This is a genomic window from Streptomyces sp. CBMA29 (assembly GCF_014596445.1).
Taxonomy (GTDB): Bacteria; Actinomycetota; Actinomycetes; order Streptomycetales; family Streptomycetaceae; genus Actinacidiphila.
The window spans coordinates 1-111,047 of the sequence record NZ_MECL01000074.1 but is presented as its reverse complement, the minus strand read 5'-3'; the positions used below and the strand labels follow the sequence as shown (position 1 = coordinate 111,047).

The 111,047-nt window shown below is 71.9% G+C and carries 62 protein-coding genes and 7 pseudogenes; 17 read left to right on the top strand and 52 right to left on the bottom strand.

Annotated features, from left to right (window positions below; all coding sequences use genetic code 11):
* The 5 genes and pseudogenes from BGM09_RS39165 to BGM09_RS38485 all read right to left on the bottom strand — a co-directional run.
* On the bottom strand, positions 1-6,278 hold a 6,278-nt coding region (locus BGM09_RS39165), incomplete at its 3' end, for an SDR family NAD(P)-dependent oxidoreductase (RefSeq protein WP_411158291.1).
* A 231-nt stretch (positions 6,279-6,509) separates the two neighbouring features.
* Positions 6,510-7,235, bottom strand: a pseudogene (locus BGM09_RS39160) (polyketide synthase dehydratase domain-containing protein); the annotation flags it as partial.
* A 213-nt stretch (positions 7,236-7,448) separates the two neighbouring features.
* Positions 7,449-11,525 (bottom strand): annotated as a pseudogene (locus tag BGM09_RS39155) (type I polyketide synthase); the annotation flags it as partial.
* Positions 11,526-11,828: 303 nt separating this feature from the next.
* Positions 11,829-15,452, bottom strand: a pseudogene (locus BGM09_RS39150) (type I polyketide synthase); the annotation flags it as partial.
* A gap of 127 nt (positions 15,453-15,579) precedes the next feature.
* Entirely contained in the window at positions 15,580-31,011 is a 15,432-nt protein-coding gene (locus BGM09_RS38485; protein ID WP_317452655.1) for an SDR family NAD(P)-dependent oxidoreductase, read from the bottom strand.
* Between the two features lie 444 nt (positions 31,012-31,455).
* Between BGM09_RS38485 and BGM09_RS11530 the strand changes: the two genes are divergently transcribed.
* Together BGM09_RS11530 and BGM09_RS11525 are read left to right on the top strand one after the other, a co-directional pair.
* The gene (locus BGM09_RS11530; protein ID WP_317452654.1) at positions 31,456-32,646 is read left to right on the top strand and encodes a cytochrome P450; all 1,191 of its coding nucleotides are present in this window, start codon (positions 31,456-31,458) and stop codon (positions 32,644-32,646) included.
* A 122-nt stretch (positions 32,647-32,768) separates the two neighbouring features.
* Positions 32,769-33,221 (top strand): nuclear transport factor 2 family protein, encoded by a 453-nt coding sequence (locus tag BGM09_RS11525; protein ID WP_188281414.1) that lies wholly within the window; start codon positions 32,769-32,771, stop codon positions 33,219-33,221.
* 77 nt (positions 33,222-33,298) lie between these two features.
* On the opposite strand, the gene ccrA is transcribed toward BGM09_RS11525, so the two are convergent.
* The 3 genes from ccrA to BGM09_RS11510 form a co-directional block, all read right to left on the bottom strand.
* Positions 33,299-34,639 carry a crotonyl-CoA carboxylase/reductase gene (ccrA, locus tag BGM09_RS11520; protein WP_188281413.1) on the bottom strand — a complete coding sequence of 447 codons (1,341 nt, stop codon included), beginning with the start codon at positions 34,637-34,639 and terminating at the stop codon, positions 33,299-33,301.
* A gap of 28 nt (positions 34,640-34,667) precedes the next feature.
* Positions 34,668-37,481, bottom strand: a complete 2,814-nt coding sequence (locus BGM09_RS11515) for a helix-turn-helix transcriptional regulator (protein WP_223186662.1) — start codon at positions 37,479-37,481, stop codon at positions 34,668-34,670.
* 222 nt (positions 37,482-37,703) lie between these two features.
* Entirely contained in the window at positions 37,704-38,465 is a 762-nt protein-coding gene (locus BGM09_RS11510) for a thioesterase II family protein (RefSeq protein ID WP_188281411.1), read from the bottom strand.
* 304 nt (positions 38,466-38,769) lie between these two features.
* Between BGM09_RS11510 and BGM09_RS11505 the strand changes: the two genes are divergently transcribed.
* Positions 38,770-40,401 (top strand): FAD-dependent monooxygenase, encoded by a 1,632-nt coding sequence (locus BGM09_RS11505; protein WP_188281410.1) that lies wholly within the window; start codon positions 38,770-38,772, stop codon positions 40,399-40,401.
* An 88-nt stretch (positions 40,402-40,489) separates the two neighbouring features.
* Here BGM09_RS11505 and BGM09_RS11500 read toward each other — a convergent pair whose 3' ends face one another.
* From BGM09_RS11500 to BGM09_RS11460, 9 genes are all read right to left on the bottom strand, one after another.
* On the bottom strand, positions 40,490-42,184 hold the full coding sequence (locus BGM09_RS11500) for a right-handed parallel beta-helix repeat-containing protein (protein WP_188281409.1): 1,695 nt from the start codon (positions 42,182-42,184) through the stop codon (positions 40,490-40,492).
* Positions 42,185-42,341: 157 nt separating this feature from the next.
* Positions 42,342-44,546, bottom strand: coding sequence for a glycoside hydrolase family 3 N-terminal domain-containing protein (locus tag BGM09_RS11495; RefSeq protein WP_411158290.1), 2,205 nt, complete (start codon positions 44,544-44,546; stop codon positions 42,342-42,344).
* A complete protein-coding gene (locus BGM09_RS11490; RefSeq protein WP_188281408.1) occupies positions 44,543-46,144 on the bottom strand; it encodes an FAD-dependent oxidoreductase in 1,602 nt (533 codons plus the stop codon). Before BGM09_RS11490 ends, BGM09_RS11495 begins: the two co-directional genes overlap by 4 nt.
* A 145-nt stretch (positions 46,145-46,289) precedes the next feature.
* Entirely contained in the window at positions 46,290-47,330 is a 1,041-nt protein-coding gene (locus BGM09_RS11485; protein WP_188281407.1) for a LacI family DNA-binding transcriptional regulator, read from the bottom strand.
* A complete protein-coding gene (locus BGM09_RS11480) occupies positions 47,330-48,463 on the bottom strand; it encodes an ABC transporter ATP-binding protein (protein WP_188281406.1) in 1,134 nt (377 codons plus the stop codon). Before BGM09_RS11480 ends, BGM09_RS11485 begins: the two co-directional genes overlap by 1 nt.
* Complete coding sequence (locus BGM09_RS11475; RefSeq protein ID WP_188281405.1) at positions 48,460-49,518, bottom strand: ABC transporter ATP-binding protein; 1,059 nt, start codon at positions 49,516-49,518, stop codon at positions 48,460-48,462. The genes BGM09_RS11480 and BGM09_RS11475 overlap by 4 nt, the downstream gene beginning before the upstream one ends.
* Positions 49,518-50,408 carry an ABC transporter permease gene (locus tag BGM09_RS11470; RefSeq protein ID WP_317452653.1) on the bottom strand — a complete coding sequence of 297 codons (891 nt, stop codon included), beginning with the start codon at positions 50,406-50,408 and terminating at the stop codon, positions 49,518-49,520. The genes BGM09_RS11475 and BGM09_RS11470 overlap by 1 nt, the downstream gene beginning before the upstream one ends.
* Positions 50,409-50,423: 15 nt before the next feature.
* The gene (locus tag BGM09_RS11465) at positions 50,424-51,467 is read right to left on the bottom strand and encodes an ABC transporter permease (protein ID WP_317452657.1); all 1,044 of its coding nucleotides are present in this window, start codon (positions 51,465-51,467) and stop codon (positions 50,424-50,426) included.
* Between the two features lie 5 nt (positions 51,468-51,472).
* The gene (locus BGM09_RS11460) at positions 51,473-53,134 is read right to left on the bottom strand and encodes an ABC transporter substrate-binding protein (RefSeq protein ID WP_188281402.1); all 1,662 of its coding nucleotides are present in this window, start codon (positions 53,132-53,134) and stop codon (positions 51,473-51,475) included.
* Positions 53,135-53,774: 640 nt separating this feature from the next.
* Between BGM09_RS11460 and BGM09_RS11455 the strand changes: the two genes are divergently transcribed.
* Complete coding sequence (locus BGM09_RS11455) at positions 53,775-55,832, top strand: beta-galactosidase (protein WP_188281401.1); 2,058 nt, start codon at positions 53,775-53,777, stop codon at positions 55,830-55,832.
* Between the two features lie 238 nt (positions 55,833-56,070).
* Here the strand turns inward: BGM09_RS11455 and BGM09_RS11450 are convergent, their stop codons facing one another.
* Genes BGM09_RS11450 through BGM09_RS11435 form a run of 4 tightly spaced genes read right to left on the bottom strand, consistent with a single transcriptional unit; the run spans position 56,071 to position 60,977 of the window.
* Positions 56,071-57,201: an XdhC family protein gene (locus tag BGM09_RS11450; RefSeq protein ID WP_188281400.1), complete on the bottom strand. Its 1,131-nt coding sequence runs from the start codon at positions 57,199-57,201 to the stop codon at positions 56,071-56,073.
* On the bottom strand, positions 57,194-59,410 hold the full coding sequence (locus BGM09_RS11445) for a xanthine dehydrogenase family protein molybdopterin-binding subunit (protein WP_188281399.1): 2,217 nt from the start codon (positions 59,408-59,410) through the stop codon (positions 57,194-57,196). The genes BGM09_RS11450 and BGM09_RS11445 overlap by 8 nt, the downstream gene beginning before the upstream one ends.
* On the bottom strand, positions 59,407-60,399 hold the full coding sequence (locus BGM09_RS11440) for an FAD binding domain-containing protein (protein ID WP_188281398.1): 993 nt from the start codon (positions 60,397-60,399) through the stop codon (positions 59,407-59,409). The genes BGM09_RS11445 and BGM09_RS11440 overlap by 4 nt, the downstream gene beginning before the upstream one ends.
* Positions 60,396-60,977 (bottom strand): (2Fe-2S)-binding protein, encoded by a 582-nt coding sequence (locus BGM09_RS11435; RefSeq protein ID WP_188281397.1) that lies wholly within the window; start codon positions 60,975-60,977, stop codon positions 60,396-60,398. The genes BGM09_RS11440 and BGM09_RS11435 overlap by 4 nt, the downstream gene beginning before the upstream one ends.
* 166 nt (positions 60,978-61,143) lie before the next feature.
* Here BGM09_RS11435 and BGM09_RS11430 point away from each other — a divergent pair, with 166 nt between their 5' ends.
* A complete protein-coding gene (locus BGM09_RS11430; RefSeq protein ID WP_188281396.1) occupies positions 61,144-61,752 on the top strand; it encodes a TetR/AcrR family transcriptional regulator in 609 nt (202 codons plus the stop codon).
* A gap of 36 nt (positions 61,753-61,788) precedes the next feature.
* Here BGM09_RS11430 and BGM09_RS11425 read toward each other — a convergent pair.
* Positions 61,789-62,085 (bottom strand): annotated as a pseudogene (locus BGM09_RS11425) (family 10 glycosylhydrolase); the annotation flags it as partial.
* A 604-nt stretch (positions 62,086-62,689) separates the two neighbouring features.
* Between BGM09_RS11425 and BGM09_RS11420 the strand changes: the two are divergent.
* Positions 62,690-63,442 (top strand): hypothetical protein, encoded by a 753-nt coding sequence (locus BGM09_RS11420; RefSeq protein ID WP_188281395.1) that lies wholly within the window; start codon positions 62,690-62,692, stop codon positions 63,440-63,442.
* A 247-nt stretch (positions 63,443-63,689) separates the two neighbouring features.
* Positions 63,690-63,974: a hypothetical protein gene (locus BGM09_RS11415; RefSeq protein WP_188281394.1), complete on the top strand. Its 285-nt coding sequence runs from the start codon at positions 63,690-63,692 to the stop codon at positions 63,972-63,974.
* Between the two features lie 139 nt (positions 63,975-64,113).
* Here BGM09_RS11415 and BGM09_RS37580 read toward each other — a convergent pair.
* Positions 64,114-64,218, bottom strand: a pseudogene (locus BGM09_RS37580) (transporter); the annotation flags it as partial.
* A gap of 71 nt (positions 64,219-64,289) precedes the next feature.
* Between BGM09_RS37580 and BGM09_RS38815 the strand changes: the two are divergent.
* From BGM09_RS38815 to BGM09_RS11400, 4 genes and pseudogenes are all read left to right on the top strand, one after another.
* Positions 64,290-64,529 (top strand): annotated as a pseudogene (locus tag BGM09_RS38815) (integrase); the annotation flags it as partial.
* 311 nt (positions 64,530-64,840) lie between these two features.
* Positions 64,841-65,500: a site-specific integrase gene (locus BGM09_RS37570; protein ID WP_317452652.1), complete on the top strand. Its 660-nt coding sequence runs from the start codon at positions 64,841-64,843 to the stop codon at positions 65,498-65,500.
* Positions 65,497-67,644: a site-specific integrase gene (locus BGM09_RS11405; RefSeq protein WP_188281393.1), complete on the top strand. Its 2,148-nt coding sequence runs from the start codon at positions 65,497-65,499 to the stop codon at positions 67,642-67,644. Before BGM09_RS37570 ends, BGM09_RS11405 begins: the two co-directional genes overlap by 4 nt.
* A 20-nt stretch (positions 67,645-67,664) precedes the next feature.
* Complete coding sequence (locus BGM09_RS11400) at positions 67,665-68,126, top strand: hypothetical protein (RefSeq protein ID WP_188281392.1); 462 nt, start codon at positions 67,665-67,667, stop codon at positions 68,124-68,126.
* Positions 68,127-68,756: 630 nt separating this feature from the next.
* Here BGM09_RS11400 and BGM09_RS11395 read toward each other — a convergent pair.
* Positions 68,757-70,055, bottom strand: a complete 1,299-nt coding sequence (locus BGM09_RS11395) for a glycoside hydrolase family 10 protein (RefSeq protein ID WP_411158289.1) — start codon at positions 70,053-70,055, stop codon at positions 68,757-68,759.
* A gap of 235 nt (positions 70,056-70,290) precedes the next feature.
* Between BGM09_RS11395 and BGM09_RS11390 the strand changes: the two genes are divergently transcribed.
* Together BGM09_RS11390 and BGM09_RS11385 are read left to right on the top strand one after the other, a co-directional pair.
* Entirely contained in the window at positions 70,291-73,044 is a 2,754-nt protein-coding gene (locus BGM09_RS11390; protein WP_188281391.1) for a cellulose binding domain-containing protein, read from the top strand.
* A 117-nt stretch (positions 73,045-73,161) separates the two neighbouring features.
* Positions 73,162-74,019: a 3-hydroxybutyryl-CoA dehydrogenase gene (locus BGM09_RS11385; protein ID WP_188281390.1), complete on the top strand. Its 858-nt coding sequence runs from the start codon at positions 73,162-73,164 to the stop codon at positions 74,017-74,019.
* A 15-nt stretch (positions 74,020-74,034) separates the two neighbouring features.
* Here BGM09_RS11385 and BGM09_RS11380 read toward each other — a convergent pair whose 3' ends face one another.
* Together BGM09_RS11380 and BGM09_RS11375 are read right to left on the bottom strand one after the other, a co-directional pair.
* Positions 74,035-75,009 (bottom strand): hydroxymethylglutaryl-CoA lyase, encoded by a 975-nt coding sequence (locus BGM09_RS11380; protein WP_188281389.1) that lies wholly within the window; start codon positions 75,007-75,009, stop codon positions 74,035-74,037.
* Positions 75,006-76,274, bottom strand: coding sequence for a hydroxymethylglutaryl-CoA reductase, degradative (locus BGM09_RS11375; RefSeq protein ID WP_317452651.1), 1,269 nt, complete (start codon positions 76,272-76,274; stop codon positions 75,006-75,008). The genes BGM09_RS11380 and BGM09_RS11375 overlap by 4 nt, the downstream gene beginning before the upstream one ends.
* A 266-nt stretch (positions 76,275-76,540) precedes the next feature.
* On the opposite strand from BGM09_RS11375, the gene BGM09_RS11370 reads away from it, so the two are divergent.
* Positions 76,541-78,481 (top strand): helix-turn-helix domain-containing protein, encoded by a 1,941-nt coding sequence (locus BGM09_RS11370; protein ID WP_188281388.1) that lies wholly within the window; start codon positions 76,541-76,543, stop codon positions 78,479-78,481.
* On the opposite strand, the gene BGM09_RS11365 is transcribed toward BGM09_RS11370, so the two are convergent.
* The 6 genes from BGM09_RS11365 to BGM09_RS11340 form a co-directional block, all read right to left on the bottom strand.
* Positions 78,478-79,335 (bottom strand): hypothetical protein, encoded by an 858-nt coding sequence (locus BGM09_RS11365; protein WP_188281387.1) that lies wholly within the window; start codon positions 79,333-79,335, stop codon positions 78,478-78,480. The two genes, BGM09_RS11370 and BGM09_RS11365, sit on opposite strands and share 4 nt — an antisense overlap.
* Positions 79,336-79,337: 2 nt before the next feature.
* On the bottom strand, positions 79,338-80,576 hold the full coding sequence (locus tag BGM09_RS11360) for a CaiB/BaiF CoA transferase family protein (RefSeq protein ID WP_188281386.1): 1,239 nt from the start codon (positions 80,574-80,576) through the stop codon (positions 79,338-79,340).
* Positions 80,577-80,762: 186 nt separating this feature from the next.
* The gene (gene rocD / locus BGM09_RS11355; RefSeq protein WP_317452650.1) at positions 80,763-81,983 is read right to left on the bottom strand and encodes an ornithine--oxo-acid transaminase; all 1,221 of its coding nucleotides are present in this window, start codon (positions 81,981-81,983) and stop codon (positions 80,763-80,765) included.
* A 90-nt stretch (positions 81,984-82,073) separates the two neighbouring features.
* The gene (locus BGM09_RS11350; RefSeq protein WP_188281385.1) at positions 82,074-83,249 is read right to left on the bottom strand and encodes a M20 family metallopeptidase; all 1,176 of its coding nucleotides are present in this window, start codon (positions 83,247-83,249) and stop codon (positions 82,074-82,076) included.
* Entirely contained in the window at positions 83,246-84,823 is a 1,578-nt protein-coding gene (locus tag BGM09_RS11345) for a hydantoinase/oxoprolinase N-terminal domain-containing protein (RefSeq protein ID WP_188281384.1), read from the bottom strand. Before BGM09_RS11345 ends, BGM09_RS11350 begins: the two co-directional genes overlap by 4 nt.
* Positions 84,820-85,926: a DUF917 domain-containing protein gene (locus BGM09_RS11340; protein WP_188281383.1), complete on the bottom strand. Its 1,107-nt coding sequence runs from the start codon at positions 85,924-85,926 to the stop codon at positions 84,820-84,822. Before BGM09_RS11340 ends, BGM09_RS11345 begins: the two co-directional genes overlap by 4 nt.
* Before the next feature lie 74 nt (positions 85,927-86,000).
* Between BGM09_RS11340 and BGM09_RS11335 the strand changes: the two genes are divergently transcribed.
* Positions 86,001-87,485, top strand: a complete 1,485-nt coding sequence (locus BGM09_RS11335; protein WP_188281382.1) for a PucR family transcriptional regulator — start codon at positions 86,001-86,003, stop codon at positions 87,483-87,485.
* Positions 87,486-87,534: 49 nt separating this feature from the next.
* On the opposite strand, the gene BGM09_RS11330 is transcribed toward BGM09_RS11335, so the two are convergent.
* From BGM09_RS11330 to BGM09_RS11290, 9 genes are all read right to left on the bottom strand, one after another.
* Positions 87,535-88,212: an FMN-binding negative transcriptional regulator gene (locus BGM09_RS11330; RefSeq protein WP_188281381.1), complete on the bottom strand. Its 678-nt coding sequence runs from the start codon at positions 88,210-88,212 to the stop codon at positions 87,535-87,537.
* On the bottom strand, positions 88,205-89,071 hold the full coding sequence (locus BGM09_RS11325) for an alpha/beta fold hydrolase (RefSeq protein WP_188281380.1): 867 nt from the start codon (positions 89,069-89,071) through the stop codon (positions 88,205-88,207). The genes BGM09_RS11330 and BGM09_RS11325 overlap by 8 nt, the downstream gene beginning before the upstream one ends.
* Before the next feature lie 8 nt (positions 89,072-89,079).
* On the bottom strand, positions 89,080-90,564 hold the full coding sequence (locus BGM09_RS11320) for an amidohydrolase (protein ID WP_223186660.1): 1,485 nt from the start codon (positions 90,562-90,564) through the stop codon (positions 89,080-89,082).
* 40 nt (positions 90,565-90,604) lie between these two features.
* Positions 90,605-91,537, bottom strand: coding sequence for an ABC transporter ATP-binding protein (locus BGM09_RS11315; protein ID WP_188281379.1), 933 nt, complete (start codon positions 91,535-91,537; stop codon positions 90,605-90,607).
* A complete protein-coding gene (locus BGM09_RS11310; RefSeq protein ID WP_188281378.1) occupies positions 91,534-93,243 on the bottom strand; it encodes a dipeptide/oligopeptide/nickel ABC transporter permease/ATP-binding protein in 1,710 nt (569 codons plus the stop codon). The genes BGM09_RS11315 and BGM09_RS11310 overlap by 4 nt, the downstream gene beginning before the upstream one ends.
* Positions 93,244-93,245: 2 nt before the next feature.
* Entirely contained in the window at positions 93,246-94,286 is a 1,041-nt protein-coding gene (locus BGM09_RS11305) for an ABC transporter permease (protein ID WP_188281377.1), read from the bottom strand.
* A 4-nt stretch (positions 94,287-94,290) separates the two neighbouring features.
* Complete coding sequence (locus BGM09_RS11300) at positions 94,291-95,898, bottom strand: ABC transporter substrate-binding protein (protein WP_188281376.1); 1,608 nt, start codon at positions 95,896-95,898, stop codon at positions 94,291-94,293.
* A 343-nt stretch (positions 95,899-96,241) separates the two neighbouring features.
* Positions 96,242-97,036, bottom strand: coding sequence for an ABC transporter ATP-binding protein (locus BGM09_RS11295; RefSeq protein ID WP_317452656.1), 795 nt, complete (start codon positions 97,034-97,036; stop codon positions 96,242-96,244).
* A gap of 97 nt (positions 97,037-97,133) precedes the next feature.
* Positions 97,134-98,048 carry an ABC transporter permease gene (locus BGM09_RS11290; RefSeq protein WP_188281375.1) on the bottom strand — a complete coding sequence of 305 codons (915 nt, stop codon included), beginning with the start codon at positions 98,046-98,048 and terminating at the stop codon, positions 97,134-97,136.
* 143 nt (positions 98,049-98,191) lie between these two features.
* On the opposite strand from BGM09_RS11290, the gene BGM09_RS11285 reads away from it, so the two are divergent.
* Positions 98,192-98,830 carry a TetR/AcrR family transcriptional regulator gene (locus tag BGM09_RS11285; protein WP_188281374.1) on the top strand — a complete coding sequence of 213 codons (639 nt, stop codon included), beginning with the start codon at positions 98,192-98,194 and terminating at the stop codon, positions 98,828-98,830.
* Between the two features lie 691 nt (positions 98,831-99,521).
* On the opposite strand, the gene BGM09_RS11280 is transcribed toward BGM09_RS11285, so the two are convergent.
* From BGM09_RS11280 to infC, 9 genes are all read right to left on the bottom strand, one after another.
* Entirely contained in the window at positions 99,522-100,118 is a 597-nt protein-coding gene (locus BGM09_RS11280) for a hypothetical protein (protein ID WP_188281373.1), read from the bottom strand.
* Positions 100,119-100,178: 60 nt separating this feature from the next.
* Positions 100,179-101,357: a PP2C family protein-serine/threonine phosphatase gene (locus tag BGM09_RS11275; protein WP_317452649.1), complete on the bottom strand. Its 1,179-nt coding sequence runs from the start codon at positions 101,355-101,357 to the stop codon at positions 100,179-100,181.
* Positions 101,358-101,618: 261 nt separating this feature from the next.
* On the bottom strand, positions 101,619-104,162 hold the full coding sequence (gene pheT / locus BGM09_RS11270) for a phenylalanine--tRNA ligase subunit beta (RefSeq protein WP_188281372.1): 2,544 nt from the start codon (positions 104,160-104,162) through the stop codon (positions 101,619-101,621).
* Positions 104,162-105,292: a phenylalanine--tRNA ligase subunit alpha gene (pheS, locus tag BGM09_RS11265; protein WP_188281371.1), complete on the bottom strand. Its 1,131-nt coding sequence runs from the start codon at positions 105,290-105,292 to the stop codon at positions 104,162-104,164. Before pheS ends, pheT begins: the two co-directional genes overlap by 1 nt.
* A 185-nt stretch (positions 105,293-105,477) precedes the next feature.
* Positions 105,478-106,701, bottom strand: coding sequence for an ATP-binding protein (locus BGM09_RS11260; RefSeq protein WP_188281370.1), 1,224 nt, complete (start codon positions 106,699-106,701; stop codon positions 105,478-105,480).
* A 42-nt stretch (positions 106,702-106,743) separates the two neighbouring features.
* Entirely contained in the window at positions 106,744-107,601 is an 858-nt protein-coding gene (locus tag BGM09_RS11255; RefSeq protein WP_188281369.1) for a TrmH family RNA methyltransferase, read from the bottom strand.
* 106 nt (positions 107,602-107,707) lie between these two features.
* Positions 107,708-108,091: a 50S ribosomal protein L20 gene (gene rplT / locus BGM09_RS11250; protein ID WP_018564305.1), complete on the bottom strand. Its 384-nt coding sequence runs from the start codon at positions 108,089-108,091 to the stop codon at positions 107,708-107,710.
* 98 nt (positions 108,092-108,189) lie between these two features.
* Positions 108,190-108,384 carry a 50S ribosomal protein L35 gene (rpmI, locus tag BGM09_RS11245; protein ID WP_093739446.1) on the bottom strand — a complete coding sequence of 65 codons (195 nt, stop codon included), beginning with the start codon at positions 108,382-108,384 and terminating at the stop codon, positions 108,190-108,192.
* Between the two features lie 110 nt (positions 108,385-108,494).
* The gene (gene infC / locus BGM09_RS11240) at positions 108,495-109,175 is read right to left on the bottom strand and encodes a translation initiation factor IF-3 (protein ID WP_188281416.1); all 681 of its coding nucleotides are present in this window, start codon (positions 109,173-109,175) and stop codon (positions 108,495-108,497) included.
* Positions 109,176-109,557: 382 nt separating this feature from the next.
* Here infC and BGM09_RS11235 point away from each other — a divergent pair, with 382 nt between their 5' ends.
* Positions 109,558-109,911, top strand: a complete 354-nt coding sequence (locus BGM09_RS11235) for a DUF1844 domain-containing protein (RefSeq protein ID WP_188281368.1) — start codon at positions 109,558-109,560, stop codon at positions 109,909-109,911.
* 80 nt (positions 109,912-109,991) lie between these two features.
* On the opposite strand, the gene BGM09_RS11230 is transcribed toward BGM09_RS11235, so the two are convergent.
* Both BGM09_RS11230 and BGM09_RS11225 read right to left on the bottom strand, forming a co-directional pair.
* Positions 109,992-110,750, bottom strand: a complete 759-nt coding sequence (locus BGM09_RS11230; RefSeq protein ID WP_188281367.1) for an MIP family channel protein — start codon at positions 110,748-110,750, stop codon at positions 109,992-109,994.
* Positions 110,751-110,868: 118 nt separating this feature from the next.
* Positions 110,869-111,047 (bottom strand): annotated as a pseudogene (locus tag BGM09_RS11225) (SseB family protein); the annotation flags it as partial.

The window sequence follows — 111,047 nt, the reverse complement described above, 5'->3', positions numbered from 1 at the left end:
CGGCCCAGACCCCAGACCTCGGCCTGCTCGGAGCGGGGCCCCTTGTCGCCGGGTGCCGTCCTGACACCTTCCACGGTGGCCGCCCACAGCCGCCCGGCCAGTTCGGCGTCGGCCGCGGCCTGGGCGAGGGCGAGCGTGACGCGTGCGGCCGGGGAGAGACCGGCGGCAGCCGGCTCCGGGGCCTCGTGCCCGGCGGGTGCGCGGCGGGGCGCGCCGGAGCCGACCGGAACGGGACCGGTCGCGCCGGAGCCGACGGGAACGTGACCGCTCGCCCCGGAGCCGGATACCGCGGGACCGGTGCCGTCGACCGCGGACGCCACGGGCCCCTGGCGCACTACAGCCTCCTCGGCACCGCGCGTCGCGGAACCGCCGTTCTCGGAATCGCCCGCTTCCGGCATCCCCGTCGCGAAACAACCGGTCTCGGCACCACCGGACTCGCCACCGCCCGCAACCGGCACACCCGCCCCGAAACCGCCCGCCTCCTGGCCGCCGGTCTCCCGGCCATCCGTCTCCCGGACGCCGGTCTCGGAGTCCCCAAGGGCGAGCAGGGACAGCACGCCGTCGGCCTCGACCGTCCGGAGGAGTTCGGCGAGGGCCGGCCGGTCGGTCCGGTCTGCGGGGATCTCGATGTGGGTGACCGTGGTGCCCGCGGCGGCGAGTGCGTCGCCCGCTGCGGCGGCCCAGGGCTCGTCCGGGAAGCTGAGAATCGTCCACCGCCCGCGCGGCGCAGGGGCGTTCGCGGTGTCCAGGGCGCGCCAGGCGATGCCGTAGCGCCAGCGGTCCAGGGCCGTACGGTCCAGGCTGCGGCGGCGCCAGGACGACAGGGCCGGCAGGACCGTCGCCAACTCGTCCTCTCCGGCGTCGAGTTCGAGTTCCCCGGCCAGGTGCTCCAGGTCGCCGCGCTCGACGGCGGCCCAGAATCCGGCGTCGGCGAGGTCGCCGGTGCCGCTAGTGGTGGGCGCGGTACGGTCCCGCAGGTCGTCCAGCCAGAAGCGGCGGCGCTGGAAGGCGTACGTGGGCAGGGCCAGCGGCGTGCCGCCCGAGCCGGGGGCCAGGGGACGCCAGTCGATGCCGGGCAGGCCGCGGACGAAGCCCTCGGCCACGGAGGCGGTGAAGCGGGCCATGCCACCTTCGTCACGCCGTAGCGTGCCGACCGCGACGCCGCCGCGTTCGGCGTCCTCGAAGGTCGCGGTCATGGCGGTGGTCAGCACCGGGTGCGCGCTGGCCTCGACGAAGAACCGGAAGCCGTCGCTCTCCATGGCCAGTACCGCGGCCTGGAAGTCCACCGGGCGGCGGGCGTTGAGGTACCAGTACGCGTTGTCGAGGGTCGCCGTGTCGACGAGGCCGCCGGTGACGGTCGAGTAGAACGGGACGGTGGCGCCGCGCGGTGTGATGTGCGCGAACAGTTCCATGATCCGCTCGCGCAGCGGCTCGACCTGGGCGCAGTGGGAGGCCACGGTCGATCCGACGACGCGGGCTCGGACGCCGTCCGCCTCGCAGGCCGCGACGAACTCCGTCAGCGCCTCGGTGTCGCCGGCCACGGTGACCGCGGTCGGGCCGTTGCGTCCGGCGATGTCAAGTCGCCCGTTCCACGCGGCTGTTCGCGCCTCGACCTCGGCGAAGGGCAGCGCCACCGAGGCGACCGCGCCGTTGCCGACGAGTTCGGCGGCGAACAGGGCGCTGCGCAGCGCGATGATCTCGGCGGCGTCTTCCATGGTGAGCGCCCCGGCCACCAGCGCGGCGGCTATCTCCCCTTGGCTGCTGCCGACGACGGCGGCGGGTTCGACACCGACCGACCGCCACAGTTCGACCAGGGAGACGTTGACGGCGAACAGCACGGGCTGAAGGACCTCGATCAGGTCCGGAGAGGGCGCGCCGGGGATCCCGCGCACGACGTCGGTGACCGACCAGTCCAGGTGGACGCGGAGCGCCGCGTCGCACTGGGCGAACCGCTCGGCGAACACCGCTGAGGTGTCGAGGAGTTCGGCGCCCATGCCCTTCCACTGCGAGCCCTGTCCGGGGAAGACGAAGGCCACCCTGCCGCGTACGTCGGCGGCGCCGGTGACGGCCCCCGCGGTCGGCGTTCCTTCGGCGAGCCCGCTGAGGGCGGCGGCGGCCTGGGCGCGGTCACCAGCCAGGACGACGGCCCGCTGTTCCAGGACGGTCCTGGTGGTCGCCAGCGCGTGCCCGATCTCGGCGTCCGTGGTGTCGGGCCGGTCGGCCACGAAGTCCGCGAGGCGACCGGCCTGCGCGCGCAGCGCCGCCGCGGACTTGGCGGAGAGCACCCAGGGGACGACGGTGCCGGGCGTGCCGCCCACGGCGGCGGCCGGGGCCGAGGTCGCAGGTGCGGGGGGTGCGGGGGGCACGGCGAGCGCGTCGGACGTATCGAATTCGGTCCGCTCGCCGAACTCGGTTCCAGATACGGCCAGTTCGACCGCACCGACCGGCTCCGCGGGCGGCTCTTCCAGGATCACGTGCGCGTTCGTCCCGCTGATGCCGAACGAGGAGACCGCGGCTCGGCGTGGGCGGCCCCGATCGGGCCACGGCGTCGCCGCGTTGAGCAGCCTGAGCCTGCCGGAGGACCAGTCCACCTCGGGCGAGGGCTCCTCGGCGTGCAGAGTGCTGGGCAGGGTGCCGTGGCCCATCGCCATGACCATCTTGATCAGACCCGCGACACCGGCCGCGGCCTGCGTGTGGCCGATGTTGGACTTGATGGAGCCCAGCCACAGCGGCTGGTCCCGTGCGTGCTCCCTGCCGTAGGTGGCGAGCAGCGCCTGCGCCTCGATCGGGTCGCCGAGGTTGGTGCCGGTGCCGTGCGCCTCGACCGCGTCGACCTCGTCGCCGGTCAGACCGGCGTTGGCGAGGGCCGCGCGGATGACGCGCTGCTGGGAAGGCCCGTTGGGAGCGGTCAGCCCGTTGCTCGCGCCATCCTGGTTGACGGCGGAGCCGCGCATGACGGCCAGGACGCGGTGGCCGTTGCGGCGGGCCTCCGACAGCCGCTCGACCACCAGCATGCCGACGCCCTCCGAGAAGCCGGTGCCGTCGGCGTCCGCGGCGAACGCCCTGCACCGCCCGTCAGGCGACAGCACGCGCTGGCGGCTGAACTCCACGAAGCCGAACGGGCTCGGCATCACCGTCACCCCGCCGACCAGGGCCAGCGAGCACTCCCCCGCCCGCAGCGCCTGGGCCGCCAGGTGCAGGGCGACCAGCGACGACGAGCAGGCCGTGTCCACCGTCATCGCCGGTCCTTCGAGGCCGAGGACGTACGAGACGCGGCCGGAGATGACGCTCAGCACGTTCCCGGTGACCGAGTACCCCTCGACGCGCTGCTGAAGGTCGGGATCCTGGCCGTAGCCGGTGCCGACCGCGCCGATGAACACACCGGTGCGGCTGCCGCGCAGCGTGGCCACATCGATCCCGGCGCGTTCCACGGCCTCCCAGGCCGCCTCCAGGACGAGCCGCTGCTGCGGGTCCATGGCCAGCGCCTCGCGCGGAGAGATGCCGAACAATTCGGCGTCGAAGTCCGTCGCGCCGCGCACGAAACCGCCCTGCTGGGCATAGCTCTTGCCCGACCTGGCCGGATCCGGGTCGTACAGGTCCGCGAGGTCCCAACCGCGGTCGGTGGGGAATCCGGAGATCGCGTCGGTGCCCGACGCCACCAGGTCCCACAACCGCTCGGGAGAATCGGCGCCGCCCGGGAAACGGCAGGTCATGGCGACGACGGCGACGGGATCGTCATCGAGCCCGGCCGCCGTCGGAACGGCTCCGGCCGGGGCTCGGTCCTCGGCGGTCGCCGCGCCGAGGCCCAGTTCGTCCTCCAGGTGCGCGGCGAGCGCGTCGGGGGTCGGGTGGTCGAAGACCACGGTGGCCGCGAGCCGCTGCCCGATCGCGGCGCCGAGGCGGTTGCGCAGCTCGACACCGGTCAGCGAGTCGAAGCCCAGCTCCTTGAACGCGCGCTCGGGGTCCACAGCGGCTGCCGACCCATGGCCGAGCACCGCCGCGACATGCGTGCGTACGACGTCGCGCAGGGCCTCGGTCCGTTCGGCGGCCGACAGCGCGGCGAGCCGCCGGACCAGGGCCGAGGAGTCGGTGCGGGTCGAGCCGCTCGCCACGGCCCGGGACCTGCGGACGGCCGCGGTGGTCAGTTCGCGGGTGAGGGCGTGGAAGGCTTCCCCGGTGCTCTGGGCGTCGCCGGGCGCGAGGCGGGCGGTGACGGCGAGCGGTACGTCCCAGCCCACCGCCGCGTCGAACAGGCCGATCCCCTGCTCGACGCTCATCGGCACCACGCCACTTCGGGCCAGGCGTGCCCGGTCCACCTCGCCAAGCGATCCGGTCAGCTCGGAGTCGGTAGCCCAGTGTCCCCAGGCCATCGACACACCCGCAGCGCCACTCGTACGGCGCACACCGGCCAGAGCGTCGAGGAACGTATTCGCCGCCGCGTAATTGCCCTGACCGGCCGTGCCCATCACGCCCGCAAGCGACGAGAACAGCACGAACAACGACAGGTCCAGGTCCCGCGTCAGCTCGTGCAGATGCCACGCGGCATCCACCTTCGCCCGCAGCACACCCCGAATACGTTCCGCGTCCAGATCCGGCACCAGACCGTCGTCCAGCGCGCCCGCGCAGTGCACCACCCCGCCCAACGGCCGGTCCCCACCGAACCGCGCGAGCAGCCCGGCCGCCTCGTCCCGGACCGCGACATCACACCCCACGACCTCGACCCGCGCACCCGCGGCCTCCAACTCCGCCACCAACCCCGCCGCGCCCGGAGCGTCTTCCCCTCGTCGGCTGGCCAGCACCAGATCCCGGACCCCGTACGAAGCCACCATGTGCCGGGCCACCAAACCGCCCAGCAGACCCGTACCACCCGTGACCAGCACCGCACTCCCGGCATCCACCCGGCGCGGAAGGCTCAGCACAACCTTGCCGACATGCCGCGCCTGCGACATGAACCGCAACGCCTCGCCGGCACGCCGTACGTCCCACACCCGCACCGGCAACGGCTCCAGCACACCCTCCGCGAACAACCCCGCCAACTCCCGCAGGATCTCGCCGAGTCGGTCCGAAGAGATGTCGGTGAGGGCGTACGGGTGGTACGTGACGCCGGGGTGTTCGGCCGCGACGGCCTGCGGGTCGCGGAGGTCGGTCTTGCCCATCTCCAGGAACCGGCCGCCACGCGGCAGCAGCCGCAGCGACGCGTCCACGAACTCCCGCGCCAGCGAGTTGAGGACGATGTCCATGCCGTGACCATGGGTGGCCTGCCGGAAGGCGTCCTCGAAGTCGAGGGTGCGGGAGGAGGCGATGTGGTCCTCGGCGAGGCCCGCCTGCCGGAGGGTGTCCCACTTGCCCTCGCTGGCGGTTCCGAAGACTTCGGCACCCCAGTGCCGGGCCAACTGCGTGGCCGCCATCCCCACACCACCGGCAGCGGCGTGGATCAACACCCTTTGCCCGGCGCTCAGTTCGCCGAGATCGGCCAAGCCGAACCAGGCGGTCATGAAGACGACGGGGACGGCGGCGGCCTGCTCGAAGCTCCAGCCCTCCGGCACCCGGACGACCAACCGCTCGTCCACCACCGCCAACGGACCGAACGACTCCGGCAGCAGACCCATCACCCGGTCACCCACCACGACACCCGCGACGCCAGGACCGACCTCGACCACGACGCCCGCGCCCTCGGTTCCGAGGTACGCGTCCGGGTCGGGATACATCCCCAGATTGACCAGCACATCGCGGAAGTTGACTCCCGCGGCACGGACGTCGACCCTCACCTGACCGGCAACGAGCGGCTCCTCGGCGGCCGGGTTCGGCGCGATTGACAGGCCGTCGAGCGTGCCGTCGCCGGAGGCGACCAGCCGCCACGCGCCCTCGGCGGGCGGACCCAGACCCCCGCCACCAGCAGGCGCCCGCACCAACCTCGGCACCAGCACCTCACCACCACGCACCGCCACCTGCGGCTCACCCGACGCCACCGCCACACCGAGCACCACACCGAGATCCGCCACCGACTCCACGACGTGGTCGGAGTCGACCAACAACAGGCGCCCCGGATTCTCAGCGAGCGCGCTGCGCACCAGACCCCACACCGGGGCATGCACCAGATCAGCGACAGACTCACCAGCGTGGGTCGCCACCGCGCCACGGGTCACCACCGCCAAACGCGACCCGGCGAACCGCTCCTCGGCCAGCCACTCCTGGACCAGACCCAACACACCGGTCACCGCACCCGCCACCGCACCCGGCACATCACCGGAGACCGCCACCGACACCGGAGGCAACACCACGCCGACCAGCGGCGGAACCTGCTGTGCCGCGTCGATGTCGGAGAGCCGTTCCACGAACACGCATCCATCAGGCGCGCCGCCGTCGGCGGGCAGCGGGGCCGGCACCCAGTCCACGCGGTACAGGCCGTCGGCCGTGCCTGCCGTGTTCGCGGCGGCGACGCGTATCTGGTCGGCGGTCGCCGTGCGCAGCGCGAGCGATGCCACCGATACGACGGGAGCCCCCTCGGCATCGGCCAGGAGCACCGAGGCGGCGTCCTCGCCCGCGGGCCGCAGCCGTACGCGTACGGAGGTCGCGCCGACCGCGCCGAGCACCGCGTCGGTCCAGGCGAACGGCAGCCTCAGCGAGGTGAGTTCGGCGGGCGAGCCGCCGCGCAGCAGGACGATCCCGTGCAGGGCCGCGTCGAGCAGGGCCGGGTGGATACCGAACTTGGCCGCGTCCTGGTGGAGTTCGTCCGGCAGCGCGACCTCGGCGTAGACGTCGTCGCCGTGCCGCCACGCGGCACGCAGCCCTTGGAACGCGGGACCGTAGCCGTAACCGGACGCGCCCACCTCGGCGTAGAAGTCCTCGACCGGTACCGGTACGGCCCCGGGCGGCGGCCACGCGGTCAAGTCCTCGGTCACCTCGGCGGTGTCGGTCGCGACGGCGAGAGTGCCCACCGCGTGCAGGGCCCAGGGCGCCGACTCCCCCGCCCCCTCGGGCCTTGAGTGGATGCCGAGTTCGCGCCGTCCGTCCGCGTCGGGCGCGCCGACGGAGACCTGCACCTGCACGCCACCGCTCTCCGGCACCACCAACGGCACCTGAAGCGTCAACTCCTCAACCCGCCCGGCCCCGACCTCGTCCGCCGCGCGCAACGCCCATTCCGCCAAGGCCGCACCCGGCACCAGAACGATCCCCTCCACCCGGTGATCACCCAGCCACGCATGCGACGCCAACGACAACCGGCCCGTGAGCACCACCTGATCCGAACCGGCCAACCGCACCACCGCGCCGAGGAGAGGGTGGTCCGCAGCGGCCTGCCCGAGCCCGCTCGGGTCCCCGGCACGCGCGGCGTCGGCAGTCAGCCAGTAGTGCTCGTGCTCGAAGGCGTAGGTGGGCAGGGCAAGTTGCCCGACGCCCGTCGAAACCGGCGTTCCTGCGAACACGGATCGCCAGTCGACGGGGAGGCCGCGCACCCAGCCCTCGGCCAGCGAGGTCAGGAACCGCTCCTGGCCGCCTTCCTCACGGCGGAGGGTGCCAAGCGCGACCGCGTCGGAGCCCGCGTCCTCGAAGGTCTCGGCGAGACCGACCGCTAGGACCGGGTGCGGGCTCGACTCCACGAAGTACCCGAAGCCGTCCGCCAGTAGAGCCCGGACGGTCTCGTCGAATCGGACCTCCTGACGGAGGTTGGTCACCCAATACGCAGCGTCCAGCGTGCTCGTGTCCATACGGCCGCCGGTCACCGTGGAGTAGAACGGCACCTGCGACGGCTGCGGCTCGATGCCCGACAGGGCCTGGACGACCTCATCCCGTATCGCATCGACCTGCACCGAGTGCGAGGCGTAGTCCACATCGATACGACGCGCCCGTACGCCCCCGGCCTCACACGACGCAAGCAACTCAGCCAACGCCGCGGGTTCACCCGAAACCACCGTGGACGACGGCCCGTTCACCGACGCCACACCGATCCGGCCGTCCCAGCGCCCGATCCGCTCCCGTACCGCCTCAGCCGGAAGCGCGACCGACACCATCCCACCGTTGCCGGACAACGACCCGCGAATCGCCTTCGCCCGCAACGCCACCACGCGCGCCGCGTCCTCCACCGACAACGCACCCGCCACACACGCCGCCGCGATCTCACCCTGGCTGTGCCCGATCACCGCACCCGGCTCGACACCGGCAGCACGCCACACCTCGGCCAGCGACACCATCACCGCCCACAACGCACCCTGCACCACCACCACGTCATCCAGGACGCCCTCGCGGATCGCCTCCACCACCGACGACCCCACATAAGGCAACAGCGCCGCATCACACTCCGCCAAACGCCCCGCGAACACCGGCGAGGAATCCAACAACTCCATCGCCATCCCCACCCACTGCGACCCCTGACCAGGGAACACGAACGCCACCCGACCGTCACCCGATCGCATCGCGCCGCTGACGAGTCGGGCGGCCGGGGCTCCTTCGGCGAGCGCGCCGAGCACGTCCTGGGCCTGTTCGGCGTCGGCGGCCAGGACCACGCTCCGGTGGGGCAACGCCGCTCGGGAGAGGGCGAGTTCGCGGCCGACCGAGGTGAGGGCAGGTGCGTCGTCCGTCCCGGCGAAGGCCGCCAGGCGTTCGGCCTGGCCGTGCAGCGCGTCCGCCGACCGCGCGGACACCACCCACGGCACCACCGCTAGCGACCCCAACGGGCCAGCGTCCGGGCCGACTTCGGGCTCGCGCTCTGGCACCGCAGAGGTGTCGGCCGCAGCGTCGCTCTCCGGCTCCTCCAGGATCACGTGCGCGTTCGTCCCGCTCGCCCCGAAGGCCGAGATCCCCGCGCGGCGCGGGTGGGTGTCGGCAGTCCACGGCATCGCCTCGGCGAGCAATTCGACGGCGCCGCTCGACCAGTCGACGTGCGGCGTCGGCTCATCCGCGTAAAGGCTCTTGGGCAGCACCTCGTGCCGCATCGCCTGGACCATTTTGATGACGCCCGCGACCCCGGCGGCGGCCTGCGTGTGGCCGATGTTCGACTTCACCGAGCCCAGCCACAACGGGTCCTCGCCGCCGCGTTCTTGGCCATAGGTGGCCAGCAGCGCCTGCGCCTCGATCGGGTCCCCGAGCGTGGTTCCCGTACCGTGCGCCTCGACCGCGTCGACATCTGCGGCCGTCAGCCCGGCGCTGTCCAGCGCGGCCCGGATCACCCGCTCCTGGGAAGGTCCGTTCGGCGCGGTCAGCCCGTTCGACGCACCGTCCTGATTCACCGCAGAGCCCCGCATGACGGCGAGAACCCGGTGACCGTTGCGCCGCGCGTCCGACAGCCGCTCCAGGAGCAGCACACCGACGCCCTCACCCCACCCGGCACCGTCCGCCGCCGCCGAGAACGCCTTGCTGCGCCCGTCAGGCGCCATGCCCCGCTGACGGCTGAACTCCACAAAGAGAGTGGGCGTGGACATCACCGTGACGCCGCCGGCCAGGGCGAGCGAGCACTCTCCCGACCGCAGCGCCTGCGCCGCCAGATGCATCGCGACCAGCGACGACGAGCACGCCGTGTCCACCGTCATCGCCGGACCCTCGAACCCGAAGGTGTACGACACCCGGCCCGATACGGCAGCCGGGGACGAGCCCATCAGGGCGTAGCCCTCGGTGTCGTTGGCCGTGGCGTCGGCGCCCACGGCGTAGTCGTGGTGCATGACGCCGGTGAAGACACCCGTCGAACTGCCTCTCAGCGAACCGGGATCAATACCCGCCCGCTCCAACACCTCCCACGACGCCTCCAACAACAACCGCTGCTGCGGATCCATCGACAACGCCTCACGCGGAGACACCCCGAAAAACCCCGCGTCAAACTCCCCCGCGCCATAAAGGAACCCACCCTCACGCGCATAACTCCGCCCCGCCACACCAGGATTCGGATCAAACAACCCCTCAACATCCCACCCCCGGTCCACCGGGAACCCCGACACCGCATCCCCACCCGAAGCAACCAGAGACCACAACTCCTCAGGCGAACCCACACCACCCGGATACCGACACGCCATCCCCACAATCACCACCGGATCGGCCGCATCACGAGCCGACAGGGGACCGGCCGCACCCCCACGGCCAGCGACCTGACCGGTGCGCTCGTCACCGAGCACCAGCGTGCGGAGGAAGCCGGCCAACGCCCGTGGCGTCGGGTAGTCGAAGACAAGCGTCGCCGGAAGCCGCAGGCCCGTCGCTCCCGCGAGGGCGTTGCGAAGTTGCAGGCCGGTCAGCGAGTCGAAGCCGAACTCCTTGAAGCTACGGGCGGGTTCGACGGCGGACGGGTCCGCGTATCCGAGGACTGACGCGGCGCGGCCACGGACCAGGTCGAGCAGATAGCGGAGTTGGTCCTCCTCGGTCAGGCCGGTGAGGGCGCGCAGGAGGCCGCCGGAGTCGCCGCCGACGTCGGTGGCGCGGCGCGGTCGGCTGCGGACCAGACCCCGGTAGAGCGGAAGGACGGGTTCGCCGGCGCGGGCCGCGCCGCGCAGGGCGCGCAGGTCGAGGCGGCTGACGACGTGCACCCCGGTGCCGCCGCCAGCGGACACGGCGGCGTCGAAGAGCGCCAGGCCCTGCTCGGGCGACATCCGCGTGACGCCCATCCGCAGGTAGCGGGCCACGTCGGCGTCACCGAGGTGGGCCGTCAGCTCGCTGGCCTCTGACCAGTAGCCCCAGATCAGGTCGGTGACCGGCAGTCCCTCGGCGCGGCGGCGCGTAGCGAGGGCGTCCAGGAAGACGTTGGCCGCCGCGTAACCGGCCTGGCCCGGGTTGCCCAGCACACCGGCGATCGAGGAGAACAGCGCGAACAGCGACAGGTCCACGTCCCGTGTCAGCTCGTGCAGATGGACAGCCGCGTCCACCTTCGGCGCGAGGACTCGGGCCACCTGATCGGCCGTCAGTGCCGACACCACTCCGTCGTCGAGCACACCGGCCGCGTGCACCACGCCCGTCAGCGGCCGGCCGGAAGGAACCGCCTCCAACACCGCTGCCAAAGAAGCCCGGTCGGCCACATCGCAAGCCGTGATCTCGACGCTCGACGCGCCCGCGTCCAGCAAGCGCCGCTCCAACTCCGGTGCGCCTGTGGCCGTCCGGCCCCGGCGACCGACCAGCAGCAGATGCCGCACCCCGTGCGCGGAGACCAGGTGCTCGGCGAGGAGCCGTCCGAGGGTGCCGGTTCCACCGGTGATGAGTACGGTCCCGTCTTCGCGCAGCGGTGATCGCGCGGGTCCGGCCGGGGCGACGCGGGCGAAACGGGGCGCGAGGAGCACGCCGTCGCGGATCGCGATCTGCGGTTCGCCGAGATCGACGGCGGAGGCGACAGCGGCGGCCACGGAGTCCGAAGCGGCATGGGTGCCATGGGTGCCGTGGGTGCCATGGGTACTGTCGGTGCCGGCCGCGTCGTCGGTGTCGACCAGGACGAATCGGTCCGGCGCCTCGGACTGGGCGGTCCGCAGCAGCCCCCACACGGGAGCGTGAACGAGGTCCGCCACCTCGTCGTCCGGCCCGGTGGAGACCGCCCGGGTGGTCACGACGACCAGGCGCGAGGCGTTCAGCCGCTCGTCGGCGAGCCATGCCTGGACGAGGGCGAGCACGTCGGTGACGGCGGTGCGTACCCGAGACGGCAGCTCACTGTCGGCCTCCGACCGGGTGTTCCCAGGGTCCAGCCGGGTGATCACGTGGGCGGGCGGTTCCAGAGTGCCCGCGTCCAGGCGCGCCAGCAGCGCGGCGACATCCGTGACGTCCTGGCCGCCGCCCAGGGTGAGGACCGGTCCCGGCGCGGGGACGGCGGCCCCGGCGGAAACGGGCAGCGGCGTCCAGTCCAGGGCGAAGAGGCCGTCCCGGCCGGCGCCGCCGTCGGCCTGCCGGAGCTGTTCGGGGGTGGTCTCACGCAGGGCGACGGACTGTATCTCCGCGAGCGGGGCCCCTGCCGCGTCGGCGAGCGTCAGCGCGACGGCACCGCCGTCCAGCGGGCGGACCCGTAGCCGCAGGCGACTCGCGCCGACTGCGGACAGCGCCACGCCTTCCCACGCGTAGGGCAGCCGCAGCGGCGCCGACTCCGGTGTGCCGCCGTCGAGCAGGGAAACGGCGTGCAGGACCGCGTCGAGCAGCGCGGGGTGGAGGGCGAAGCGTTCGGCGTCCTTGGCGGCGGCGTCGGGCAGCGTGACCTCGGCGTACACGTCCTCACCGTGCCGCCACGCGGCGCGCAGGCCCTGGAACGTCGGACCGTAGCCGTAACCCGCCGTCGCCACCCGGGCATAGAAGTCCTCGACCGGGACCGGCCGGGCACCGGCAGGCGGCCAGTCGGTCAACCCGGGGCTTTCAGCGGGCCGTTCGGTACTGAGGACGCCGACGGCGTGCCGTGTCCACGGTTCGTCGTCCGCGATGCCGTCCTCGCCGCGCGAGTGAATCGAGATCTCGCGGCGTCCGTCGGCGCCCGGGGCGCCCACCGCCACCTGGAGCTGAACGGCACTGGCCTCGGGGATCACCAGCGGCGCCTCAAGGATCAGCTCATCGATCTGGCCGGCGCGGATTTCCTCACCGGCGCGCAAGGCGAGTTCCACGAAGGCCGCGCCGGGCAGCAGCACGGTGTCGTTCACGGCGTGGTCGGCCAGCCACGCGTGCGTACGCAGGGAAATCCGGCCGGTCAGCAACAGCGCGTTCTCGTCCGCGAGTTGTACGGCCGCGCCCAATAGCGGATGGTCGGCCGCCCCGAGCCCCAGCGACGAGGCGTCCGCGCTGCCGAGCGAGCCGGACTCCAGCCAGTAACGCTGATGCTGGAAGGCGTACGTGGGCAGGTCCACGAGGTGCGCGGGGGTTCCCGCGAAGACGGACCGCCAGTCGACGGGCAGGCCGCGTACCCAGCCCTCGGCGAGGGACGTCAGGAAGCGTTCCTGGCCGCCTTCTTCACGGCGGAGCGTGCCGAGCGCGACCGCGTCGGAACCGGCGTCCTCGAACGTCTCCGCCAGACCGACAGCGAGGACGGGGTGCGGGCTCGATTCGATGAAGTACCCGAATCCGTCTGCCAGTAGGGCCCGGACGGTCTCGTCAAAACGGACCTCCTGGCGGAGGTTGGTCACCCAATACGCAGCGTCCAGCGTGCTCGTGTCGATACGGCCGCCGGTCACCGTCGAATAGAACGGAACCTCGGACGAGGTCGGCGTAATCCCGGACAGAGCCTGGACGACCTCGTCACATATCGCATCGACCTGCACCGAGTGCGACGCGTAATCCACATCAATACGACGCGCCCGCACGCCCTCGGCCTCACACGACGCCAGCAGCTCAGCCAACGAGCCGGGTTCACCCGAAACCACCGTGGACGACGGCCCGTTCACCGACGCCACACCGATCCGGCCGTCCCAGCGCCCGATCCGCCCCCGCACCGCCTCAGCCGGAAGCGCGACCGACACCATCCCACCGTTGCCGGACAACGACCCACGAATCGCCTTCGCCCGCAACGCCACCACGCGCGCCGCATCCTCCACCGACAACGCACCCGCCACACACGCGGCGGCAATCTCACCCTGGCTGTGCCCGATCACCGCACCCGGCTCGACACCGGCAGCACGCCACACCTCGGCCAGGGACACCATCACGGCCCACAACGCCCCCTGCACCACCACCACATCATCCAAAGCACCCTCGCGAATCGCCTCCACCACCGACAACCCGACGTAAGGCAACAGCGCCGCATCACACTCAGCCAAACGCCCCGCGAACACCGGAGAGGAGTCCAACAACTCCGTCGCCATCCCCGCCCACTGCGACCCCTGACCCGGAAAGACGAACGCCACCCGACCCGCGCCCGGACGCACCACACCGGACACCACACCCGAGGTCGTCACACCCTCCGACAGGGCCGCCAGCCCCGGCACCATTGCCTTGACGTCGTCGGCGAGGGTCACCGCCCGGTGCTCAAGTGCCGCGCGGGAGGCGGCAAGTGCTCGCCCGATGTACACCGGGGCGGGCAGCTCGGCGGAGTCGGCCGCGAAGGCGGCGAGCCTCGCGGCCTGGCCTCGCAGCGCGGCGGCTGACCGCCCGGACACCACCCACGGCACCACTGCCAGCTCGCCCAACGGGCCCTGGGTTGACGGTGTTTCGTCCACGGCCGCGGGTTCCTCGACCTGAGGTGCGTCTTCCAGGATCACGTGGGCGTTCGTCCCGCTGATGCCGAACGAGGACACGGCGGCCCGGCGGGTGCGGTCCCCGCGCTTCCAGTCGACCGGCTGTTCCAGCAGACGGACCGCGCCCGCGGACCAGTCGACGTTCGAGGTGGGCGCGTCGATGTGCAGGGTGCGCGGCAGCTTCTCCTCCTGGAGGGCCAGCACCATCTTGATGACGCCGGCCATTCCGGCGGTGTGCGCGGTGTGGCCCAGGTTCGACTTGACCGACCCGAGCCACAGAGGGTGGCCCGCCGTGCGGCCCCTGCCGTAGGTGGCGAGCAGCGCCTGCGCCTCGATCGGGTCGCCGAGCGTCGTGCCCGTACCGTGCGCCTCGACCGCGTCCACCTCGTCGCCGGTCAGACCGGCGTTGGCGAGGGCCGCGCGGATGACGCGCTGCTGGGAGGGGCCGTTCGGAGCGGTGAGGCCGTTGCTCGCGCCGTCCTGGTTGAGGGCCGAACCGCGCACCACCGCGAGCACGTTGTGGCCGTTGCGTCGTGCGTCGGAGAGCCGTTCGACGAGCAGCATGCCGACGCCTTCGGACCAGGCGGTGCCGTCGGCTCCGGCGGCGAACGCCTTGCAGCGGCCGTCGGGCGCGAGTCCGCGCTGTCGGCTGAAGTCGACGAAGACCCACGGCGTGGGCATCACAGCCACGCCGCCGACGAGGGCGAGCGTGGACTCGCCGTTGCGCAGGGACTGCACGGCCAGGTGCAGGGCGACCAGCGACGACGAGCACGCGGTGTCGATGGTCAGCGCGGGGCCTTCGAGGCCCAGGGAGTACGAGACGCGGCCGGATATGACACTGATGAAGGAGCCGGTGCCGGTGTAGCCCTCGACGCCTTCCGGCACCTGCTGCATGGTGGTGAGGTAGCCGGTCCCCGCCGCGCCGACGAACACACCGGTCTTTGTGCCCTTGAGCGAGCTGGGGTCGATACCGGCGCGTTCCAGCGCCTCCCACGACGACTCCAGGACGAGCCGCTGCTGCGGGTCCATGCCGAGGGCCTCGCGCGGCGAGACGCCGAACAGTTCGGCGTCGAAGTCCCCTGCCCCGTCGAGGAATCCGCCTTTGAGGAGGTACGTCTTGCCGGGCGCGTCGGGGTCCGCGTCGTACAGCGCCTCGGTGTCCCAGCCGCGGTCGGCCGGGAAGCCGGCGATGGCGTCGCCGCCGGTCTCGAGCAGTCGCCAGAAGTCCTCGGGCGTGCCGACGTGACCAGGGAACCGGCAGGCCATGCCGACGATCGCGATCGGCTCGCTCTCCCGGTCCTTGACCTCCTGCAACTCCTGCCGGGTCTGGTGCAGGTCGGCCGCCACGCGCTTCAGGTAGTCGACCAGCTTGTCGTCGTTCGCCATCCGAGGCGTTCCTCCTCCGAGCCGTTACGGGATGTCCTGCGTCGTGTGGCCCGCCCGGCGCTCGTGCCGCCGCGCCGGGCGTGGCCGCTCAGGAGATCCCGAGCTCGTTGTTGATGAAATCCAGCACCTCGTCGGCGGACGCCGACTTCAGCCGGTCGGCGGCACCGGTCTCGCGTGTGCCTGAGCCGGTATCGGTGCCGGAGTCGCGCCAGAAAGCGAGCAGGTTCTCCAACCGGCGGCCGACAGCGGCGCGCTGGTCCGCGTCCACGTCCTCGGCCGCGACGGTGGCGAGCTGGGTCTCGAACGCCGCCAGTTCGGCGAGGAGTTCTTCGGTACCCGGCGGTTGTTCGTCGGGCAGCAGCGTGCCGAGCAGATGGGCGGCGAGCGCGTCGGGGGTCGGGTGGTCGAAGACCACGGTGGCCGCGAGCCGCTGTCCGGTGGCGGTGCCGAGGCGGTTGCGCAGCTCGACGCCGGTGAGCGAGTCGAAGCCCAGCTCCTTGAACGCGCGCGCCGGATCGACGGCGGCCGACGATCCGTGGCCGAGCACCGCGGCGACGTTGGTGCGCACCATGTCGACGAGTACGGCGCTGCGTTCGGCGGCGCCGAGCGCGGCGAGACGCGCGGCCAGGTCCGCGCCGCCCGAACGCGCCGCAGGGACAGCGGCTTTGGCGGTACGGCGTTGCGGAGCACGGCTCGTCAGGCCGCGCGCGAGAGCACGGAAGGCTTCTCCCGCGGTCTGGTCGTCCGCTGTCTCGGGCGCGAGGCGGGCGGTGACGGCGAGCGGTACGTCCCAGCCCAGCGCGGCGTCGAACAGGCCGATCCCCTGCTCGACGCTCATCGGCACCACGCCACTTCGGGCCAAGCGTGCCCGGTCCACCTCATCAAGCGAACCGGTCAGCTCGGAGTCGGTGGCCCAGTGTCCCCAGGCCATCGACACACCCGACGCACCACTCGTACGGCGCACACCGGCCAGCGCGTCCAGGAACGTGTTCGCCGCCGCGTAGTTCGCCTGGCCGGCCGTGCCCACCACGCCCGCAAGGGACGAGAACAGCACGAACAACGACAGGTCCAGGTCCCGCGTCAGCTCGTGCAGATGCCACGCGGCATCCACCTTCGCCCGCAGCACACCCCGAATACGTTCCGCGTCCAGATCCGGCACCAGACCGTCATCCAGCGCGCCCGCGCAGTGCACCACCCCGCCCAACGGCCGGTCCCCGCCGAACCGCGCGAGCAGCCCCGCCGCCTCGTCCCGGACCGCGACATCACACCCCACGACCTCGACCCGCGCACCCGCAGCCTCCAACTCCGCCACCAACCCGGCCACACCCGGAGCGCCTTCCCCTCGCCGACTGGCCAGCACCAGATCCCGGACCCCGTACGAGGCCACCATGTGCCGGGCCACCAACCCGCCCAGCAAACCCGTACCACCCGTGACCAGCACCGCACTCCCGGCATCCACCCGGCGCGGAACACGCAGCACGACCTTGCCGACATGCCGCGCCTGCGACATGAACCGCAACGCCTCACCAGCACGACGCACATCCCACACCCGCACCGGCAACGGCTCCAGCACACCCTCCGCGAACAACCCCGCCAACTCCCGCAGGATCTCGCCGACTCGCTGCGGATCCGCCTTCGCCAGGTCGTAGGCCCGGTAGGTCACGCCGGGGTGTTCGGCCGCGACGGCCTGCGGGTCGCGGAGGTCGGTCTTGCCCATCTCCAGGAACCGGCCGCCACGCGGCAGCAGCCGCAGCGACGCGTCAACGAACTCCCGCGCGAGGCAGTCCAGTACGACGTCGACTCCGTCGCCGCCCGTGGCGGTCATGAAGGCGTCCTCGAAGGCCAGGGTGCGGGAGGAGGCGATGTGCTCCGCGTCGAAGCCCATGTCCCGGAGGGTGTCCCACTTGCCCTCGCTGGCGGTCCCGAAGACCTCGGCACCCCAGTGCCGGGCCAACTGCGTGGCCGCCATCCCCACACCACCGGTCGCCGCGTGGATCAACACCCTTTGCCCGGCGCTCAGTTCGCCAAGGTCGGCGAGACCGATCCACGCCGTGAGGAACACCGCGGGGACGGCGGCGGCCTGCTCGAAGCTCCAGCCCTCCGGCACCCGGACGACCAACCGCTCGTCCACCACCGCCAACGGACCGAACGACTCCGGCAGCAGACCCATCACCCGGTCACCCACCGCGACACCCGCGACGCCAGGACCGACCTCGACCACGACACCCGCGCCCTCGCAGCCGAGCGACTCCTCGGTACCGACCATGCCCAGACTCACCACGACATCACGGAAGTTGACACCCGCCGCGCGGATTCCGACGCGGATCTGGCCGGGCGCGAGCGGCGCGTCGGCAGCGGGATGGGGGGCCAGGGCGAGCCCGTCGAGCGTCCCTTCGGAGGCGACCAGCCGCCACGCACCCTCGGCAGGCGGCACCAGACCCCCTCCACCAGCAGGCGCCCGCACCAACCTCGGCACCAGCACCTCACCACCACGCACCGCCACCTGCGGCTCACCCGACGCCACCGCCACACCGAGCACCACACCGAGATCCGCCACCGACTCCACGTCTCGGTCAGTGTCGACCAGCAACAGCCGCCCCGGATTCTCAGCAAGCGCGCTGCGCACCAGACCCCACACCGGGGCATGCACCAGATCGGCAACGGACTCACCGCTATGAGTGGACACAGCCCCACAGGTGACGAGCACCAACCGCGACCCGGCAAACCGCTCCTCGGCCAGCCACTCCTGGACCAGACCCAACACACCGGTCACCGCATCTGCCACCGCACCCGGCACATCACCGGAGACCGCCACCGACACCGGAGGCAGCACCACGCCGACCAGCGGCGGAACTGGCTCCGACCCGGTGGCGAGCGCGGCGAGGCCCGCCGCCCCCGCCACGAAGGTGCAGTCGGCCGTCACCGCGTTGCTCTCCGTCGGCATCGCGCGGACCCAGTCCATCCGGAACAGGCCGTCGACCGCGTCCGATCCGGAGCCGCGGAGCTGGTCGCCCGACACCGCGCGCAGCACGAGGGACGTCACCGACAGGACCAGGGTGCCTGCGGTGTCGGTCACCGTCACGGACAGCGTGTCCGGCCCTGAGGCCCGCAGCCGTACGCGTACGGAGGTCGCGCCGACCGCGCCGAGCACGACATCCGACCAGGCGAACGGCAGCCGGACCGGCGAGCCGTGAGGGTGCTCCAGCAGGACGGCCTGGATCGCGGCGTCGAGCAGGGCGGGATGGATGCCGAAGCGGGCCGCGTCCTTGACCGCGGCCTCCGGCAACGCCACTTCCGCGTAGAGCTCGTCGCCGTCCCGCCATGCGGCGCGCAGGCCCTGGAAGGCCGGGCCGTAGCCGTAACCGGCCGCCGCTGCCCGCTCGTAGAAGCCGTCGACCGGCACCGGCTCGGCACCCGGCGGCGGCCACGCGGTGAGCGTGTCCGGGGTCTCAGGGCTGCCGTCGAGCAGCGTGCCGGCGGCGTTACGCGTCCAGGGCCGGTCGTCCGGCGCGGCGCTCTCCGCGCGGGAGTGGATGCCCAGTTCGCGCCGTCCGTCCTCGTCCGGCGCACTGACAGAGACCTGCACCTGCACACCGCCGCTCTCCGGCACCACCAACGGCACCTGAAGCGTCAACTCCTCTACGCACCCGGCCCCGACCTCGTCCGCCGCGCGCAACGCCCATTCCGCCAGAGCGGCACCCGGCACCAGAACGATCCCCTCCACCCGGTGATCACCCAGCCACGCATGCGACGCCAACGACAACCGACCCGTGAACACCACCTGATCCGAACCGGCCAACCGCACCACCGCCCCCAACAGCGGGTGATCGACGGCCTCCTGCCCGAGCCCGCTGGGATCGCCGCTACGGCCGCCCTCACCGGTCAGCCAGTAGCGCTCGTGCTGGAAGGCGTACGTGGGCAGGTCCACGGGGCGGGCCGGGGTTCCGCCGAACACGGACCGCCAGTCGACGGGGAGGCCGCGTACCCAGCCTTCGGCCAGCGAGGTCAGGAAGCGTTCCTGGCCGCCCTCGTCGCGACGGAGCGTGCCGAGCGCGACCGCGTCGGAACCCGCGTCCTCAAACGTCTCGGCGAGACCGACCGCCAGGACCGGGTGCGGGCTCGACTCCACGAAGTACCCGAAGCCGTCAGCCAGCAAGGCCCGGACGGTCTCGTCGAAACGGACCTCCTGGCGGAGGTTCGTCACCCAGTACGCAGCGTCCAGCGTGCTCGTGTCGATACGGCCGCCGGTCACCGTCGAATAGAACGGAACCTCGGACGAGGTCGGCGTAATCCCGGACAGAGCCTGGACGACCTCGTCACATATCGCATCGACCTGCACCGAGTGCGACGCGTAATCCACATCAATACGACGCGCCCGCACGCCCTCGGCCTCACACGACATCAGCAGCTCATCCAGCGCCTGGGGTTCACCCGAAACCACCGTGGACGACGGCCCGTTCACCGACGCCACACCGATCCGGCCGTCCCAGCGCCCGATCCGCTCCCGTACCGCCTCAGCCGGAAGCGCGACCGACACCATCCCACCGTTGCCGGACAACGACCCACGAATCGCCTTCGCCCGCAACGCCACCACGCGCGCCGCATCCTCCACCGACAACGCACCCGCGACACAGGCCGCCGCGATCTCACCCTGACTGTGACCGATCACCGCACCCGGCTCCACACCCGCAGCACGCCACACTCCGGCCAGGGACACCATCACCGCCCACAACGCCCCCTGCACCACGACCACATCGTCCAAAGCCCCGCTACGGATCGCCTCCACCACCGACGAACCGACGTACGGCAACAGCGCCGCATCACACTCCGCCAACCGCGCCCCGAACACCGCGGAGGAGTCCAACAACTCCGTGGCCATCCCCGCCCACTGCGACCCCTGACCCGGGAACACCAACACCACCCGACCGGGGTCCCGCACCGTCGCGCCCGATACCACGCGCGCGGCCGGGGTGTCGTCGGCCAGGGCGCAGAGCCCTGCGACCGCGCTGGCGATGTCCGGGGCCAGCACCACGCTCCGGTGCTCCAGGGCAGTGCGGGATGTCGCGAGGGAGAGGCCGACGTCCGCCGGGGAGTTCTCCGCGCCGCCCGCCTCGACGAACGCCGCCAGGCGTTCGGCCTGGCCGCGCAGCGCGTCCGCCGACCGCGCGGACACCACCCACGGCACCACCGTCAGCAGACCCAACGGGCCTGCTTCCGGAGCGACTTCGGGTTCGGGCTCGGAAGCCCGCGACGGCCCGGCCTCTTCCAGGATCACGTGCGCGTTCGTCCCGCTGATGCCGAACGACGAGACGGCGGCCCGGCGCGGGCGGTCGCCCGGGGACCAGTCCTGGGAGTCGGTCAGCAATTCGACGGCGCCGCTCGACCAGTCGACGTGCGGCGTCGGCTCATCCGCGTAAAGGCTCTTGGGCAGCACCTCGTGGCGCATCGCCTGGACCATTTTGATGACGCCCGCGACCCCGGCGGCGGCCTGCGTGTGACCGATGTTCGACTTCACCGAGCCCAGCCACAAGGGCAGTTCACCGGCCCGCCCCTGCCCGTACGTCGCGAGCAGCGCCTGCGCCTCAATCGGATCGCCCAGTGCCGTGCCGGTCCCGTGCGCCTCGACCGCGTCGACATCTGCGGCCGTCAGCCCGGCGCTGTCCAGCGCGGCCCGGATCACCCGCTCCTGGGAAGGTCCGTTCGGTGCGGTCAGCCCGTTCGACGCACCGTCCTGATTCACCGCGGAGCCCCGCATCACCGCCAGCACCCGGTGACCGTTGCGCCGCGCGTCCGACAGCCGCTCCAGGAGCAGGACACCGACGCCCTCACCCCACCCGGCACCGTCCGCCGCCGCCGAGAACGCCTTGCTGCGCCCGTCAGGCGCCATGCCCCGCTGACGGCTGAACTCCACGAAAACCCAAGGGGTCGCCATGACGGTGACGCCGCCGGCCAGGGCGAGCGAGCACTCCCCCGACCGCAGCGCCTGCGCCGCCAGGTGCATCGCGACCAGCGACGACGAGCACGCCGTGTCCACCGTCATCGCCGGACCCTCGAACCCGAACGTGTACGACACCCGGCCGGAGGCGACGCTGCCCTGCGTGCTGGTGACGGCGTAACCCTCCAGTTCTTCGGGGCGTTCGCCGGTGGAGCCGTAGTCGTGGTGCATGACGCCGGTGAAGACGCCCGTCGAACTGCCTCTCAGCGAACCGGGATCAATACCCGCCCGCTCCAACACCTCCCACGACGCCTCCAACAACAACCGCTGCTGGGGATCCATCGACAACGCCTCACGCGGAGACACCCCGAAAAACCCCGCGTCAAACTCACCCGCGCCATAAAGGAACCCACCCTCACGCGCATAACTCCGCCCCGCCACACCAGGATTCGGATCAAACAACCCCTCAACATCCCACCCCCGGTCCACCGGGAACCCCGACACCGCATCCCCACCCGAAGCAACCAGAGACCACAACTCCTCAGGCGAACCCACACCACCCGGATACCGACACGCCATCCCCACAATCACCACCGGGTCGGTGTCACTGTCCGGAGCGGACGCCTGGCCTGCCGCGTCGGCCGGGGCCGTTGCCGCCGCCTGGCCCGGCCGGTCGGCGCCCAACACCAGGGTGCGGAGGAAGCCGGTGAGTGCCTGGGGCGTCGGGTAGTCGAAGACGAGGGTGGCGGGGAGCCGCAGGCCGGTGGCCGTGGCGAGGGCGTTGCGCAGTTGCAGGGCGGTCAGCGAGTCGAAGCCGAACTCCTTGAAGCTGCGGCGCGCGGAAATCGTGTCCGGTGTCGGCAACGCGAGGACGGCGGCAGCCTGTTCACGGATCAGTTCGAGCAGGAGCCGGTCCTGTTCCTGCGGGTCGAGGCCGGTGAGGCGGTGCCGCAGGTCGCTGGCGCTGTCGGCCGGTGCGGCGGCCACAGCGGTGCGCCGTGCGCGGACCAGGCTGCGGAAGGCAGGCCGCAGAGAGCCCCGGGCGGCCTCGGCGCGCAGGGCGGTCAGGTCGAGCGAGACGGGGACGAGGCACGACGTGTCGGTGGCCGTGGCCGCGTCGAACAGCGCCAGGCCGAGGTCGGCGGCCAGCGGCCGGACGCCGGAGGCGCGCAGCCAGGCGAGGTCGCCGTCGTCCAAGTGGGCGCGCATGCTGCCGACTTCCGCCCACAGGCCCCAGGCGAGGGAGTGCGCGGGCAGTCTCTCGGCGCGGCGGCGCGTGGCGAGGGCGTCCAGGAAGGCGTTGGCAGCGGCGTAGTCGGCCTGGCCGGGGTTGCCGAAGGTCGCGGCGATGGAGGAGAACAGTACGAACAGCGACAGGTCCAAGTGCCGGGTCAGCTCGTGCAGATGCACCGCCGCGTCCACCTTCGGCGTCAGCACGCGCGACAGCTGGTCGTCGGTGAGGGACAGTACAAGTCCGTCGTCGAGCACACCGGCCGCGTGCACCACGCCCGTCAGCGGCCGGTCGGAAGGAACCGCCTCCAACACCGCTGCCAAAGAGGCCCGGTCGGCCACATCGCAAGCGGTGATCTCGACCGTCTCCGCGCCGCCGGCGCGGAGCCGGGCCCTGAGGTCGGCGGCGCCGTCCGTGTCGGGACCGCGCCGACTGGTCAGGACGAGGTGCCGGACACCGTGTTCGGCGACCAGGTGACCGGCCAGCAGCGAGCCGAGGGCGCCGGTCCCGCCGGTGATCAGGACCGTGCCGTGCGGGTCGGCCTCGGTGCGCTGCGGGGCGGCGGGGGCTTCGGACGCGGCGCCGGGGGTCGCGCGGACCAGCCGGGGCAGCCGTATCCCGCCCGCGCGCAACGCGATCTGCGCCTCGTCCCGCGCGACGGCGGTGGCGACGGCCGTGGCCAGTGCGTCCCGGGACGCCGGTGTGTCGTCCGTGTCGACCAGGACGAGGCGGCCGGGGTGCTCGGACTGGGCGCTGCGGATCAGGCCCCAGACGGGTGCCGTCGCCAGGTCGGCGATGTCCTCGCCGGGTTCCGCGGCAACCGCCCCGCGAGTCAGCACGACCAGGCGCGACGTACTCAGCCGCTCGTCGCCGAGCCAGGTCTTGAGCAGGCCCAGCGCCTCGGCGGTCGCGGCGTGGACGCGAGCGGGCAGTGCCGCGTCGACCGGCGTACGAGCCGGTGTCCCGTCCTCGTGGCCCGCCGTCCCACTCCCGTCGCCGAGGATCGCGTCTCCCGGCTGCCCGCCCTCCTGGCCCGGCTCACCCTTCCCCTCACCAGACGTCCAACTCCCGTCGCCCAGACCGCCCTTCGCGCCGCGCGGCTCCTCACGCCCCCACCCGCCGAGCCGCACCAGTGCCGTCCGCGGCGCCTCGATGGTGTCCGCGTCGATCCGGGCGAGCAGTTCCGCGACGTCGGGCACACCGTCGTCGCCCGTGTCGGCACCAAGGGCCAGCCACTCGGCCGCGGGCTCCGCTGTCGCGACCGACTGCCAGTCGAGCCGGAAGAGTGCCTGGTCCGCGGGGGTGTTCGCGGGGCCTCCCGCCGGACTCAACTGCGCCTCGCCGACGGGCAGCAGGGTGAGCGCCTCAACGGAAGCGACGGGCGCGCCGGTGGCGTCCGCGAGGGTCAGGGCGACGGTGTCCGGGCCTTGGGGAGTGACGCGAACGCGGACCGCCGAGGCGTGGACGGCGTGCAGGGCGAGCCCGCGCCAGGCGAACGGCAGCCGCAGGCCGTCGACATGGGCAAGGGAGATGTGCAACGCGGCGTCCAGCAGGGCGGGATGGACGCCGTACGATCCGGCGTCGGCTGCCTGCTCGTCGCCGAGGGTGACGTCGGCGTAGAGGTGCTGATCCGACCGCCAGGCGGCGCGGACGCGGCGGAAGGCCGGGCCGTAGCCGTAACCGGTCGCGTCCAGGTCCGCGTAGAACTCCTCGACGGGCACCGGCCGGGCGTCGGCCGGGGGCCAGGCGGTGAGGGGTTCGGGAGCGGCGGGCGCCTCGGAGGCGAGGACGCCCGCGGCGTGCCGGACCCAGGGGCCGGTGTCGAGACTTCTGGCGTCGTGCGCGTCGGCGCGGTCGGGTCGGGAGTGGATGCGCAGTTCGCGGCGGCCGGTCGCGTCCGGTGCGCCGACGGTGAGCTGGAGGTGCACGCCGTCCTGGCCGGCCAGGATCAGCGGTGCTTCCAGGGTGAGTTCCTCGACCTGGGCGCATCCGGTCAACTCGGCCGCGTGCAGAGCCAGTTCGGCGAAGGCCGCGCCGGGCAGCAGCACCGTGCCGAGGGCGGCGTGGTCCGACAGCCACGGATGGGTGCGCAGCGAGATCCGGCCGGTGAGCAACAGGGTTTCGGAGTCGGCGAGTTGTACGGCCGCGCCCAGCATCGGGTGCCCGGTCGCGGACAGGCCGAGGCCGTCCGTTCCCGCGCCCGCGCCTGCCGCCGACTCCAGCCAGTACCGGGTCCGTTGGAAGGCGTAGGTGGGCAGGTGGACGCGGCGTCCGTCGGTCGCGGGCAGCAGCCGGGTCCAGTCGACGCCGGGCAGGCCGCGGACCCAGCCTTCGGCGACGGAGGTGAGGAAACGGTCGGCGCCGCCTTCGTCGCGGCGGAGTGTGCCGAGGGCGAGGGCGTCGGTCCCGGCGTACTCGAACGTCTCCTGCATGGCGGGGGTGAGTACGGGGTGGGCGCTGATCTCGACGAAGAACCGGAAGCCGTCGTCGAGGAGTGTGTGGACGGCGGTCTCGAAATCGACCGGCCTGCGGGCGTTCTCGAACCAGTAGCCGGCGTCGAGCCTGTGTCCGTCGAGCGCGCCGCCGGTGACGGTCGAGTAGAACGGGACGCCGCCCGCGACGGGCGTGACGTCGGCGAACATCCGCGTGATGCGGTCGCGCAGCGGGTCGACCTGGGCGCAGTGCGAGGCGACAGTGGAGCCGATGACGCGGGCCCTGATCCCCTCGTCCTTGCAGGCGGCGACGAAGTCGGCGAGCGAGGTCTCGTCCCCGGCGACGGTCTGCGCGGTGGGTCCGTTGCGTCCGGCCGCGGTGAGGCGGCCGTCCCACGCGGCCAGCCGCTCCTCCAGCGCCTCCGCGCTCAGTGCGACCGAGGCGACGGCGCCGTTGCCGACGAGTTCCTCGCCGAAGAGCGCGCTGCGCAGGACGACGATGCGGACGGCGTCGGCGAGGGTGAGAGCGCCCGCGACGCAGGCCGCGGCGATCTCGCCCTGGCTGCTGCCGACGACGGCGCCCGGCTCGACGCCCGCGGCGCGCCACATCGCGGCCAGGGACACGTTGACGGCGAACAGCACCGGTTGGAGTACGTCGATCCGGTCGAGCGGCGGCGCGTCCTGCGCGGCGCGCAGCACATCGGTGGCGGACCAGTCGACGTAGGCGGCCATCTCCCGCTCGCACTCGGTGAAGCGGCGGGCGAACACCGTTGAGGTGCCGAGGAGTTCGGCGGCCATGCCGCGCCACTGGGAGCCCTGGCCGGGGAAGACGAACGCGGTCCGGCCGCGCAGGTCGGCCGCGCCGACGACGGCGTGGGGGGTGGGCGCGCCGACGGCGACGGCGGTCAGCGCGTCACGGGTGCCGTCGGGGTCGGCGGCGAGCACGACGGCCCGGTGTTCGAGTACGGCGCGGGTGGCGGCCAGGGCGCGGCCGGTGGCGGCCCTGCCGTCACCCGTGCTCGCGGGGCCGTCTCCCCCGGCATCGCCCGTCCAGTCGCGGATACGGGCGGCCTGGGCGCGCAGCGCAGCGGCCGACTGTCCCGACACCGGCCACGGTGCGGGGGCGCCGGTGAGGATCGGGAGCGCCCGCAGGTCCCCGGCCCCGCCCTCGGATAGGGATACGGATACGGGCTCGGCTTCGGAGGCGGCCCCGGACGCGGCCTCGGACGGGCCGGGCGCGGCCAGGGGGTTTGCGGAGCCCTCCGGCTCGGCCTCCTCCAGGATCACGTGCGCGTTCGTGCCGCTGATGCCGAACGACGAGACGCCCGCGCGCCGCGGCCGGTCCCCGCGCTTCCACGCCACCGGTTCGGTCAGGAGCGTGACGGCGCCGGACCAGTCGACGTGCGGCGAGGGGACGTCGGCGTGCAGAGTGCGGGGCAGCTCCTCGTGGCGCAGGGCCTGCACGATCTTGATCACGCCCGCGATGCCCGCCGCGGCCTGGGTGTGCCCGATGTTGGACTTCACCGAGCCGAGCCGGAGCGGCCGGTCCTCGGGGCGGCTCTGCCCGTAGGTGGCCAGCAGCGCCTGCGCCTCGATCGGGTCGCCGAGCGTCGTGCCCGTACCGTGCGCCTCGACCACGTCCACGTCGGCGGCGGCGACCCGCGCGTCAGCGAGCGCGTCACGGATCACCCGCTCCTGCGAGGGGCCGTGCGGCGCGGTCAGGCCGTTGCTCGCGCCGTCCTGATTGGTGGCGGAGCCGCGGACCAGGGCCAGCACCTGGTGGCCGTTGCGGCGTGCGTCGGAGAGCCGCTCGACCACCAGGACGCCGACGCCCTCGGACCAGCCGGTGCCGTCGGCGGCGGCGGAGAACGCCTTGCAGCGGCCGTCGGGGGACAGCGCCCCCTGCCGGCTCAGCTCCACGAACATGCCGGGCGTGGACATGATCGTGACGCCGCCCGCGATCGCCATCGTGCACTCGCCCGACCGCAGCGACCGTACCGCCCAGTGCAGTGCGACCAGGGACGACGAGCAGGCCGTGTCCAGGGTGACGGCCGGGCCCTCAAGACCCAGGGCGTAGGCCAGCCGTCCCGAGGCGACGCTGGTGAGGGTGCCGGTGAGCCGGTGGCCCTCGACGCCGTCCGCGCCGTACTGGAGCTGCGGCCCGTACTCCTGGAACATCGCGCCGAAGAAGACGCCGGTGCGGGTGCCGCGCAAGGACAGCGGGTCCATCCCGGCCCGCTCCACCGCCTCCCACGAGGTCTCCAGCAGCAGCCGCTGCTGCGGGTCCATGGCCAGGGCCTCGCGCGGCGAGATCCCGAACAGCCCGGCGTCGAAGTCCGGTGCGCCGTCGAGGAATCCGCCGTGCCGGACGTAGCTGGTGGCCGCGCGCCGCGCCTGCGGGTCGTAGAGGCGCTCGATGTCCCAGCCGCGGTTGTCGGGGAAGTCGCCGATGACGTCCCGGCCGTCCGCGACGACGTCCCACAGTGCCTCGGGCGAGTCGACGCCGCCAGGGAGCCGGCAGGCCATGGCGACGATGGCGATCGGCGAGTCGTCGGCGTCCGGGTGGTCCACGGGGGGCGCCGCCGCGTCGTTCGCCGCGGGTCCCGCGTCGAGCAGGGCGGCGCGCAGGTGGCGGGCGAGCGCGGACGGCGTGGGCTGGTCGAAGAGGACGGTGGCGGGCATCGCCACTTCGGCCTGCTCGGCGATCCGGTTGCGGAGCTGGACCGACAGGTGCGAGTCGAACCCGAGGTTCTTGAAGGTCTGTTCGGGGTCGAGCGCGTCCGGCGACGGCTGTCCCGCGACCGCCGCCGCGTGCGCCAGGACGAAGCGCAGCAGCGTCGAATCCCGCTCGGCCGGACGCAGCGCGGCCAGCCGGGCGGCGAACGACGAGGCGGCGGGGGCCGGTTCGGCGCCGTAGTCCTGGTCCTCGTCGTGCTCGGCGTCCCGGACGTTGCGCTGGGCCGGTACGGCGGCGGCGGTTCCCGCGCGTCGGCGACGGCGGCCGGTCGCGGTGTCCACCCAGTGGCGGCGGCGCTGGAACGCGTAGGTGGGAAGCGCGACTTGGGCCGGAGGCGTGTCCGCGAAGACGGCCTGCCAGTCGACCGGCAGACCACGTACCCAGCCCTCGGCCAGCGAGGTCAGGAAGCGTTCCTGGCCGCCCTCGTTCCTGCGCAGCGTGCCGAGCGCCACCGCGTCGAACCCGGCGTCCTCGAACGTCTCGGCCAGGCCCACCGCCAGCACGGGGTGCGCGCTGGCCTCCACGAAGTAGCCGAACCCGTCGGCCAGCAGCGCGCGTACGGTCTCGTCGAACCGCACCTGCCCGCGGAGGTTGGCGAGCCAGTACGCGGCGTCCAGCTCCCGGGTGTCGAGCCGGCCGCCGGTGACCGTGGAGTAGAAGAGCACGTCGGACGCCACCGGGGTGATGCCGGCGAGGGCGTCCAGCACCTCCTCCCGGATCGCGTCGACCTGGACGGAGTGCGACGCGTAGTCGATGCCGACGCGCCGGGCGCGGATGCCCTCGGCGTCGCAGGCGGCGCGCAGTTCGGCGAGCGCGTCCAGCTCGCCCGACACCACGGTGGACGAGGGCCCGTTGACCGATCCGATACACAGCCGGTCGCCCCAGCGGGTGAGGCGTTCGAGGACCGCGCCGACGGGCAGCCCCACCGAGAGCATCCCGCCGCGGCCCGACAGCGACGCGCCGATCACCTTCGCCCGCAGCGCGACCGTCTTCGCCCCGTCCTCGACGGACAACGCGCCCGCGACGCAGGCGGCGGCGATCTCGCCCTGGCTGTGCCCGATGACGGCGCCGGGCTCGACACCGGCGGCGCGCCACACCTCGGCCAGCGACACCATCACCGCCCACAGCGCCGACTGGACGACCACCACATCGTCGAGGGCGCCCTCGCGGATCGCCTCGACCACCGAGCTGCCGAGATACGGGGCCAGCGCCGTGTCGCACTCCCCCATCCGGGCCGCGAACACCGTTGAGGAGGCCAGCAGTTCCATCGCCATGCCCGCCCACTGCGAGCCCTGGCCCGGGAACACCAGGGCCACCCGGCTGCCTCCGGCGCGCACCGCTCCGCTCACCAGACCGGCCGCGGGCATACCGGTGGCGAGCATGCCGACGGTGTTACGGGCGTCCGTGAATCCGGCCGCGAGGACGACACCGCGGTGCTCGAACGCCGCCCGGGACAGGGCGAGGGCCCGGCCGACCGGGCGCAGGCCCGAAGGGCCGTCGACGGTGACGGAGTCGGAGTCGGAGTCGGCATGAGCATCGGCATCGGACCCGGACCCGGACCAGGACCCGGCACCAGCGGCTTCGGTGACGGCGAGCAGGCGTTCGGCCTGGCCTCGCAGTGCGGCGGCGGACCGCGCGGACACCGGCCAGGGCACGAGGCCGAGTTCACCGAGCGGTGACCGTGTCGTGCGGGCGGCGCCCGGGAGAGCCGCGTCGGGGCGGACGGAGGACGAGGCCGCGGCCCATTCGCCCACCACCACATGGCAGTTGGTGCCTCCCATACCGAAGGAGGAGACACCGCCCAGCAGCGGCCGGTCTTCGTCGGGCCAGGCGGTCGCCTCGTCCCCGGTCTGCACCCGCAGGCGGAGGTCCACCAGCGCGATCTCCGGGTTCGGGCGCCGGTAGTTGAGGCTCGGCGGCAGCGCCCGGTGCTGGACGCTGAGGATCAGCTTGAGCAGGCCGGTCACACCTGCGGCGCCTTCCAGGTGGCCGACGTTCGTCTTGACCGAGCCGACGGCCAGCGGCGCTCGCGGGTCGCGGCCGGCGCCGAGCACCGTACCGAGCGCGCGGGCCTCGACCGGGTCGCCGACGCGGGTGCCGGTGCCGTGCAGTTCGACGTACTGCACCTCGTCCGGCGCGACCCCGGCCCGACGGTAGGCGCTGCGCAGCAGGTCCTCCTGTGCCGCCTGGTGCGGGCTGGTGAGGCCGGGGCCGCCGCCGTCGTTGTTGACGGCGCTGCCGAGCAGCACGCAGCGGATCGGGTCGCCGTCGGCGACCGCGTCGCTCAGCCGCTTGAGGACCAGGACCGCGCCGCCCTCGCCGCGGACGTAGCCGTTGGCGCGCTCGTCGAAGGTGTAGCAGCGGCCGTCGGGAGAAAGAGCGCCGAAGGCGGTGATCCGCTCGGTGGTCTCCGGGACGAGGTTGAGGTTCACGCCGCCGGCCAGGGCGACCGCCGACTCGCCGGAGCGCAGGCTCTCACAGGCGAGGTGGACCGAGACCAGCGAGGAGGACTGCCCGGCGTCGACGGTCAGGCTCGGGCCGTTGAGGCCCAGCGCGTAGGAGATACGGTTGGCGACGAGGCTGCGGTGCAGGCCGGTGAGGGTGTGGGCGGTGGCCGGTCCCGTCCGGGCGCTGAGGGTCGCGTAGTCGTCGGCGATGACGCCGAGGAACACCCCGTAGGCGACGGGCTGTCGAGCCGCCTTCCGCGGGTGCTCCGCCGGGGCGGCCTCGGGGCTCCCGGGCCTGGAGGCGGGGTGCAGGGCGGCGAGGCCCGCGTCCTCCAGCGCCTCCCAGCCGAGTTCGAGCGCGAGCCGCTGCTGCGGGTCCATCTGGGCGGCCTCGCGGGGCGTGACTCCGAAGAACTCCGCGTCGAAGCCCTCGATCCGCTCGGCGTCCAGGAAGCCGCCGCGCTGCGGACCGGCCGCGCCGGGACCGCCCGGATCGCCCGCACCGACGTCCGGATCGACGTCCGATTCGACGTCCGCGTCGCCTTCCACGGGCCAGCGCGGGGCCGCGAGTTCGGTCACCGCGTCCGCGCCGCTGCGCAGCAGGTCCCAGAACGCCGTCGGGCCGTCCGCTCCCGGCAGTCGGCAGGAGACCCCGATGACGGCGATGGGTTCGCCCGGCCCGGCGGGGTCGCCGCCGTGTCCGTTCAGCGAATTCCGGTCGGCATTTGTGTCCGCCACCAGTACGTCAGAGCTCCTTCGGAATCCCACGACCCGGGGGGTGGTACAGGTCGCACGAAAACGCCAGACTTTCCACCGCCTCGGCGGAAATGCGGAGTGCGGAGCGCGCGTCCCGATCGCCTCGGAATTGTCGCCCTCCGCGCCGTCATCCGTGGTTGCGGACAGGACGGACGTGGACCGGTAATCGATCCCATCAGCGTTCAACTGGCCAGTCAACCGGGGTTATTGACCCCACGACCCCTGCCGCCGCGGGGGTACCCCCCTAAAGTGCGGCCGCCACCCCCTATACCTATTCCGGGGTTTGAGCCGCTGCCGCACGCTGTTACCGTCCACGGGCGATGAAATTCGGAATAATTCCTCATTCGCGGCGTGAAACAAGTGTCCGGCCACGACTACGGCCACGGCCGCATCCGCACGCCGCGCGTCATACGCTGGGAGTCTCGCGTGACCGATTCCGCTGTGTCGCTGAGCCCGCCGTCGGCCGCCGACGGCGGCGCTGAACTGTTCGCGTGGCTGCGCCGGATGCGCGACGACAATCCGGTGTTCCGCGACGAGAACGGCAGTTGGCACGTCCTGCGGTACGCGGACGTGCAGCGGGTGCTGTCGGACCAGAAGGACTTCTCCTCCGACCCGACCCCGGTGTCACCGAAGGCGGCGGAGATCGCCCGCGGTGACCTGGCGCAGATCGACCCGCCCGAGCACCACCATCTGCGGCGCGGGATCAGCCGGGTGTTCACGCCCCGCACCGTGGCCGAACTGGAGCCGCGGATCGCCGAGATCGGCCGGGAGCTGCTCGGCGCGACCGAGGGCATGGACCGTCTCGACCTGGTGCGGCATCTGACCCATCCGCTGCCGGTGATCGTGATCGCCGAACTGCTGGGCGTACCGGCCGAGGACCGGCCGATCTTCCGGCACTGGGCGGACCGCATCATCGCCGCCAAGATCGTCGGCATCGACCTGCCGGAGAACTACGAGCGCCTGCGGACCGCGATCGAGGAGATGGACTACTACCTCGACGGCATGCTGGAGGAGCGGCGGTCCCGTCCCGGTGACGACCTGCTCAGCAAGATGGCCACCAGCGAGGTGGACGGCGAGCCGCTGTCGTCGGAGGAGGCCGTCAACTTCGCCCGGCTGCTGCTGATCGCCGGGCACATCACCACGACGATGATGCTGAGCAGCGCGATCCTGTGCTTCGAGGAGCACCCGGAGGCAGCCGCCGCGCTGCGCGCCGACCGCTCGCTGATCCCGGCCGCGCTGGAGGAAGTGGTGCGCTACCGGCCGCCGTTCACCATCACCGGCCGGTACACCACCCGGGACGTGCCGATCGGCGGTGTGGTCATCCCCGAGCGGTCGATCGTCATCCCCTGGCTGGCATCGGCCAACCGCGACGAGCGGCAGTTCGACGAGCCGGACCGGTTCGACATCACCCGTACGCCCAACGCGCACGTCGCCTTCGGCAAGGGCATCCACTTCTGCATCGGTGCGCCGCTGGCCCGGCTTGAGGGGCGAGTCGCCCTCAACCTCCTCCTCGACCACTACCAGGACGTGCGGCTCGACCGCAGCGAGCCGCTGGAGTTCTACGACCGGAACTTCTTCGGAGTCAAGTCGCTGCCGGTGTCGGTCGTCCACGCGTGACCGCCGCGGCCTCCCCGTCAGGTCCCGACAACTCCCGTACTGCGCCCGCCCGTCCGAACGCCTTCCCGACCCCTCTCCCGACCGCCCGTCCCACCGCCCTCCCGACCATCGGAGCAGACACGATGACCGACGAGAAACGGGCCAAGTGGCTCATTCTCGAACACTGTCGGATGATCAACGACGGCAACGTGGAGGGCCTGCTCCAGCTCTACGCCGAGGACTGCACCTTCGAGGACCCGGTGGGCAACGGCGAGCAGCACGGCCTGCACGCGCTCAGCCAGCGCGCCGCCGCCGCCGTCTTCTCCGGCGCCTTCGAGGACGCAGCCATGCCGGTGGCGTCCAAGGACGGCCAATGGGCGTCGGTCCCGATGGTCTCGACCTTCAACTACCTGCCGCTGGCGGGTCCCGCGATGACCGAGTCGGGCCTGCTGCCGCCGGTCCCGCCGGACGACCCGGAGGAGAAGATGATCCGGGTGAACATCGTGATGACGATCCACGTCAACGAAGTCGGCCTGGTCGACCGGATGATGGCGCTGTACGGCAGCTCCGACGTCACCCTCATCGACCGGAAGTGACGCACCGCTGACCGCCCTTGGGCGGGCAGCGGGACACGGTGGCGCGCACCCGCCGCGGGTGCGCGCCACCGCCGTTGTCAGCCCACCGGGGTACGGAACCGGTTGATCTCCGGCAGGTGCCGCTCACGCGTCCCGGGGTCGGTCACGCCGAGCCCCTCGTGGGGCGCCAGGCACAGCACGCCCACCTTCCCGCTGTGCTCGTTGCGGTGGACGGCGCGGGTCGCCTCTCCGGTGGCTTCCAGCGGGTAGACCGTGGACAGCGTCGGGTGCACCATCGCCTTGGTGATGAGGCGGTTGGCCTCCCACGCCTCGCGGTAGTTGGCGAAGTGCGAGCCGACGATCCGCTTCAGCGACATCCACAGGTACCGGTTGTCGTACTCGTGCCGGAATCCGGAGGTGGACGCGCACGTGACGACGGTGCCGCCGCGGCGGGTGACGAAGACGCTGGCGCCGAAGGTCTCCCGGCCGGGGTGCTCCAGCACGATGTCCGGGTCCTCGCCGCCGGTCAACTCCCGTATCCGGCCGCCGAACCGCTTCCACTCGCGCGGGTCGGGCGTCTGCGGGTCCTTCCAGAACCGGTAGCCCTCCGCGGCCCGGTCGATGACCAGCTCCGCGCCCATGGCCCGCACCAGCTCGGCCTTGCGCGGGTCGGAGACCACGCAGACCGGCACCGCCCCGCCGTTCAGGGCCAGTTGCGTGGCGTACGAGCCGAGGCCGCCGCCCGCGCCCCAGATCAGGACCACGTCACCCTGCTTGAGCGAGGCGCCGTTGCGCGAGACGAGCTGGCGGTAGGCGGTGGAGTTGACCAGCCCGGACGACGCGGCCTCCTCCCATGTGAGGTGCGCGGGCTTGGGCATCAACTGGTTGGACTTGACCAGCGTCAGCTCCGCGAGGCCGCCGAAGTTCGTCTCGAAGCCCCAGATCCGCTGCTCGGGGTCGAGCATCGTGTCGTCGTGCCCGTCGGCGGACTCCAGCTCCACGTTCAGGCAGTGCGCGACGACCCGGTCACCCGGCTTCCAGTTGCGCACTCCGGCCCCCGTCCGCAGGACCACTCCGGCGACGTCGGAGCCGAGGACGTGGTACGGCTGCGCGTGGCGCGCCGCCTCGGGGCTGCTGCGCGCGTACCGGTCGAGGAAGGTGAACGTGGGCAGCGGTTCGAAGATCGCGCTCCAGACCGTGTTGTAGTTGATCGCGCTGGCCATCACGGCGATCAGCACCTCGCCGGGGCCGGGTTCCGGGGTCGCGACCTCGATGGTGTGCAGGGACTTGGCGGGGTCCTTCTCGCGGGTCTCCAGCCCCTCGAACATGTCGGTCTCCTCGCGGAGCACGGCCGCGCCGCGGTAGCTCTCCGGCACCGGAAGCGCGAGGAAGTCCTCGGCTCCGGCACCCGCGCGCACGGCGTCGATGATCTGCTGCATGAGCGGTCCTCCCGTTGTGACCCGGCGGTCACGCGATCTCGTTGGTCGGCATGTGCACTTCCAGCGGGAGTTGGTGCCGCCTGGTGATGTTGAGCTTGCGGTAGACCCGGGTCAGGTGCTGCTCGACGGTGCTGATCGTCACGAACAGCTTCGCCGAGATCTCCCGGTTGGTGTATCCGCAGGCCGCCAGGGCCGCGACCCGCTTCTCGGAATCGCTGAGCTTCGCCTCGGCCTCCGCGCCCAGCGCGTCGGCGGCGACCGGTTCCGCGAGCGCGGCGCCGGCCGGGGCGAGGTCCTGGGCCCGTTCCCGCTCGCCCTCACGCAGCCGCTGTCCGGACTCCGCGCACAGCGGTTCCGCGCCGCACTCGCGGGCCAGGTGCAGGGCCCGGCGGGTAACGGCGATCGACCGTGTGGTCTCTCCCAGTTCGCGGTACGTCTCGCCCAGCACGCCTACGGTGCGGGCCAGTTCGAGCCGGTCGCCCGACCGGTGCAGGTCCTCGACCGCCCTGGCCAGCAGCGACGGCCGGAGCTTGAGGTCGACGCTCTGCGCCCGCAGCCGCAGCGTGACGCCGCGCACCCGCGGGTGCACCGCGTCCGGCATCCGCAACTGGTCCACGATCAACCGCTCGGCGCGGTCGGGCTGTTCGAGACGGCACAGGGCCTGCGCGGCGTCGGTGCGCCAGGGCAGCAGCACCGGGCGGTCGACGCCCCAGCGGACGGCGAACCGGCCCGCGGTCTTGAAGTCGGTCAGCGCGGCCTCGGGCTGGCCGGTGGCCAGGTAGAAGTGGCCGCGCGCTCGCAGGTATCCGAGACCGTAGACGCTCTTGAGCAGCGCGTCGGGAATCGGCTGGTTGAGCCGCCGGGCCGCGGCCGTGTAGTCGCCCGCGGCCGTGTGCGTGAGGATCAGCACCGCCAGCGGACCGCCGGCGAAGAAGCTCCCGTTGTGGGCGGACACGCTGTTCAGCGACTCCTGCGCGTACTGCGCGGCGGCCTCCAGCCGCCCTCCGCGCAGCGCGATGTCGGCCCGCAGACCGGCGAACACCGCCCGCCAGCCCGGCGCCCGCCGCCGGTCGGCCTCCTCCTGGAATCTGCGGCAGGCGTCGTCAGCGGCCTCGAGCCGGTCGCCGAAGTACAGCGACACCACGGCGTTGACGATCGGCGTCAGCGTCACGTCCATCAGCGGGGACACCCGCAGGAAGCGTTCGGCCGAGGTCTCCACGCCGGTGTCGGGCGACAGGACCGGGCAGCGCAGCGACCCGTCGGGGGACGGATGCGCCACCGCGTCCGCGGATATCGGGTGGTCCTGCAACCCGGGGTCGCCGCCCTCGCCGCACCACTGCCCGGCCAGGGGCGTCAGTTGACCGAGCGCCGCCTGCGCCGCGCCCCACTGGCCGGACGACGCCCTCGCCTTGAGGCCGCCGAGGATGGCACGGGCCTCCTCGAAGCGACCGTGGCTGATCAGCAGGTCGGCGAGACCGGCGGCGGTGTGGGCGGGCAGCCGGGTGGTGGCCGCGGAGGCGACCAGTTCCGGCAGGTGCCGGGCCTCGGCCGCGGCGGGGTTGATCCGCCACAGCACGGCGGCCAGCCGCAGCCTGATGTCCGTACGCACCCGCTCGTCGTCGCACCCGGCGCAGGCCAGCTCCAGGTAGTCGATGGCGAGCGGTGCGTCGTCCTCGTGCAGCGCGGCCTCCGCGGCCTCCCGCAGTACGGCCGCTCCCCAGGAACCGGGCACCTCGCCCCCCGCGAGCAGGTGCGCGGCCACCGCCGAGGGGCGTGCGCCCTGGTCCCTGAGCAGGCCGGCGACCTCGCGGTGCAACCGGGCGCTCTCGGCCGTGTCCAGGCTGTCGCGGACCACCGACCGTGCCACCGGGTCGCGGAACCGCGGGCCGTCGACGATGCCCGCGGACTCCAGCGCCTGCAACGCCTCGTCGACGCTCCACGAGGTGGCCTCGGAGACGCGCCCGACGGACTCGGTGTCGGCCGCCTCGCCCAGCACCGCGACAGCGGCGGCCACCTCCCAGGTGTCCTCGCCTCCGCGGCGCAGGCAGGTCAGCAGCGCCTGTCCGAACAGCTCCCCGGCGAGCGGCGGGGCGATGCCCGGCGGCCAGTGGGCCACCGCGCGGTGGCAGTCCTCGAGACACGCGCGCAGCAGCAGCGGATTGCCGCCGGTCAGCCGGTACAGCTCCGCGGCGTTCACCGCTCCTGCGGGCAGGTCGGTATACGCGGCCAGGATCTGGGCCACACCGTCCTGGTCCAGGGGCAGCAGCCGCAGCCGGTGCACCTCGGGCTGGCGCAGCAGCTCGACGGCGAACTGCGGGTCCCGCGGTCCGCCGTGCAGCGGCTGGGTGAGCACCATCAGGACACGGCCGCGCCGGGTCAGCCGGGCGAGCTGGAGCAGACACCGCAGCGACTCGGCGTCGACGTGCTGGAGGTCGTCGACAGCGATGACCACCGGCGCCCGCTCGGCCATGCCCTTCACGGCCGCGGCGAGTTGCCGGGCGAACCGGCCGGTTCCCTGGTCGGTGGCCCCGTCGGGCGGCGCCGGTGGCGCGGTCGAGGGCGGCACGCCGTCCATCAGTTGGGAGACGATGCCCAGGGGTGTGCCGGCCTCGGCGGGCGAACCCGCCGCGCACAGCAGGGTGACCCCGGACCTGGTCGCCTCGTCGATGACCCATTCCAGGGTCTGGCTCTTGCCGCAGGCGATGGCGCCCTCGACCAGAACCGTTGTCCCGCTGCCGGACATGACGTCCCGCAAGGAATTGCTCAAAAACTCTAACTGCGCTTCACGCTGAATAAATTCCACGACAGTGAACAGCCCCCGTTCAAACCGTTCAATTCGCATTACCCAAAAGACATCAGGAACGCAACAAAGCGCCAGCGGGTGCGAAACCCGGGGCACGGTTGATCCGCACCCATCCCAAATAACCAACTCCCACCGTATCCGAAAGCCGATTCGACTCTATCGCGGCTTTCCGAAGATCGGGCGGCCTCGACGCGTTAAGAGGGCGGAAGGAGCACACCATCTCCGATTCGGCCACATCCGGATCGGCCGCCTCCGGATCGGTCACACCGGCACGCCGAGCCGGTCGCGCACCCCGGCGATCACCGCCGGCCCCTCGGCCACCAGGTAGAAGTGGCCGCCGGGGAAGACCTCGATGTCGAACGGTCCCGTGGTGTGCCCCGCCCATGCCTCCGCTTCGGCGATCTCGACCTGCGGGTCACGGTCGCCGACGAACGCCGTGACCGGGCAGTCCAGCGGCGGCGCCGGGCGCGGCGCGTATGTCTCGATGGCCCGGTAGTCGCCGCGCACCGCGGGCATGATCATGCGCACGATCTCGTCGTCGGCCAGCAGGTCGGCGTGGGTGCCGGCGAGTCGGCGCAGTTCGGCGACGATGCCGGCGTCGTCCCGCCGGTGGACCGGATCGGGCAGCGGACGGTGAACGGAGGGCGCGCGGCGTCCGGAGACGAGGAGCCGGGTCGGCTCCACCCCATGGTTCCGTTTCAGCCGCAGGGCCACTTCGTAGGCGAGGACCGCGCCCATGCTGTGGCCGAAGAACGCGGTCCTGCGGTCGACCATGGGGGCCAGCGCCTCGGCGGCCAGGTCGGCCAGGTCGTGCAGGTCCTGGACTGGTTGCTCGGTCCTGCGTTCCTGCCGTCCCGGATACTGCACCCCGATGACTTCGACATCCGGTTGCAGCGCGCTGGAAACGGGGAGGTAGAAACTTGCCGAGCCTCCGGCGTGCGGAAAACAGACGAGTCTGCGGGGTTCACTTCCGGGCGGGGCTGGGTGATAGCGGCTGAACCATGCCTCGCGGTTCACACACATCTCCAATTCGATACAAATCCGCCCAACGTGCCCAAGGAGTGCCATGCATGCGGTTTCGAAACTAGTTCGGCTCCGCACTCGCCAGTAACCCCTATCCTGGCGGGCGCCACCCCTATGAACGGAAAATGGCGAGGCAGGGGTGGCCGAAACCGGCAATCCGCGAGGACCGCTCGACCGGCCGCCCGCTCGGCGGCGGTCGGCGCGTCGGGCCCCGGCCGAATCGCGGCGCGGGCGGAGAGCGGGACGGGGTAGGCGAGGGCCAGGCCGTGTCGGCAGGACACGCATGAGGTCTCGCGGAGGAACGATGGAAGCGAACACCGTTGACGGCGGCGCGAGTTGCCAGGTCCTGGTGGTCGGCGCCGGGCCTACGGGGCTGCTGATGGCCGAGGAGCTGATCCGGCGCGGTGTGCGGGTCCGGCTGATCGAGCGGTCCACCGAAGAGAACACACAGAGCAGGGCGTTGGTGGTGGGCGCCCGCACGCTGGAGGTACTGGACGACCTCGGCGTCGCCGAGGAGGCGGTCGACCGCGGCCGGATCCTGCGCCGTATCGACGTCCATCCCGGCCCGGACGACGTCATCCCGCTCGAACTGGACGGCATCCGCTCGCCGTTCCCCTTCGCGCTCTCCCTCCCGCAGCCGGAGGTGGCGGACTTATTGGAGACGGCCGCGCGGCGGCAGGGCGCGGTCGCCGAGCGCGGCACCGAACTGACCACCTGCCGCCAGGACGCGGACGGCGTGACCGCGACCCTGCGGATGCCCGACGGCTCGGAGCGCACGGTACGCGCCGACTGGCTGATCGCCTGCGACGGGGCGCACAGCACCGTACGGCGGACGGCCGGGATCACCGCCGACCACCGGGATCTGCACCGTGCTTTCCTGCTCGCCGACGTCGCCGCCGACTGGGATCTTCCCCAGGACCGGCTGCATCCCTGGCTGGGCGGCCACGGCATCCTCGTTCTGCTTCCGCTCCCCAAGCCGGGCCACTGGCGCGTCATCGCCGATGTCCCGTCCGGCTCCGACGCGCCAGAACCGGACGAGGACATGCTCAACCGGCTGCTCGCCGAGCGCACCCCGCTCGCCGGAGCCGACGGCGGCGGCGCGATCTCCCGTGTGGACTGGCTGAGCGGTTTCGAGGTGCGCGAGTCGCTGGCCGAGCACTATCGGCAGGGGCGGATCCTGCTGGCGGGGGACGCCGCGCACACCCACAGCCCGGTGGGCGGACAGGGTATGAACGTCGGTCTCCAGGACGCGCACAATCTGGCCTGGAAGCTGGCGCTGGTCGTCCAAGGGCGGGCCGGCGCAGGGCTGTTGGACTCCTACGAGCAGGAGCGCCGTCCGGTGGCGGACCGGGTGCTGCACGCCACGGCCCGTGCCACGAAGGTGGCCACCACGCACGTCCCGGTCGCCCGTACGCTGCGCCGGCAGGCTTTGCGGCTGATCAGCCGGACCCCTCCGGTACGGCATCGGCTGGCCCTCGGCGTCACCGAACTCTTCGTGGACTACGAGCACAGCCCGCAGGTCGACCGCGTCCGCAGCTCCGGCGCGGGCGGCCCCGGCCCAGGCGACCTCTCCCCCGACGCGTTCGTCCACGACGGCACGGGCTTCACCACGCTGCGGCACCGGCTGCGCGGCAGCGAACACGTCCTGCTGGTGTTCCTCGGGTACGAGGACGACGAGCGGCGGATCGCCGAGGTGACCCAGGCGGGCCGCGAGGCGCTCGGGGACCTCGGCACCGTCGTCGCGGTGAGCCGGACCCACGGGCAGGGCGACCCCGACCGGTCGCTGCTCGGCGACCGGCACGGCGCCTGTCACCAGGCGTTCGCGGCCACCGGCCCCGGCCTGTGCCTGATCCGGCCCGACCGCTTCGTCTCCCATCGCTCCCAGGACTGGGACATGTCCGGAGTACGGGACCGGCTGGCCGCGCTCGCACACTGACCGGGAGAGCGACGGCGCACCAGCCGTCCGGGACCGCGCCGGGGCGGCCCGCCGCTCATCGCGTGCGACGGGCCGCCCCGGGGGGGTGTCAACCGGCGTCGGCGCCGATGTCGGGGGTGCCGGGGATCGCGTTCTGGTAGTAGTCCACGCCCCCGTTGCCGGAGACGGCGACGCCCGAACCCGCGGCCGGGGAACCGGACGCGAGCGTGTACGCCTGCGGGCACGGCTGCGGTCCCGCGCCGGAGGACGGCGTCCAGGCGCAGGTGCCGCCGGTGCCGGGCGAGGTGAACAGCGGGTCTCCGAAGACCGGTCCGGTCTCCAGTCCCGCGGCCTGCCACGCGGCGAAGGTGCTGTAGGTGGTGCCGCCCCAGCGCCAGGCCGGGGAGCTCGCCGCGTAGTACAGGTTGTGCGACAGCGTCATGCCGGTCTGGCCGTAGACGTTGTAGTAGAACTGGCCGGAGTGACCGTACTGGTCCTTGTTGGCCATGTGGCAGATGTTGTTGGCGATCAGCGAGCCGCTGCCCCAAGTGCCCGCAGCGTAGCCGAAGTCGAAGCAGGCGCTGGCCGTGGACTTGGTGCTCTGGGCGACGTTGGTGAAGAAGGTGTTGCCGTAGATCGACAGCGCGTTCTTCGGGGCGTTCGGCACGACGTCCATCAGGCCGCCCTGGATCTTGGCCCAGTCGTCGTTCTCGGAGATGTTGTACCGGTAGGTGTTCGGGCCCCAGACCCTGGAGTCCACGGTCGAGGTGTAGGCGAGCAGGCCGCTTCCGGCGTTGTGGTGCGTGTAGTTGTACTCCACGACGGAATTCGTCGTGCCGCCGTCGAGGTCGATGCCGTCCCAGTCGCACCCGGCGGTGAACGCCGGATACGGCTGCACGTTGTAGACCTCGTTGTGCGAGACGGTGACGTTGTTCGAGGTGTACGCCTCGATGCCGCTCGCGCCGCCGCAGGAGGTGACGTTGGCGCCCACGTCGTGGATCACGTTGTGCCGGATCACCGCGCCGTCCCAGCCGTTGGCGGTGATGCCCGCGCCGGTGGTCTTGGCGGGCATGCCCAGGTTGTAGACGGTGTTGCCCTCGACCGTGACATTGGTGATGTTGACCCCTGAGCCCCAGCCGTAGATCCCCGGCCCGTCGGAGGAGGTCACGCTCGCGCCGTGCAACGTGTTGTTACGGATCTGGACGTCGTTGAGCGGCCCGGAGTGCCCGTTGACGGCGTAGCCCAGGACCATGATCTCGCCGCCGAACGAACTGGCGCTGCCGCTCGGGGTGGAGAAGCCGGAGATGTCGGAGCCGGAGACCACCAGGGACTGCGTCGCGGAGGTGCCGTTCTGGTTCTCCAGCAGGACACCGGCCGCCGTCGTGGAGCCGTTGACGACCTTGAGGTTGTCGAGCTGGAAGCCGTTGACGTTGTCGGCCGTGACCGCCGCCGAGTAGTCGCCGGTGCAGTTCGAACTGAGGGTGGCCTGCCCGGTGCCGTAGGAGGTCACCCGGAACGGCGTCGAGGCCGACGACGTGGGCACGTTGACCGTGTTGAAGACGAGGCAGCCGGTCAGGGTCTGGCCGCCCTGGAGGGACACGGTGCTGCCCTGGGGGAAGGTGGAGGTGTTGACCTTCGCGACCGTCTGCCACGCCTGGTCGGGCGACAGGCCGGTGTTGCTGTCGCTGCCGCTCGGCGAGACGTAGTACGTGGCCGCCGCGTCGGCGTGTGCCGCGACGGTTGTCGCGGGCAGACAGCCGAGGACGACAGGGACGATCGCGAGTGTGAGCGCCTTTGCTCTCATGGTTCTCCCTCACTGCGTTGATGTGTCGACGCACGGGCTTGTGGTCGATGGATCGTGATGGGACGTGATGGGGCGTGCCTCGAACCGGCCGGTCGGACGACCGACCGACCGGGATCGGGGGTATGGGGGGGCGGCGGGATACGAGGGGGGCCAAGGGTCAGGTGATCCGCAGGGTCCGGTGGGCGCGGGCGTGCGAGCTGTTGCCGGTGTGGAGGTGGATCTCGCCCGGCTCCAGGGTGAAGACCCCCGCCGGGTCGTTGGTCCAGAAGCCGATGTCCTCGGCGCCGACCGTGAAGCGGACCGCCCGCTCCTCCCCGGCCGCGAGCCGGACCCGCTGGAATCCGCGCAGTTGGCGGACCGGCCGGACGATGCTCGCCGCCGGGTCGCGCACATAGAGCTGGACGACCTCCTCGCCGTCCCGGTCACCGGTGTTGCGTACCCGCACGGTGACCTCGACCGTCGCGCCCTCCCGCAGTTCGCGCACGGAGATCCGCTCGCGGCTGAGCGCGGGCTCGCCGAGGTCGAAGGTGGTGTAGCTCAGGCCGTACCCGAACGGGAACCGCGGCCCGTCCTGGACGTCGAGGTACTTCGAGACGTACTTCTCCTCCGGGACGGCCGGGTCGTACGGGCGTCCGGTGCGCTCGTGGTTGTAGTACAGCGGGACCTGGCCGACCGTCCGGGGAAAGGTCACCGGGAGCTTGCCGCCCGGGACGACAGCCCCGGTCAGCACGTCCGCGACGGCCGGGCCCGCCTCGATACCGGGGTGCCAGGCCATGACGACCGCCTGCACCTGGTCCGCCCAGTCCCCGATCGTCAACGGCCGGCCGCCCACGAGCACCACGACGCACGGCGTTCCCGTCGCGGCGACCGCCCTGATCAGCTCCTCCTGGTGCCCGGGAAGTCCCAGGTCGCTGCGGACCGCCGCCTCGCCGCTGATCTCCGAGGGCTCGCCCACCACCAGGACGACGGCGTCGGCGGCCGTGGCCGTCGCGACGGCCTCCGGAAGGCCGGAGACGTCGGAGCCGTCCGCGGGGACGCCCGGGGCGTGAGTGACGACGGCGTGCGGCAGGGCTTCGCGCAGGCTCCGCAGGACCGGGACGGCCTCGGGCGCTCCGGGCAGCGCCCACGTCCCCAGCAGATCGCCGCTGTCGGCGAACGGGCCGAGGACGGCGAGCGTCCGGAGGGCGGTCGCGTCCAGCGGCAGCGCTCCCCCGTCGTTCTTCAGCAGCACCATGCAGCGGCCCGCCACCTCGCGGGCCGCCGCCCGCGCCCCGACGCCCGGGGCGGTGATCTCGGCGGACACCTCGACGTACGGCCGCTCGAACAGGCCGAGCCGCAGCTTCAACCGCAGGACGCGGGCCACGGCGTCGTCCAGCCGCTCCCGGCTCAACTCGCCGCGCTCCAGCAGGGCCGGGCCGTGGTCGACGAAGGTGGTGGAGACCATCTCCAGGTCCACACCCGCCGACAGCGCCAGCCTCCCGGCCTCGGCCTCGTCGGCCGCGCTCCCGTGCGCGATCAGCTCCTGGACCCCCGTCCAGTCGCTGACCACGACCCCGTCGAAGCCCCAGCCGTCCTTCAGAACGCCGGTCAGCGTACGGGGGTTGGCGTGCGCGGGAACGCCGCTGACGGTGTTGAAGGCGGCCATGACGGTGGCCGCTCCCGCCTCGACCGCGGCCTCGAACGGCGGCAGGTAGAGGTTGCGCAGCCGCTGCTCCGAGACGTCCACGGTGTTGTAGTCGCGCCCGCCCTCCGCGCCGCCGTACGCCGCGAAGTGCTTCGCGCAGGCGGCCACCCGGTCCGGCGCGGACAGGTCGTCCCCCTGGTACCCGTGCACCTTGGCCACCGCGTAGCGCGCGGCCAGATACGGGTCCTCGCCAGGGCTCTCGGCGATCCTGCCCCAGCGGGGCTCGTGGGTGACGTCCACCATCGGCGAGAACGTCCAGTGGATGCCGTTGGACCGCGCCTCGGCCGCCGATACCTCGCCGTCGGTCCGCGTCACCTCCGGGTCGAAGGCGGCGGCCTGGGCGAGCGGGATGGGGAAGGTGGTGTGGAAGCCGTGGATCACGTCCAGGCCGAAGACCAGCGGAATGCCGAGCCGCGACTCCTCCACCGCGATGCGCTGCACGGCGTTGCTGTTCGCGGCGCCGACCACGTTGAGCACCGAGCCGAGCAGGCCCTTGCGCGCCGCGGCCTCGACCGCGCCGGTACTGCCCCCGCCGGGGCCGGTGTTCCAGGCCCAGGCGAGCTGCTGCAACTGTCCGAACTTCTCCTCGACGGTCATCCGGCCGAGCAGGCCGGCGATACGGGCCTCGTGCTCGTCGGTGCGCGCGGGGTTCGGCATGGCGGGCTCTCCCTGGTTCATCGGTCCTCCGTCCGGGTCCTGACCGCCTCGGGCCAGGCCAGCGAAATGCCGAGGGTGTGGCTCAGCAGCCTTTGGTAGTCGGCCAGTTGGGTCTGGTCGGACCGGACCTTGCGGGGCGGCAGCGCCCGGTCAAGGCAGAATCCGGCGAGGGCGCCGACGGCCTCGCCGATGGCCCACTCCACGGGGTGCAGGCGGTAGCAGCCGTTGGTGATGTGGGTGGTGCCGATGTTCTTGTTGGCGGGCAGCAGATTGTCCACCCGGACCGGGATCAGCGCGCCCAGCGGGATCTGGAACGGGTAGGAGTCGATGTCGATGTAGGTGCGGCCGGTGGTGGAGGGGTGCAGGTCGATGCGGTAGCTGCCGAGGCCGACGCTGTCGTGGAAGACCTCGCTGCCCGCGCCCTCGGGGCGCGCCTGGACTCCGACATGCTGTTCGAGGACGGTGAACTCCGCCTGGATACGGCGGGATTCGCGGATGTACGGCGTCTTGGCCAGGCCGTCCGCGGTGCCGGTGACGTCGGGGCGCGGTCGCAGGCCGGGGTAGCCGGTACCGCCGTCGGGGCGCGGGGCCTCGGTCTGGAGCCAGTGCAGGAAGGACAGCGACAGGTCGCGGCTGGCGGCGAGGGCCGCCTGCCTGGCCTCGGCGCTCACGCCGAGCAGCGGCGCCTCCCAGTAGTCGATCTGGGGCCAGTTGACGACGGTGAGGTCCGAGGCGAAGGCTCCGGGCGCGAACTGCTCGCGGGCCAGGACGCGCCGGAACTGCCACAGGTCGAAGTGCTCCCCCGCGCTGTGATCGGCGCCCATCAGCGTCCAGGTGCGCTCTTCGAGGGTGATCGGAACGACGTCGGTGAGGGAGAGCTGCGGTCCCGGCCAGAAGGGGGCGGTGGTGGTGAGCCAGTGGTCGTAGGTGTCCGGCCGGTCGATGACGTGGTCCTCGCCCGGCCGGTGTTCCAGGGCGAAGCACCAGGACACGGCCTGCTGGTCGAGGGGGTCGGCGGTGTCGGGCGCGTGGGGCTCCCCGGTCTCGTCGCGGCCCTCGGCGCCGATGACGTGTTCCACACCGGCCAGTTCCAGCAGGTCGCCGAGTTCGGTGGCGTCCGCGACGTAGGAGGCGTGGACGGTGATCCGGCGGCCGTCGTACCGTCCGGCCAGCGTGACCGCCTCGATGCGGTCGCCCTCGGTGTGCGCGGCGACGGGCTCGTACCCCGTCAGCACGGTGATCGCGCCGGAGGCCCGCCAGGGGGCCAGCATCTCCTCGATGACGGCCGCGCCCACCCGCGGTTCGTGACACATCCGGCTGACGATGCCGAGACCCGGATCGAGTCGGGGGTCCCGCGCCGCCCCGGCCGTGAGCGGGTAGTTGCGGCGGTAGTAGTCGCGCACGCGTCTGCGCAGGTCGGCGTAGCCGGGTGGGCAGGCGGGGCCTTCGATCCAGGGGTGCTCGTCGGGTGGCACGGCCTGGGCGGTGAGCTGCCCGCCGAGCCAGTCGGTGGGCTCGGTGAGCACCACCGTACGGCCGAGCCGTGCGGCCGTGAGCGCGGCGGCCACGCCGCCCAGCCCACCGCCGACCACGAGGATCTCTGTTCGTATCTCTGCCATGTGCCCAAGTACTCCTTGTCACCGGTCTCTGCCGGTCGGAACGGTCGGTTCCGGCTCGGTGGTCGTGCCGGGTGTGTCTTCAGGGCAGCCGTGATCGACGGACGCCGCCCGCTGTCGTGAGACGCGTGATGTGCGGCCGCTCTTGTCAGCTCACCGCCGCGATGGTGGCGCCGGGGACCAGCGGGCACGGCACCAGGACGCTCTCGGCCCGCTTGCCCGGGTCGTCGAGCATCGCGTGCAGCTGGTCCACGGCGATGCGGCCGATCTCCTTGCGGGGGATCTCCAGCGAGGCCCACTGACCGGCGAGGTCCGCGGAAGCCCCTTCCAGTACGGCGACGGAGACGTCCTCGGGGATCTTGCGGCCCCGGCAGGCGAGGCCGTCACGCAGCGACTCCGCGAGCCGTACGCTCTCCACCACGATCGCGGTCGCGGCGCCGTCCGCCACCTCGTCCAGCCATGCCTGGTCGAGGTCGGCCATGCCGAGGTGGCCCGGCGAGGTGTCCGTCAGCCCGAGCCGCGCGACGGCCTCGGCGTAGCCCGTGCGGCGGTCGGCGTACGGTTCCAGTTCCAGCCAGTCGCGCACGTAGCCGAACCGCCGGTGGCCGTGGTCCGCGAGGCGCTCGACGATCTGTCCGCTGGCCGTCCGGTAGTCGGGGATGATCTGCGGGATCTCGGCGCCGGGCACCTCGCGGCGGCCGATGTGCACGAAGGTGTACCCCTCGTACCAGAGCCGGGCCAGCTCGCCGCGGTCGGTCGCCACACCGAGCAGGATGCTGCCGTCCGCCAGATTCAGCCGGTTCGTGCCGCCCCGGTAGATCTTGCGCTCGCCGTCGCCGCCGGCCCCGGTGGAGGTGAACAGCACCAGGTCGAAGCCGGTCTCCTCCGCGCGTTCCTCGATGCCGAGCAGGAACTCGAAGTAGAAGTCCTCGCGTGCGTGCGGGAAGACCCGCTCGAAGGTGTGCACGCCCAGCAGGTTGTTGCGCTGGTTGCGCATGGCGCGGGCGGCGGGGTTGGCGACGTAGCCCAGTTCCTTGACCGCGTCGAAGACCCGTCGCCGGGTCTCCTCCGAGATCCGCACGGTCGCCGCGTCACCGCTGATCACCCGGGACACCGCCGACTGGGACACTCCGGCGAGCCGTGCCACGTCCGCCTGGTTGGGCGCCCTGCCGCGTCGTTGTCCTGTCATCACGCCCCCTGGAGTGCTTCGCGCCGGGCGGTGGTCGCCGCGGCGTGTGTCGTGTCGGCCATCACCCCGGCGCGGCCCTTGGCGTGCAGCCAGCACTTCGCCCAGTGGCCGTCGCCGAGATCGGTGACCGGTGGGGCCTGCTCGCCGCACTCCTTCATCGCGAACGGGCAGCGGGGGTGGAAGCGGCAGCCGGCCGGCGGGTCGATCAGGCTGGGCGGCTCGCCCAGTTCGTCGGCGCCCGCGAAGAACTCCTCGCGGTCGCCGACGCCGCGCTCGGGGTCGGGCGAGGACTCGATGAGCAGCTTGGTGTACGGGTGCTGCGGGGACGCGATGACGTCCTCCTTCGGTCCCGACTCCACCATCTGCCCTGCGTACATCACGGCGATCTCGTCGCACAGGTAGCGGGCGCTGGCGATGTCGTGCGTGATGTACAGCAGCGCCAGGCCGTCCTCGGCGCGCAGCCGCTGGAGCAGATTGAGCATCTCCAGCCGGATCGAGACGTCCAGCATGGAGATCGGCTCGTCCCCGAGCAGGACCTTGGGTTCCACGGCGAGCGCGCGGGCGATGACGACACGCTGGCGCTGGCCCCCGGACAGCTCGTGCGGGAACTTCGCGGCGAATTCGGCGGCCGGGGTGAGGCTGACCTTCTCCAGCAGCGACGTCATCCGCTGCTCGCGTTCGGCCGCGGACAGGTGCGGGTGGTGCAGCCGAAGCGCCCGGTCGAGGTTGTAGCGGACCCGGTGCATCGGGTTCAGGGAACCGAAGGGGTCCTGGAAGATCATCTGGACCTCGGAGTGGTAGGCGCGCCGCCCTCGCCTGCTGCGGCTCACCGGCTCGCCGCGCAGCAGGATCTCGCCCCGCGTCGGTTCGTGGAAGCGGGCCAGCATCCGTGCGAGCGTGGTCTTCCCGCTGCCGCTCTCCCCCACCAGCGCCAGGATCTGACCGGGCTTCAGCCGGACCGTGGCGTCCTCGACCGCGCGGACGACGGAGGTACGGCCGAGCGCGCCGCGGGCGGTGAAGTGCTTGGTGACGTCCAGGGCCTCCAGTACGTACGACGGCGCTTCGTCGGCCGCGTCGAACGTGCGGGCCTCTTCGTCCGGTGCGGACACGGCCTCGGTCATGTGCTTGCTCATCGGGTCTCGCCTCCGTTGTCGCCGTCGGTCTCGTTGAGCAGGCACGCCGCTTCGTGTCCCGGCTCGGGGCCCACCGGCAGCAGCAGCGGCAGCCGCTCGTCGCATCCGTCCGTCCGCCGCGCGCAGCGCGGGTGGAACGGGCAGCCAGGCGGCAGGCGGCGCAGGTCGGAGGGTGTGCCGGGGATGCCGTGCAGATCGCGCAGCGGGGCGTGCAGCGGCGGGAAGGAGTCGCGCAGCCCCTGGGTGTAGGGGTGCTTGGGCGACCCGTAGATGGCCGCGGCCTCGCCCACCTCGACGATGCGGCCCGCGTACATCACGGCGATACGGTCGGCCAGCTCCAGCAGCAGCGACAGGTCGTGGGTGACGAAGACGACGGCGAAGCCCAATTCCTCGCGCAGGCGCAGCACTTGAGCGAGGATCTGCCGCTGCATGACCACGTCGACGGCGGTCGTGGGCTCGTCCATCACCACCAGCTCCGGCCCGCAGGCCAGGGCCAGGGCGATGGCGGCCCGCTGACGCATTCCGCCGGACAACTGATGCGGGTAGTCGCGGATCCGGTCCTCGGAGATGCCGACCAGGCCGAGCAGTTCGGCCGCCCGCGCCCAGGCGGCCCGCTTGTTCAGCGCGCGGTCGTGGGCGCGCAGGACGTCGGCGAACTGGGCGCCGATGCGCATCACCGGGTTCAGCGCGTCCATCGCGGACTGGAGCACGACGGACAGGGCCGTCCACCGGTAGCGGCGCATCTGCTTGCCGTCGAGCGCGGCGAGGTCGACCGGCGGTGCGCCGTCCCTGGCGTGGAAGAGGATCTCGCCCGCGGTGGTGACGGCCGGCGGGCGCTGGAGCCGGGTCAGGGCGGTGATCAGCGTGGATTTCCCCGAGCCGGACTCTCCGGCGACGCCGAGGATTTCCCCTCGGCGCAGGGTGAAGGAGATGTCGGAGCAGGCGCGCACCGGATCGGCTCCGGTGGCGTATTCGACGGTCAGGCCGCGGACTTCGAGGACGGTCTGTCCCGCGGGGATCAGCGGCCGGTGCTTCGGCTCTGCGTGGACGGTCATCAGGCCGCGCCTCCCGCCCGCGCCAGTTGCCTGGTCCGCCGTGCCGTCACCGGGCGGGCGACGCGCAGCTTGGGGTTGGCCAGTTCGTCGATGCCGAAGTTGACCAGCGCCGCCGCGGTGCCGATCAGGGCGATGCACAGGCCGGGCGGCACGAACCACCACCACAGGCCGCGCAGGACCGCGCTCTGCTGCTGCGCTCCCTGGATCATCGTCCCCCAACTGATCGACGAGGAGTCGGAGATGCCGAGGAAGGCCAGTCCCGCCTCGGCCATGACGGCGCCGATCATCGCGTGCAGGAACATCGACGCGATGAGGCCGGTCAGGTGGGGCAGCACTTCGGCGAAGACCAGTCGGCGACCGCGCTCGCCGAGCATCCGCATGGCGCGTACGAAGTCGCGGTTGGCGATGCTCATGGCCTGGGCGCGCAGCGTGCGCGCGCCGCCCGACCAGCCGAAGAAGCCGATGATCAGGGCGATCGTGGTGAGCCCTGTGCCCTGGAGGTAGCCGGCCACGATCATGATGAGCGGCAGCGTCGGCATGACGAGGAAGAGATTCGTCAGGAAGTTCAGGGCGCCGTCGACCTTGCCGCCGTAGAACCCGGCCGGTACGCCGACCAGGATGGCGATCGTCGTGCCGACCACGGCGCCGAGCACGCCGACGTACATCGAGCCGCGGGCACCGGCCACGACCTGGGCGAGCATGTCCTGCCCGTACTGGTTGGTGCCCAGCGGATGTCCGCCGCCGGGCGCCCGGGAGATGGCGGTGGTGTCGTTGGCGCGCGGGTCCAGGCCGAGCAGGCTGTGCGTCAGCCAGGGGCCGAACACGGCGAGCAGGAGGAAGAAGGCGAGGATGCCCAGGCCGATGCGGACTTTCCAACTACGGAGGAACACGGTACGCACCTCGGGTCACCCCCCTTCTCTGATGCGCGGGTCGAGCAGCACGTACACGGAGTCCGCCAGGAGGTTGGCCAGCAGCACGGTGAGGGTGATGAGGAAGAACACGCCCTGCATCACCGGGTAGTCGCGCTGTTGGAGAGAGGTGTAGAGGAGATAGCCGATGCCCGGGTAGTTGAAGACGACCTCGGTGAGCAGGGCGCCGCCGACGACATGGCCGAGCGCCAGGGTGAAGCCGGTGAAGTTCGGCAGGACCGCGTTGCGGGCGGCGTAGCGGAGCATCACCCGGCGGCCGGACAGGCCCTTGGCCTGGGCGAGCAGGACGTAGTCCTCACGGACCGTGGTGACGGTCATGTTGCGCATGCCCAGCAGCCAGCCGCCGAAGGCCGAGAAGACGATGGTCGTCGCCGGGAGCACTCCGTAGTGCAGCACGCTCAGGACGAACGACGGCGAGAAGCCGATCGTCAGGTCGGCGTCGTATCCGCCGGCCAGCGGGAACCAGTCCAGTTGGAAGGCGAAGAGCCACAGGCCGATCAGCGCCATCCAGAAGTAGGGGACCGCCGAGACGAACGTGGTGAGCGGGCTGACGATCGTGTCGAACCGGCTGCCCGCCCTCCAGCCCGCCATCGCGCCGATGCCGGTGCCCAGGACGAACGCGATCACGGTGGTGACGCCGACCAGCAGCATGGTCCAGGGCAGGCCCTGCCGGAGCAGGCTGGTGACCGGGGTGGGGTAGTTGCTGATCGAGACACCCAGGTTGAAGTGCGCCAACTGGCTGAGATAGTCCAGGTATTGGCGGCCGATACCGGCGTTCGGATTGCCGAACACCTTCTGGATGGACTCCATGGCGCTCGGCGACATCTGCTGACCGCTGACGGTCTGGAGCTTCTCGACGATCGCGGCGGACGGATCGCCGGGCATCATCCGGGGCAGGAAGAAGTTCAGGGTGATCGCCGACCAGGTGGCGGCCAGGTAGAAGCCCAGCCGGCGCAGCAGGAACCCCCAGCGGCGGGGAATCCGGAACCGGCCGGCCGCCGGTACGGCGGAGGTGGTGATCGCGGTCACGCGGTGGCCTGCTTCAAGTTGAGCAGGGTGAGGGTGGCGTCGGGACCGTTGCCGGGGAAGGGCACGTAGGTGAAGTGCTCGGGGGTGGGCCAGCCGCTCCAGCGCGTGGCGTTGATCAGGACGAACCAGTAGCTGTTGTAGACCGGGCTGTACGGCACCTGCTCGGCGACGATCCGTTGCAGCTTCTCGCCCGCGCTCTTGGTGACGGCCGGGTCGGCCGACGACAGCAGGTCGGCGATCGCGGCGTCGGTCGGCGCGTCCTTCCACCGGCCGAAGTTGGTGGCGGCCGTCTGCCCGAGCGGCCGCAGGGCCCGGCTGCTCAGGGCGCTGTAGACACCGGCGACGCCCGCTCCGCCCGAGGTGCTGATGGTGAGGTCGAACTCGCCGGTCTGCTGCTGCTCGTAGAGGTTGGCGCCGGGCGCGCCAACCGACTTGACCTTGATCCCCAGGTGCTCCTGCCAACTGCGGACCATCATGTTCGCGTAGGGGTCCCACCCGAAGTCCTGGTTGAACGAGAGCTTCGGAGCGTAGGACTTGCCGTCCTTGACGAGCTTGCCGCCCTTGACCTCGTAGCCGCTGAGGGCGAGTTCCTTCTTGGCCGCCTCGGCGTCGACCTGCTGCACCTTGCCCCGGTACTCGGGCAGGATCACGTCCCCGTAGATCTGGTCCACCAGCCCCGTCGGGCCCGCCTCCGTACCGGGGCGCTCAAGGGTGGTGACGATGTCCTTGCGGGGAATCGTCATCGCCAGCGCCCGCCGTACGTGGACGTCGTCGAAGGGCGCCTTCGCGGTGTTGTAGAAGAGGGAGTAGGCGCCGCCGGTCGCGTACTTCTGGTAGAGGTTGTGCTTGGGGTCCTTGGCGGTGTACTCCTGCTCGCCGTTGCCCCAGGCCGCGAGCGCCCAGTCCACGTCGTCGCGGATCAACTGCGCCCGCAGGGCGTCGCCGTTGGTCGGAATGATCTTGATCTGCTGCACGGCGAACCGGCCGCCCCAGTAGTCGGTCCGCGCACGCAGGGTGATCTGCTGGGGCGCGAACCGGTCCAGGGTGAAGGGGCCGGTGCCGACTGGGTCCGGGTTGGACCAGCTCTTGACGTTCTTGCCCTGCCAGATGTGCGCGGGCACCACCGGGACCTGGATGGAGGCCAGTTGGCTCAGCTCGCTGAAGGCGGCGTGCGGCCAGTGCACCGTGACGGTCGAGGAGTCCACCTTGGTGACGCGGTCGTACGTGGTGCCGCCGAGGTTGAAACTCGGGTCCTTCAGCGGGAGGTTCAGCGAGAAGAGCACGTCGTCGGCGGTCATGGGCTTGCCGTCGGAGAAGGTCACGTCCTCGCGCAGCTTCACGGTGAGCGTGGTGCCCGTCGGGTCGAACTCCAGGCTCTTGGCCAGCCAGGGCTTGACCTTCGCACCGTCGCTGTAGTCGACCCGTGCCAACGGCTCATAGATCATCTCGGCGTTGGGCGACTTCTGGAGGGCGGGGCCGAAGACGTTGTAGTTGCGGATGAAGGTCGTCCCGCCGTCGGTCTTCCCGAAGACCAGCGTGCCCGAGCCCTTGCCCGCACCGCCCGTGGCGGCCGTACCGCTCTTGCAGGCGCTCGCCCCCAGCGGTATGACGAGGGCCGCCCCGGCGGCGCGAGCGATAAAGGCTCTTCTGGTGGGCATGGCTGACTCCTGCTCCTCGTGAATGGCGATACAGCGCACAAAATGGGGTGCACATACGTATGAGCACGAGTGGCTGAGCTGTCATGGCCTCTGCTTCTACGTATGATCCGGAAACGTACGCACGTTGCCGGGAGGGGTCAAGACTGTGACGGGAAGATTTTCCAGCCACCTGAACGACACATGGGGCACGGCGGGGATGACCGCCGACGGGCGTTGACACCCCTGGGTGATCGCTCTAAGTTGGCGCACCGGCTGACGCACTTCATCGGCGCCTGACGTCATGGCCAGGCACGGTCGGCCGCGTTTCACCCGCGATCGGCGCCCGGACACGACGGGTGTACGGCGCGTGCCGCGCGTTTTCACGACGCTTTCCCTGGCGCCTTTCGCATTGCCTTCCGGGTGCCTCGTCCGCTCGTCGCCGAGCGCATTCGCCGCCCCATGGTGAGGGACGGGACACCCGGCACGCCCATGGCCCGAGCGGGGCCGGACCGGTGCCTCCACCGGCCCCGCTCGCCTTCCGGGCGGCGCGCGCCGTCACGCGTCCTCGCTCGCGTTCTTCCTCTCGTCCTCGTCCCCGTTCTTCCTCTCTTCCTCGCATTCCGTACCGCCTTTTTGTATTCCAGGATTCAGGAGCCAGCGCATGTCGCGACCCGACCGGCAGCATTCCGTCTGGGGCCGAGTTCCGCGCCCCGCGTACGGCGCCGACTACAACCCCGAGCAGTGGGACGCGGCGACGCGGAAGGACGACGTCCGCCTGATGCGCGAGGCGGGGGTCAATCTGGTCTCGCTCGGGGTCTTCGCCTGGTCCTGGATCGAGCCCCGGCGGGACGCCTTCGACTTCTCCGGCCTCGACGAGGCCGTCGAGCTGCTGCACGCGTCGGGCATCGCCGTCGACCTGGCCACACCGACGGCAGCTCCGCCCCTGTGGTTCTCGCACGCCCACCCGGAGTCGCTGCCCGTGACGGCCGACGGACGGCGGCTGGCGCCCGGCTCGCGGCAGGCGTACTGCCCGTCCTCACCGCTCTACCGGGAGCGCGCCGCGACCGTCACCCGCCGCCTCGCCGAGCGCTACGGCGACCATCCCGCGGTGGTGATGTGGCACGTCAACAACGAGTACGCCAACGGGAACGCGCACTGCTGGTGCGAGACCTCCGCGACGGCGTTCCGCACCTTGCTGCGCACCACGTACGGCGACGACCTGGACGCCCTCAACCACCGCTGGGGCACCGGCGTCTGGGGCATGACCTACAGCGACTGGAGCCAGGTGACCCCGCCGCGCACCAGTACCAGCCGCCTCCCGCCCGCCCTGTGGCTGGACTTCTACCGCTTCAGCGACGCCGAACACCTGGCCTGCTTCCGGGCCGAGCGCGACATCGTGCGCGCCCACTCCCCCGGCCGCCCGGTCACCACCAACTTCATGGCGAGCGCGCTGCGCTGGAGCGACTACTGGCGCTGGGCGCGGGAGGTCGACATCGTCTCCAACGACCACTACCTCGGGTCCGAGGACCCGCACCGCGCCGCCGAGCTCGCGTTCGCCGCCGACCTCACCCGCGGGCTGGCCGGCGGCCGGCCCTGGCTGCTCATGGAGCACTCCACCTCCGGGGTGCAGTGGCAGCCCCGCAACATCGCCAAGGTCCCGGGGGAGATGGCCCGCAACACCCTGACGCACCTCGCCCGCGGCGCCGACGGAGCGCTGTTCTTCCAGTGGCGGCAGTCCGCGTACGGCCCGGAGAAATGGCACTCGGCGATGCTCCCGCACGGCGGCGAGGACACCCGGGTCCTGCGGGAGGCCCGAGACCTCGGCAACGCCGTGTCGCGGCTGGCCGATGTCGCCGGGAGCACCTGCCCGCCGGCCACGATCGCACTGCTCCTGGACTACGAGGCCATGTGGGCCCTGGAGCTGCCCGACCGGCCGAGCTCGGACCTGACCTGCGGCGACGCGCTCCGCACCTGGCACCGTGCCCTGTGGACCGCCGGTCTGGGCTGCGACATCGTCGCCGCCCCCGCTCCCGCCCTCGACCCCGCCTCCGCTCCCGCCTCCGGTGCGCACCGGCTCCTGCTCGTGCCCTCGCTGTACGCGCTGTCCGCGGCGACGGCGCGCGCCCTGGAGGCGTACGCCGAGAGCGGCGGCCACCTGGTCGTCGGACCCTTCAGCGGCGTGGTGGACCCCGACGACCGGGTCCATCCCGGGCCGTACCCCGGAGCGCTCCGTGACCTGGTCGGGCTCACCGTGGACGAGTACCTGCCGCTCGCCGCCGGAGCCGCCGTCGGCCTGGACGACGGCTCGACCGGGAACGTATGGGCCGAGCGGGTCGTCCCGGACGCCGGGACCGAGGTGGAGTGCCGCTTCACCGACGGACCCGCGGCGGGCGGCCCGGCGGTCCTGCGCCGCGGAAACGTCCGCTACCTCGCCACCCGCCCCGACGTCCCGTCCCTCCTGCGCCTGCTTCCCCGGTGGGCCGCGCAGGCCGGTTGCGCGCCCGCGCCCCGGGGGTCCGGCGACGGTGTGGAGGTCATCCGCAGAAGCGGCCCCTCAGGCGAGCGGTCCTGGCTCTTCGCCGTCAACCACACCCCGTCGACCGCGCATGTGGCCGCCACGGGGACCGACCTCCTGTCCGGCGCCCGCACGACAGGCGTCATCGCCGTTCCGGCGGGCGAGGTGGCGGTGGTGGAGGAAGGCGGTACGGGTCCTCGCTGACATCCCCGTGCCGCAAGTTGCCGCGAATTGCCGCGAATTGCTGTCCCGCAGCAGGCGGCAGCGGCAGCGGCAGCGGCACACGGAACTCCCGCCCGTGAGCGGTCGTCTCGGGGCCATCGCGCGGCGGCAGCCTCCAGCCGCCCAGCGACGTCGTAGTGAAGGGCGCCGGCCACCCCCCGATCAGGACGTGCCTCCGCGAACGGACACGCGGCCATCCGACGCGTATCGGCGGACCGTTTCAGGCCGTCGCCTCCCATAGGTCCCGGTGGATGGGGTCCGCGCGGCCGGTCAGTGGCAGGCCCGTGCCGCCGCGGTGGGCGGCGATGACCTCGGCCGCGATGGACAGGGCGGTCTCCTCGGGCGTACGGGCGCCGAGGTCCAGTCCGATGGGCGAGCGCAATCTGTTCAGCTCGCTCTCGCTCAGACCCGCCTCGCGTAGGCGTCGCATCCGGTCCTCGTGGGTGCGGCGTGAGCCCATCGCACCGACGAACGCGAAGGGCATCCGCAGCGCTTCCACGAGCAGCGGCACGTCGAATCTGGCCTCGTGGGTGAGTACGCACACCACCGTGCGCGCGTCGGTCGGGGTACGCCGCACATAGCGGTGCGGCCAGTCGACGACGACCTCGTCGGCCTCGGGGAAACGGGCTTCGGTGGCGAAGACGGGCCGGGCGTCGCACACGGTCACGTGATGGCCCAGGAACTTTCCGGCCCGCACCAGCGCCGCGGCGAAGTCGACCGCGCCGAAGACGATCATGCGGGGTGGCGGCACGCGGGTCTCGACCAGCAGGCTGATCCCGCCTGAGCAGTGCGACCCGTCCTCGGAGATGGCGACGGTGCCGGTGCGACCGGCGTCCAGCAGGGCCTGGGCCTCGGTCAGGGCAGTACGGTCCAGCTCCGGGTGGCCGCCGAGCCCGCCCTCGTGGGCGCCGTCGGCTCGGACGAGCAGGGCCCGCCCGAGCAGTTCCTGCGGGCCGCGCACCACCCGGGCGAGGGCAGCCGACTCGCCGCCGGCCGCCGCGGACAGCGCGGCCCGCAGCACCGCCCGCTCGGGCGAGTGGGCGCGGACCGGGGTGACCAGCATGTCGATGGTCCCCCCGCAGGTCAGCCCGACCGCGAAGGCGTCCTCGTCGCTGAAGCCGAACCGTTCGCGCACGGCCCGGCCGTCCTGAACGGCCCGTTCGCACAGTTCGTAGACGGCGCCCTCCACGCAGCCGCCGGACACCGAGCCGATCGCCGTGCCCTCGCTGTCGACGGCGAGGGCGGCACCGGGGCCGCGCGGCGCGCTTCCGCCGACGGAGACGACGGTGCCGACGGCGAACTCCCGGCCCTCCTCCATCCAGCGGTGCAGCTCGTCGGCGATGTCAAGCATGCGCGACTCCCCCGCCCGACGGGGTCGCGCCGGCCGGGTCCTGAACCGATGCCGAGCCGGGAACTGGAGCCGGGTCCGGGTCCGGGTCCGGAACTGATGCCGTCAGCACGCGGTCGGGTCGGATCGGCAGATTCCGGTGGCGTACGCCGGTGGCGTGCCAGACCGCGTTGGCGATGGCCGCTGCGGCGCCCACGATGCCGATCTCGCCGACGCCTTTGATGCCGACCGGATCGTCCGGGTCGTGGTCGTCCACCCAGTCCGCCTCGATGTCCGGGACGTCCGCGTGCGTGGCCACGTGGTAGCCGGCGAGGTCGGGGGCGTAGTAGCGGCCGGTGTTGCGGTCGCGGACCGCCTCCTCGTGCAGAGCCATGGAGATACCCCAGGTCATACCGCCGAGGAGCTGGTTGCGGGCGGTGAGCGGATTCACGATCCGGCCGGCGGCGAAGATGCCCAGCATGCGGCGCACCCGGATCTCTCCGGTGGCGATGTCCACGGCGACCTCGGCGAACTGGGCGCCGAAGGAGTGCCGTTCCTTCCGTGCGAGGGCGGCAATGGCCTCGGTGGTGTCGGACCGAACGGTGATCCCCTCCGGGGGAATGTCCGGGACCACCGCAAGTCGCGCCCGCAGCTCGGCGGCTGCCGCCGTGACCGCCCAGGCCCACGAGCGGGTTCCCATCGAACCGCCGGCGATCATCGCGGGGCCGAAGTCGCTGTCCCCGATCCGGACCCGGACCCCTTCGGGCGCGGTCTCCAGCGCGTCGGCGGCGATCAGGGTGAGTGCGGTGCGGGCACCGGTGCCGATGTCGGCGGCGGAGATCCGTACGGTGAACGAACCGTCCGCCTCCGCCGTTGCCAGGGCCGTGGAGGGCATGGCCCCGGAGCCGAAGGACGCGGCGGCCGTGCCGGTGCCCAGCAGCCAGCGTCCGTCCCGGCGCACGCCGGGACGTGGGTCGCGGTCCGCCCAGCCGAATCTGCGGGCGCCCTCGCGGAAGCAGGCCGACAGATTGCGGCTGCTGAAGGCGAGCCCGGAGACGGGGCCGGTCTCCGGCTCGTTGCGCAGCCGCAGCTCGATCGGGTCGACGCCGCAGCGTTCCGCGAGTTCGTCGAGGGCCGATTCGATCGCGAACGATCCGGGCGCCTCGCCCGGTGCGCGCATCCAGGTCGGGGACGGCACATCGAGTCGCACGACGTGGTTGGCCGTGCGGTGGGCGTCGGCGTCGTACATCACCCGGGCGACGCCCGCGCTGGGCTCGACGAACTCGTACACGGTCGACGTCCGGCTCAGCGAAACGTGCTCAAGGGCGCGCAGCCGGCCGTCCCGGTCGGCGCCGAGCCTGACCCGTTGCGCGGTGGGGCTGCGGTGCCCGGTCAGCGAGAACATCTGACGCCGGGTCATCACCACCCGTACCGGGCGCTGTAGAACGGTGGCGGCCATCACGGCGGACACTTGGTGGGCGCGCAGGCCCTTGCTGCCGAAGCCGCCACCGACGTGCTCGGAACGCACCCGCACCGAGGTCTCGTCGAGCGAGAACATCTTGGCCAGATCTCCCCGGATCCAGGTGGCGCCCTGGTTGGAGTCGAAGACTTCCAGCCGGCCAGCGTCCCACACGGCGGTCGCCGCGTGCGGCTCCATCATGCTGTGCTGTTCTTCGGGGGTGGTGTACCGCGCGTCCATGACGACGGCGGACGCGGCGAGTCGGGCCTCCAGGTCCCCCTTCTCCGTCTCGGCCGGCATATGCCCCTCGCCGGGGTAGGCGCCGGGGTGGTCGGCGACGAGCGCGGTGTCGTGCGGCTCCTCGTCGTAGGTGACGAGCAGCGCTTCGGCGGCCTCTCTGGCCTCCTCGGAGGTGGTGGCGACAACCAGCGCGACCGGCCAGCCGGCGCACGGCACCCGCTCGTCCTGGAAGACGGCGGCGGTCGGGTCCGGAGTTCCGAGCATGCCGACGTAGTCGGTGTTCAGGCGCGGTGCGTTGCCGTGGTGCAGCACGGTGAGCACGCCCGGCATGTCGAGCACCGGGGCGGTCTCGAGCGAGCGGATCCGGCCGCGGGCGACGGTCGACAAGACCAGCCAGCCGTGGGCCAGTTCGGCGAACGGGATCTCTCCGGCGTAGCGGGCCGCGCCGGTGACCTTGTCCCGGCCCTCCACGCGGGTGTGCGCGACGCCGACGGCCCCTCGCAGCCCGGTGGCTCCTGGCGTGGTGATCGTCATCGGACGTCCCTCTCGGCGAGTTCGGTCAGGACAGCGACCGCCAGATTGCGCATGAGGGTCACCTTGTATCCGTTCTCGGGCAGCGGCCTGGCGGCCTCCAGTTCGGCGTCCGCGGCGGCGGCGAAGGTCCCGCCGTCGGCCGACGCCCCGATCAGGACGGATTCGGCCGCGCGGGCCCGCCAGGGCCGGGAGGCGACGGCACCGAAGGCCAGCCGCGCTTCCCGTACGAAGCCGTCCTCGATGTCCAGTGCGGCGGCGACGGAGCCGATGGCGAAGGCGTACGAGGCGCGTTCGCGCACTTTGCGGTAGCGGGAGCGGGCGGCGACCGGGGCCGGCGGCAGGGTGACATGGGTGATCAGCGCGCCGGGCGGCAGCGCGGTCTCCAGGTGTGGGGTGTCGCCGACGGGGAGGTAGAAGTCGGTGAGCGGCACCTCGCCCGGCCCGTCGGGGGACTCGTAGGAGATCACGGCGTCGAACGCCGTCAGTGCCACGCCCATGTCGGAGGGGTGCACCGCCACACAGTGGCCGGAGGCGCCGAGGACGGCGTGGTTGTGGTGCTCGCCGCTGACGGCGGGGCAACCGCTGCCCGGGGTGCGCTTGTTGCAGGGTTTGCTCACGTCGGAGAAGTAGCCGCATCGGGTGCGCTGGAGCAGATTGCCGCCGACGGTGGCCATGTTGCGCAGTTGCCCGGAGGCTCCGGCCAGCACGGCCTGGGTCAACGCCGGGTACCGGCGGCGGACTTCGGGATGGGCGGCGAGGTCGCTGTTGGTGACGGTCGCGCCGATGCGCAGGCCGCCGTCCGCGGTGGGCTCGACGCGGCCCAGCGGGAGTTCACGGATGTCGACCAGCCGGGCGGGACGTTCGACTCCGGTCTTCATCAGGTCGACGAGGTTGGTGCCGCCGCCGAGGAACCGCGCGTCCGGGTCGGCGGCGAGCAGGGCGACCGCGCCGGCGACGTCATGGGCGCGCTGATAGCCGAACTCCCTCATACGGATGCCTCCTTCACGGCTTCCGCCGCCCGACCTTCTTCGTACGCCGCTGCCGCACGGCTGACGGCCTGGACGATCGAGACGTAGGCGCCGCAGCGGCACAGGTTTCCGCTCATGCGCTCTCGGATCTCGTCGGACGTGAGCGGTGCCGGCCCCGCCTCGATGCCTACGTCGTCGGTGACGGCGCTCGGCCAACCGGCGGCGTGCTCTTCGATGACGGCGATGGCCGAGCAGATCTGGCCCGGCGTGCAGTAGCCGCACTGGTAGCCGTCGAGGTCGAGAAATGCCTGCTGGACGGGGTGCAACTGGTCACTGTCTGCCACGCCTTCGATGGTGGTGATGTCCCGCCCCTCGGCCGCGACCGCGAGGTTCAGGCAGGAGACGACACGACGCCCGTCGACCAGGACGGTACAGGCGCCGCACTGCCCCTGGTCGCAGCCCTTCTTGGTGCCGGTGAGGTCGAGGTGCTCGCGCAGGACGTCGAGCAGGGTGGTGCGGTGGTCGATGGACAGACGATGCTTCTCGCCGTTGATGTTCAGAGTGATCGCACTGGACGTCGACGGGGGAGCTGGGTCCATGGTCAGCCTTCCTTTGTGTCCGGTGACAAGGAACGCGGGCTGTGTGCGGCAGCGGTCGGCGCTAAGGTGACAGCTAACCGGACTGCTGTCCATTTGATTGCAACTTAACGGACAGCTGTCCGTTTGACAAGGACGGGATTCGACCATGGACCCGTGAGGAGGACGTGTGCCCCAGCCGAAGAAGGAAAATCCCCTGCGTTCGGACGCGCAGCGCAACCGCGAACGCATCCTGCGGGTCGCGATGGTCGAACTGACGCTGCGAGCGGACGTCCCGCTGAGCGAAATCGCCAAGAAGGCCGGCGTCGGCCAGGGCACTTTCTACCGCAATTTCCAGCACCGCGAGGCGCTGGTCCTGGAGCTCTACCAGCACGAGATGCAGCAGGTCTCAGAGGCGGCGGCCCAACTGCTGGAAACGCGCGCACCCGAGCAGGCCCTGCGCGAGTGGATGGACCGCCTCGCCGGGTTCGCCATGACCAAGGCCGGCCTGGCCAACGCGATCCGGCTGGTCACCGGCGCGCCGGGCGGCCCCGCCAAACCGGGCCCCAGCCCGATGTTGGAGGCTGCCGGCATCCTGCTCCGCGCCAACGAGGAGGCCGGCACCATCCGCTCCGGGGTGACCCCGGACGACTTCTTCCTGGCCATCGCCGGCCTCTGGCAGATCGATCCGCACGAGGACTGGCAGCCGAAGGCCACCCGCCTTCTGGACATCGTCACGGACGGACTGCGCGCCGGAGCACCGGGCCGGGACCGGACCACCGGCGACCGAACCGTGTGAACTCGCCCCGGACTGCGCCGAAGACGCGGCTCCCCCTTACCGCCGGCCGTAGCGCTCGGACACCAGGCTCATCGCGCCCAAGGGGTCGGCGACGACTTGCGAGGCGGAGAAGTAGACGTTGCCGCGGACCTGCGGGTAGTGGGCGCAGAAGTCGAGGTGGCGGGTGAGTTCGGCCGGGTCCTGCCAGGCGTCGGGCTGACCCGCGACGCCGACCTTGTACAGGGCCTCGCCGATGTAGAGGCGCACGTTCGTGCCACGGACGACATCGGACCACCAGGGGACGAGGGCGGCGTAGTCGGCCGCCGCGAAGCCGATGTTCCAGTAGACCTGGGGGCAGGACTACCTGCGACCAACTCGCCGACCAGTACGACGCCGCCGCAGACCCACTCACACAGCAAATCCTCCTCGTCGGCCTCGGAGGGCTGACTGGCTGGGAGAAGGAGGCCGTCACACCACCCGCGCAACCCCGCAGGTTCGGCCCAGGCGCGGCTCACAGCGACGACCCCGCGTTCAGCGGAGGGGAGATCCCCACCTTCCCTAACAAATACGATGACGCCGAAACGCTAGCCCGAGAGCTTCAGGCAGCCGCCGATGCTGGCCTCTCCCCAATCGATGCAGGAAGCCAAGCCTTCCGGGATGCAGTATCCAACGGTGGACAGTACCTCTGGGCTGTTAGTGCTGACGGCCGGTTGCGGATCATCTTCGATGCCTCAAAAGCCATCAAACACTCCGTACTCTTCGCCGGACAAAGCGTCCGGGGGGCGGGTACTGTCATCTTCACGGACGGAAGGGTCTCCCTCATCGACGACCAAAGCGGCCACTACTTCCCATGGCTGGGTGACGAGACGGGATCATTCCTCCCGTCCGGAGTGACTGCGTTCCGCAACGCGGGAGTGATCGTTCTGGACTCCGCTATCCGCCCATTCATGGACGACCAATGACCAATCCGATGGACGAGTACCGCCGCCTGGTCCAATCCTCTGATTCGGATTTTTCCCTGCTCGTACGGGAACGTTTTCAGGCATACCCCGAGCGATCGAGACCGACCTGGATCATGGTTCTCCTCGATATCGCCGCCACCGACGACTGCCCCGTCAACAAAAATCCTGTCGTGGGGCTCCCGAGGCGCCTGGCCCTGGTGGCGGCACTCCTCGAGTGCTCCGACGAGCATCTCACGATACGCGCAGACGCTCTCGCCGACACGGCGCTCAATTGGGCACACCGCGCATGGGAGGAAGGAGCAAGCAATGTGCCGCAGAGCCTTACACCAGACGAGGCCGTCACTCGAGCGTTGTCTTGCTTTCGCCTCACACCTGCCGCGGCGGAGCAGACCGCTGAAGACAGAAGACACCACTACCTCGCAAAAATGAGATCCAAAGGACTATTAGTCCCCGATTCTGCACAGTTGGCTTATGCGGAAGATGCCAGTTTGAACGTCATCGAACACCTACTTCCCAACCTTCTATGGTTTAAGGGAAAGGTCTCCGACTCCCGGCTGGACAACGAGCTCGCCGTCTGGACCACTACCGCACCTCGTCTCCCATTGGGCGACGAGATCAAGGACCAACTCGTGCGCCGAGTCATAGTCGAGCACGAACCAGGACCGCAGACGAACCAGCGGGCCAGCAACACTGAAGAACCGAACCATCCTACCCACTCAGACGAACCTCCTCCCAGCACCAGTGCATAAGAAGCATTCCTCCTACCGACCGTAGGGTTTGTGCGTCGGACTGAGCCCGGATCCACCGGCGTGATGCTTGTGGATAGTCCTGCCGAAATCGAAGAAGTGCCTTGCGACCTGCGATGATGGGAGTTCTTCAGGCTTCCAGCACGCACGGTCAACAAGGCACTTCCGAGATGCAATCCTCCCAACTGCTGCGGCAGTTTCGGCCGCGTTCGATGATCCGAAACTGGTCGCGTACGGCGGACTGGAGCCGGTGATCCGGCTGGCCGAACGGTGCGCTCTGCCTGCGCTGGCCGACGGGCTCATCCACCTGCCGCGCTCGAAGGAAGGCACCGGTGTCTTCCCCGCGGCAAAGCTGATGTCGCTGGTGGGCGGCATGGTCGCGGGCGCCGACAGCATCGATGACATGGACCGGCTGCGGCACCGCGCGAGGGCCGCATGTTCACAGGACGGACCAGGTCGCCACGTGGACATCGACGACACCATCCGCATGACCCTCCTTGACCGACCCGTCCGAACGCGCCCGAGACCTGCCTAAATTTGGAAGAGCCTGACAGGCCAGCGGATACTCCTGCCCGAACCGGCAGATCAACCGCCAGACCGTTCGAACACCCCCGACGTGATCACTCCGAAATCACGCCGGTGGATCCGGGCTGGGCCGCCTCGAAGTTCGCGGACACATGCGCCGCAGCCACGGCTCCAAGCCGGTCACGGACCAAGTGCTCGAACTCCGCCCGGTGATCCATCAGCCACGAAAGGTAGAAGAGACCCCGGATGATGACCTGTTGACTGAACTACTGGCGGAGTTTCCGCAGGTCAGTGACCTTGTGGTGGAGACGTCGTCGAGTCGGCCATGGAGGCATCGAGAGATCTGGCAGCGCTGTCCGTCCCTCTGATCGGGGAGCTGGTGGCCAGGGATGATCCGTGGGATCCCTACCGGCTCATCGACCCAGCCGGACAACCGGTCGAGGGAGCTGGCGCCTTCCTGCGGGATCTGCAGGGGGCTGGTCGTTCGGCGGCGACGGCCCGCTCCTACGGGATGGATCTGCTGCGCTGGTTCCGCTTCTTGTGGGCCGTCGAGGCGTCATGGGACCGGGCAAGTCGAGTCGAGGCAAGAGACTTCTCCCGCTGGCTTCAGATCGCCGGCCAGCCGAGGCGTCCTCACTGGCGACGCCCGAGTGAGGCGGGCCGATGGGCTGCGGGCGGGAAGCCGTACGCGCCGTCGGTGCGAGCGCACAGCGAGACAGTGCTGCGGACCTTCTACGACTTCCACCGCGACATCGGCACCGGCCGATCCTCAACCCGTTCCCGCTGGACCGCTCACGTCGTGGACGGCGAGCGCATGCCCATCGCAACCCGATGGACCCACCCCGCAATGAACGCACCGGGCTCTACCGGCCGAGAGTGCCCAAGCGAGTGCCCCGCAGCGTCCCCAATGAGGAGTTCAATGAGATCTTCGCCCGGCTTCCATCGCACCGGGACCGAGCCCTGGTCGCCTTCCACATCTCCACCGGCGCTCGGGCCAGTGAACTGCTCAGCACATGGCAGGCGGGCGTGGATCCGGGGCGTCAGCTGATCTCGGTGGTCCGCAAGGGCACCCGGGAAGTCCAGGAACTCCCAGCCTCAACCGACGCGTTCGTCTGGCTGCGGCTCTACCAGGTGGAGATGGACGATGCGATCCCGCAAGGGCGGCGCCTCCCGCTTTGGTGGACCTTGTGCACACCGTCGAGACCGCTGACCTACCACGCGGTTCACCGGATGTTCGAGCGGGCGAACACCAAGGCCGGGACCTCTGCGACGCTGCATGCACTGCGGCACACCGCCGCCTACCGCATGGCCGAGGATCCCAATCTGCCCCTCACTGATGTCCAATTCGTCCTCGGTCACGCCCAGTTGACCACGACACAGCTCTACCTCACGCCCCGCAAGGAGGTGGTGATCCGGCGGCTGCTGGCCCACCATGCCGAACAGACGCGGCAGGCAGCCGCCCGCATCGCACCCCCTCCCGCAGCCGACTACCGGCCGGAGAGCCTCGATGTGCTGTTCGGAGCCGGTGCTCGATGACCACCATCTTGTCGGCATGCGCCGACCACGCACCGGTCCCCGGAGTTTCACCTGGGCGCAACCGCGCCATGGCCGCCCAGCAGCGCTTCCCCGCCCGGACCGTTCCTGACAGCTGGCCGGGCACCGAGCGCTCGCGCGCCGAGGCGGCCCGATTGCTGTCACGTCCGCCCTATACGCTGGCGAATGCCGGCAGCGAACTACACCACAAGCACGGCATCGTCATGGTGCTGGACTGGCTGGAAGACCAGCCCGGACAGACCTGGCAGGAACGGTGGCAGGCCAGCGGCATCGAGCAGGCAGGCGCTGCCTGGCGGTCGGTGATCAAGCAGTGGCTTCACGAACACGGCCTGAAGGCTGCCTGGCGCATGCCGGTGGTGGGTCGGGCTCTGACCACGGTGATCAGCGCTGAGCTGCTACGGCCGTCGGTGGACTGGCTGGCTGCCGGAGCCAGCCGCCAAGGAGTGCTGGTCCGCTCCATGGCACGCAGCCGTGATCCACACGGCTTTGAGCGCCTGCGAAAGCTGGGATCTCAAGCCCAGGGCGTGCGGCCGGGGGCCATCAGCACGATGCTCTGCCGCAGTGCCCTCATCCTCGCGGCGAAGGGCGGCATGCTGGCCGACATCACCATCGGCGACATCCTGGAACTCCTCGAGACTCAAGCTGTGGTGCTCAAGCGGGCGATGGCGGGGACCGAGGTGTTCTACCGACTGCTGCACCAGTTCGGAGCCCTCGGAGACGACGCCCCGCAGAATTTGCGCGAGGTCCGCAACCTGGGACAGCGCACTCCGGAGGAGCTGATCGACCGCTACGGACTGATCTGCCGCCCCGTCCGTGACCTGCTGGTGGACTATCTGCGGGAACGTCAGCCAGCGCTGGATTACAGCAGCCTGAAGTCTCTCTCTTACCACCTCGGCAAATGCTTCTGGCAGAACATCGAGCACCATCATCCCGGCGCCGACAGCCTCCGACTCGCCCCGGACCTCATCGGGCAGTGGAAGCAGAGGATTCGCACCAAGGACAAGACCGTCACCGACCCGGACGGCCGGCGCACGAGCACCAAGGTCGAGAGGCTCAATCACCGTGACACGCTCACCCAGGTGGGGGCCTTCTACCTCGATATCGCTCAGTGGGCACTGGAAGATCCCGGCCGCTGGGGCCCATGGGTGGCACCGAGCCCGGTGAGGGCTGACGAGGTGGAGAACCGCAAGCACCAACGACGACGCAAGGCGAGGATGGACGCCCGCACCCGCGAGCGCCTGCCGGTCCTGCCTGTCCTTGTCCGCTCGGTCGATCGGGGTCGCAGGGACGCGGCCCTGGTATTGGAAGCCGCCCGGCACACCCGCCCCGGCGAGGTATTCACCGCGGCCGGTCAGCAACTCGTACGCGCCGTCGTTCCGCATGGAACGGCCGGTCGAGTCTGGGCCGAGGACCCGGACACCGCCAAACGCCGCGATCTGGGGCTTGAGGACGAGCGGGCCTTTGGGACGTGGGCCGCGGTCGAGGTCCTGAGAGCCACCGGAATCCGCATCGAAGAACTACTCGAACTCAGCCACCACAGCCTGGTCCAATACCGGCTGCCCACCACTGGTGAACTCGTCCACCTCCTGCAGATCGTGCCGTCCAAGACGGATACCGAGCGACTGCTGTTGGTCAGCCCCGAGCTCGCCGACGTCCTGAGCGCGATCATCTGCCGAGCCCGGGACACCACCGGCGCCGTTCCCCTGGTCCGTTCCTGGGACCACCGCGAATGCGAGTGGCAGGCACCAGCCCCGTTGCTGTTCCAACGACGCATCTCCGGCGAGGACCGCGCGTTCACCGACGAAACCGTCCGCACGATGCTGGACCATGCCCTCATCGCCACGGGCCTGACCGATACCACCGGCGCCCCACTGCTGCCCGACCCCGCCCAGCGCGATCGGCTCGTCGAGATCCACGACAACCTCCTCGCCCGCATTGCTGAGGCCGAACGCGAAGCATGGCTCGGCGAGATGGAAGGGCTCCAGGTGAGCCTCGCCGGAGCAGAGGAAAAGCTCGCCCAACTCGACCGCCGCCGCGGCGGCCACACCACGGTCCACGATCTGTGCAACCGAACGACCTGGGGCCACGCACTCGCGGAGCTTCGATCCGACCGTCGATGTCAGTAGGCGGCCATAGTGTGTCGGCCATGACAGCGGCGATCAGCGTTCAGGTTCTGACGGTCGACGAGCTTCTGACCGCAATGGCGGAGCACTTCGGCTCTGAGCACACCTTCCTGACGGATCATCTCCCGAACCTGCCCGGCGTTTACGTCTGGTCGACTGACGACAGAGTGGTCTACATCGGATCGGCCGCATCGTTGGCCAAGAGAGTGAGTGACGAGAAGGGGTGGATAGCGGGCCACGAACCCGACGAGCAGTGGGCGGTGACCGTCGTTCACATGCTGAAGATCTACAACGCGACAGTGCAATGGGTCGCGACCGCTGACCACGCAGAAGCCTTGCTGCTGGAACGGCGCCTGATCGAGTGGCATCGCACCTGCACGGGGATGGGGCCGCTGGTCGTCGGCTGGGAGGCGAAGAAGGAAAGTCCACGGAAAGCTGGAGAAATGTGGGCTCAGGAGCTCTGGAAGCGGAAGTTCGGCCAGTGACAGAACCCGGATGTTGAGTTCAGAAAACACCCCCGGATCACGGCCGCGCTTGTACTCCACCACCACCGGAGCACCGTTCTCGCCGATCCCCAGCGAATCGATCCGCCCGCCGTGCAACCGCCCCGTGCTGTACTCGCTCGCGAGGAAGCGCACGCCCAGCAGGGCCAGCATGTTCGCCTCGACCAACCCCCGCAGATCCCGCTCGAACTCCAGCACCTGCGGCACAATCTCCACAGCGTTCCCACCACCGAGCGTGAACAGCCTCAAATACGCCCCCCTTGCGACCTTCACCGACAAGACACCAACACGGCAGGGATGCGCATTATTTCCATCACGAGATTCGTCCTGGCTGCTGGCGTACGGCACCGACCGCCCGGCCGCCACACGCAGCACAGGAGGCCGAGAAGGTGCTGATGACCTTCTTCGACCGGCCGCCTACGGCGGCCTCCTACGGGTGACGTCCGCCTCGCCACTCACCGCACCCGGGGGGCAGCGGTTCCGACCATCCGCTCATACCAAATATGTCCCACGGCAGCAGGAGCGGATCGATCGGAATGCCGAGCTTCGCAGGTCAGACCCCATCCACCGGCTGGTAGAGCAGCGCCTCTAGGCGCTTGGCCCCGCTCGCGCTCAACGACGCCTCCGACCGTGGCGCTTGTAGCGCTCAGCAACAAGGGTCATCGCGCCCAGAGGGTCTGCGGCGACCTGAGTGGCGGAGAAGTAGACGTTGCCGCGGACCTGCGGGTAGTGGGCGCAGAAGTCGAGGTGGCGGGTGAGTTCGGCCGGGTCCTGCCAGGCGTCGGGCTGACCCGCGACGCCGACCTTGTACAGGGCCTCGCCGATGTAGAGGCGCACGTTCGTGCCCCGGACGACGTCGGACCACCAGGGGACGAGGGCGGCGTAGTCGGCCGCCGCGAAGCCGATGTTCCAGTAGACCTGGGGGACGATGTAGTCGATCCACTGCTCCCTGACCCACTTGCGGGTGTCCGCGTGCAGGTCGTCGTAGGTCTGGACGCCCGCGGTGGTGGCCGAGCCGAGGGGGTCCGTGGCGGCGTTGCGCCAGACGCCGAAGGGGCTGATGCCGAACTGGGTACGCGGCCTGATCCGCTTGATCCTGGCGGCGGTCTCGCGCACCAGGCGGTCGGTGTTGTCCCGCCGCCAGGCGTCGCGGTCGGGGAATCCGGCACCGTACCGCGCGTAGGCGGCGTCGTCGTCGAAGACCTGGCCGGCGACCGGGTACGGGTAGAAGTAGTCGTCCCAGTGAACGGCGTCGATGGGGTAGCGGCGGACGGCGTCGAGCATCGCGTCCTGCACGAAACGTCGGACCTCGGGCAGTCCGGGGTTGTAGTAGAGCTTGCCGCCGAAGGGCACGATCCACTCGGGGTGGAGGCGGGCCGGGTGAGTGGGGGCGAGCTTGGTGACGTCGGTGTCCATCGAGACGCGGTACGGGTTGAACCAGGCGTGCAGTTCCAGGCCGCGGCGGTGCGCCTCGCGTACGGCGGTGCCCAGCGGGTCCCAGCCGGGGTCCTGCCCCTGAGTGCCCGTCAGATACCGTGACCAGGGTTCGTACGCCGACGGCCAGAAGGCGTCGGCGGTCGGCCGGACCTGGAACACGACGGCGTTGAGGCCCCGTTCGACCGCGGTGTCCAACAGGTCGAGCAGTTCCTGACGTTGCTGGTGGGCGGGGAGTCCGGGGGCCGAGGGCCAGTCGGTGTTGGCGACCGAGGCGATCCACATGCCGCGCAGGTCGCGGCCGTGGCCACCGGGTCCGCCGTGGCCCGCGGGACCCGGTGCGCCCTGGGGGGCGAGGGACGGTTCGGCCGCCCGCGCCGCCGAGCCGGGGATGACGGCGGCCAGCGCGCCCGCCGCCGCGACAGTGAAGGTCCTGCGGGTGAGCCGGTCCATCCGTGCCTCCTGATCATCCGTCATGATCCGCCGATGATGGGTGACTTCCGGCGCCGGGGCAACCCGCCGTTCGGTCCATTCCCTCGCGCGGCCCCCGCCGGGACGGAGCGTTGACGACCCCTTCTCGGGCGTCGGCACGAGCGCTAACATCCTGGGAGCGCTCCCACACCTCCTATGTATAGCGCCACCGTCCATCCCCCCACCACCCGCACGCGCGGGCCCGGCGCGGCCCGCGTCCGTACGGAGAGGACGCCTTTCCATGCTCCGCAGACCACTCGCCGCGCTCGTCGCGGCCCTGTCCCTGATAGGCGGCGCCTCCGCGGTCGCCGCGGTCACCGCCACCGCCACCGCGGCTCCGGCCACCGCCGCCGCACCGGCCGCCGTCGCCGACACGTACTCCTGGAAGAACGTCAGGATCGACGGCGGCGGCTTCGTCCCCGGCATCGTCTTCAACCAGTCGGAGAAGAACCTCGCCTACGCGCGGACCGACATCGGCGGCGCCTACCGCTGGAACGAGGCCGCCAAGTCCTGGACACCGCTGCTGGATTCGGCGGGCTGGACCGACTGGAACAGGAACGGCGTGGTCAGCCTCGCCACCGACGCGCTCGCACCCGACAAGGTCTACGCGGCCGTCGGCATGTACACCAACTCCTGGGACCCCAACAACGGTGCCATCCTGCGCTCTTCGGACCGCGGTGCGACCTGGGCGGCGACCGCGCTGCCGTTCAAGCTCGGCGGCAACATGCCCGGCCGCGGCATGGGCGAGCGGCTGGCCATCGACCCCAACAAGGACAGCGTCCTGTACTTCGCCGCGCCCAGCGGCAACGGGCTGTGGCGCAGCACCGACTCCGGTGTGACCTGGGCGAAGGTCACCGCCTTCCCCAACGTCGGCAACTACGTGGCCGATCCGTCCGACAGCAGCGGCTACCAGAGCGACAACCAGGGCGATGTGTGGGTGACCTTCGACCCGCGCACCGGCACCAAGGGCTCCACCACGCAGACCATTTACGTGGGCGTGGCCGACAAGGCCAACACCGTCTACCGCTCGACGGACGGCGGCGCCACCTGGTCCCGGCTGGCGGGCCAGCCCACCGGTTACATCGCGCACAAGGGCGTGCTGGACGCGGTGAACGGCTACCTCTACCTCGCCACCAGCGACACCGGCGGCCCGTACGACGGCGCCAAGGGCCAGGTGTGGCGGTACGCGACCGCGACCGGCGCGTGGACCAACATCAGCCCGATGTCGGACGCGGACACGTACTTCGGCTACAGCGGTATGACCGTCGACCGGCAGCACCCCGGCACGATCATGGTCACCGGCTACAGCTCGTGGTGGGCCGACACCCAGATCTTCCGCAGCACCGACAGCGGCGCGACCTGGACGCGGGCCTGGGACTTCACCAGTTACCCCAACCGCGCCGACCGCTACACGATGGACGTCTCGTCGTCCCCGTGGCTGAGCTGGGGCGCCAACCCGTCGCCGCCGGAGGAGACTCCCAAGCTGGGCTGGATGACGGAGTCGCTGGAGATCGACCCGTTCAACTCCAACCGCATGTGGTACGGCACCGGCGCCACCGTCTACGGCACGGACAACCTCACCAACTGGGACACCGGCGCGAAGTTCACCATCAAGCCCAACGCCAAGGGCCTGGAGGAGACCTCGGTCCAGGACCTGGTCAGCCCGCCGACCGGCGCACCGCTGATCAGCGCGCTCGGTGACATCGGCGGCTTCCGGCACACCGACCTCACCGCCGTGCCCCCGATGATGTTCACCCAGCCCAACTTCACCACCACCACGAGCCTGGACTTCGCGGCCACCAACGCGAACACCATGGTCAGGGTCGGCAACGCGGACAGCGGCGCGCACGTCGCCTTCTCCACCGACAACGGCGCCAACTGGTTCGCGGGCACCGACCCGTCCGGGGTCAGCGGCGGCGGTACGGTCGCGGCGGCGGCCGACGGCAGCCGCTTCCTCTGGGCCCCGTCCGGTACCGGCGTCAAGTACGCGGTCGGCTTCGGGAGTTCGTGGTCCGACTCCACCGGCATTCCGACCGGCGCGGCCATCGGCTCCGACCGGGTCAACCCGAAGAAGTTCTACGGTGTCTACGGCGGCAAGTTCTACGTGAGCACCGACGGCGGCGCGACCTTCGCCGCGACGGCGGCCACCGGACTGCCCGCGGAGGCGGGCAAGCTCAAGGCGCTGCCCGGCGCCGAGGGCGACGTGTGGGTGGTGGGCGGCAGCACGGGCGGCGCGTACGGCCTGTGGCACTCCACCAACTCCGGCGCGAGCTTCACCAAGCTGGCCAACGTGCAGGAGGCCGACACCATCGGCTTCGGCAAGGCCGCCCCCGGCGCGACCTACCAGGCGCTCTACACCAGCGCGAAGATCGGCGGCGTCCGCGGCATCTTCCGCTCCACCGACGCGGGCGCGAACTGGGTGCGGATCAACGACAACGCCCATCAGTACGGCGTGACCAACACCGCCATCACCGGCGACCCCAGGGTCTACGGCCGCGTCTACATCGCGACCAACGGCCGCGGCATCATCTACGGCGACACCTCGGACAGCTCCGGCGGTACGACCCCGCCGACCACTCCCCCGACGACCCCGCCCACGACTCCCCCGACCACACCGCCCACCACGCCTCCCACCACTCCCCCGACCACACCGCCGACCACACCGCCCGGCTCCGGCGCCTGCTCGGTGGCGTACGACGTCACCAATTCCTGGCCCGGCGGCTTCCAGACGTCCGTCACGGTCAAGAACAACGGCTCGGCGGCGATCTCCAACTGGAAGCTGGCCTGGTCCTTCGCCGGCGGCCAGACCGTCACGTCGCTGTGGAGCGCGGACTACACGCAAAGCGGCGCGGCCGTCACGGTCACGGCGCCGAGCTACGCGGCGGTGCTGCCCGCGGGCGGCTCCGCGACCTTCGGCTTCACCGGTAGCGCGCCGGGGACGAACACCTCCCCCGCCGCCTTCTCGCTCAACGGTTCCGCCTGCTCCGTGGGCTGACCCCGGCTCCTTCGGGTACGCGCGGGACCGGCACCCGGCCGGTCCCCCGTGTACCGGACACAGGTAACGTCTGTCCGGTACACGGAAGCGGTACACGGAAGCGGCAGGGGCTGACGAGTGAGTGACATCCAGCGCGTCGGAGTGGTCGGCGCGGGCCAGATGGGGGCGGGCATCGCGGAGGTGTGCGCGAAGGCCGGGCTCGACGTCCGGGTCGCGGAGACCACCGGTGAGGCCCTGGAACTGGGCCGCACCCGGCTGACGAACTCGCTCGGCAAGGCCGCGGAGCGCGGCAAGATCACCGAGGCGGAGCGCGACGAGACGCTGGCCCGGCTGACCTTCACCACCGACCTGGGCGAGTTCGCCGACCGCGACCTGGTCATCGAGGCCGTGGTGGAGAACGAGCAGGTCAAGATCGACATCTTCCGGGTGCTCGACCAGGTGGTGACCCGGCAGGACGCGATCCTGGCCTCCAACACTTCCTCGATCCCGCTGGTCAAGCTGGCCGTGGCGACCTCCCGGCCCGACCAGGTCATCGGCATCCACTTCTTCAACCCCGCCCCGGTGCAGCGCCTGGTCGAGCTGATCCCCGCGCTCACCACCGGCAGCGACACCCTCCAGCGGACCGAGGCGCTGGTCACCGACGTGCTCGGCAAGCACGCCATCCGGGCCCAGGACCGCTCCGGCTTCGTCGTCAACGCGCTCCTGGTGCCGTATCTGCTCTCCGCGATCCGGATGTTCGAGTCGGGCATCGCGACCCGCGAGGACATCGACAACGGCATGGAGCTGGGCTGCGCGCACCCGATGGGCCCGCTCAAGCTGTCGGACCTGATCGGCCTCGACACGGTCGCCGCCATCGCCGACTCGATGTACTCCGAGTACAAGGAGCCGCTGTACGCGGCGCCGCCGATCCTTCAGCGGATGGTCGACGCGGGCCGCCTCGGCCGCAAGACGGGCGCGGGTTTCTACCCGTACTGACCGCCCGCCCGCGCCCTAGCGGTCCCCGTCCGGCCAGTCGCGGTCCAGGGCCTGGACGACCCGTGACGGGGACGGCCGGCCGAGGAGCGCGGTGACACGGAGCCCCGCGCGCATCGCCGCGTCCAGGTCGACCCCGGTCTCGATGCCGAGACCGGTGAGCATCCAGAGCAGGTCCTCCGTCGCGAGGTTGCCGGTGGCGGAGCCCGCGTACGGGCAGCCGCCGATGCCGCCGGCCGAGGCGTCGAAGGTCGTGACCCCGGCGAGCAGTCCCGCGTGCACGTTGGCCAGGGCCTGACCGTACGTGTCGTGGAAGTGCAGGGCGATCCGGTCGCGGGCCACACCCGCCTCGGCGACCGCTGCGAGGACCGCGCCCACGTGGCCCGGTGTGCCGACGCCGACGGTGTCGCCGAGGCTCACCTCGTGGCACCCGGCGTCGACCAGGTCCCGGGTCACCTCCGCGACCCGTTCCGGGCGGACCGGCCCCTCCCAGGGATCGCCGAAGGCCATCGAGACATAGCCGCGGACCCGGAGACCCGCGGCCAGTGCCCGCTCGGTCACTTCTCCCGCGACCTCGACCGCCTCCGAGCGGCCCATCGCCAGATTGCGGCGCGCGAAGGTCTCGGTCGCGCTGACGAAGACCGCGACGGCCGACGCCCCGGCGTCCAGGGCGCGGTCAAGACCCCGGCCGTTCGGCACCAGGACGGGGTGCCTGCTCAGGTCCGCGCCCGCCTCCCGCAACGCGGCGAGCACATCTGCGGCGTCCGCCAACTGCGGGATCCAGCGCGGGGAGACGAAGCTGGTCGCCTCGACCACGGGCAGCCCGGCGGCGGCCAGGTCGCGGATCATCCGGACCTTGGCCCCGGTGGGCACCTGGGCCTGCTCGGCCTGAAGCCCGTCGCGGGCGCCGACCTCGTAGACCGTCACCCGGCGCGGCAGTCCCGGCGACCGGTGGGCGGCGGGCAGTCCGAGCGCGACCGGCGACCGGGTCACGGCCGGTCCCGCAGGTCGGCCAGGATCCGCTCGGCTGCGTCCGCGCGTACGGACCTGTCCGCGACCATCCGCGCGACGACCGTGTCGATCTCGGCGGCGGTGGCCCCCGCGGTCACGGCCACGTTGCGCGCGTGCAGCGACATGTGGCCGCGCTGGATGCCCTCGGTGGCCAGCGCCCGCACCGCCGCCGCGTTCTGGGCCAGGCCGACGGCCACGATGATCTCGGCCAGCTCGCTCGCCGTCTCCACGCCGAGCAGCGTGACGTTGGCCCGCGCCACGGGGTGCACCTTGGTGGCGCCGCCGACCAGTCCGACCGGCATGGGCAGCTCCAGCGTGCCGACCAGATCACCGTCGGCGTTCTTCTCGAAGCGCGACATCGCGGTGTATCGGCCGTCCGGCCCGACGGCGTGGGAGTGCGCTCCCGCCTCGACCGCGCGGGTGTCGTTGCCGGTCGCCAGGACGACGGCGGTGACGCCGTTCATGATGCCCTTGTTGTGGGTCGCGGCGCGGTAGGGGTCGGCGACGGCGAATTCGGCCGCGTCCAGCATGTTCTCCACGACGTCGGGGCCACCGAGCAGGCCCGCGTCGAAGGTCGCCGAGACACGGGTGAGGCGCAGGTCGGCCTTGTTGGTGAGGATGCGCAGGAGGGTCCGCCCGCGGGCGATCTCGGCCGCGCGGGGGGCGATGGCCTCGGCCATGGTGTTGACCGCGTTCGCGCCCATGGCGTCGCGCACGTCGACCACGAGGTGCAGCACGACATAGGTCTGCCGCCTGCTGGGCACCAGCCGCACCGAGATCTCGCGCGCCCCGCCGCCGAACCGGACCAGCGCCGGGTCCTGTCCGTTGGCGAGCGCGATCAGTTCCTCGGCCGCGGACAGCAGCCGCACCCGCGCGCCCGCCGGGTCGGCGACATCGAGGATCTGCACCTGCGCCTGCATGAGCGGGACGCTGGAGGAGGTACGGAAACCCCCGTGGTCGCGCGTCATCCGGGCGAGGTTCGAGGCCGCCGCGACGACCGAGGGCTCCTCGGTCGCCATGGGGACGAGGATGTCGCGGCCGTTCACCACGAAGTTGGTCGCGATGCCGACCGGGAGGCCGAGGACACCGACGACGTTCTCGGCCATGTGGTCGGCCTGGCCGAGCGAGAGGCCCCGGTCCGGCGAGAGCGCGTCGAACAGGGCGAGGGGCACCTTCATCGCCTCGGCGGCGCGGGCACGGCGCTGCTCGACGGAGAGATTCCTGAAACCCGACAGACGGCTGGTCACGATGCCATGGCCTTCCTCCGGAAGCGGTCACGGGCGGGAGCGGTGAAGGACGGGAGCGGTGGTGCCGAGGGACGCGCGGGGGCGCGTCCCTCGGGTGCTGGTCACGCTAGTGACGGCACGGAACCCCCCGCTATGGACCGTCAGCACGTCGTAGGGCACGCTGAGTGTGCGCAGCGCACAGCGGTCGGCGGCACAGGTCGACGACAGGGTTCGGCGGCAGAAGTCGGCAACAGCAGTCGGCGCGGCGCGCGGAGGGAGCGGTCGCTGTGGAGAGCGGAGCCGAGCGGGCGGACGGCGGTACGGCGGCCGGCCGCGCGCGGGCGCTGGCGGTCGTCCTGGACGCGGCCGTCGGCGAACAGGCGGTGGACCCCTACCGGCTGGACGACGCGCTCGCGGACCTCGGCGTGACCGGCGGTTCCGCGGCGGGCACCGCGCAGCGGCTGTACGGGGTGCGGCGCGACCACCTGCGGCTGCGCCGCCGTGAGCACGAGCTGACCGCCCTGTTCTCCAGCGCCCGGGAACTGGCCGAGGAGCGGGACGCCGACGCGCTGCTGGCCCGGCTGGTGGAGCGCGCGCACGACATGATGGACTCCGACGTCACGTATCTCTCGGAGTTCGACGCCGCCAGCCTGACGCTGCGGGTCCGCAAGACGGCGGGCTCGGTCAGCCCGCGCTTCCAGCGCCTGGTGGTGCCGCCCGGCCGCGGGCTGGCCGGCCTCGTGGTCGAGACCCGCGCCGCGCAGTGGGTGACGCGTTACGAGGACGACTCCGTCGGGTGGCACGAGGACTCGCTGTCCGAGGCGGTCGCCGCCGAGGGCCTGGTCTCGCTCCTCGGCGTGCCGCTGCTCTCCGACGAGGACGTCCTGGGGGTGCTGTTCGTCGGGACCCGCGACGAGCACGCCTTCACTCCCGAGCAGGTCGCGCTGCTCTCGGCGCTCGCCAACCACGCCTCGGTGGTGCTCCAGACCGCGCAGCGGCTCCAGCGCCTCCAGCGCTCCCAGGAGGAGGCGCGCGACGCGCTGGAGCTGCTGAGGGAGCACTTGGTCGAGCGCGACCGCGCCAACGCGGTGCATCAGCAGCTCATCCGGTCCGTGCTGGAGGACAGCGGCTTCTCGCCGATCGCCGAGAAGCTCGCCGAGGCCCTGGACCGCGCGGTGGCCGTCGTGGACGAGTACGGCGAGGTGATCGTGACGGCCGGGCGCGCCCTGTCGGCCGACGCGGTGCGCCGCGCGTCACCGGTCGCCGACGCCGTACGGGCCAGCCATGACTCGGGCCGCTGCGTCCTGGTCGAGGACGGCGGGGACATCGGGGCGGTCGCCGCCCTGACGACCGGCTCGTACTACTTCGGCGCCGTGCTGCTCGGTACGGGCGGTTTCCCGCTCAGCTCCGTCGACCTGCGGACCGTCGAGCGGGGGGCGCAGGTCGGCACGCTCCTGGCCATGCAGCGGCAGGCCGTCTCGGACGCGGAGCACCGCAGGCAGGGCGAGTTGCTGGCCGATCTGCTGGACGGCTCGCCCGACCGCCGGCGCGACGCGGTGCGCCGGGCCAAGCGGTTGCGCGTCCCCGTCCAGGACCTCGACACCCTCGTGCTCTTCGCCGTGCCGGGCGAGCACCGGCCGCAGGCGACCCGGACGCTACTCGGTCCGCTGCACAGCCGGGCGCTGGTGGGCGAGTACGGCGGCAACGTCGCCGTCGCCCTGTCGTCCCGGCAGCCCGGCGTCACCGTCCAGCGGCTCCACGACCAGCTGCGCGAGGCGCTGTCGGTCCCGGTGCTGTCGGTGAGCGCCGCGACGGCCGGTGACCTGCCCGCGGCGGCCGTGACGGCGCGGCGCACCGTCCGGCTGCTCCAGGCCCTGGGGGCGGGCGACCTCGCGGCGCGGGCCGAGGACTACCACCCCTACGCGGCGGTCTTCGAGCCCGACCCCGCCGCCCTGACCGCGTATCTCGACACGATGGTGGGGCCGGTACGGCGCTACGACGCCGAGCACGGTACGGACCTGCTCGCCACCCTGCGCGCCTTCGTACGCAATCAGTCGAGCCCGACCAGGACCGGCCGGGAGCTGGGCTTCCACACCAACACGATCCTCCAGCGGATCGAACGGCTGACCCGGCTCCTGGGCGAGGGCTGGCGCGACGACGAGCTGTTCTTCCGGCTCTCGCTCGCCGTCCGGCTGGACGAGATCGCCGAGCGGCTGCGCCGTTCCTAGGGCGTGTCCGCAAGGTCTGGTCGTCGCCCGGAGGGCGCTTGCGTACGAGCAAGGCCGCGGGCGAGCGGGCGGTGGGCGGCGTCCAGGACGCGGACCCGGACGCCGTCGGCGTCCTCGCGTCCGACCAGGGTCACCGGCCGGTCGACGAACGCGGGCGAGACCGAGCGCATCGAGAACTCGCGGATCGTGCGGCCGGGCAGTGAGCGCGTCACGAAGTCGAGCAGGAGCACGCGCATCAGGGGGCCGTGCACCAGCAGGTCGGGCAGGCCCTCGACGTCCTGCGCCCAGGCCCGGTCGTAGTGCACCCGGTGGGTGTTGAAGGTCAGCGCCGAGTACCGGAAGAGCTGTCGGCTGTCCAGGGTCGCCCGCCGCGACCAGTCCCACCGCTCGGCCTCGCCCGCGGGTACGTCGGCGGGCGCGGCAGCGGGGTCGCTCGCGGGCAGGAACACGTCGTGCCAGGTGCTCGTGACCGCGACGGCGCCGTCCACCAGGTAGGCCCGCTCGATGTCGGCGAAGACCAGTTCCCCGGCCCGGCCGCGCTTGCGGGTCACGGCCCCGGGCGTGGTGCGCTGTTCGACCGTGTCGCCGTAGCGCAGGGGCCGCAGGAAGCGGGTGTCCTCACCGGCGTACATGCGCCGGGGCAGGCCGGGGTCGGGCACCGTGCCGTCGGCGCCGGGCGAGCCGTCGGGGCGCAGGTCGGCGAAGGCCGCGTCGAAGGGGAAGCAGATCCCCTCCCAGCCCGCGGGCAGCGGCTCGCCGAGTACCGGCTCAGGGGCGGAGGGCGCGAAGGTGGAGCGGTACGCGGCGGCGGGCTCGGTCCGCAACGGCTCGCGGCGGACGGTCTCCTCACCCATCGTCAGATCACCTTCGCCGCGCGCAGCTCTTCGATCCGCGCCCGGTCGTAACCCGCGAAGCGGCGCAGCACCTCGTCGGTGTGCTCCCCCACCTTGTTGGCGGTTCGCCCCGGCACGGCGGGGGTGGCGCTGAGCTTGATGGGCGAGCCGAACATCCGCAACGCGCCCAGCGGGCCGTAGTCGGCCTCGACGATCATGTCCCGCTCGGCGGTGCCCGGGTCCTCGACGACCTCCCCGATGTCGCGGACGGCCGTCAGCGGGATGAGGTCGCCCGCGAGGTCCTCAAGCTCCTGCCGGGTCCGCCCGGCGAACCAGCCGGTGACCAGCGGCTTCACCCGGCGGTCGTACGTCTCCTTGTCGAAGCGTTTGCGCATCGTGTCGATCTCGGGGTCCGTGGCCGCCTCGGGCGTGCCGAACAGTGCGCAACTGGCCGCCCAGAGCTTGTCGGTGTAGCCGCCGAAGAACACCTGCCCGTCGGCGCAGGGGAACAGCTCGTACGGCCTGACCCACGCGTGCTCGTTCCCGGCGGGTGTCGCGACCTTCCGGTCGACGGTGTAGTCGACGACGGCCGTCTCGGTCATGGCGAGGACGCTGTCGACCTGGGCGACGTCCACCAGTTGGCCGACGCCGGTGCTCTCGGCGTGCCGCAACGCGGCCAGGGTGCCGACGACGGCGAACATCGTGGCCGACAGGTCTCCGATGGTGACGCCCACCCGCACCGGCGGGGTGTCGGGATAGCCGTTCATCGACCACAGGCCGCCCGCGGCCTGCGCGGTGCTGTCGAAGGCCGGACGGCGGCGACGGCTGCCCGTCTGGCCGTAGCCGGAGATGGCCGTGTACACCAGCCGGGGGTTGATCCCGGCCAGCACCTCGTAGCCCAGGCCGAGCTTGTCCATGGTGCCGGGCCGGAAGTTCTCGACGAGGACGTCGGCGTGGGCGACCAGGTCCTTGAGCGCCTGCTTGCCTTCGTCACGGGCCAGGTCGAGGCAGACACCGAGCTTGCCGCGGTTGTACTGGCCGTAGTACCCGCTGAACTCCTCGTCGTCCGAGCGCAGGTACGGCGGGAAGCCGCGCGACACATCGGGGTTCGCGGGATTCTCGACCTTGATGACGGTCGCGCCGAGGTCGGCCAGCGTCTGCGCGGCGTACGGTCCCGCCAGGACGTGGGACAGGTCGACGACCACCACTCCGGTCAGTGCGGCCCGGCCGTCGGCGCCGGTCTCCGTCTGGTCCCTGTCCATCCCGCACCCCTGCCTCTTCGTTCTCGTCGGCTCCGCCGCGTGGACACGGCCGGATGCCGCATGTCTGTTTCCGCCTCTGCGCCGCACGATAGTTGTGGCGCCGACCGACGGCGATGGGCCCACCGTCCATCAGGACGGCCTGATGCCGGGCCCTCGTCACTGCCGTCCTGAGGACGGCGGAACCGCTTACGCCAGCGCCCGCAGGACGTCGGCGAGCTGGGCGACGCCCCAGGACAGCTCGCTCGGCTCGATCACCAGGGGAGGCGAGAGCCGCACGGTGGAGCCGTGCGTGTCCTTCGCGAGCACACCGCGCCGGGCCAGCTCCTCGCAGACGGTACGGCCGGTGGCGAGCGAGGGGTCGACGTCGATCCCCGCCCACAGCCCGATGGTCCGGACCGAGACCAGCCCCCGGCCGACCAACGGCGCCAGCTCGTCGCGCAGGAGCGCCCCCAAGGTCCGGGCGCGCTCCTGGTACTCCCCGGTCTTCAGCAGATCGACGACGGCGGTTCCGATCCGGCAGGCCAGCGGGTTGCCGCCGAAGGTCGAGCCGTGCTGCCCCGGGCGCAGGACACCGAGGACGTCGCTGTCGGCGACCACCGCGGACGCGGGGACGATGCCGCCGCCGAGCGCCTTGCCCAGGATGTACACGTCGGGCGTCACCGCGACGTGGTCGCAGGCGAAGGTCTCCCCCGTCCGCCCCAGGCCCGACTGGATCTCGTCGGCGAGGAACAGGACGCCCTGCTCGTCGCAGATCCGGCGCACCGCGGGCAGATAACCCGCGTCGGGGATGATCACACCGGCCTCGCCCTGCACCGGCTCCAGCAGCACCGCGGCGGTGTCGGGGGTGATCGCCGCTTCCAGCGCCGCCGCGTCGCCGTAGGCCACCGTCACGAAGCCCGGGGTGAACGGTCCGAACCCGTTCCTGGCGTCGGGGTCGTCGGAGAAGCCGACGACGGTGGTCGTCCGGCCGTGGAAGTTGCCGGAGGCCACGATGATCTCGGCCCGGTTCTCGCGGACGCCCTTGACCTCGTAGGCCCACTTCCTGGCGACCTTGACGGCGGTCTCGACGGCCTCCGCGCCGGTGTTCATCGGCACCATCATGTCCTTGCCGGCCAGGTCGCTGAGCGCGGCGGCGTACCGCTCCATCCCGGTGTGGTCGTAGGCGCGGCTGATCAGGGTCATCGCCGCGAGCTGGTCGTGGGCCGCCGCGAGCAGGGTGGGGTTGCCGTGGCCGAAGTTCATCGCGGAGTAGGCGCTGAGCATGTCGAGGAAACGGCTGCCCGAGGCGTCCGTGACCCAGACGCCCCGCGCGGACTCGGCCCGCACCGGAAGGGGCGAGTAGTTGTTGGCGAGCCGGCTCACCCGGCGCTGTGGAACGGTGGTGCCTGTGGTGGTTCCTGCGTGCACAATTTCCTCCTCGGACGGGTGTTTCGAGCGCGCGGTCGGCTGAGCGAACGCCGGTAGGGGGAGCCGACGGGCGGGCGGGCGCGGCGGCCCTCAGGATGCGAGGCGCCGCCAGGCCAGTTCCGCCAGGAGCGCCGCGTGTTCGCCGAGGCGGGAGTCGTCGAAGACCGCCCGCTCGGAGTGCATCGGGCCGCTCGTACCGTCCTCGGGCCGTACGCCGAGGAAGACCAGTGTGCCGGGCACCTTTTCGAGCACGTAGGCGAAGTCCTCCGAGGCCATGCCGGGGAACGGCAGGCGCACCACCCGGTCGCCGTAGCGCTCGTCGAGCAGCGCGAGCACCCGTTCGGTCTCTGCCGGGTCGTTGACCGTCACCGGGTACGACTCGACGTACTCGGTGTCGACCGCGCAGCCGTGCGCCTCGCCGAGCGCGACGGCCAGCGCCGGGAGTCCGTCACGTACCAGCGCGAGCGTCGCGGGCGACAGGGCGCGGATGTTCGCCTCCAGGCTGACGGAGGCGGCGAGGACGTTGCCCGCGGCGGAGTCGGAGGAGACGCGGGTCACCGAGACCACGGCCGGGTCGGCGACCGGTATCCGGCGCGCCACGAAGGACTGCGCCGCGAGGATGATCTCGGCCGCCACCGGGACCGGGTCGAACCCGTGGTGGGGGTAGGCGGCGTGGCCCCCGGTCCCGGTCACCCGGAGGTGCAGCGCGCTGACGCTCGACATCATCGGACCCGGCCGGGTGACCGCCCGGCCCCCCGGCGTCACGCAGTCGACATGGACGGCGTACGCGGCGACCGGGCGCTCGCCCGCCGCCTCCAGGACGCCTTCCTCGATCATCAGCCGACCGCCCGCGTACCCCTCCTCGCCGGGCTGGAACATGAACACGACGGTGCCGGGCAGCTCCGCGCAGCGGGCCGCGAGGAGCCGGGCGGCGCCGACCAGGCCCGCCATGTGCAGGTCGTGGCCGCAGGCGTGCATGGCGCCGTTGGCCGCCGCGAACGGCAGGCCGGTGGCCTCCGGGACCGGCAGGGCGTCCATGTCGGAGCGCAGCAGGACGACGGGGCCCGGCCGGCCGCCGCGCAGCACGGCCGTCACCGACGTCAGACCGTCCCCGGTGGTGATCTCCAGGCCGAGGCCGTCCAGCGCGGTGACGATCGCCGCCTGCGTCCGGGGCAGGTCGAGGCCGACCTCGGGGTGGGCGTGCAGTGCCCGGCGCAGCGCGACGAGGTCGGCGCGCGCCGCGTCACCCGCGGTGAACTCGGTCACCGCGCCGCGGCCCGTTCGCCGAGCCGCGCCAGCGGTCCCGCGGCCTTGACCGACACTTCCACGGTCGGCCGGTCGCTGTAAGGGACGGGCGTCTCCAGCACGTCGACGACGGCCACTTCCAGCGGGTCGGCGCCCGCCTGGATCGCCTTGGCGATCGCCGCCTCCGACGCCTGGGCGATGGCCGCCTCACGGTCCTCCAGAGGGCTGATCTGGTCGGCGCGGCCTCCGGCGAGCGAGATCGCGGCGCCCACCGCGTTCGCGACGTCGCCGTGGTCGGGCCGCACGATGGGACCGGCGCCGGGCAGGTCGTCGGGTACGAGGAAGCCGCCGCCGCCGACCACCACGAGCGGCAGGTCGGCGCGGCCGAGGGAGAGCCGTTCCACGGCTTCCTCGATCAGCACGTGCGCGCGCTCCAGCGCGGCGCGCAGCACCTGCTCGTCGGCCGCCGTCTGGGCGGGGAGGGTCCGTCCGGCGATCGAGGCGCCCGCGAGGGCTGCCGCGTCGGTCAGGGTCGGCGTCCGGCCGCCGAAGAGCAGGCCCTCCGTCGCGATCCGGTAGCCCACGGAGCCCGGTCCGACGGCGCCGGTCACCGGGTCGATGGTCGTACCGCCGCCCACGCCGAGGCTGAGGATGTCGGGCATCCGGAAGTTGGTCCGTACGCCGCCGATCTCGCGGGGCAGCGTGGACTCGCGGGGGAATCCGTTCACCACCACGCCCAGGTCGGAGGTGGTGCCGCCGACGTCGATGACGATCGCGTTGGTGGCGCCGGAGAGGTAGGCCGCGCCGCGGATGGAGTTCGCCGGGCCGGAACCGATGGTGAGCACCGGGTACTGGGCGGCGTAGTCCAGCGACATCAGCGTGCCGTCGTTCTGCGCGAAGAAGGTGACGGCGTCGAGCCCCTCCTCGTCGACGACCGTCATCAGGGCCTCGGTGACCGAGCGGGCCACGCTGTGCAGCGCCGCGTTCAGGACGGTGGCGTTCTCCCGCTCCAGCAGACCGGTGGGACCGATGTCCTGGCTGAGGAAGACGCGCGTGTCGGGGCCCAGGTGGGCGCGGAGCAGTTCGGCGACCTCGAGTTCCTGGTCCGGCATCGAGGGGCTGAAGATGCCGGTCACGGCGACGGCGTCGAAGTGGTCGAGTCCGTCGAGGAAGCGCAGGATGGCGTCCCGGTCCAGCGGCGCGATGGGCGTGCCGTCGACCATGTGGCCGCCGCCGACCATCGCGGACCCCGCCAGGATGAGTCCGGCGAGATCGCCCGGCCAACCGAGCAGCGGCGGGTACTCGGTCGCCGCCGGGGCGCCGAGCCGGATGGTCGCCACCCGGTCGAGCTGCCGCCGGGCGACGATCGCGTTGGTGGCGTGCGTCGTGCCGAGCATGATCCGTGAGACCCGTGACCGGTCCTCGCCGAGCGCCGCGAGCACATGGGCGATTCCGGCCCTGATGCCGCCGGTGACGTCGTCGGTCGTCGGCTGTTTGGTGTGGGCGAGCACGGTGCCGGTGCTGTCGATGGCGACGGCGTCGGTGTTGGTGCCGCCGACGTCGACGCCGATGGAGAGATCGCGCGTGGCCGTCATCGGGTGCTTCCTTCGAAGGGGGTGTAGGTCAGCTCGTATCCGAACGCCCGCGGTCCGGCCAGTTCCAGACCGCGCGGTGTCCGCCAGATCGGGTCGCACGCCCAGGCGAGTACGGAGACGCGCTGGCCGTACCGCAGCATCTCGGTGGTGATCGCGTGGCCGGTCTCGGCGTCGATGATGGTGACGTTGTCGGGGACGCTCACGAGCACTTCGCCGTCCTCCAGCACGACCAGGTTCTCGTTCTGGATCTCCAGGCGCTGGAGCCTGCCGCGGTCGGTGCCCGTACCGGCGATCGTCACGGAGCCGCGGGAGAAGCCGCCGACAGTGCGGCGGTCGAGGTCGGTGATCTTGCCGGTGAGCAGGATCGAGCCGCCGAGTTCCGCGGCCACGGCGGCGACCGGCTCGGGTGAGGAGAGCAGCGCGTGGCCGACGCGGACGGCGGCGCTGACCGTGCCCTCGACGACGGCGCCCTTGGCCGTCTCGGCCGTGAGGGGGTAGTGCACGCCGAGGCAGATGGAGCCGCTGGCGACGGTGAGGGCGCGCGCGTGCCGCTCCAGCCAGTGCAGGTCGACGGTCTTGAGCACCGAGACGTTGCCGACCACGTCGCTCAGGACGGAGAAGTCGCACGGGACTCCGGCGACGTTCATGGCGACCATCGCCGCGTCGGGGAAGGCCCGGCCCATGCCGTCGGCGTCGAGCAGTTTCAGCCCGAGGCGGGAGGCCCAGCCCACCGGCCCGACGCCGTTGCTGCCGCCGATCTCCGCGGCCATGAGAGCGGTGATGGGGCGGCCGGCGACGGCCTCGGCCTCGCGGACGAGGAGGTCGACCTGACGGTTGGAGGAGAGCATCTCGATGCCCACGGTGGGGGCGCCGATGCCCGACATGAGGATCACCAGGTCGTCGGGGCCGAGATCGTCGACGGTGACCAGCGGCACCGGGCCGTTCGCGCGGAGCGTTTCCTCGGCGACGATCTGCGAGGTGTAGACCGCCCCGCCGCCCCCGGTGCCGAAGATCGCTGTGCCCGCGGCCAGCGCCGCGACGTCTGAGGCCGCGACGGCGGAGGCCCTGTGAGGGGCGGGCGCGTCGGGGGGTGTGTGAACCATGGGCCTCACGATATGGCGGCGCCCTGAGCGCACCTATGGCCCGACAGTCCAGAGAATCGCGTCATACTGTGCTGATGGCACAACTGACCGTCTCCGACCTCGCCGCCCAGGGCGACCGCCTCGGCATCCGGCACAGCGCCGGGCCCGCGGACGGGCGCGCCGTCGTACGGGTGGACGTCTCCCCGCTCGACCTGCTGGGCACCGTGCCCGCCGGAACCCTCGTCATCGTTCCGGGCACCGAGCACCCGCCGCCCTACCGGCTGGACGTGGCGCTGCGTCAGGCGAGCGCGCGCGAGGTCGCGGGGCTCGTGTTCACGACCGAGCTGACCCTGCCCGACACCGCCAGGGTGCTCGCCGACCGCGGTGGTGTGCCGGTCTTCGCCGCTCCCGACGCGCGGTCGGCGGATCTGGCCCTCGTGGTCGACCGGCTGCTGTCGGGCGGCGCGTCCGAGGCGATCATGCGGGCGACGCACGCCATCGAGAAGGCCACCGAGGCCGCGGCGGGGCCGGACGGGACGCCCGAGCACATCCTCGCCGAGGCCAACCGCATGCTCGGCTCGGAGCTCGCCCTGGTGGAGGACGCCTCCGTGACCTGGTCGGCGGCCGACGCGGTCTGCGTCGGCGAGGTGCCGATCGGGCGGCTCGTCGGGAACCGGTCGGACCCGGCGATGGCCATCGCCCTGCCCGTCGTCGCCTCGCTGCTGTCGCGGGCCGCCCAGCGCCAGATCAGCGACCGTTTCGCGCCCACCCAGTCGCGGGCGGACCTCATCGTCGAGCTGGTGCTCGCCGAGTCCCACCGGGTCGAGGGCTTCGTCGGCCAGGCCGCGATGCTCGGGCTCCCCCTCCAGCTCTCGCACGTCGCGGCCTGGCTGGTCCCGACCGGTCTCGACAACCCCGAGGCGCGGGCTCCGCGCAGCGTGCAGCCCGCGCTCGAGCTGTTCGCGCTCCAACTGGTCGACGGCCGGGACGAGATGTGGCATGTCGCGTTCGTCCAGGACGACCTGCTCCTGGTCAGCACGGAAGAGCACGGCGCGGGCGACCACCAGCGGCGGCTGCGGGAGGTGGCCGTCCGGCTCCAGGAGTACGCGCGCGGCCTGACCGGGCACGGGTGGGAGTACACACTCGGCCTCGGCACCCCGCAGACGGGCGCGGCGGGGCTGCGTTCGTCCGCCGCGGAGGCGCGGATCGCCGCCGGTTCCGCCATCGCGGCCGGGCGCCTCGGCAGCGTCGAACTGACAGACGTGACGGGCCTGCGCCGGGTGCTGCTCGACGTGTACGCCTCCCCGACCAGCCGCAGCCTGCTGGCGGACATCCTGCTGCCGCTGGACGCGCTCGGCCCCGAGCGGGCGCACATCTCGGTGCAGACGCTGCTCGCCTACCTGTCGCACCGCAACTCCCTGGCCCACGCGGGCCGCGAGCTGAATCTGCACCCCAACGCCGTCGGCTACCGGCTCAAGCGCGTCCGCGACACGCTCCAGCTCGATCTCGACGACCCGGACACGCGCTTCGCGGTCGAACTCGCCTGCCGGGTGCGGCTGCTCGGCGCCAGCCGCCGCTAGGGCGTGTCCGCAAAATCTCGTCTGGCTGGCGGCGCCGGGCACCGCGTTCTCACCGGCGCACGGCACGCATCCGGGCGGCCAGCCCGGGGTTCGCGTACGGGCCGTCCCCGTCGAGCGCCGCGAGGATGCGCACGACGACCGGTTCGGGCTTGTCCTGGCTCATCTTCTCCTTGGTGACCGCCCGGGTGACCCGCATCCGGAAGCCGACCGTGCCGTGCACGATGCGCTGCGCGTAGGCGGCGTTCTCCGCAGTGCCGCGCATCAGGAACGGGTTGGGCACGGGCGCCTCGAAGTGGGCCACGAGCCGGTCGAGCACGGCCAGATTCTCCTCGTCGGGGAGGATGTCGGGTACGCCGTACAGGTGCGCGGTGGCGAAGTTCCAGGTGGGTACGGCGGTGGGCAGGTCGTACCAGCTCGGCGAGATGTAGCCGCTGGGGCCGTAGACGACCACGCACAGCTCCTGGGTGCCGAGCCGGTGCAGCGCCTCGTCGGGGCGGCCGACATGGCTGACCAGCACCAGTTCGCCGGGGGCTGTGGAGTCTTCGGGGGCCCCGGACTCCCCGGGCTCCCCGGGCTCCTCGGGCTCCTCGATCAGGAAGGGGTAGTGCGAGACGACGGGCCCCGCGCCGTCAGCGCCGTTGGACACCATGGTCGCCCAGGGATGTCCGCGCAGCAGGTCCGCGGCCCAGGCGAGGCCGCCGCCGGTGTACTCGGGGGTCTCACGCATGGTCGCCGCGCTCCGCTCGCGCCGCCGTACGGGCGAACGCCCGGACGAAGTCGGGCCACAGCTCCCGCGGGATGTCGTGGCCCATCTCCTCATAGAGGTGCACCTCGGCCCGCGGCATGATCTCGGCGAAGGCCAGCGCGGCCCGCCAGTGCAGGGACTGGTCGCCGCGCCCGTGGATGACCAGCGTCGGCACCGTGACCTCGCACAGGTCGTCGCGGCGCTCCAACGGGCCGCGCAGCATGGCGTTCCACTGCCGCACCAGGCCGTCTGGCCGGTAGACCCGGTCGTAGTAGCGGGCGCCGAGGGCCGCCGACTCCTCGGCGTCGAAGGGGAAGCCCGGCGACTGGTAGCTCCGCTGGCCGCCGACGAACATCTCGATGTAGGCCGCCCGGCCGAGAAGTTCGGGCGCCCGCGACACCGGCTGACCGTCCCCGTGCGTCCCGACCAGGAACTCCGGCTCACTCGACGGCGAGGTCGACATCAGGCCGAGGCTCGCGACCCGTTCGGGGTGCTCGATCGCGACCAACTGCGCGATGTAGCCGCCCATCGACATACCGGCCAGGTGCGCACTGCCGATGCCGAGGTGGTCCAGGAGCGCGACGACGTCGTCGGCCATGTCGGAGAGGTCGTACGTGGCGGCGAACTCGTCGGGTCCGCCGGTCTGCTGGGAGAGCCCGACGTCGCGGTTGTCCGGGCGTACGACGAAGAAGCCCGCGTCGGCCAGCCGCGCCACGAATTCGTCGTGCCAGCCGATGAGCTGGGCGCCGCCGCCGTGCACGAGCACCAATGGCCGCCCGGCCGGGTCGCCGTCGGTCTCGTAGTGGACCTCGATGCCGGCGGGTGTGATGAGGGTGGGCATCGGATCTCCTACAGGTTCGTCCAGGTGGGCCGGCCGCCCAGCACGGTGGCGGCGACCGGCAGGGTGCGCAGCGCTTCGGCGTCCAGCTCCAGCGGGTCCTCGTCGAGGACGACGAGGTCGGCCGGGTCACCGGCCGTCACGTCCATCCGGCCGCGGGCGCTCGCGGACAGGGCCGCCTCGCGGGTGATCCGCTCGTCCGGGTGCCAGGGCTCGCGGCCGTCGCGGCTGCGCGAGACGGCGGCGCTGATCGCCACCCAGGGGTCGAGCGGCGAGACGGGCGCGTCGGAGCCGAGCGCGAGGATCGCCCCCGCGTCCAGCAGCGAGCGGAACGCGAACGCCCGGTCGCCGCGGCCCGCCCAGTGCGTGTCGGCGACGTCGCGGTCGTCCATGGCGTGCTCGGGCTGCACGCTCGCGACCAGGCCGAGCCGGCCGAAGCGGGCGAAGTCGGCGGCGGACACGAGCTGCGCGTGCTCGACGGTGCCCGGTATGCCCAGGCGCTCGAAGGCGTCGATCACCTGGGTGTTGGCGCGGTCGCCGATGGCGTGGACGGCCGCCGCGATGCCCGCCGCGTCCGCGCGGGCGAGCAGTTCCCCGACCCGCTCGGGTGCGACGGACTGCACTCCGCACGGGTGCGGGTGGTCGGCGGGCAGCCCCGGGTAGGGGTCCCAGCACAGCGCCGTACGGGTGTTGAGGGAGCCGTCGACCACGATCTTGAGCCGCCCCATGGTGATGAGCCCGCTCGGTTCGAGGACGTCGCCGGTCCGCAGGCCGCGCCCGATCGCGTCGTCGAGCCGGTCGGGCCACACCGACGCCTCCACGCGCAGCGCGGTCACTCCGGCGGCGACCCGCTCGGGCCAGAAGCGGGTGATGTCGGCGTTCTCGAAGTCCACGATCCCGACGACTCCCCTGGCCGCGGCGGCCTGCGCCGCGGCCCGGTGATCGGCCGCCTCGGGCCGGTGGTCGCGGTCGAGGACGTCGAGCGTGCCGATCCACTCGGTCTCGCGCAGCATGCCGTCCTCGGGCGGGCGCACGCCGAGGCGGCGCGCGGCGGCGGAGTTGATCCAGCCGCAGTGCAGGTCGCCGGAGACGAGCACCAGGCCGCGGTCGGCCGAGATCGCGTCGAGGGCGGCGAGGCTCGGGGCGTCGGGCCACAGCGCGTCCCGGAAGCCGTAGCCGACCAGGAGGTCGGACGCGGTGGCGGCCAGCGCCTCGCGCATGATCGTCGCCGCGTGCGCGGCGGACGCGGCCGGGGCGAGGTCGACCCGGCGGCTGCGGATGACCCACTGGTCGAAGTGGGTGTGCGCGTCCCACAGGCCGGGGCGCACGAAGCGCCCGTCGAGGTCGAGGGCCGCCGCCGACGGGAGTTCGCCGCCGGTCGGCGCGACGCTCGCGATCAGGCCGTCGCGCAGCACGAGGTCCCACTGACCCGTGGTGCGCGGGACGCGCGCGCGGCGCAGGACGAGGTCGGGCACGGAGCTCATGGGCGACCGCATCTCAGGTGTTCCTCCGGTTCTCAGGGGTCTTCAGGGGTCTTCAGGGTCGAGGGGTGCCGTCGAGGTCGAGGCTGGTGTCGAGGTCGGGGGTGCTCTCGCGTGCGGGAGCCTTGTCGAGGTCGGTGGTGTAGTCGAGGTCGGCAGCACTGTCGAGGTCGGGAGCACCGTCGAGGTCGGGAGCGCTGTCGAGGTCGTCGAGGTCGAGCGGCCTTCCCATGACGGGGATCGACCGCAGCAGTTCGCGGGTGTACGGATCGGCGGGGTCGGCGAGCACGGCGTCGGTGGGCCCGTGCTCGACGACGCGGCCGGCCCGCATGACGGTGACCTCGTCGCTCACGTAGCGCACCACGGCGAGGTTGTGCGAGATGAACAGCATGGTCAGGTCGAGTTCGCTCTGGAGCTCGCGCAGCAGATTCAGGACCACGCCCTGGACGCTGACGTCGAGCGCCGAGGTGATCTCGTCGGCGACGAGTACGGCGGGTTCGGCCGCCAGCGCCCGCGCGATGGTGATCCGTTGCCGCTGGCCGCCGGAGAAGCGGGCCGGTCGCTCCCCCGCCCGGGACGGGTCGATGTGGACGAGGTCGAGCAGTTCGCGGACCCGTGCCTCCCGGTCGGTCCGGTTGAGCCGCCGGCCGGTGGCGAGCAGGCCCTCGGCGACGGAGACGCCCACGGGCATCCGCGGGTCGAGCGCCGCGAGCGGGTCCTGGAAGACCATCTGCACCCGGCGGCGGGCCAGTTTGGCCTCGCGCGAGCGGCCGGTGAGGTCGACGCCGTCGAGACGTACGGTGCCCGCGTCGGCGCGCGCCAGCCCCACGGCGACCCGCGCCATGGTCGACTTGCCCGACCCCGACTCGCCGACGAGCCCGAGCGTCCGGCCGGAGCGGACGACGAGCGAGGCGTCGTCGACGGCCGTCCGGGCGGCCCGGCCGTGGCCGAAGCGCACCGTGACGTGGTCGAATTCGAGCGTGCTCACGCGGTCGCCTCCTCCTGTGCGGCGACGCCGACCACCGGCAGCGCGCGGGTCCTGTCGGTCGTCATGTCGGGCACGCAGGCGATCAGACCGCGCGTGTACGGGTGCCGCGCCTCGTCCAGCCGGCGCGCGTCCAGCCATTCGACCACCACGCCGTCCCGCATGACGCCGACGCGGTCGCAGAAGCCGCTCACCAGGGCGATGTCGTGGGAGATCAGCAGGATCGCGGCCCCGGTCCGCTCGCGGGCGTCGCGCAGCGCGCGCATCACCTGCCGCTGCACCGTCACGTCGAGCGCGGTCGTGGGCTCGTCGGCGATGATCAGCCGGGGGGTCCCCATCAGGCCCATCGCGATCATGGCGCGCTGTCGCATGCCGCCGGAGAACTCGTGGGGCAGCTGCCGGATCCGCCGTTCCGGCTCGGGGATACGTACCAGGGCGAGGGCGTCCAGGGCCCGCTTCGTCGCGGCGCCGCGTGCCACACCCGCGTGGATCTCGCTGGCCTCGGTGAGCTGCCGGCCGACGGTGAGGGCCGGGTTCAGCGAGGACAGCGGGTCCTGGAAGATCATCGCCTGTTCCAGGCCGAGCCTGCGGCGCTCGGCGGACCTGGGCCGGCGTTCCATGTCGATGCCGCGGAAGACCAGGCGTTCGCTCTCCACCAGCGCCTCGGGGCCGAGCAGTCCGGCCAGGGCCATGGCGGTGACCGACTTGCCGGAGCCCGACTCGCCGACGATGCCGACGACCTCCCCCGGCCCGATCGTCAGGTCCACGCCGTGCACCCGCTGGACCAGGGAACCGTCGTCGGCGCGGAAGGAGACCCGCAGGTTCTTCACCTCGGCGACGGCCTCGCCCTCGGCCGGGGTGACGCCCGCGCCGTCCGACCGGGGGCGTACGGCGTGCACGGTCCGGGCGCGGGACTGGCTGAGCACCTCGCCCAGCAGTGAGAACAGCACACCGGTGAGCACGATCGCGATGCCCGGACCGATCGCCGCCATCGGCGCCGAGTAGATGCGCTTGGAACCCTCGTTGAGCAGTCGTCCCCAGTCGTACTGCGTGGGCTGCACGCCCAGGCCGAGGAAGGACAGCGCGGCGAAGGAGAGCAGCGTGGCCGACGCGTGCGCGGCGATGTTGACGACCAGCGGCGGCAGGATGTTCGGCAGGACGTGCCGCCTCGCGGTGCGCAGCGGCGGGCTGCCGACCAGCCGCGCGGCGTGCACGTAGTCGGTGTTGGCGACCGACGAGGCGAGCGTGGAGACCAGGCGCGCGAAGACCGGGACGCCCGCGAAACCGATCGCGAACATCGCGCCGCGCGCCGTCGCGCCCCAGATGACGGAGAAGAACAGCGCGAGAAGCAGCCACGGGAAGGACAGCAGGATGTCGATGAAGGCGGTGACCAGGCGGCGCGGCGCGCGCGGCAGCACCGCCGCGACGACGCCGAGCACGACGCCGCCCGCGACGGAGACGGCCGCGGCGCCCAGGGTCAGCAGCACCGACAGGCGGGTGGCGACGACGGTGCGGGCGAACAGGTCGCGGCCGAGTTCGTCGGTGCCGAAGGGGTGGGCGAGGCTGACCGGCGCCTGGCGGCCCGCGATGTTCCGGGTGGTGGCCGCGTGGTCGAACACGAAGGGGCCGACGACCGCGGCGAGCACGACGAGCGTGAGACCGGCGAGTACGGCGATGCCCTGCGGGGTGAGGAGGGTACGGCGCAGCATGGTCATGCCTCCGCGATCGTCGAGCGCGGGTCCAGGATCGCGATGGCGAAGTCGATGACGAGGTTCGCCCCGAGGACGAGCAGCGCGTACACGAGCACGATCCCCTGGATCAGCGGGTAGTCCTTGGCCGTGATCGAGGAGACGATCGTGGACCCGATGCCGGGCACGGTGAACACCGTCTCCACGAGCACGGTGCCCGCGACGAGTCCGACGAGCACCACGCCGCCCGCGGTGAGGGCGGCGGTGACGATGTTGGGCAGCGCGTGCCGCAGGTACAGCAGTCGGCCGGGCAGCCGTTTGCTGCGCGCGGTGGTCAGGTACGGGGCGTCCAGCACGCGCAGCATCTCGATGTGCACGATCCGGGCCAGGTAGGCCAGCGGCCCGATGGCCAGCGCGAGCACGGGCAGCACCGCCTGGCTGGGCGTGCCCCATCCCGCGGGCGGGAAGAGCGGCAGGCCGACGCCGAGGGTCGCGATGAGCAGCACCGCGAGCAGGAAGTTCGGGATCGCGATGAGGACGCCGAGCAGCCCCGACAACCCCAGGTCGAGGAAGCGGCGGCGGCCGCTCCGGGCCGAGACCGCCGTAGCGACGCCGATCGGGAACGCGCCGACGACGGCGACGAGGAAGGAGATCACGGCCAGCAGGAGCGTGGTGGGCAGCCGCTCGCCGAGGATCTGGGAGACCGGTCGCTGCGAGGTGATCGACGTACCGAGGTCGCCGTGCAGCAGCGCGGTGACGTAGTGGGTGAACTGGGCCCACAGCGACTGGTCGAGGCCGAGTTGCTGCCGCAGCGCGTTCACCGTGGAGAGCGGGGCGGTGGGCCCCAGGGCCGCTCGTACCGGGTCGCCCGGCACGAGCTGGACCATGAAGAACGACGCCACCAGCACGACGGCGAACGAGATCGCCGCGCGACGCAGTCGTCGCAGGACGAATTCGAGCCTCGGCGATCCGGCCAGGAGCCGGGGGCGCCCGGCCCGAGCGGCGGCCGGTTCGGCCTGCTCGGGGGGCGCCGCGGTGGTGACCGCGTTCGAAGGGATCGTCATGCTGTCAGCCCAGCATGCGGATGGTCGTGGGCGAGATGCCCCACGGCACGTCGGCGGTGGCCTTGTTGAAGAAGGTCGGCGACGCGGTCTGCGCGAGGGGGTAGGCGTCGGCCCGGTCGATCAGTTCCTTCTCCGCGCTCTGCCACAGGTCGCACGCCGCCGTGGTGTCCTTGGCGGTCATCGCCTGCTTGGCCAGGTCGTTGTACGCGGGATTCTGCACGTCCATGAAGTTGTAGCCGCCCTTCTCGCTGGTGGCGCCGAGGAAGAACAGGCTGAGCGTGGAGGGCTTGTTGGGGGCGAGCTGGATGAAGCCGGTGTCCCAGTCGTAGGACTGGTAGAGGTCGGTGGACCAGCCGGTCGGGTCCTCGGCGACGAGCTTGGTGTCGACGCCGATCTCCTTCCATTCGGCCTGGATCTCCTCGGCGGCGGCGGAGTGGCTGGGCGTGCCCGCGTCGTACAGGAAGCGGATGGTCAGCGGCTTGCCGTCCTTGGAGCGCTTGCCGCCGGAGCCGGCCGTGTACCCGGCCTCGTCCAGCAGCGCGCCGGCCTTCGCCTTGTCGGTGGCGGGCAGCGTCCACTTCGGGCCGCCCTTGACGCACAGGAACGGCGCCTGGACGACCAGCGACTTCATCTCCTCGGGATGGCCGTTGGTGACGAGGTCGCCGACCGAGGAGCGGTCGAGGGCGAGGGTCAGCGCCTTGCGCACGCGCTCGTCGGAGGTCGGCCGGCTGGAGCGCTCGTTGAAGAGCATCTCGCCGATCGGGTTCGGCACGCCCTTGGAGGCGAGCTTGGCGGCCTGGAGGCGGTCGCGGTCGGTGCCCGCCACGGCTGCCGCGTTGAGTCCGCCGGACAGCAGCAGGTTGGCCGCCGTGGACTCGTCGGTCACGACCTTCCCGACGACCTTGTCGGGCAGTCCCTTGGTGCCGCTGGTGACGCCCTGGGGTCCCCAGGTGTAGTCGGTGCGCTTGGTGTAGACGTACTCGTTGCCCGCCTTGGCGGTGGTCAGGCGGAACAGCGCCGTGCCGTTGGTCGCGTTCTTCAGCGAGTCGGGCTTGTCGAGGCCGCCCTGGCAGACCATCTCGACCTCGCCCGTCATGCTGAGCAGGAACGGGTTGGCGGTCTTCGAGGTGATCGTGAGCTTGTCGCCCTCGGCCGTGGCCTTCATGTCGGCGGTGACGTCGGAGCCGTGCCAGAAGGTGCCGTGCTTGGCGTCCGCCTGGTAGGTGATGTTGTTCGCGGCCGTCGCGGCCGTGAACTCGCTGCCGTCGGAACAGGTGACGCCGTCCTTGAGGGTGTACGTCACGGAGGTGGGGGTCTGCGTCCAGCTCTTCGCGAGCCACGGCAGGGACTGGCCGTCCCCCGAGGTGTAGACGAGCGACTCGTAGGCGTAGGGCACGAGCTGGCGCTGCACGAGCGAGACTCCGGTGAGCGGCGAGAGGCTGCCCGGGTCGTCGTTGAGCCCGACGGTGAACGTGCCGCCGGAGACGTACGAGGCCGGGCCTGCGCTCGCCTTGGTGCCGGAGCCTGAGCCGGAACCGCAGGCGGCGAGCGTTACGGTCGCGACCGCACATGCCGCGACCGCGACGGACGGCTTGAGGTGCTTCCTGGTCATTGCTGACGTCCTTTGGTTCGACGCGGTGCGGGACGGGAGCCTGGTCGATGGGGCCGGGCGGCCCCGGGTACTCCGAGGCCCTGGGTCCGAGGCTAGAAAGCCCGGATACACCCGACAATGTGCCGACGACGCAGAGAATCGTGGCGCACTGTGCCGTGAACACAGTGGCCGGCACCACACCGGCTCGTGACCGCGAGCCGTCCGGGTGCCGGTGTCCCCGCACCCGCGCCGGGTACGGGCCGCTCGAAAGCCGCCCCGGCGCGGTGATCTCCCTGGAGACGATGCAGGAGCGGGCTCCGTACTTCAAGCCTTGAGAGCATCGACATGTGCCGCGACCAGCGGTTCAGCTGCCGCCGCTGTGCTCCTCGTAGGCGGCGACGACCTCTTCGGTCGGGCCGTCCATCAACAGCTCGCCCCTCTCCAGCCAGATCACGCGGTCGCAGGTGTCGCGGATGGAACTGTTGTTGTGACTGACGAGGAAGACGGTGCCCGCCTCCTTGCGCAGTTCCCTGATCCGGTCCTCCGAGCGCTTCTGGAAGGCGCGGTCGCCGGTGGCCAGCGCCTCGTCGATCATCAGCACGTCGTGGTTCTTGGCCGCCGCGATCGAGAAGCGCAGCCGGGCCGCCATGCCGGAGGAGTACGTCCGCATCGGCAGCGAGATGAAGTCGTCCTTCTCGTTGATCCCGGAGAACTCGACGATGCCCTCGTACCGCTCGCGCACCTCCTCCTGGGACATGCCCATGGCCAGGCCGCCGAGGATGACGTTGCGCTCGCCGGTCAGGTCGTTGAGCAGGGCGGCGTTGACGCCGAGCAGGGACGGCTGGCCGTCGGTGTAGACCCGGCCGCGGTCGGCGGGGAGCAGGCCCGCGATGGCCTTGAGCAGGGTGGACTTGCCCGAGCCGTTGGAGCCGATGATGCCGATCGCCTCACCGCGGTAGGCCGTGAAGGTGACGCCCTTGACCGCGTGCACGGTGTGGACGTTCGGCGAGGCCCTGCGGGAGACCAGCCGGTGCAGGGCGGAGGTCGCGTTGCCCCGGCCGGTGCCCGCGCCGTAGATCCGGTAGACGACGTGCAGTCCGTCGACGATGACGGTGGGCACCAGGGGGCGGACGAGGCGCGGGGCGACCTCGGGGGCGATCTTCGGGTCCAGGGCGGGAGCCAGCTCGGGGGCCAGGCCCCTGACGCTGTCAGGGACGGCGTTCAGCGCGGTCTCCTGCGTTGCCTCGTCCGTTGGTTCAGCCACGGCCGTACTCCTCCTCCGACGACCAGAAGAACGCGTACCCGGCGCACGCGGCCACCGCCGCCCAGCCGACCGCGAGCGGCCAGATGTGCGGCGGGAGCTGTTCGCGGGTGACGCTGTCGATCAGTGCGAAACGCATCAGACCGACATATACCAGGGCGGGGTTGACGTTGAGCATCATCGCGACGGCGTGCGGCGCGCCGACGGTGAACCGGGAGAGGTCGTAGAAGACGCCGGAGACGTACATCCAGGTCCGCAGGACGAAGGGCAGCACCTGGGCGAAGTCGGTGGTCCTGGCCCCGACGCGGGCCAGGCCCAGGGCCAGTCCCGCGTTGAAGAGCGACTGGAGGGCCAGCGCGGGGACGGCGAGCAGCCAGCGGGTGGTGACCGGGATGCCCTCGGCGACCACGATGACCGACAGGACGCCGAGCGAGAGCAGGAGCTGCCGGAGCTGGAGCAGGGTGGCGGCGATCGGCAGGCAGGCGCGGGGGAAGTGCAGGGCGCGGACGAGTCCGATGTTGTCGGTCAGCGAGCGGGCGCCGCCGAGGACGGCCGACTGGGTGAAGGTGAAGACGAAGACCCCGGTGCACAGGAACGGGATGTAGTCCGTGACGCCACGGCCCGCGCCGAGCAGCAGTCCGAAGATCAGGAAGTAGACGGCCGCGTTGAGCAGCGGGGTGAGCACCTGCCAGAGCTGGCCGAGGCGCGCGTCGCTGTAGAGGGCGGCCTGCCGGGCGGCGGCGAAGGTGGTGACGAAGTGGCGGCGGGCCCAGAGCTGCCGGGTGTACTCCACGATTCCGGGGCGGGCGCCGCTGACGTTCAGGCCGTGGGCGGCGGCGAGCGCGGCGGGCGGCAGGGGCGGCGGGGTGGCCGGAGGGCTTTCCGGAGGTGCGGCGAGGGCGACGGGCATGGGCGACAGCCTTCGTGTGACGGGTGTGGAGCAATGCGTACGCGACGACGGAACGGGCCCGTATCGTCGTCACGATCGACGGTAGAGCAGTCACGGGATGGAACGCAACCGTTCCGTCGCCACGTCGGGTTAGGATCGCTCGCATGACCGACTCCGCCGAGGCCGCTTCTCCGTCCACGACGACCGGCGGTCCGCGCCGCGCTCCGGCGGGCGCCGCCGTGCTGCGCGAGGACGTCACCGAGGCGATCCGGGCGGCCGTCTTCGCCGAGCTGGCCGCCGTCGGATACGGGCGCATGTCGATGGAGGGCATCGCCCGGCGCGCGGGGGTCGGCAAGGCCGCCGTGTACCGCCGGTGGCGCTCGAAGCTGCCGCTGGTCCTCGACATGGTGTCCGACGTCGCCGCGCGGGGCCTTCCCGTGCCCGACACCGGCACGTTGTACGGGGACGTCCGCGCCCTCCTCGACGTCAGCGCGCGGGCCCTGCGCCATCCGGTCGCGGCGCAGATCATCCCCGATCTGCTGGCCGAGGCCGCGCGCAGCCCCGAGCTGGCCGACACGCTGCGCACGGCGCTGCGCGACGCCCAGGGCGGTATCACCGTCGCCGTCATACGCCAGGCCGCCGCGCGCGGCGAGTTGTCCCCTACCGCCGATCCCGAGCTCGCCCTCGATCTGATCGCCGGTCCGCTCTACTGGCGCCTGGCCGTCATGCGCGCCGCCTGCTCCCGAGCGCAGCTCGACGCCCTGACCTCAGCCGTCGTCGCTGCGCTCCGGGCGTCCGTATAACCACCGGGCCTCCGGCCCGGACCCGCCACAGGATCTGCCCCCCCCGGGGCCGGTTTCCACGGCGCGCCACCACCGTGGCTGGCCGCGCAGTTCCCCGCGCCCCCAAAAACCCGGCCCACCCAGCCGAGCAACCACACGCCCGACGGGGCACGGGGAACCGCGCGAGCAACCGAAACGCACCACCAACCGACAAACACCCCGCCGGACCACGGCGCACGCCCAAAGGGGCGCGGGGAACTGCGCGAGCAACCGAAACGCACCACCAACCGACAAACACCCCGCCGGACCACGGCGCACGCCCAAAGGGGCGCGGGGAACTGCGCGAGCAACCGAAACGCACCACCAACCGACAAACACCCCGCCGGACCACGGCGCACGCCCAAAGGGGCGCGGGGAACTGCGCGAGCAACCGAAACGCACCACCAACCGACAAACACCCCGCCGGACCACGGCGCACGCCCAAAGGGGCGCGGGGAACTGCGCGAGCAACCGAAACGCACCACCAACCGGCGAACACCCCGCCGGACCACGGCGCACGCCGAAGGGGCGCGGGGAAACCGTCACCGGCGGGTGGTCGGGGGATGCGGCAACCGCCCCACCGGGGCCGGTGGTGACCGGCGGTCAGAGGGCGTCTCCGTGCGGGTGGTGACCGGCGGTCAAACGGCGTCCCCCTGCGGGTGGTGACCGGCGGTCAAACGGCGTTCCCGTGCGGGAGCAGCACGGTGTGGTGGGCGTGTTCGCCTGCCACGTCCGCGGTGGGGGCGGCGGCGATCACGAGGGTGCCCGCGGCGGCGACACCGCGGAGGCGGGCCCAGATCCGGTCCTCGGCCGGGACGGCGGCGTCGGCCGGGTCGACCAGGAGGACGTCCGGGGCCGGGATGAGGGCCAGGGCGACGGCCAGGAGAAGCTGGTCGCAGACCGCCAGGTGTTCGTAGCGGGCGCGGCGGGGGATGACGCCCGGCCGCTCCGGGTCGGGGTGGTCGGCCAGGGTGAGCCCGGCGGCGGCCAGGGCTTCGTGGATGCGCCGGGCGCCGACGCGCAGACCCGCGTGGACGGCCGCCAGGTCGAGGAGTTCACCGACGCGGTCGTACGGGTCGGGGGCCCCGGCTCCGTACACCCGCGCCACGCCGGTCCTGCGCCCGCCCGGCCGCAACCCGCGCCCGAGCGCGACCAGCATCGCGGTGCGGTCGGGGCCCGCGGGGCCGATGACGGCCAGGAGTTCCGCGGCCGATACGGCGGCGGGCGCGACGCCGGGTGCGGGGGCGCTGTGCCCGGTCACTGTCACCACGCCGTCCCCTTCCTTCGTAGAGGCGAGCAATCCGCCCATATCTACCAAGGAAGGGGGCGTTCAGCGGCGCGGCACTCCGGAGAGCGCCGCCGTACGCGGCCGGGCCGCCGACCGTACGCCGTCCCGTACGAGCACCAGCAGTGCCACGTCGTCGGCGGGGCGGTCGTCGGCGTGCCGCAGGACGGCGGCGCGCAGGTCCGCGGCGACGGCGCGGCCGGACAGCGGGGCGCCGGGGCCCGCGTCGGCCGCGGCGGCCAACGCGGCGGCCAGGGCATCGGCCAGGGCGTCGGCCAGCGGGAAGAACGCGCCCTCGGCGTCCCGCGCGTCCTGCATGCCGTCGGTGCAGAGCAACAGCCCGTCGCCGGGCGGCACATGACCCGTGGCGGCCGGTGCGGCCGTCCGCGCCGGGTCGAACAGGCCCAGCGGCGGCAGAGGTTCGCCGATCGGCAGCGGACCGGGCGCCGCGTCGAGCAGATACGGCTGCGGGTGGCCGCAGTTGACGATCCGGTAGGCGCCGTCGTCGGCGAGCTCGACGAGTTGGAGAGTGGCGAATTCCTCGGCGACCGGATCCTGCGGCGGGACACCGCCCGCCGCCGGATGCTCGCCGCGGGTCCGCTCCCGCAGATGGCGTCGCAGGGACCCGTCCAACCGCCGCAGCACGCCCGACAGTTCCGGTTCCTGATAGGCGGCCTCGCGGAAACTGCCGAGCAGCGCGGCGACCATGCCGATCGCGGGCAGGCCGTGGCCGCGCGCGTCCCCGATGAGCGCGCGCACCCCGAACGGCGTGGCCAGCACCTCGTAGAAGTCGCCGCCCACGTGGGCGCCCCGGCTGGCCGACACGTACTCCCCCGCCACCGTCCAGCCGCCCGCTCTGCGCGGCAACGGCCGCAGCAGCACCTGCTGGGCGGCGACGGCGATCTCCCGCGTACGGTCCAGCTCGTCGCAGAGCAGCGAGCGGCGGCGGGCGGTCCACATCGCCGCGGCTATCACCGCGACCACGGTGGCCGCGGCGCCGAGCACCGGGCCGAAGCCGTCGAAGGCGTCGTCGGCCAGCTCCGCGCCCAGCACGCCGAGCGCCAGCAGCCCGCTGCCGAACACCCAGCGCCGCCGGGCGCCCGCCGCGCCGGCCACCGCGGGTGTCACGGCGAGGGCGGGCAGCACGTCGGCGCCCTCGGACAACTGCCAGGTGAGCACACCCATCACCGCCACCCACACGGCGGGTACCAGCGCCCACGGCACCCTTCGCAGCGCACGGACTGCCCGGTTTCGGATCATCCGCCCGGCTCCCCCCAGAAGCCGCGGTCGCGGCAGCGTCGGAGTCGCGGCCCGCATGCCCGGCTCCCGCATCCCGACCGATTCTGGCCATTCCCCGCGCACAAGTGGCCCGCCGAACGGGGTAATCACTCGAAAGAGCGACGAAACCCCCAAGCGCTCCCCAAAAGACGAGGGGGACCGCCCCGGTACGTCCGGGACGGCCCCCCTCTCGGGTCCTGCACGCCGTCAGGCGCCGCGCAGCACCGCCCCGGTGAGGGCGTGGGCGCCGGCGACCGCCGCGTCACGCGCCGCCGTGGTCTCCTCGGCCGTCAATGTGCGGTCGGGGGCCCGGAAGCGCAGCGCGTACGCGAGGGACTTGCGGCCCTCGCCGATCTGCTCGCCGGTGAAGATGTCGAACAGCCGGAGCGATTCGAGGAGTTCACCGGCGCCGTCGCGCAGCGCGCGCTCGACGTCGGCGGCCGGGACCGAGGAGTCGACGACGAGCGCCACGTCCTGGGTCGCCACCGGGAAGGTGGACACCCTCGGCCCGGTGGGCCGGTCACCGCCCGCGCGCTCGACCTGGTCCGTGTCCAGTTCCATCGCGCAGGTCCGCTCGGGCAGGCCGAGCGCCTTGGTGACCCGCGGGTGCAGCTCCCCCGCGTTGCCCACCAGCGTCTCCTGACCGTCGACCACCGCGTACAGCGCGGCGCAGCGGCCCGGGTGGTAGGGGGCGTGCTGGTCCTGGCGGACGGTCAGCTCGACCCCGGCCTCGCGGGCCACGGTACGGGCCGCCTCGACCGCGTCGGCCCAGGTCGCCGCGTGTCCGGCGCCCCACCAGCCGGTACGGTCGCGGGCGCCGGAGAGCACGACGGCGACCCGTCGGGGCTGGTCCGGCAGCGCCTCCTGGAGCTGGGCGATCTCCGCGTCCGTCGGTCGGCGGTCCACCGCGAGGCGCGGCGGCGCCTTCTCCGCACCGGTCGGCCGGAAGACCAGACCGGTCTCGAAGAGCGCCAGGTCGTGCGTGCCACGGCCCAGATTGCGCCGCAGCGTGGCCAGCAGACCGGGCAGCAGCGTCGTGCGCAGACCGGGCTCGGTGTCCGAGAGCGGGTTGGCGACGGTCACCGTGCGGCGGCGCGGGTCGTCCGCGTCGAGCCCCAGGTGGTCGAAGACCTCGGCGCTGACGAAGGGGTAGCTCGGCGCCTCCACGTATCCGGCGCCGGCCAGGGCCCGGCCGACCCGGCGGCGCAGGAGCTGCGACTCGGTCAGCCCGCGCCCGGCGGGCGGCTTGGGCAGCGTCGACGGCAGATTCTCGTAGCCTTCGAGCCGGATGACCTCTTCCGCGAGGTCGTTGGGGAAGGCCAGGTCGGGGCGCCAGCTCGGCACGGTGACGATCAGCTCGTCGCTGCCGTAGACGTCGCAGCCGATCTCCTGGAGGCGGCGGACGACGGTCTCGCGGCCGTACTCGGTGCCCGCGACGCGGTCCGGGTGGTCGGCGGCCATCGCGACGGTGCGCGGGGCCGACGGCGAGACGACCTCGGTGACGCCGGGGTCGGCGGTGCCGCCCGCGAGGCCCGTCAGCAGGTCGACCGCGCGCTGGGCCGCGGCCGAGGTGGCCTGCGGGTCGCTGCCGCGCTCGAACCGCTTGGACGCCTCGGAGCCGAGCTTGTGGCGGCGCGCGGTGCGGGCGATGGTGATCGGCGCGAAGTGCGCGGCCTCGATGACGATCTCGGTGGTGCCGGTGACGACGCCGGTCTCCGGGTCGGTGGCGGGCGCGGCGATCTCGGTGTTCGCGCCGCCCATCACGCCCGCGAGGCCGATCGCCCCGGAGTCGTCCGTGATGACCAGGTCCTCGGAGTCCAGCGTGCGCTCGACGTCGTCCAGCGTCGTCAGCTTCTCGCCGGGCAGCGCCCGGCGCACCCCGATCGGCCCTTCGACCCGCGAGCGGTCGTAGGCGTGCAGGGGCTGGCCCAGCTCGAACATCACGTAGTTGGTGATGTCCACGGCCAGCGAGATCGACCGCATGCCGACCTTCTGGAGCCTGCGCTGGAGCCAGATCGGCGACCGTGCCTCGGGGTCGAGACCGGTGACCGTACGGGCGGTGAAACGGTCGCAGCCGACCGGGTCGGCGACCTTGACCGGGTAGCCGAACGCGTTGGGCGCGGGCACGTCGATCAGCGCCGGGTCGCGCAGCGAGACGCCGTACGCGATGGCCGCCTCGCGGGCGACACCGCGCATCGACAGCGCGTAGCCGCGGTCCGGGGTGACGGCGATGTCCAGTACCTCGTCGAGCAGTTCGAGCAGCTCGATGGCGTCGGTGCCCACCTCGTGCTCGGGCGGCAGCACGATGATGCCCTCGCCCCCCAGGGAACTGGACGCTGTGTCGCCCATGCCCAGCTCCTGCGCGGAGCAGATCATGCCGTGCGAGACATGGCCGTACGTCGTGCGCGCGGCGATCGCGAAGTCGCCGGGCAGCACGGCGCCGGGCAGCACCACGACGACCTTGTCGCCGACCGCGAAGTTACGGGCGCCGCAGACGATCTCCTGCGGCTCGCCGTTCCCGTTGGCGTCGCCGACGTCGACCGTGCAGAAGCGGATCGGCTTCTTGAAGCCCTCCAGCTCCTCGATGGTCAGCACCTTGCCGACGACCAGCGGGCCCTTGAGCCCGGCGCCGAGCTGTTCGACGGTCTCGACTTCGAGACCGGCGGAAATGAGCTTGGCCTGGACGTCGCGGCCGGTCTCACCGGCGGGCAGTTCGACGTACTCCCGCAGCCAAGAAAGCGGGACCCGCATCAGATCTCCATCCCGAACGGAAGGGTGAAGCGCACATCACCCTCGACGATGTCTCGCATGTCCTCGACGCTGTGGCGGAACATCAGCATCCGCTCGATGCCGAAGCCGAACGCGAAACCGCTGTACTTCTCCGGGTCGACGCCGCAGGCGGTGAGCACCCTGGGGTTGACGACACCGCAGCCGCCCAGCTCGATCCAGCCCTCGGAGGAGCAGGTGCGGCAGGGGCGGTCGGGGTTCCCGACCGAGTCGCCGCGGCAGACGTAGCAGAGCATGTCCATCTCGGCGGACGGCTCGGTGAACGGGAAGTGGTTGGGCCGCAGGCGGGTCGTCATGCCCTCGCCGAACAGCGAGACCACCATGTGGTCGAGGGTGCCCTTGAGGTCCGCCATGGTCAGGCCCTCGTCCACGGCGAGCAGTTCGACCTGCGCGAAGACCGGGGTGTGGGTGGCGTCCAGCTCGTCGGAGCGGTAGACGCGGCCCGGCGCGATCACGTAGACGGGCAGCTCGCGCTCCAGCAGGGCGCGGATCTGCACCGGAGAGGTGTGGGTACGCAGGACGACGCCGGACTCGCCGCTGCCGCCGGGGCCTTCGGGGCCCTCGACGAAGAAGGTGTCCTGGGTCTCGCGGGCCGGGTGGTCGGGCGGGAAGTTGAGGGCGTCGAAGTTGAACCACTCGCTCTCGACCTCGGGGCCCTCGGCGACCTCGTAGCCCATGGCCACGAAGATGTCCTCGATGCGCTCGGAGAGCGTGGTGAGCGGGTGCCGCGCGCCGGCCGGCCGCCGGTCGTAGGGCAGCGTGACGTCCACGGCCTCCTCGACCAGCACGCGGGCGTCGCGCTCCGCCTCCAGCTCGCTCTGCCGGGCGGCCAGCGCCTTGTTGACCGCGCCGCGCGCCTGGCCGACGCGCTTGCCCGCCTCCGCCTTGGCCTGCGGCGGCAGCGCGCCGATCTCGCGGTTGGCGAGCGCCAGCGGCGAGGCGCCGCCGGTGTGCGCGGTCTTCGCGTGCGCGAGCGCGTCGAGGTCGGTGGCGGCGGCGACGGCGGCCAGCGCCGCGTCACGCATCCGCTCGATCTCCTCCGGCTTCAACGCCTCGACCTCCACAGGGTCGTACGACTTGTTCGGTGCCGACATCTTTTCCCGTTCCGCAGTGGATGGTGGTGGGGCGCCTCCCAGGACGGAGTCTCCGAGTGGAGGCTCTGCCCGACCGGACACATACCGAAGCCCGATTCTACCGGCGCCGCGTGGACCGCCTGATCACGCCCGTCGGGGGTCCGCCAGGACGACATCCCCGGCGGACGCTCTGCCCGCGCGGCCGGTCAGGCCATGAAAGCGGGTGCCCCGACGGGCAGAATAAATCGGAACTGGGCGCCGCCGCCGGGGGCCCTGCCCACCGAGATGGCGCCGCCGTGCGCCTCGACGATGCCCTTGACGATGTAGAGCCCGAGACCGGTGCCGCCGCGCTTGCTGCCCCGCCAGAAGCGGGTGAAGACGCGGCCCATCGACTCCTCCGGAATGCCGGGTCCCTCGTCGCTCACGGTCACCGCTGTGCCGGTGCAGCTCCGCTCCTGCGCGGAGAACGAGGGCTCTACGTCGATGGTGACAGTCCCCTCGCCGTGCCGCACCGCGTTTTCCAGCAGATTGCCGAGGACCTGGTCGACCTTGTCGGGGTCGGCCCACAGCGCGGGCAGCGGCTGGGTGACCCGCACCTGGAAGCGGTCGGCCCGCTGGCCCGCGGCGACATGGCCGTCCACGTGCCGCTGCACGGCCGCCGCCATGTCCACCGGCTGGCGGCGCACTTCCAGGCGGCCGGAGTCGATCCGGGAGATGTCGAGGAGTTCCGCGATCAGCCGGGTGACGCGGTTGGCGTCGGCGTCGACGGTCTCCAGCATGAGCTTCTTCTGGTCGTCGGTGAAGCGCTCCCACTTGGCGAGCAGGGTCGCGGTGAAGCCCTTGACCGAGGTGAGCGGCGAGCGCAGTTCGTGCGCGACGGTGGCGATCAGTTCTGCGTGGCTGCGTTCGGTACGGCGGCGCGCCTCGGTACCGCGCAGCGAGACCACCAGACGGCGCACCGGTCCCGTGGGGTATTCGCGCACGTAGCGGGCGGCGACCAGCACTTCGCGTCCGCCGGGCAGCAGCAGATTGCGTTCCGGCTGGCCGACCCTGATGGCCAGGCCGCCGTACGGGTCGGTGAGCGCCCACCAGCGGCGGCCTTCGAGGTCTTCCAGCGGCAGCGCGCGCTCGACGGACCTGCCGAGCACGTCGCGCGGATGCAGGGCGGTGATCCGGGCGGCGGCGGCGTTGAAGGCGATCACCCGGCCGCGCTCGTCGGCGACCACCAGGCCGTCGGGGAGGTCGTCCGGGTCCAGGCCCAGGGAGTCGACGCCGAACGGTTCCGTGCCGCGCGGGCGGGCGGCGCGTGCCGCGGTGTCCCGCGGTTCCGCTTCGTGGCCCGCGGAGCTCGGTGTCCGCGGTCCCGCGGACCGCGCGGTCCGGCCCAGGACGGCGCTGCGCGCCTCGTCCTCTGGCACCGTCACATCCATCCCCGCCACTCCCCTTTCAGGGCCCCCCGGGCCGCCACCCTACTAGGTGGATGTGACGCTGCGGCACCCTCCGGCCGCGCGCTGCGCCCGCGCGGAGGCGTAGAGGCAGACGGCGGCGGCCGTCGCGAGGTTGAGGCTTTCGGCGCGGCCGTGGATCGGGACGCGGACGACCTCGTCGGCGAGCGCCCGGGTCTCCTCGGGCAGGCCCCACGCCTCGTTGCCGAAGATCCAGGCGGTGGGGCCGTTCATGGTGCCCTCGTCCAGTTCGGCGTCCAGGTCCCGCCCGCCCGCGCCGTCCGCGGCCACCACCCGTACCCCGGCGGCCCGCAGTCCTGCCACGGCGGTGTCGACGGGCACGCCGACGGCCACCGGCAGGTGGAACAGGCTCCCCGCGGAGGCACGTACGGCCTTGGGGTTGTACGGGTCCACGGACGCGTCGGTGAGCACCACCGCGTCGGCGCCCGCGGCGTCGGCGCAGCGCAGCACCGTACCGGCGTTGCCGGGGTCGCGGACGTTGGCCAGGACGGCGACGAGCCGGGGCCTGGCGCGCAGGATCTCCTCGAAGGGCGAGTCGAGGAAGCGGCACACACCGACCAGGCCCTGCGGGGTGACGGTGTCAGAGATCTCCGCCATCACCTCGGGGGTCGCGGTCAGTACGGGCGCGCCGACGGTACGGGCGGCGGCCACGATGTCGGCGTGCCGCTCGGCGGCCTCCGGGGTGGCGTACAGCTCGACCAGTGTCCTGCCGCCCTCGGTGCCGGGGTGCGCGATGGCCTCCCGCACGGCCTGCGGTCCCTCGGCCAGGAAGCGGCGCTCCTTGCCGCGGAAGCTGCGCTTGGCCAGCCGGTGCGCGTCGGTGACGCGCGTCGAACGCAACGAGGTCAGCTCGGGGGCTGGCATGGGTGACTCGCCTTCCGGATACGGGGGAAGCGGGCATGGCACAGGCCCGCAGGGGAGAACCACCCGCGGGCCCGGAACCGTACCGTGAACAGGGCGCGTGTCGGCGTCAGGCCGCCTTGGGCGCGTTCACGTCGGAAGGCAGCGCCTTCTGGGCGACCTCGACCAGCGCCGCGAAGGCGTTCGCGTCGTTGACGGCCAGCTCGGCGAGGATCTTGCGGTCCACCTCGACGTTGGCGGCCTTCAGACCCTGGATGAAGCGGTTGTAGGTGATGCCGTTGGCGCGGGCAGCGGCGTTGATCCGCTGGATCCAGAGCTGACGGAAGTCGCCCTTGCGCTTCTTGCGGTCGTTGTAGTTGTAGACCAGGGAGTGGGTGACCTGCTCCTTGGCCTTGCGGTACAGGCGCGAACGCTGACCGCGGTAACCGCTGGCCTGCTCGAGGATTGCCCGGCGCTTCTTCTGGGCGTTGACTGCCCGCTTGACGCGTGCCACTTGATAACTCCTTCTAGGGGACCGCGGTGATGCTCACACGGTCCGAAAGCGAATGAGGTCCCGGATCGGAACGGCATGCCCCCGTCGGGGCACCGCCGTCACTTGCCGAGAAGCTTCTTGATCTTCTTGACGTCCGACTTGGCGACCTCGACGGTGCCGGTGAGGGCGCGCGTCTTGCTGGACGGCTTGTGCTCAAGCAGGTGGCGCTTGCCGGCGCGCTCGCGCAGCACCTTGCCGGAGCCGGTGATCTTGAAGCGCTTGCTCGCACCGCTGTGCGTCTTGTTCTTCGGCATGGCGCCGTAGTCTCCTCGTCGCTGGCCCTCCCGTCCGCCGGTGGGCGCACGGAGAGCGTCAGTCCTGCATTACGGCCCGGAGCCGGAGGCTCCGGGGTGTTCGTCTCGTCTCAGGCGTCGGCCTGGGCCTCGTCCGGCACCTCGACGTCGTCGTGGGACACGGCCTCGTCGTGGGACACGGCCTCGTCGTGGGACACGTCGTCGTCGGCCGGGGCCTCACCCAGGCGGCTGGCCTTGCGGGCGGCCTGCGCCTCGCGGGCCTCGGCCATTGCCTCGGTCTTCTTCTTGTGCGGACCGAGGACCATGATCATGTTCCGGCCGTCCTGCTTCGGGTTCGACTCGATGAAGCCGAGCTCCTGGACGTCCTCCGCGAGCCGCTGCAGCAGCCGGTAACCCAGCTCCGGCCGGGACTGCTCGCGACCACGGAACATGATCGTGATCTTGACCTTGTCACCCTGCTTGAGGAACCGGACGACGTGACCCTTTTTGGTGTCGTAGTCGTGCGGGTCGATCTTCGGCCGGAGCTTCATCTCCTTGATGACCGTGTGCGCCTGGTTCTTGCGCGCCTCACGGGCCTTCATGGCCGACTCGTACTTGAACTTCCCGTAGTCCATGAGCTTGCACACGGGCGGACGGGCGGTCGCCGCGACCTCGACCAGGTCGAGGTCGTACTCCTGCGCAAGCTCCAGGGCCTTCGCAAGCGGCACGATGCCGACCTGCTCGCCGCTGGGACCGACAAGTCGAACCTCGGGAACGCGAATCCGGTCGTTGATGCGGGGCTCGGCGCTGATGGGGCCTCCTCGGTTGCACCACGCGGCTGACTGGCCGACAGCCGCGCATGAGTCTGTGTGGTTCTTCCGACCCCGTACCCAAGGCGCAAAAAACGCCCCGTACGGTACACAGGCGGGGCTCCTCACAACCGGGGAGCACCGCCGCGTTATTCCGCGGGGCGCATCGGACGGTGCCCGGTGGCGTCATGCTGACCGGAAACCGTCTGACCGGGGACCCGTCGGCCGAAAGGCCGACCAGGTGGGAGATCGGAGCCTCCACTTGATGGCCGAGACACTCGTACGTCCCACGTAAGACATACGCGTATCCGGCCGGTCGTTCTCCCACCATACCAAAGGCTGACCGAAGCCCGTAATCCGCCGGACGGGGCATATCGTGTGCGGCATGAGCGACGAGCAACAGACCCCGGACTTCGACAGCCTCACCCGCGACATCGCGGATGTGCCCGCCGTCGAGGTGATCACCACGGTCGCGGTGCACCTGATGAGCGCCGCCGCGGTGAATCTGGGGCTGGCCGAGGAGGGCCCGCAGCACAAGGACCTGGACGAGGCCCGCAAGCTCATCCAGGCGCTGGCCGGTCTGGTGACGGCGAGTGCCACCGAGATCAGCTCCTTCCACGCGGCCCCGCTGCGGGACGGGCTCAAGTCGCTCCAGCTCGCCTTCCGCGAGGCGTCGCTGGTCCCGGACGAGCCGGGCCAGGGGCCCGGCGAGAAGTACACGGGACCCGTCTACGTCTGAACCTCTGTCGCCGAGACGCCAGGGGCTGAAAGGCCAACGCGGCCAACGCGGCCGGTGTGGCTGGTGTGGCCGCCGGGACCTCATGACGCCTCGGTCGCGCCGTTCCCCTTGTCGGCCAGCGCCTCGTCGACGGCGGCGGCCCTGGCGGCCTTGGCGGCGACCAGCGCCGGGTGGGTGACCTGGTGGACCAGCGCGGCGAGCGCGCCGCCGATCAGCGGGGCCACGATGAACAGCCAGAGCTGCGAGAGCGCCGGGCTGCCCGCGAAGAGCGCGGGGCCCAGGCTCCGCGCCGGGTTCACCGACGTGCCGGTCAGCGGGATGCCGACCAGGTGGATGACGGCGAGCGCCATACCGATGGGCAGGCCGTCGAAGCCGACCACCGCGACCCGGTGGGTCACCGCGAGCACCACGAAGACCAGCAGGAAGGTCAGCACCACCTCGGCGATGAAGGCACCCGCGGTGTTGATGCCGACCGCGGACCGGTAGCCGTACCCGTTGGTGCCGAAGGCGCCGTGCGTCTTGAGACCGGGCACCTGCTTGGCGACCAGCAGCAGCAGCGCGGCGCCCGCGATGGCGCCGAGGAACTGCGCGATCCAGTACTCGACGGCGGTGCGTACGGTGATCCGCTTGGCGACCAGCATGCCCAGCGTGACGGCCGGGTTGACGTGGCAGCCCGATATGGGACCGAAGGTGTAGGCCAGCGCGAGCAGGACGAAGCCGAAGGCCAGCGCGATACCGAGGGTGCCGATGTACTCGCCGGACAGCACCGCCGCCCCCACCGCGAAGAAGACCAGCAGGAGCGTACCGAGGAATTCGCAGGTGACTGTTCGCTTGTCCATCGGACCTCCTTGTGACGAGCAGTCTGCTCACGTCATTCTCGGCCTTGCTGATGAAATCCACATCTCGGGACATTCAGGCCATTGAGGATGGTCCGCCCGAGGGCCGGGAACGGTGTGCTCAGCGCACGAACAGCGGCTCGCCCGGCAGCGCGGCGCCCGGCGGCAGCAGCGCCAGGTCGAGGCCGCGCACCAGGCCCGCCCGCAGCACCTCGTCGGCGGCCAGCGCGGCGGCGATCCTGCGCCCGGTCTCCTGGACGTCGGCGTCCGGCGCCAGCACCAGGCCGAGCGTGCCGTCGC

Coding starts and splice junctions, on each gene's coding strand:
- BGM09_RS11485 (WP_188281407.1), bottom strand. CDS start 47,330: ATGACAGGACAACGACGCGGCAGGGCGCCCAACCAGGCGGACGTGGCA.
- BGM09_RS11290 (WP_188281375.1), bottom strand. CDS start 98,048: ATGCCCGTCGCCCTCGCCGCACCTCCGGAAAGCCCTCCGGCCACCCCG.
- BGM09_RS11490 (WP_188281408.1), bottom strand. CDS start 46,144: ATGGCAGAGATACGAACAGAGATCCTCGTGGTCGGCGGTGGGCTGGGC.
- BGM09_RS11320 (WP_223186660.1), bottom strand. CDS start 90,564: ATGCGGTCGCCCATGAGCTCCGTGCCCGACCTCGTCCTGCGCCGCGCG.
- BGM09_RS11305 (WP_188281377.1), bottom strand. CDS start 94,286: ATGACGATCCCTTCGAACGCGGTCACCACCGCGGCGCCCCCCGAGCAG.
- BGM09_RS11325 (WP_188281380.1), bottom strand. CDS start 89,071: ATGCCCACCCTCATCACACCCGCCGGCATCGAGGTCCACTACGAGACC.
- BGM09_RS11285 (WP_188281374.1), top strand. CDS start 98,192: ATGACCGACTCCGCCGAGGCCGCTTCTCCGTCCACGACGACCGGCGGT.
- pheT (WP_188281372.1), bottom strand. CDS start 104,162: ATGCGGGTCCCGCTTTCTTGGCTGCGGGAGTACGTCGAACTGCCCGCC.
- BGM09_RS11525 (WP_188281414.1), top strand. CDS start 32,769: ATGACCGACGAGAAACGGGCCAAGTGGCTCATTCTCGAACACTGTCGG.
- BGM09_RS11365 (WP_188281387.1), bottom strand. CDS start 79,335: ATGGGTGAGGAGACCGTCCGCCGCGAGCCGTTGCGGACCGAGCCCGCC.
- BGM09_RS11235 (WP_188281368.1), top strand. CDS start 109,558: ATGAGCGACGAGCAACAGACCCCGGACTTCGACAGCCTCACCCGCGAC.
- rpmI (WP_093739446.1), bottom strand. CDS start 108,384: ATGCCGAAGAACAAGACGCACAGCGGTGCGAGCAAGCGCTTCAAGATC.
- BGM09_RS11340 (WP_188281383.1), bottom strand. CDS start 85,926: ATGGTTCACACACCCCCCGACGCGCCCGCCCCTCACAGGGCCTCCGCC.
- BGM09_RS11500 (WP_188281409.1), bottom strand. CDS start 42,184: ATGAGAGCAAAGGCGCTCACACTCGCGATCGTCCCTGTCGTCCTCGGC.
- BGM09_RS11330 (WP_188281381.1), bottom strand. CDS start 88,212: ATGCGTGAGACCCCCGAGTACACCGGCGGCGGCCTCGCCTGGGCCGCG.
- BGM09_RS11495 (WP_411158290.1), bottom strand. CDS start 44,546: ATGAACCAGGGAGAGCCCGCCATGCCGAACCCCGCGCGCACCGACGAG.
- ccrA (WP_188281413.1), bottom strand. CDS start 34,639: ATGCAGCAGATCATCGACGCCGTGCGCGCGGGTGCCGGAGCCGAGGAC.
- BGM09_RS11420 (WP_188281395.1), top strand. CDS start 62,690: ATGACCAATCCGATGGACGAGTACCGCCGCCTGGTCCAATCCTCTGAT.
- BGM09_RS11445 (WP_188281399.1), bottom strand. CDS start 59,410: ATGACGATCACCACGCCAGGAGCCACCGGGCTGCGAGGGGCCGTCGGC.
- BGM09_RS11405 (WP_188281393.1), top strand. CDS start 65,497: ATGACCACCATCTTGTCGGCATGCGCCGACCACGCACCGGTCCCCGGA.
- BGM09_RS11475 (WP_188281405.1), bottom strand. CDS start 49,518: ATGACCGTCCACGCAGAGCCGAAGCACCGGCCGCTGATCCCCGCGGGA.
- BGM09_RS11455 (WP_188281401.1), top strand. CDS start 53,775: ATGTCGCGACCCGACCGGCAGCATTCCGTCTGGGGCCGAGTTCCGCGC.
- BGM09_RS11450 (WP_188281400.1), bottom strand. CDS start 57,201: ATGCTTGACATCGCCGACGAGCTGCACCGCTGGATGGAGGAGGGCCGG.
- BGM09_RS11480 (WP_188281406.1), bottom strand. CDS start 48,463: ATGAGCAAGCACATGACCGAGGCCGTGTCCGCACCGGACGAAGAGGCC.
- BGM09_RS11510 (WP_188281411.1), bottom strand. CDS start 38,465: ATGTGTGTGAACCGCGAGGCATGGTTCAGCCGCTATCACCCAGCCCCG.
- BGM09_RS11435 (WP_188281397.1), bottom strand. CDS start 60,977: ATGGACCCAGCTCCCCCGTCGACGTCCAGTGCGATCACTCTGAACATC.
- BGM09_RS11505 (WP_188281410.1), top strand. CDS start 38,770: ATGGAAGCGAACACCGTTGACGGCGGCGCGAGTTGCCAGGTCCTGGTG.
- BGM09_RS11440 (WP_188281398.1), bottom strand. CDS start 60,399: ATGAGGGAGTTCGGCTATCAGCGCGCCCATGACGTCGCCGGCGCGGTC.
- BGM09_RS11260 (WP_188281370.1), bottom strand. CDS start 106,701: ATGGATGTGACGGTGCCAGAGGACGAGGCGCGCAGCGCCGTCCTGGGC.
- BGM09_RS11460 (WP_188281402.1), bottom strand. CDS start 53,134: ATGCCCACCAGAAGAGCCTTTATCGCTCGCGCCGCCGGGGCGGCCCTC.
- BGM09_RS11400 (WP_188281392.1), top strand. CDS start 67,665: ATGACAGCGGCGATCAGCGTTCAGGTTCTGACGGTCGACGAGCTTCTG.
- BGM09_RS11300 (WP_188281376.1), bottom strand. CDS start 95,898: ATGACCAGGAAGCACCTCAAGCCGTCCGTCGCGGTCGCGGCATGTGCG.
- BGM09_RS11230 (WP_188281367.1), bottom strand. CDS start 110,750: ATGGACAAGCGAACAGTCACCTGCGAATTCCTCGGTACGCTCCTGCTG.
- BGM09_RS11390 (WP_188281391.1), top strand. CDS start 70,291: ATGCTCCGCAGACCACTCGCCGCGCTCGTCGCGGCCCTGTCCCTGATA.
- pheS (WP_188281371.1), bottom strand. CDS start 105,292: ATGTCGGCACCGAACAAGTCGTACGACCCTGTGGAGGTCGAGGCGTTG.
- BGM09_RS11515 (WP_223186662.1), bottom strand. CDS start 37,481: ATGCGAATTGAACGGTTTGAACGGGGGCTGTTCACTGTCGTGGAATTT.
- BGM09_RS11310 (WP_188281378.1), bottom strand. CDS start 93,243: ATGCTGCGCCGTACCCTCCTCACCCCGCAGGGCATCGCCGTACTCGCC.
- BGM09_RS11255 (WP_188281369.1), bottom strand. CDS start 107,601: ATGCCAGCCCCCGAGCTGACCTCGTTGCGTTCGACGCGCGTCACCGAC.
- BGM09_RS11360 (WP_188281386.1), bottom strand. CDS start 80,576: ATGGACAGGGACCAGACGGAGACCGGCGCCGACGGCCGGGCCGCACTG.
- BGM09_RS11395 (WP_411158289.1), bottom strand. CDS start 70,055: ATGACGGATGATCAGGAGGCACGGATGGACCGGCTCACCCGCAGGACC.
- BGM09_RS11335 (WP_188281382.1), top strand. CDS start 86,001: ATGGCACAACTGACCGTCTCCGACCTCGCCGCCCAGGGCGACCGCCTC.
- BGM09_RS11345 (WP_188281384.1), bottom strand. CDS start 84,823: ATGACGGCCACGCGCGATCTCTCCATCGGCGTCGACGTCGGCGGCACC.